General features: G+C 62.6%; 101 protein-coding genes, 2 pseudogenes and 1 riboswitch (2 of these 104 cut by a window edge). Of the genes and pseudogenes, 55 read left to right on the top strand and 48 right to left on the bottom strand.

Features of this window, described 5'->3' with window-relative positions; all coding sequences use genetic code 11:
- A protein-coding gene (locus tag ACP3TE_RS08265; protein ID WP_332488700.1) for an MFS transporter crosses the window boundary here: on the top strand, nt 1-619 show its 3' portion. Its footprint begins 683 nt before the window's first position; only the last 619 of its 1,302 coding nucleotides appear in the window; its start codon lies off the left edge, out of view; its stop codon occupies nt 617-619.
- Between the two features lie 92 nt (nt 620-711).
- On the opposite strand, the gene ACP3TE_RS08260 is transcribed toward ACP3TE_RS08265, so the two are convergent.
- Together ACP3TE_RS08260 and ACP3TE_RS08255 are read right to left on the bottom strand one after the other, a co-directional pair.
- A complete protein-coding gene (locus tag ACP3TE_RS08260; protein ID WP_105656428.1) occupies nt 712-1,149 on the bottom strand; it encodes a DUF6069 family protein in 438 nt (145 codons plus the stop codon).
- Nucleotides 1,150-1,247: 98 nt separating this feature from the next.
- Nucleotides 1,248-1,658 carry a DUF6069 family protein gene (locus ACP3TE_RS08255; RefSeq protein WP_426735992.1) on the bottom strand — a complete coding sequence of 137 codons (411 nt, stop codon included), beginning with the start codon at nt 1,656-1,658 and terminating at the stop codon, nt 1,248-1,250.
- 786 nt (nt 1,659-2,444) lie between these two features.
- Between ACP3TE_RS08255 and ACP3TE_RS08250 the strand changes: the two genes are divergently transcribed.
- Nucleotides 2,445-2,690: a hypothetical protein gene (locus ACP3TE_RS08250; protein WP_105656430.1), complete on the top strand. Its 246-nt coding sequence runs from the start codon at nt 2,445-2,447 to the stop codon at nt 2,688-2,690.
- 79 nt (nt 2,691-2,769) lie between these two features.
- Complete coding sequence (locus tag ACP3TE_RS08245; protein ID WP_332727602.1) at nt 2,770-3,240, top strand: hypothetical protein; 471 nt, start codon at nt 2,770-2,772, stop codon at nt 3,238-3,240.
- Between the two features lie 169 nt (nt 3,241-3,409).
- Here ACP3TE_RS08245 and ACP3TE_RS08240 read toward each other — a convergent pair whose 3' ends face one another.
- Entirely contained in the window at nt 3,410-3,736 is a 327-nt protein-coding gene (locus tag ACP3TE_RS08240) for a DUF202 domain-containing protein (protein WP_105656432.1), read from the bottom strand.
- Complete coding sequence (locus tag ACP3TE_RS08235) at nt 3,736-4,119, bottom strand: YidH family protein (RefSeq protein WP_426735990.1); 384 nt, start codon at nt 4,117-4,119, stop codon at nt 3,736-3,738. The genes ACP3TE_RS08240 and ACP3TE_RS08235 overlap by 1 nt, the downstream gene beginning before the upstream one ends.
- Before the next feature lie 149 nt (nt 4,120-4,268).
- Here ACP3TE_RS08235 and ACP3TE_RS08230 point away from each other — a divergent pair, with 149 nt between their 5' ends.
- Nucleotides 4,269-5,315: an MBL fold metallo-hydrolase gene (locus ACP3TE_RS08230; protein ID WP_426735988.1), complete on the top strand. Its 1,047-nt coding sequence runs from the start codon at nt 4,269-4,271 to the stop codon at nt 5,313-5,315.
- Complete coding sequence (locus ACP3TE_RS08225; RefSeq protein WP_105662301.1) at nt 5,312-6,661, top strand: MFS transporter; 1,350 nt, start codon at nt 5,312-5,314, stop codon at nt 6,659-6,661. Before ACP3TE_RS08230 ends, ACP3TE_RS08225 begins: the two co-directional genes overlap by 4 nt.
- 45 nt (nt 6,662-6,706) lie before the next feature.
- Here ACP3TE_RS08225 and ACP3TE_RS08220 read toward each other — a convergent pair whose 3' ends face one another.
- Entirely contained in the window at nt 6,707-7,624 is a 918-nt protein-coding gene (locus ACP3TE_RS08220) for a LysR substrate-binding domain-containing protein (RefSeq protein WP_105656436.1), read from the bottom strand.
- Nucleotides 7,625-7,742: 118 nt separating this feature from the next.
- Here ACP3TE_RS08220 and ACP3TE_RS08215 point away from each other — a divergent pair.
- Both ACP3TE_RS08215 and ACP3TE_RS08210 read left to right on the top strand, forming a co-directional pair.
- Nucleotides 7,743-8,015, top strand: a pseudogene (locus ACP3TE_RS08215) (MBL fold metallo-hydrolase); the annotation flags it as partial.
- Between the two features lie 99 nt (nt 8,016-8,114).
- Nucleotides 8,115-8,810, top strand: coding sequence for an MBL fold metallo-hydrolase (locus ACP3TE_RS08210; protein ID WP_426736267.1), 696 nt, complete (start codon nt 8,115-8,117; stop codon nt 8,808-8,810).
- A 117-nt stretch (nt 8,811-8,927) separates the two neighbouring features.
- Here ACP3TE_RS08210 and ACP3TE_RS08205 read toward each other — a convergent pair whose 3' ends face one another.
- Nucleotides 8,928-10,157 (bottom strand): acyl-CoA dehydrogenase family protein, encoded by a 1,230-nt coding sequence (locus ACP3TE_RS08205; RefSeq protein ID WP_426735986.1) that lies wholly within the window; start codon nt 10,155-10,157, stop codon nt 8,928-8,930.
- A 28-nt stretch (nt 10,158-10,185) separates the two neighbouring features.
- A complete protein-coding gene (locus tag ACP3TE_RS08200) occupies nt 10,186-11,412 on the bottom strand; it encodes an acyl-CoA dehydrogenase family protein (RefSeq protein WP_332498984.1) in 1,227 nt (408 codons plus the stop codon).
- 50 nt (nt 11,413-11,462) lie between these two features.
- A riboswitch (SAM riboswitch) is annotated at nt 11,463-11,553 on the bottom strand.
- 274 nt (nt 11,554-11,827) lie between these two features.
- Between ACP3TE_RS08200 and ACP3TE_RS08195 the strand changes: the two genes are divergently transcribed.
- Entirely contained in the window at nt 11,828-12,202 is a 375-nt protein-coding gene (locus ACP3TE_RS08195) for a hypothetical protein (RefSeq protein ID WP_402471731.1), read from the top strand.
- A 75-nt stretch (nt 12,203-12,277) separates the two neighbouring features.
- Here ACP3TE_RS08195 and ACP3TE_RS08190 read toward each other — a convergent pair whose 3' ends face one another.
- The 3 genes from ACP3TE_RS08190 to ACP3TE_RS08180 all read right to left on the bottom strand — a co-directional run bounded on the left by ACP3TE_RS08190 (nt 12,278) and on the right by ACP3TE_RS08180 (nt 16,558).
- Nucleotides 12,278-13,639: a GntP family permease gene (locus ACP3TE_RS08190; protein ID WP_400341720.1), complete on the bottom strand. Its 1,362-nt coding sequence runs from the start codon at nt 13,637-13,639 to the stop codon at nt 12,278-12,280.
- A gap of 291 nt (nt 13,640-13,930) precedes the next feature.
- A complete protein-coding gene (locus ACP3TE_RS08185; RefSeq protein WP_426735983.1) occupies nt 13,931-14,992 on the bottom strand; it encodes a CdaR family transcriptional regulator in 1,062 nt (353 codons plus the stop codon).
- Nucleotides 14,993-15,049: 57 nt separating this feature from the next.
- Entirely contained in the window at nt 15,050-16,558 is a 1,509-nt protein-coding gene (locus ACP3TE_RS08180) for an aldehyde dehydrogenase family protein (protein WP_426735981.1), read from the bottom strand.
- Nucleotides 16,559-16,758: 200 nt separating this feature from the next.
- On the opposite strand from ACP3TE_RS08180, the gene ACP3TE_RS08175 reads away from it, so the two are divergent.
- From ACP3TE_RS08175 to ACP3TE_RS08145, 7 genes and pseudogenes are all read left to right on the top strand, one after another.
- Nucleotides 16,759-17,763: an ABC transporter substrate-binding protein gene (locus tag ACP3TE_RS08175; RefSeq protein ID WP_332595029.1), complete on the top strand. Its 1,005-nt coding sequence runs from the start codon at nt 16,759-16,761 to the stop codon at nt 17,761-17,763.
- Nucleotides 17,764-17,853: 90 nt separating this feature from the next.
- Nucleotides 17,854-18,630: an ABC transporter permease gene (locus ACP3TE_RS08170; RefSeq protein WP_332486489.1), complete on the top strand. Its 777-nt coding sequence runs from the start codon at nt 17,854-17,856 to the stop codon at nt 18,628-18,630.
- The gene (locus ACP3TE_RS08165; protein ID WP_105656450.1) at nt 18,623-19,456 is read left to right on the top strand and encodes an ABC transporter permease; all 834 of its coding nucleotides are present in this window, start codon (nt 18,623-18,625) and stop codon (nt 19,454-19,456) included. Before ACP3TE_RS08170 ends, ACP3TE_RS08165 begins: the two co-directional genes overlap by 8 nt.
- 46 nt (nt 19,457-19,502) lie before the next feature.
- Complete coding sequence (locus ACP3TE_RS08160; RefSeq protein ID WP_332486486.1) at nt 19,503-20,309, top strand: ABC transporter ATP-binding protein; 807 nt, start codon at nt 19,503-19,505, stop codon at nt 20,307-20,309.
- Nucleotides 20,310-20,314: 5 nt separating this feature from the next.
- Nucleotides 20,315-21,423: pseudogene (locus ACP3TE_RS08155) on the top strand (zinc-binding dehydrogenase).
- A gap of 43 nt (nt 21,424-21,466) precedes the next feature.
- Nucleotides 21,467-22,456, top strand: coding sequence for an ABC transporter substrate-binding protein (locus ACP3TE_RS08150; RefSeq protein WP_426735980.1), 990 nt, complete (start codon nt 21,467-21,469; stop codon nt 22,454-22,456).
- 119 nt (nt 22,457-22,575) lie between these two features.
- Nucleotides 22,576-22,725 carry a hypothetical protein gene (locus ACP3TE_RS08145; RefSeq protein WP_426735978.1) on the top strand — a complete coding sequence of 50 codons (150 nt, stop codon included), beginning with the start codon at nt 22,576-22,578 and terminating at the stop codon, nt 22,723-22,725.
- 83 nt (nt 22,726-22,808) lie between these two features.
- Here ACP3TE_RS08145 and ACP3TE_RS08140 read toward each other — a convergent pair whose 3' ends face one another.
- Nucleotides 22,809-23,897 carry an alcohol dehydrogenase catalytic domain-containing protein gene (locus tag ACP3TE_RS08140; RefSeq protein ID WP_105656455.1) on the bottom strand — a complete coding sequence of 363 codons (1,089 nt, stop codon included), beginning with the start codon at nt 23,895-23,897 and terminating at the stop codon, nt 22,809-22,811.
- A 108-nt stretch (nt 23,898-24,005) separates the two neighbouring features.
- Here ACP3TE_RS08140 and ACP3TE_RS08135 point away from each other — a divergent pair, with 108 nt between their 5' ends.
- Entirely contained in the window at nt 24,006-25,088 is a 1,083-nt protein-coding gene (locus ACP3TE_RS08135) for a zinc-binding dehydrogenase (RefSeq protein ID WP_105662291.1), read from the top strand.
- A gap of 79 nt (nt 25,089-25,167) precedes the next feature.
- Here ACP3TE_RS08135 and ACP3TE_RS08130 read toward each other — a convergent pair whose 3' ends face one another.
- Nucleotides 25,168-25,713, bottom strand: coding sequence for a hypothetical protein (locus ACP3TE_RS08130; RefSeq protein WP_105656457.1), 546 nt, complete (start codon nt 25,711-25,713; stop codon nt 25,168-25,170).
- Between the two features lie 213 nt (nt 25,714-25,926).
- Here ACP3TE_RS08130 and ACP3TE_RS08125 point away from each other — a divergent pair, with 213 nt between their 5' ends.
- Nucleotides 25,927-26,313 carry a nuclear transport factor 2 family protein gene (locus tag ACP3TE_RS08125; protein WP_105656458.1) on the top strand — a complete coding sequence of 129 codons (387 nt, stop codon included), beginning with the start codon at nt 25,927-25,929 and terminating at the stop codon, nt 26,311-26,313.
- Nucleotides 26,314-26,399: 86 nt separating this feature from the next.
- On the opposite strand, the gene ACP3TE_RS08120 is transcribed toward ACP3TE_RS08125, so the two are convergent.
- The 3 genes from ACP3TE_RS08120 to ACP3TE_RS08110 are packed head-to-tail and all read right to left on the bottom strand — an operon-like array spanning nt 26,400 to nt 30,484.
- The gene (locus tag ACP3TE_RS08120) at nt 26,400-27,545 is read right to left on the bottom strand and encodes a flavin reductase (RefSeq protein WP_426735976.1); all 1,146 of its coding nucleotides are present in this window, start codon (nt 27,543-27,545) and stop codon (nt 26,400-26,402) included.
- Entirely contained in the window at nt 27,542-28,972 is a 1,431-nt protein-coding gene (locus tag ACP3TE_RS08115) for an MmgE/PrpD family protein (RefSeq protein ID WP_133833895.1), read from the bottom strand. The genes ACP3TE_RS08120 and ACP3TE_RS08115 overlap by 4 nt, the downstream gene beginning before the upstream one ends.
- A 15-nt stretch (nt 28,973-28,987) precedes the next feature.
- Nucleotides 28,988-30,484 carry a 4-hydroxyphenylacetate 3-hydroxylase family protein gene (locus ACP3TE_RS08110; RefSeq protein WP_133833894.1) on the bottom strand — a complete coding sequence of 499 codons (1,497 nt, stop codon included), beginning with the start codon at nt 30,482-30,484 and terminating at the stop codon, nt 28,988-28,990.
- Between the two features lie 247 nt (nt 30,485-30,731).
- Between ACP3TE_RS08110 and ACP3TE_RS08105 the strand changes: the two genes are divergently transcribed.
- Together ACP3TE_RS08105 and ACP3TE_RS08100 are read left to right on the top strand one after the other, a co-directional pair.
- Complete coding sequence (locus tag ACP3TE_RS08105; RefSeq protein WP_286134662.1) at nt 30,732-32,102, top strand: MFS transporter; 1,371 nt, start codon at nt 30,732-30,734, stop codon at nt 32,100-32,102.
- Nucleotides 32,103-32,270: 168 nt separating this feature from the next.
- On the top strand, nt 32,271-33,599 hold the full coding sequence (locus ACP3TE_RS08100; RefSeq protein ID WP_133833893.1) for an LLM class flavin-dependent oxidoreductase: 1,329 nt from the start codon (nt 32,271-32,273) through the stop codon (nt 33,597-33,599).
- 3 nt (nt 33,600-33,602) lie between these two features.
- Here ACP3TE_RS08100 and ACP3TE_RS08095 read toward each other — a convergent pair whose 3' ends face one another.
- Nucleotides 33,603-34,541, bottom strand: a complete 939-nt coding sequence (locus ACP3TE_RS08095) for a LysR substrate-binding domain-containing protein (protein ID WP_166650760.1) — start codon at nt 34,539-34,541, stop codon at nt 33,603-33,605.
- A gap of 99 nt (nt 34,542-34,640) precedes the next feature.
- On the opposite strand from ACP3TE_RS08095, the gene ACP3TE_RS08090 reads away from it, so the two are divergent.
- Both ACP3TE_RS08090 and ACP3TE_RS08085 read left to right on the top strand, forming a co-directional pair.
- Entirely contained in the window at nt 34,641-36,200 is a 1,560-nt protein-coding gene (locus ACP3TE_RS08090; RefSeq protein WP_426735972.1) for an FAD-binding oxidoreductase, read from the top strand.
- 290 nt (nt 36,201-36,490) lie between these two features.
- The gene (locus ACP3TE_RS08085; protein ID WP_426735970.1) at nt 36,491-36,754 is read left to right on the top strand and encodes a hypothetical protein; all 264 of its coding nucleotides are present in this window, start codon (nt 36,491-36,493) and stop codon (nt 36,752-36,754) included.
- A 52-nt stretch (nt 36,755-36,806) separates the two neighbouring features.
- On the opposite strand, the gene ACP3TE_RS08080 is transcribed toward ACP3TE_RS08085, so the two are convergent.
- Complete coding sequence (locus ACP3TE_RS08080) at nt 36,807-37,082, bottom strand: SDR family oxidoreductase (protein WP_426735969.1); 276 nt, start codon at nt 37,080-37,082, stop codon at nt 36,807-36,809.
- 280 nt (nt 37,083-37,362) lie between these two features.
- Nucleotides 37,363-38,073: a GntR family transcriptional regulator gene (locus tag ACP3TE_RS08075; RefSeq protein WP_166650759.1), complete on the bottom strand. Its 711-nt coding sequence runs from the start codon at nt 38,071-38,073 to the stop codon at nt 37,363-37,365.
- 136 nt (nt 38,074-38,209) lie between these two features.
- On the opposite strand from ACP3TE_RS08075, the gene ACP3TE_RS08070 reads away from it, so the two are divergent.
- From ACP3TE_RS08070 to ACP3TE_RS08045, 6 genes are all read left to right on the top strand, one after another.
- Nucleotides 38,210-40,192, top strand: a complete 1,983-nt coding sequence (locus ACP3TE_RS08070; protein ID WP_426735967.1) for a flavin-containing monooxygenase — start codon at nt 38,210-38,212, stop codon at nt 40,190-40,192.
- A gap of 2 nt (nt 40,193-40,194) precedes the next feature.
- Nucleotides 40,195-41,565 carry a carboxylesterase family protein gene (locus tag ACP3TE_RS08065; RefSeq protein ID WP_426735966.1) on the top strand — a complete coding sequence of 457 codons (1,371 nt, stop codon included), beginning with the start codon at nt 40,195-40,197 and terminating at the stop codon, nt 41,563-41,565.
- Between the two features lie 147 nt (nt 41,566-41,712).
- Nucleotides 41,713-42,597 carry a VOC family protein gene (locus tag ACP3TE_RS08060; RefSeq protein ID WP_426735965.1) on the top strand — a complete coding sequence of 295 codons (885 nt, stop codon included), beginning with the start codon at nt 41,713-41,715 and terminating at the stop codon, nt 42,595-42,597.
- 20 nt (nt 42,598-42,617) lie between these two features.
- Nucleotides 42,618-43,508, top strand: a complete 891-nt coding sequence (locus ACP3TE_RS08055) for a fumarylacetoacetate hydrolase family protein (protein WP_426735963.1) — start codon at nt 42,618-42,620, stop codon at nt 43,506-43,508.
- 50 nt (nt 43,509-43,558) lie between these two features.
- Complete coding sequence (locus ACP3TE_RS08050; protein ID WP_133833887.1) at nt 43,559-45,187, top strand: FAD-dependent monooxygenase; 1,629 nt, start codon at nt 43,559-43,561, stop codon at nt 45,185-45,187.
- The gene (locus tag ACP3TE_RS08045) at nt 45,180-45,851 is read left to right on the top strand and encodes a GntR family transcriptional regulator (RefSeq protein WP_105662279.1); all 672 of its coding nucleotides are present in this window, start codon (nt 45,180-45,182) and stop codon (nt 45,849-45,851) included. The genes ACP3TE_RS08050 and ACP3TE_RS08045 overlap by 8 nt, the downstream gene beginning before the upstream one ends.
- A gap of 3 nt (nt 45,852-45,854) precedes the next feature.
- Here the strand turns inward: ACP3TE_RS08045 and ACP3TE_RS08040 are convergent, their stop codons facing one another.
- The gene (locus ACP3TE_RS08040) at nt 45,855-47,018 is read right to left on the bottom strand and encodes a glycerate kinase (protein WP_400341741.1); all 1,164 of its coding nucleotides are present in this window, start codon (nt 47,016-47,018) and stop codon (nt 45,855-45,857) included.
- 258 nt (nt 47,019-47,276) lie between these two features.
- The gene (locus ACP3TE_RS08035) at nt 47,277-47,714 is read right to left on the bottom strand and encodes a MarR family winged helix-turn-helix transcriptional regulator (protein ID WP_105656474.1); all 438 of its coding nucleotides are present in this window, start codon (nt 47,712-47,714) and stop codon (nt 47,277-47,279) included.
- A 67-nt stretch (nt 47,715-47,781) separates the two neighbouring features.
- Here ACP3TE_RS08035 and ACP3TE_RS08030 point away from each other — a divergent pair, with 67 nt between their 5' ends.
- The 4 genes from ACP3TE_RS08030 to ACP3TE_RS08015 all read left to right on the top strand — a co-directional run bounded on the left by ACP3TE_RS08030 (nt 47,782) and on the right by ACP3TE_RS08015 (nt 53,812).
- Nucleotides 47,782-49,200: an MFS transporter gene (locus tag ACP3TE_RS08030; RefSeq protein ID WP_426735959.1), complete on the top strand. Its 1,419-nt coding sequence runs from the start codon at nt 47,782-47,784 to the stop codon at nt 49,198-49,200.
- A 1,235-nt stretch (nt 49,201-50,435) separates the two neighbouring features.
- The gene (locus tag ACP3TE_RS08025) at nt 50,436-50,852 is read left to right on the top strand and encodes a hypothetical protein (RefSeq protein WP_426735958.1); all 417 of its coding nucleotides are present in this window, start codon (nt 50,436-50,438) and stop codon (nt 50,850-50,852) included.
- Between the two features lie 234 nt (nt 50,853-51,086).
- Entirely contained in the window at nt 51,087-51,545 is a 459-nt protein-coding gene (locus ACP3TE_RS08020) for a hypothetical protein (protein ID WP_133833883.1), read from the top strand.
- Between the two features lie 776 nt (nt 51,546-52,321).
- Nucleotides 52,322-53,812, top strand: coding sequence for a SulP family inorganic anion transporter (locus ACP3TE_RS08015; protein WP_426735956.1), 1,491 nt, complete (start codon nt 52,322-52,324; stop codon nt 53,810-53,812).
- Nucleotides 53,813-53,822: 10 nt separating this feature from the next.
- Here the strand turns inward: ACP3TE_RS08015 and ACP3TE_RS08010 are convergent, their stop codons facing one another.
- The gene (locus ACP3TE_RS08010) at nt 53,823-54,770 is read right to left on the bottom strand and encodes a GGDEF domain-containing protein (RefSeq protein ID WP_166650757.1); all 948 of its coding nucleotides are present in this window, start codon (nt 54,768-54,770) and stop codon (nt 53,823-53,825) included.
- A 224-nt stretch (nt 54,771-54,994) separates the two neighbouring features.
- Here ACP3TE_RS08010 and ACP3TE_RS08005 point away from each other — a divergent pair, with 224 nt between their 5' ends.
- Nucleotides 54,995-55,690, top strand: coding sequence for an EAL domain-containing protein (locus ACP3TE_RS08005; RefSeq protein WP_402741424.1), 696 nt, complete (start codon nt 54,995-54,997; stop codon nt 55,688-55,690).
- On the opposite strand, the gene ACP3TE_RS08000 is transcribed toward ACP3TE_RS08005, so the two are convergent.
- The 3 genes from ACP3TE_RS08000 to ACP3TE_RS07990 all read right to left on the bottom strand — a co-directional run bounded on the left by ACP3TE_RS08000 (nt 55,652) and on the right by ACP3TE_RS07990 (nt 59,124).
- The gene (locus tag ACP3TE_RS08000; RefSeq protein ID WP_286134077.1) at nt 55,652-55,873 is read right to left on the bottom strand and encodes a hypothetical protein; all 222 of its coding nucleotides are present in this window, start codon (nt 55,871-55,873) and stop codon (nt 55,652-55,654) included. The genes ACP3TE_RS08005 and ACP3TE_RS08000 overlap by 39 nt on opposite strands.
- Complete coding sequence (locus tag ACP3TE_RS07995; RefSeq protein WP_286134078.1) at nt 55,870-57,309, bottom strand: glycosyltransferase family 2 protein; 1,440 nt, start codon at nt 57,307-57,309, stop codon at nt 55,870-55,872. Before ACP3TE_RS07995 ends, ACP3TE_RS08000 begins: the two co-directional genes overlap by 4 nt.
- Before the next feature lie 201 nt (nt 57,310-57,510).
- Nucleotides 57,511-59,124: an AMP-binding protein gene (locus tag ACP3TE_RS07990; protein ID WP_426735953.1), complete on the bottom strand. Its 1,614-nt coding sequence runs from the start codon at nt 59,122-59,124 to the stop codon at nt 57,511-57,513.
- A 369-nt stretch (nt 59,125-59,493) separates the two neighbouring features.
- On the opposite strand from ACP3TE_RS07990, the gene ACP3TE_RS07985 reads away from it, so the two are divergent.
- The 5 genes from ACP3TE_RS07985 (at nt 59,494) to ACP3TE_RS07965 (ending at nt 63,118) form a co-directional block, all read left to right on the top strand.
- Nucleotides 59,494-60,405, top strand: a complete 912-nt coding sequence (locus tag ACP3TE_RS07985) for a LysR substrate-binding domain-containing protein (RefSeq protein WP_105662373.1) — start codon at nt 59,494-59,496, stop codon at nt 60,403-60,405.
- Nucleotides 60,386-61,507, top strand: a complete 1,122-nt coding sequence (locus tag ACP3TE_RS07980) for an enolase C-terminal domain-like protein (protein ID WP_332594566.1) — start codon at nt 60,386-60,388, stop codon at nt 61,505-61,507. The genes ACP3TE_RS07985 and ACP3TE_RS07980 overlap by 20 nt, the downstream gene beginning before the upstream one ends.
- 11 nt (nt 61,508-61,518) lie before the next feature.
- Nucleotides 61,519-61,797, top strand: coding sequence for a muconolactone Delta-isomerase (catC, locus tag ACP3TE_RS07975; RefSeq protein ID WP_105656482.1), 279 nt, complete (start codon nt 61,519-61,521; stop codon nt 61,795-61,797).
- Between the two features lie 193 nt (nt 61,798-61,990).
- Nucleotides 61,991-62,848: a catechol 1,2-dioxygenase gene (catA, locus tag ACP3TE_RS07970; RefSeq protein WP_105656483.1), complete on the top strand. Its 858-nt coding sequence runs from the start codon at nt 61,991-61,993 to the stop codon at nt 62,846-62,848.
- Nucleotides 62,849-62,965: 117 nt separating this feature from the next.
- Nucleotides 62,966-63,118 carry a hypothetical protein gene (locus tag ACP3TE_RS07965; RefSeq protein ID WP_332486434.1) on the top strand — a complete coding sequence of 51 codons (153 nt, stop codon included), beginning with the start codon at nt 62,966-62,968 and terminating at the stop codon, nt 63,116-63,118.
- A gap of 153 nt (nt 63,119-63,271) precedes the next feature.
- On the opposite strand, the gene ACP3TE_RS07960 is transcribed toward ACP3TE_RS07965, so the two are convergent.
- Complete coding sequence (locus ACP3TE_RS07960) at nt 63,272-63,613, bottom strand: DUF1801 domain-containing protein (protein ID WP_286134659.1); 342 nt, start codon at nt 63,611-63,613, stop codon at nt 63,272-63,274.
- 253 nt (nt 63,614-63,866) lie between these two features.
- Here ACP3TE_RS07960 and ACP3TE_RS07955 point away from each other — a divergent pair, with 253 nt between their 5' ends.
- Complete coding sequence (locus ACP3TE_RS07955) at nt 63,867-64,367, top strand: hypothetical protein (protein WP_105656484.1); 501 nt, start codon at nt 63,867-63,869, stop codon at nt 64,365-64,367.
- Nucleotides 64,368-64,511: 144 nt separating this feature from the next.
- Nucleotides 64,512-66,071: an HNH endonuclease signature motif containing protein gene (locus ACP3TE_RS07950; protein ID WP_133833879.1), complete on the top strand. Its 1,560-nt coding sequence runs from the start codon at nt 64,512-64,514 to the stop codon at nt 66,069-66,071.
- A gap of 258 nt (nt 66,072-66,329) precedes the next feature.
- Here the strand turns inward: ACP3TE_RS07950 and ACP3TE_RS07945 are convergent, their stop codons facing one another.
- The 6 genes from ACP3TE_RS07945 to benA form a co-directional block, all read right to left on the bottom strand.
- Entirely contained in the window at nt 66,330-69,014 is a 2,685-nt protein-coding gene (locus ACP3TE_RS07945) for a LuxR C-terminal-related transcriptional regulator (RefSeq protein ID WP_426736213.1), read from the bottom strand.
- Between the two features lie 48 nt (nt 69,015-69,062).
- The gene (locus ACP3TE_RS07940; RefSeq protein ID WP_402741420.1) at nt 69,063-70,397 is read right to left on the bottom strand and encodes an MFS transporter; all 1,335 of its coding nucleotides are present in this window, start codon (nt 70,395-70,397) and stop codon (nt 69,063-69,065) included.
- Nucleotides 70,398-70,575: 178 nt separating this feature from the next.
- Entirely contained in the window at nt 70,576-71,382 is an 807-nt protein-coding gene (locus tag ACP3TE_RS07935; protein WP_286134080.1) for a 1,6-dihydroxycyclohexa-2,4-diene-1-carboxylate dehydrogenase, read from the bottom strand.
- Nucleotides 71,379-72,914, bottom strand: coding sequence for a benzoate 1,2-dioxygenase electron transfer component BenC (benC, locus tag ACP3TE_RS07930; protein ID WP_105662267.1), 1,536 nt, complete (start codon nt 72,912-72,914; stop codon nt 71,379-71,381). Before benC ends, ACP3TE_RS07935 begins: the two co-directional genes overlap by 4 nt.
- A 78-nt stretch (nt 72,915-72,992) precedes the next feature.
- The gene (gene benB, locus ACP3TE_RS07925) at nt 72,993-73,523 is read right to left on the bottom strand and encodes a benzoate 1,2-dioxygenase small subunit (RefSeq protein WP_105656489.1); all 531 of its coding nucleotides are present in this window, start codon (nt 73,521-73,523) and stop codon (nt 72,993-72,995) included.
- 19 nt (nt 73,524-73,542) lie between these two features.
- Nucleotides 73,543-74,901, bottom strand: coding sequence for a benzoate 1,2-dioxygenase large subunit (gene benA / locus ACP3TE_RS07920; RefSeq protein WP_426735947.1), 1,359 nt, complete (start codon nt 74,899-74,901; stop codon nt 73,543-73,545).
- 237 nt (nt 74,902-75,138) lie between these two features.
- Here benA and ACP3TE_RS07915 point away from each other — a divergent pair, with 237 nt between their 5' ends.
- Together ACP3TE_RS07915 and ACP3TE_RS07910 are read left to right on the top strand one after the other, a co-directional pair.
- Nucleotides 75,139-76,557, top strand: a complete 1,419-nt coding sequence (locus ACP3TE_RS07915) for an MFS transporter (protein WP_105656491.1) — start codon at nt 75,139-75,141, stop codon at nt 76,555-76,557.
- Complete coding sequence (locus tag ACP3TE_RS07910) at nt 76,526-76,951, top strand: DUF1801 domain-containing protein (protein ID WP_105656492.1); 426 nt, start codon at nt 76,526-76,528, stop codon at nt 76,949-76,951. The genes ACP3TE_RS07915 and ACP3TE_RS07910 overlap by 32 nt, the downstream gene beginning before the upstream one ends.
- Nucleotides 76,952-76,975: 24 nt before the next feature.
- On the opposite strand, the gene ACP3TE_RS07905 is transcribed toward ACP3TE_RS07910, so the two are convergent.
- Together ACP3TE_RS07905 and ACP3TE_RS07900 are read right to left on the bottom strand one after the other, a co-directional pair.
- A complete protein-coding gene (locus ACP3TE_RS07905; RefSeq protein ID WP_105656493.1) occupies nt 76,976-77,389 on the bottom strand; it encodes a hypothetical protein in 414 nt (137 codons plus the stop codon).
- Between the two features lie 112 nt (nt 77,390-77,501).
- The gene (locus ACP3TE_RS07900; protein ID WP_105656494.1) at nt 77,502-78,611 is read right to left on the bottom strand and encodes a hypothetical protein; all 1,110 of its coding nucleotides are present in this window, start codon (nt 78,609-78,611) and stop codon (nt 77,502-77,504) included.
- A 402-nt stretch (nt 78,612-79,013) separates the two neighbouring features.
- On the opposite strand from ACP3TE_RS07900, the gene ACP3TE_RS07895 reads away from it, so the two are divergent.
- The 4 genes from ACP3TE_RS07895 to ACP3TE_RS07880 all read left to right on the top strand — a co-directional run bounded on the left by ACP3TE_RS07895 (nt 79,014) and on the right by ACP3TE_RS07880 (nt 83,367).
- Nucleotides 79,014-79,790 (top strand): electron transfer flavoprotein subunit beta/FixA family protein, encoded by a 777-nt coding sequence (locus ACP3TE_RS07895; protein ID WP_105656495.1) that lies wholly within the window; start codon nt 79,014-79,016, stop codon nt 79,788-79,790.
- A gap of 14 nt (nt 79,791-79,804) precedes the next feature.
- A complete protein-coding gene (locus ACP3TE_RS07890) occupies nt 79,805-80,785 on the top strand; it encodes an electron transfer flavoprotein subunit alpha/FixB family protein (RefSeq protein WP_105656496.1) in 981 nt (326 codons plus the stop codon).
- 5 nt (nt 80,786-80,790) lie between these two features.
- Nucleotides 80,791-82,608 (top strand): cytochrome b/b6 domain-containing protein, encoded by a 1,818-nt coding sequence (locus ACP3TE_RS07885; RefSeq protein WP_105656497.1) that lies wholly within the window; start codon nt 80,791-80,793, stop codon nt 82,606-82,608.
- 102 nt (nt 82,609-82,710) lie between these two features.
- The gene (locus ACP3TE_RS07880; RefSeq protein ID WP_105656498.1) at nt 82,711-83,367 is read left to right on the top strand and encodes a class I SAM-dependent methyltransferase; all 657 of its coding nucleotides are present in this window, start codon (nt 82,711-82,713) and stop codon (nt 83,365-83,367) included.
- Between the two features lie 65 nt (nt 83,368-83,432).
- Here ACP3TE_RS07880 and ACP3TE_RS07875 read toward each other — a convergent pair whose 3' ends face one another.
- From ACP3TE_RS07875 to ACP3TE_RS07855, 5 genes are read right to left on the bottom strand one after another with little or no spacing between them, the layout of a single operon-like run.
- On the bottom strand, nt 83,433-84,917 hold the full coding sequence (locus ACP3TE_RS07875) for a rhamnulokinase (RefSeq protein WP_426735942.1): 1,485 nt from the start codon (nt 84,915-84,917) through the stop codon (nt 83,433-83,435).
- Entirely contained in the window at nt 84,914-86,965 is a 2,052-nt protein-coding gene (locus tag ACP3TE_RS07870) for a bifunctional aldolase/short-chain dehydrogenase (RefSeq protein ID WP_426736211.1), read from the bottom strand. Before ACP3TE_RS07870 ends, ACP3TE_RS07875 begins: the two co-directional genes overlap by 4 nt.
- Before the next feature lie 47 nt (nt 86,966-87,012).
- Nucleotides 87,013-88,320: an MFS transporter gene (locus tag ACP3TE_RS07865; protein WP_426735940.1), complete on the bottom strand. Its 1,308-nt coding sequence runs from the start codon at nt 88,318-88,320 to the stop codon at nt 87,013-87,015.
- A 2-nt stretch (nt 88,321-88,322) separates the two neighbouring features.
- Entirely contained in the window at nt 88,323-89,495 is a 1,173-nt protein-coding gene (gene rhaI, locus ACP3TE_RS07860; RefSeq protein WP_105656500.1) for an L-rhamnose isomerase, read from the bottom strand.
- Nucleotides 89,496-89,528: 33 nt separating this feature from the next.
- A complete protein-coding gene (locus ACP3TE_RS07855) occupies nt 89,529-89,876 on the bottom strand; it encodes an L-rhamnose mutarotase (RefSeq protein WP_105656501.1) in 348 nt (115 codons plus the stop codon).
- Nucleotides 89,877-90,128: 252 nt separating this feature from the next.
- Here ACP3TE_RS07855 and ACP3TE_RS07850 point away from each other — a divergent pair, with 252 nt between their 5' ends.
- Both ACP3TE_RS07850 and ACP3TE_RS07845 read left to right on the top strand, forming a co-directional pair.
- Nucleotides 90,129-91,151, top strand: a complete 1,023-nt coding sequence (locus tag ACP3TE_RS07850) for a LacI family DNA-binding transcriptional regulator (protein WP_208294242.1) — start codon at nt 90,129-90,131, stop codon at nt 91,149-91,151.
- Between the two features lie 98 nt (nt 91,152-91,249).
- The gene (locus tag ACP3TE_RS07845; protein ID WP_166650735.1) at nt 91,250-91,402 is read left to right on the top strand and encodes a hypothetical protein; all 153 of its coding nucleotides are present in this window, start codon (nt 91,250-91,252) and stop codon (nt 91,400-91,402) included.
- 99 nt (nt 91,403-91,501) lie between these two features.
- Here the strand turns inward: ACP3TE_RS07845 and ACP3TE_RS07840 are convergent, their stop codons facing one another.
- Nucleotides 91,502-93,286, bottom strand: a complete 1,785-nt coding sequence (locus ACP3TE_RS07840) for a plasmid pRiA4b ORF-3 family protein (RefSeq protein ID WP_426735937.1) — start codon at nt 93,284-93,286, stop codon at nt 91,502-91,504.
- Nucleotides 93,287-93,499: 213 nt separating this feature from the next.
- On the opposite strand from ACP3TE_RS07840, the gene ACP3TE_RS07835 reads away from it, so the two are divergent.
- Both ACP3TE_RS07835 and ACP3TE_RS07830 read left to right on the top strand, forming a co-directional pair.
- Complete coding sequence (locus tag ACP3TE_RS07835; RefSeq protein ID WP_105656504.1) at nt 93,500-94,198, top strand: maleylpyruvate isomerase family mycothiol-dependent enzyme; 699 nt, start codon at nt 93,500-93,502, stop codon at nt 94,196-94,198.
- Between the two features lie 93 nt (nt 94,199-94,291).
- The gene (locus ACP3TE_RS07830; protein ID WP_133833868.1) at nt 94,292-95,347 is read left to right on the top strand and encodes a CobW family GTP-binding protein; all 1,056 of its coding nucleotides are present in this window, start codon (nt 94,292-94,294) and stop codon (nt 95,345-95,347) included.
- A gap of 459 nt (nt 95,348-95,806) precedes the next feature.
- On the opposite strand, the gene ACP3TE_RS07825 is transcribed toward ACP3TE_RS07830, so the two are convergent.
- From ACP3TE_RS07825 to ACP3TE_RS07810, 4 genes are all read right to left on the bottom strand, one after another.
- The gene (locus ACP3TE_RS07825; RefSeq protein WP_105656506.1) at nt 95,807-96,643 is read right to left on the bottom strand and encodes a bifunctional allantoicase/(S)-ureidoglycine aminohydrolase; all 837 of its coding nucleotides are present in this window, start codon (nt 96,641-96,643) and stop codon (nt 95,807-95,809) included.
- A 10-nt stretch (nt 96,644-96,653) separates the two neighbouring features.
- Nucleotides 96,654-97,907, bottom strand: coding sequence for a DUF6986 family protein (locus tag ACP3TE_RS07820; protein ID WP_105656507.1), 1,254 nt, complete (start codon nt 97,905-97,907; stop codon nt 96,654-96,656).
- On the bottom strand, nt 97,904-99,535 hold the full coding sequence (gene aceB / locus ACP3TE_RS07815) for a malate synthase A (protein WP_332486402.1): 1,632 nt from the start codon (nt 99,533-99,535) through the stop codon (nt 97,904-97,906). Before aceB ends, ACP3TE_RS07820 begins: the two co-directional genes overlap by 4 nt.
- A 79-nt stretch (nt 99,536-99,614) precedes the next feature.
- A complete protein-coding gene (locus ACP3TE_RS07810) occupies nt 99,615-101,000 on the bottom strand; it encodes an NAD-dependent malic enzyme (protein WP_426735933.1) in 1,386 nt (461 codons plus the stop codon).
- Between the two features lie 216 nt (nt 101,001-101,216).
- Here ACP3TE_RS07810 and ACP3TE_RS07805 point away from each other — a divergent pair, with 216 nt between their 5' ends.
- Nucleotides 101,217-101,990, top strand: a complete 774-nt coding sequence (locus ACP3TE_RS07805; protein ID WP_105656510.1) for an IclR family transcriptional regulator — start codon at nt 101,217-101,219, stop codon at nt 101,988-101,990.
- Nucleotides 101,991-102,117: 127 nt separating this feature from the next.
- Here ACP3TE_RS07805 and ACP3TE_RS07800 read toward each other — a convergent pair whose 3' ends face one another.
- Nucleotides 102,118-103,971, bottom strand: coding sequence for an ABC transporter ATP-binding protein (locus tag ACP3TE_RS07800; protein WP_105656511.1), 1,854 nt, complete (start codon nt 103,969-103,971; stop codon nt 102,118-102,120).
- Between the two features lie 444 nt (nt 103,972-104,415).
- On the opposite strand from ACP3TE_RS07800, the gene ACP3TE_RS07795 reads away from it, so the two are divergent.
- Nucleotides 104,416-105,933 (top strand): cation:dicarboxylate symporter family transporter, encoded by a 1,518-nt coding sequence (locus ACP3TE_RS07795; protein ID WP_105656512.1) that lies wholly within the window; start codon nt 104,416-104,418, stop codon nt 105,931-105,933.
- A gap of 136 nt (nt 105,934-106,069) precedes the next feature.
- On the opposite strand, the gene ACP3TE_RS07790 is transcribed toward ACP3TE_RS07795, so the two are convergent.
- On the bottom strand, nt 106,070-106,840 hold the full coding sequence (locus tag ACP3TE_RS07790) for an SDR family NAD(P)-dependent oxidoreductase (protein WP_353615983.1): 771 nt from the start codon (nt 106,838-106,840) through the stop codon (nt 106,070-106,072).
- An 89-nt stretch (nt 106,841-106,929) separates the two neighbouring features.
- Between ACP3TE_RS07790 and ACP3TE_RS07785 the strand changes: the two genes are divergently transcribed.
- Nucleotides 106,930-107,517 (top strand): TetR family transcriptional regulator, encoded by a 588-nt coding sequence (locus ACP3TE_RS07785; protein WP_105656514.1) that lies wholly within the window; start codon nt 106,930-106,932, stop codon nt 107,515-107,517.
- Nucleotides 107,518-107,530: 13 nt separating this feature from the next.
- Here the strand turns inward: ACP3TE_RS07785 and ACP3TE_RS07780 are convergent, their stop codons facing one another.
- Complete coding sequence (locus tag ACP3TE_RS07780; protein WP_181148784.1) at nt 107,531-108,127, bottom strand: TetR family transcriptional regulator; 597 nt, start codon at nt 108,125-108,127, stop codon at nt 107,531-107,533.
- Between the two features lie 193 nt (nt 108,128-108,320).
- Between ACP3TE_RS07780 and ACP3TE_RS07775 the strand changes: the two genes are divergently transcribed.
- The 3 genes from ACP3TE_RS07775 to ACP3TE_RS07765 all read left to right on the top strand — a co-directional run bounded on the left by ACP3TE_RS07775 (nt 108,321) and on the right by ACP3TE_RS07765 (nt 111,780).
- Nucleotides 108,321-109,349, top strand: coding sequence for an aldo/keto reductase (locus ACP3TE_RS07775; protein WP_105656516.1), 1,029 nt, complete (start codon nt 108,321-108,323; stop codon nt 109,347-109,349).
- Between the two features lie 75 nt (nt 109,350-109,424).
- Nucleotides 109,425-110,219, top strand: a complete 795-nt coding sequence (locus ACP3TE_RS07770; protein ID WP_426735929.1) for a carbon-nitrogen hydrolase family protein — start codon at nt 109,425-109,427, stop codon at nt 110,217-110,219.
- Between the two features lie 532 nt (nt 110,220-110,751).
- A complete protein-coding gene (locus ACP3TE_RS07765) occupies nt 110,752-111,780 on the top strand; it encodes a Gfo/Idh/MocA family protein (protein ID WP_426735927.1) in 1,029 nt (342 codons plus the stop codon).
- Between the two features lie 33 nt (nt 111,781-111,813).
- Here the strand turns inward: ACP3TE_RS07765 and galE are convergent, their stop codons facing one another.
- The gene (gene galE, locus ACP3TE_RS07760) at nt 111,814-112,776 is read right to left on the bottom strand and encodes a UDP-glucose 4-epimerase GalE (RefSeq protein ID WP_105656519.1); all 963 of its coding nucleotides are present in this window, start codon (nt 112,774-112,776) and stop codon (nt 111,814-111,816) included.
- On the bottom strand, nt 112,773-113,957 hold the 3' portion of the coding sequence (gene galK, locus ACP3TE_RS07755) for a galactokinase (RefSeq protein ID WP_426735925.1). Its footprint extends 12 nt past the window's final position; the window shows 1,185 of its 1,197 coding nt (coding positions 13-1,197); its start codon lies off the right edge, out of view; its stop codon occupies nt 112,773-112,775. The genes galE and galK overlap by 4 nt, the downstream gene beginning before the upstream one ends.

The following is a 113,957-nucleotide window of genomic DNA, read 5'->3' as shown; positions in this document are numbered from 1 at the left end:
GGCCCTGTTCGCGGCCTCACGCTACCCGGCATTCTGGGTCTTGGCGATGACCTTCTGGATCTGCGGATGGTCTACCAACGGACTGGTGCAGACGCACTTCATCCCTGCGGCGCACGACCATGGCATGCCGGCAACGACCGCTTCCGGGTTGCTGGCGCTGGTTGGCATTTTCGATATCCTCGGCACGGTGTTCTCCGGGTGGCTGACCGACCGTGTACGCCCGTGGTTGCTGCTTGCGGTGTACTACGCGTTGCGCGGACTGTCCCTGATGTTCCTGCACTCGCTGATGGGTCCAACCGTCGAGCCGCTGATGTGGATCTTCATTGTCTTCTACGGTTTGGACTGGGTGGCCACCGTGCCTCCTACCGTGGTGCTCTGCCGCCAGTACTTCGGTCCGGTTAGAGCCACCGTGGTCTTCGGCTGGGTCTTCGCCTTCCACATGATCGGCGCCGGCGCCGGCTCGCTGACCGCAGGGCTGTCGCGGGAAACCACCGGCAGCTACCTGGCCGCGTGGATTACCGCTGCGGTGCTGTGCCTTGTGGCAGCCGTCAGCCTGCTGTTCTTGCCGCGCATGCGCAAAGCCTACGAGCATCCTCAGCTCGAGAAAGTTGGGGTGTAGCCCGAATCAGCACCAGCAGCTCTCACGGCTTAACGGAAAACCTCGCAGAACAGATCATTGCTGATCGCTCTGCGAGGTTTTGCTTTTCGTGCTTAGACGAGCGCTACGTCCTTGGAAGGAACGTGGAGCTCCTTGTTGCCGTAGTGCACCGAGAAGAACCAGCCGATACCGGTCACGATATGGATCAGGGACAGGCCCACAGCGGTAGCGGCATCTGCTGCGTTCATGATCGGGAAAACGATCGAGACTACCGCGATGAGCAAGCCAGCCCACTGCGCGATCTTGCAAATGCCCTTGTTTGCCCGTCCGATCAGGAAGACCACCAGGCCGAAGAACAGAATCGGGATCAACGTGAACTGCAACAGGTGGTCAAAGGCGACAACATCAGTTGAATTAGGACCAATCCGGCGGGATGCCCCAGCGGCGCCAGACAGGAAGAAAATGATGACATTCAGGTAGCTGGTACCCAGCGCACCGATAATCACCTGAATGAAATTGAATGGGCTATTGGGTTGTCCCTGAGACGTCATGGCACTCCTAGAATTGTTGATAGTTCACAACTATTCTATTCCCGAGTGCCTGTGCCACGGCTCTCAGGAGCCCGTGAGAACCGCGACACTTAGCAGGGCTATAGGTTTTCCAGGGCCGCGATCTCGTTGAACTTCCTATTCGAGTAGTTCACCGCGATATACCAAGACGCTGCAACAACCAGGTGCATAATCGCCAGGGTCAGCGCGGTCCCCCAGTCCTCGGCGAAGAACCACTGCACCACCGCTGAGGTCAAGACGGCGGCAACGCCGACCCACTGGGCGATGCGGCAGAAGCCCGGCTTGGCCCGGCCGATCAAGAAGGTCAGGAAGCCGAGAATGAGAATGGGCAGGGCAGTGAATCGCACGATGTGGATGAAATCCAGGTTCCGGAATAAGCCGCCGGAGTACTCCATGGATGCGCCGATAACCCTGGCAACAAAATAGGCCAAGGCGCTAAGCCCCATGGCTCCGAAAGCCGCAATAACCACCTGGGCGAAATTGAACGGCATCTTGAATCTAGCGTCAGCCTGCATCGCGAATCATCCCCTTTTACAGCGAATTCGAGCTGGACCGGTATTTTCACTGTACGCGCATTCCCGCCCGTTGGACCCCGAACTCCGGAACATTCAAGATCGGGCCCCGCATTAGCCGATGGCGGTTTCCGCTGGCCTCCCGCGCCATGGCCCGGACCGCGACAGGGTGACGCCCCTCGGCAACACAAGCCGTTGCAGCCGCGGGCACCCTTCGTCGCTTCACTTGGCCATTTTCCGGTCCACAACCGGGAAACCGGAGTAGACTGGAATTGGATCTAACTTCCGTAGAAATGCCGTCATCGGAAGCACTTCCTACCGGCGTAGAGCTTTTGTGCCCTCCTCATTGCCGAGGACGGCGTTCAGATTAACGCAGCAGTGTTGAACCGGGATCTTTATCGAGGCGGCTCGAATTAACTGCCCGCTTCCTTGCGTTTCTCCCATTTGCCCGATAAGGGTTGCCCGCCAGGAACGAATCACAGTTTTGCTCCAGCAGCCCACAGACCGGTTCGGTCCGCTAGTGGCGAATCATGCAACCAGCACAGCCGGACAATACCTTTGAAGCCGACAGTGCAAAACGGCAGTACGCGCACAACTGCCGCGGTCCCCGCGATGCCCAACTCAAGAAATGGTACGGCGTTTCCCGTGGAACCGGCCTTGAACTGCAGCACCGAGGGCAGAGCACGGCAATAAAAACGACTATGCAGCAACGGAGGGAATGTCATGGACAAGCCGAACAGCTGTCCGAGGTGCTACAGAAATACCTTGGTTGAAACAGAAACCCGTCGATTCGTCGATGATCAAAACCAGCTCAAGAGATGGGACAACGAAGGCGGCCACGAAGCTGGCCAGCGCCAGGACATGCTGGTAACGATGCGTGAAGTGCTCTGGACCTGCACCTCATGCGGATGGCGCAAGGTTGCCTACAGTTCGCAAGAACCACTACAGGGACCAGAGCGCCGCGTGGACATCTTGCCGGCTACGGGCCAAGCAACCCTACGGCAAGCCTAGCTGAGCTGGCGCCAGGCGCTGCTGCCCACGGCAGAGCACCCTGGTCGCCGGCATGGAACGGACATGGAAAGGAAAAGCCATGATGGACTTCTCCCGCACTCTTGGCAAGAAGCACCAGCCGCTGAAGATAGGCCCGGTGCTCATGAACTCTCTGCCGGGAACTTTGCTCAGCGACAAGGCGCCCGGCGCGTACCGGGTTGCCGCCGTTTTCAACCGCCAGCCCGCAGCCGAGGAAACAGAGTTCTTGACCAGCGATTTCATGCGCGGCCAACTCGATGCCGCCGGCTACCCTGATGCCGTTCTGAGCGCAGCTAACCGAAGATTGGAAATTTCCAACACCTCCCTGGAACAACTGCGTGACGGATTGGCAGCATTAATTGCCCGGGAGCTGGCTCTCGCCGGAAAGAAGTTCGAGGCTGATAGGGACGAAAGAAATTCCCAGTTCCACAAGGATATCGATGCGGAGTCACAGCGTTATGCAGCGGTGCAAAAGCTCGCGGAATCGGTAGCATTCAGCTCCGCGGAGATTCTCGAGCTCCATGGGCCCTGACCCTTCGGTAAATCCGGGTCCCAGCACCGGTACAGCTAGAGCGCCTGGACTGGCTGCACCGGCCCGGGCATTCGCAATAGGGCCGGAACAGCACTCGCGCCGCGCCTGCAACTCCTCTGGCCGCTACTGCCGCAGCCTCGATAAACCTGCGCCTGGCGAGCACCCGGAACTAGGCGCCGAGCACAAGGATGATCGCGCAAGCGCCTAGAGCCAACAGCACCGCTGTTGTCAGCAGCACGGCGAGAACATCCGCGCTGACGCGTTCAGCCTTCACGCCTTGCGCCATTTTCCGGTACCGGGCACGCTGCGAGAGCAGAATCCCGAATGCCATCGAGGAAGATATCGCAATCAGCAGGATCACGGCCAGGCCATAGTGCGGAAGCCAGCGCAGGAAGACCGCGGAAACCACGAGAAATGAAACCATTGTCCGGTTCCACGCGAAGACGGTGCGCTCTGGCTGCAACCCCGGGTCGCTGATCTCGATGGGCTCTTTCATCACGAGCTGAGGGACCAGAAAATCATGGCGATCGCTGCCAGTGAGGCCACCACGGCACCGAATGCCAGCAGCGGGACAATGGCGGGAATCGGCAACGGCCTGCCGGTGCGCATGCTGCGTTCCACGCGGACCCAGCGCACGGCTGCACCGGCGGCAATCAGGATGCCGACGCCGATCACCAGCACCGCCAGCCAGGTGCGAACTGGCGACGGGAAGGCCTCTGCGGCGAAGGCCTCCAGCGCTGTGCCGCCCGCGAGGAAGGCTAGCGAAGTTCGAATCCAGGCCAAGAAGGTGCGCTCGTTGGCCAGCGTGAAGCGCGGGTCAGGCTCACTGCCCCGTGGCAATATCCAGCGTGAAAGCCGGCTGCGATTTTGCTCGGACATGACCCTCCTTGGTTTGCGTCGATGCTATGAGCATACCCAACCCATTATCGGCTAAACCTATTTAGTTGGTTGATAAAAACAGTTTTACGAATGTGATCCAGCGCATAAGAATTGAATGCAGTACCTGAACGAACGAAAGGGCGCATTCCATGGCCTCCACCAATCTCAATCCCCGCGTCGTTACGCTGGGCACCGCCGGCGGACCACGCTGGTGGACCGGCGAGAACGCCGGCAAGCGCGCGGGAATTTCCACCGCCGTAGTCGTAGGCGAAAGCGTCTACCTGGTGGATGCCGGAACCGGCGTGGGCAACCAGCTGATGAAGGCCGGGTCCACCCCTGCGAACCTTCGCGGCATCTTCCTCACGCACTTGCACTCCGATCACACCATCGACCTGGCTTCGCTGGCCATCTTCGGAATGTTCACCCTGCCGGCCGGCAAGGCTCCGATTTCCATCATCGGCCCCGGCGACCGCGGCGCCCTGCCACCTGCCTCCCCGCGCGCAGTGACCGCCCCGCAGCCGGTCTTCGCGCAGAATCCGACCCCGGGCACTGCCTCGATGTTCGAGCATCTGATGCAGGCCTACGCCACGGACCTGAATGACCGCGTGATCGACGCCCTGCGCCCCTCCCCGCTGGACCACTTCATCGCCTCGGACATCGAGATTCCGGTGGACACCGGGTACCACCCCAACGAGAACCCGACGCCGAAGGGCTTCGCGCCGTTCGAGATCTACCAAGACGAGCTGGTCACGGTGACCGCAACCCTGGTCAAGCACCCGCCGATCGCCCCGGCCTTCGCCTTCCGCTTCGACACTTCCGAAGGTTCGGTGACCATTTCCGGAGACACCGCGCCCTGCCAGAACCTGGTGGCCCTGGCGAAGGATACCGACCTGCTGCTTCATGAGGCCATCGATTTCGACTGGGTGCAACGCGCCTACGGTTCGGTTGGCACCTTGGAAGCCCAGGCTTCGATGGACCACCACCGCGCCTCGCACACCTCGCCGGAGCAGGCGATCGAGATCGCGCACCAGGCCGGGGCGCGCAGCCTGGCCCTGCACCATCTGGTCCCCGGAACTACGCCTTTGCAGGTCTGGGAAGCCCACGCCGCGAAATTCTCCGGCAACTACCTAGTGCCCAACGATCTGGACACGATATCCTTTTCCCGCGTCAACAGTGAAATGGCGGCAGTACGATGAGCAGCACCCTGAATAATGGCAACGGCGTGGAGGCACAGGCGTTGGTTCCCTCGCTGAAATCCCCGCAGATGCGCCGGATCCTGGCTTCCAGCTTCATCGGCAGCGCAATCGAATTCTACGATTTCATCCTCTACGCCACGGCGGCCTCGCTGGTCTTCAACAAGGTCTTCTTCGTGGGCCTGACCCCGGGTGTAGCCATCTTCGCTTCCTTTGCCACCTTGGCCGTGGGCTATCTGGCCCGCCCGCTGGGCGGCATCGTGTTCGGCCACTTCGGCGACAAGATCGGCCGCAAGGGCGTGCTGATCACCTCGATGGCGATGATGGGCGGTGCCTCGACACTGATCGGACTGCTTCCTCCCACCGCGCAGATCGGCATGCTGGCCCCGATCGCGCTGATCATCTTGCGCATCGTCCAGGGCCTGGCCGTGGGCGGCGAATGGGGTGGGGCCATGCTGATGGCGCTGGAGCACGCGCCGAAGGAGCGCCGCGGCTTCGCGGCGAGCTTCGCGAACATGGGCGGCCCGGCCGGCGCCGTGATGGCCACGTTGGCAGTCTCGGCCGTCTCGCTCATGCCCAATGAGCAGTTCCTGGCCTGGGGCTGGCGCATTCCGTTCCTGATCAGCATCGCGCTGGTGGGCATCGGGCTGGTCATCCGGCTGAAGGTCACCGAGTCCCCGCTGTTCCTGGCGCTGGAAAACAAGGCAGAAGAGCGCAAGACCCCCTTCATGGAGGTCATCACCAAGTACCCGAAGTCCGTCATCCGCGGAACCCTGGTGGGCATGAGCTCCTACACGGTGCAGGGCCTGATGACCGTCTGGGCTATCTCCTACGTGGTCGAGGAAGTCGGCATGGACCGCACCGCGGTGCTGAACATCAAGGCCATCGGCGCCGCATTGACCGTGGTGGGAATCTGGGTTTCATCGCGCTATTCAGACAAGCTGGGCCGCCGCCCGGTCATGATGGTCGGCATCCTCGCCGGCGCCGTGGCCGCCTTGCCGATCATGTGGATGCTGGAACTGGGCCAGCTGTGGCTGTTCGCCATTGCGCTGTTCGTGGCCAACGGCATCATCCAGGCCTTCATCTTCGGTCCGTTCGGCGCGTTCACCGCGGAGCTGTTCCCAACCCGCATCCGCTACACCGGCGCTTCGCTGGTCTACCAGCTCTCCTCCACCGTGGGCGCGGGTTTCACCCCGATGATCGTTGCAGGCCTGGTGCTGCTGGGCGGCGGATCGCTGTGGATCGCCGGAGCCGTTTGGGCCGCCGCATTCATCGTCGCCGCCCTGGCCATGCGCGGCATCAAGGAAGGCCGCGACGCCGACCTCGAGGCCGAGGAAATGAGCCACTAGCCTCCCGACTGGCGAAAGCGCGGGGCCGGTTGGAACCTACGGGTTCTAACCGGCCTTGCGCTCTTTCTCGGCTCCGGCTTCCTCGCAGAAATCCAAGAACGCGCGCAGCCGCAAGCTAGGGCGGTCCGAAGCGGTGTAGGCCACGCAGATATCGCTCACGCCAACCTCGCCCTCGATCTCCAATACCGACAGCGGCAAGCCGTCGTAGCTCAGGTTGACCGGCGGGCGCTGCACCAGAACGGTATAGCCCAAACCCCGAGCCACCATCCCGCGCACCGCCTCGAAGCTCTGCGAACTCCACCGCACCTTGGGGTCCAAGCCCGACATGCGAAGATTCACCAGCTGGTTATCGCGCACCGTGGGGATGTCCAGGGAGACGAAGTCGTCGTCGGCCAGTTCGCTCAAGGCGACGGAGGTGCGATCGGCCAGCCGGTGATTGCCTCCCACCAGCACATAGGGCCGGCCCGACATCACCGTACGCGAAGAGACCTGCGGCAGCAGGTGGCGGGTATGGGTGAGCACCGCATCCAGGTGGCCCTTGAGCATGCGCTCCTGCAGGTCGGCCCCGTCCCCCTCCACGAGGGTGACCTGCAAGTCCGGGTGCACATTGGTGAAGCGTTCGCAGATCACCGGGATCCAGAAAGCGGCCAGCGAGGAATAGCAGCCGATCACCAAAGGGCCGGAGAGCTTGGTCTGGCGTTCGACAATCTGGTCCTGCACTTCTTCGGCATGGCGCACCAGGGCCCGCGAGTCCAGCAGGAAGTCGGTGCCGACAGCCGTGAGCACCACGCCGCGGGCACGTCTGCGCACCAGCAGCTGCGAGCCGACGGCGCGTTCCAGCTCGTCCATGGACTGGGACATGGCTGCCTGGGAAATATGGCACTGCTTCGCTGCGGCGGAGATGGAGCCGAGTTCAGCGACGGCGACGAAGTACTGCAGCTGGCGCAGGGTGTAGTTGATCACCCGCCCAGTCTAGCCAGCGGGCAGCGGACCGCTGCCAACTAGAAAATGTTATGAGGCGAATAATCTATTATTCCTTGACTACTTCATTGCCTCCGCGGATGATGGCATCAGCTTGCCGATGAAACAACCCGTCCACAGGAGACAGATGAAGCCAGTGATGAAGACCGGAATGCATGCAGTGGCGCTTGGAACTGCTGGCGGCCCGCTATTGAGGCCGGATCCAGGAACCGGTCACCGTCGCGGAATTTCTACCGCGATCGTTGTGGACGGCCACGCTTACTTGGTGGATTGCGGCCATGGCGTCGGTTTGGGCCTGGCTGAGATCGGGATTCACCCCACTGCCCTGCGCGGAATTTTCATTACCCATCAGCATTCAGACCACGTCATTGACCTGAATTCTGTCATGGTCCTGGGCGGCCTTGGGTTCCGCGGCACCGATGGTCGGCAGGTTCCTGTTTTCGGACCGGGTGATCGAGGAGTGCTGCCCTCGATGCAGACAGCGGCCGAAGAGCCGGAAGCCATATTTCCGCAGTCGCCCACACCCGGGACCAACGCCATGGTCAACTTGCTACTGCGCGCCCATGCTACAGATCTCAACGATCGCCGACGGGATTCGGCGGCACCTGATATTTCGGATATTTTCCATGGCGTAGATATCGAGATTCCCGCCGGCACAGGCTTCCACCCCAACCACAACAACCATCCGGACATGGAGCCTTTTGAAATATACGCTGATCGGCATGTAAAAATTAGCGCTATCCTGGTCCAGCACCAACCTATCGCTCCGGCATTCGCATTCCGCCTTGATTCGAGATATGGATCGGTCGTGGTTTCCGGCGATACAGCGCCAAGCGCAAATCTTGCGCGCCTGTCCCAAGGCTGCGACTTGCTGTTCCATGAAGCTATTGATCTGGAGGCCATCGCTCGTAGCTACCCGCATGCTTCATCCTCCGAACTGGAAGCGAGCATGGGACATCATCGGCGCGCGCACACCACCGCAGAAGACGCAGGTCGAATCGCCCAGCGGGCTGGAGCACGGAACTTGGCGCTGCATCATTTGGTTCCCGCTGGATCTGGAATGGAAGTTTGGCAGCGGGCTTCGAAACAGTTCTCTGGCGGCCTCTTCGTGCCCCGCGACTTGGATATCTTCCATATCGCAAGTGGCACGGTTACCCAGGTGCGCTAGGGCCAAGGCCGGCAGCTATCCGTCAGGCGACTGGAACGATGGTCGATCGATTGCCCCGGGACTACGACCACGGGCCCAGCATCGGCAAAGAATGCTGGACCCGCAAAATCAAGGAATCTACTTTGATGCACCAATCGCCCACACGCGCGGAAGCTCGGTGCCATTGACCGCCAGGTCGCCAATCAACCTCGCCTTGAACACCCAGGGGTTGTGGTTGCCGGCGGTACGGGCATTGCGCCAGTGCCGGTCCAGGTTCTTGGTAACGCTCGTGGCGCTGGCGGCCAGCGCATCGAAAGCGTGGGTGATTGCGTTGAGGACCAATGGCGTGAGCACCACCTGCGCCTGGGCGCTGGCCAGCTCTGCCGCATCGTTGGCTGCTTCGTCCTCTTCCCCGGTCACCTCGCCGGTGTGCAGCGCCTGCGCAGTTTCATAGGCTCCCTGCAATGCCGTCGACACTCGTTCCACCGTTGCCGCGGCAGCGAAGGCCGCCGCGGAGACCTCGCCGATCACCTGCAGCAGCTGCGGGTCTTCGGCCGCCACATTGGCCGCGGCATGGCTGAAGGTCCGCTTGCGCGCCTTCAGCTCGGCGGCGAAGTCGCGCTCGGCTGCTTTGGCGGAGCCGGCCAGGACAGCGAGCAGCACCTGCTGGTAGAAAGCTGTCTGGTACTTGAAACGCGTATCGAAGTCGATGAGGTCTTCTTCGGCGACAATCGCGTCGGTGAAGGTGGAGGTGCCGGTGCCCGTGGTGCGCTGGCCGAAGCCATCCCAGTCATCGGCCAGCTCGACGCCGCGCTGGTGGCGGTTGACTGCGGCGATCACGCGCTTTCCGGTGTCGGTGCGCTCTGCGTAGGTATCGAGCCAGTCGGCGAAGATCGAGCCGGTGGAGTAGTACTTGGTGCCGTTGAGCTTGAATCTTCCCTCGCCGTCCGGGGTGACCTTGGTGATCACGTCCCCGACCTTGACGGTGCCGACCTCGGTCCAGGAGTTGCCCACCAGTTCTCCCGCCACGAAGCGGGCCAGCCACTTGTCGCGCCCCGGACCGGGGGCCGCAACCAGACGGTCCTCGACGAAGGCGAAGTGCGCGCGCAGCGCTTGGGCAATATTGGAATCCGCCGCCGCGAGATCCACGAAGAGCTCGAAGAGTTCGGGCAGCGTAGCACCGGCACCCCCGTGCGATTCCGGGACCCGAACCGCGCCAAAGCCGGCAGCGGCCAGGTCCGCGACCTGCTGGAAGGGCAATTCGCCGGTGCGGTCGCGTTCAGCTGCACCCTGCGCAATGCGCGCGAAGAGCGGTGCGAAGCGGTTTTTGAGGCCTGCGAGTCGATTGCCAGTTGCAAGTACAGTCATCGTTCAGTCCAATCCGGGAGAAGTTTTCTTAGGTGTACAGCGAGAGCGGCTGGGACTCTCCGCGCAGGAAGTAGGCGCCGACCTCGATCTTCTTGTAGTCCACTGGGTCGTGCAGCGAATGGGTGCGCACATTGCGCCAGTACAGGTCCAGACCCACCGAGTTCGCAGTCGAAGATGAACCGGTCACCTCGAAGATCCGGTTCGCCACATCCACTCCCACCTCAGTGGAGACCACCTTGGCTTCAGCAATTTCCACGGCCAACGCCGCTCGTTCGGGCTGGGTGACTTCCCCGGCCTTCGAGAGCAGGGCATCGAATTTCCGGCCCAGCTTCTCGGTCAGCGCCGCCACTGCTGCAGTGCGGGCTTTGAGCTCTCCGACGGTGCGCTGGAAGATCGGGTCCTGCGAGTAGGTCTCTGCCTGCGAGAACAGCCAGGCGTTCTTGCGGCCCAGCAAGATCTGCTTGCCGCGCTCCAGTGCTCCCTGGGCGATGCCCAGGTAGAAGTTGGCGAAGGCCAACTGGATACCGGGGGTAAGCAGGGTGGAGACCGGTTCATCGGTGACGAATCCCAGCAAGTCCCCTGCTTCGAGCCGCACGTTGTGGAACTTCAAGGAATTCGACGCGCTCAGCCGCTGTCCCAGGTAGTCCCAGTCGTCAACGATTTCCAAGCCATCGATATCGCGTGGCAGAACCAACGCGAGAATCTGCCCGTCGTATTCTCCGCCCTGGACCAGCGCGTTGATGACGATGACCTCGCCAACACCGGAACCCGTGGAGAATCGCTTGGCTCCATTCAGTCGGTAGCCGTCCCCTTCGGCGCTCAGCGTCAAATCCGGATCAACTGGATTCACCGAATCGCCCCAGAGCCAGCCACCTTCCACGGTGCGCTGCCACCATGCCCCTTGCGCTTCTGCTGGGGCGTAGAACGCAATGCCGGACTGGTTGATGTAGTGGTAAGCCAGCAACTGCGAGATGGAGCCATCAGCTGCGGCCAGTATGCGGACCGCTTCGAAAGCCGCTTCCCAATGGGCTCCGGCTCCGCCGAATTCTGCAGGCACCAAGAGATTGAGCAACCCGGCTTCGCGCAGCAGCTGCACTTCGGCGAAAGGCTGGGCGTTCTTTCGGTCGCGTTCGAGCGCGTCAGCCGCCAGCTTGTCAGCTACTTGCTGGGCGACGTCGCGCCAATGAGCCAGTTCAGCTTCATCAGCAGTGCCGGTGTAGGGCACGCGCGGCAATTGGGTATCCAGTACAGTCATCTTCGTTCTCCTCTTGGGCTATGGATTCCGAAGGATGCAGAAAATCTGCGGATCCATCGAACCTGGCGTTAGCACTACCTGCGGAGTGCAGGCTTGCTGCGGCGTCTCGGAGCCAGGCCTCTCAGCCGCTCTGGATGGGTTGTGCTCCGAGTCAAGCATTACTGGCAGGTCCTCGGGAAGGGCGCTGTCATGCGGAGGAACAGCAGGACAAAATACGTCATCTTCGCGCCTTCGCCCTGCCGGAAAACGGGCGGATAAGACGTCATATGACCTTCGCATGACGCAATTGGCATGCTGGAACTGGATTTCAAAGGCGTTCCCCTAGGCATCGATTGGGAACACAGCGTGGATCAGGGCACTTCCATGCGACCGCATTGAATGGCCATTCAAGATCAATCGGCAGAAGAGGCGGCAAGTGGATCCAGCAGGCGTGATTGCCTTCATGTTCGGGTTGCTGAGCATAACGCTGGTCGCAGCGTTCCTCGCCCCGATGGCACGGGACCGGAAGCTCGCTCGCAATGCGGCGATCGGCATCAAGACGCGCCACACCTTGGCCAGCGATGGGGCCTGGCTCGCCGGGCATCAGCAGGCTGCGCCCCTGCTTGCCGCGGCTTCCTGGGCCGGTTGGGCGGCATTGGCCAGCGCAGCAGTTCTCTGCCTGCTGGGCCAATTCGGTTTCGCCTTCGCCGCGACCGGAGCCGGCTACCTGGCCGCCATCGCGTTGCTGGTGATCTCGACTGCCACAGCGAATAAGGCCGCGCGGAGCTTCCCGGCGGCAGGCCTGGGCTAATCCAGCACTGCTTAAAGCAACGGATCGCGCCATCTGCCGATGGCGCGATCCGTTGCTTTCTTGGAAGGCGTGCTGCTAAAGCAGTACGGCTCCCAGGACCAGTACAGTCAGGAAACCCGCGGTGCCCTGGATGGCGGTAGCCACGCTCAGGGTCTTGTAGGCGGTGATCACCGGAATGCGGCTGAGCTGCGAGACGACCCAGAAGTAGGAGTCGTTGGCGTGCGAGACAACCATCGCACCGGCGCCTACTGCCAATACGGATAGCACCATGCCCAGCTCCGAACCCAAGCCCAGGGAGCCGAGCATCGGAGCGACCAGCGCGGAAGTGGTCACCATTGAGACGGTGGACGAGCCCTGGGCGGACTTCAATGCAGCGGCGATCAGGAATGGCACAGCCAGGCCCAAGCCCAGTCCGCTGAGTGAATCCGAAAGAATCGTGGTCAGATCCGACGCGGCCAGGACCGCGCCGAAGCCGGCGCCGGCACCGGTGATCAGCAAGATCGGAGCAGCGGTGCGTACAGCTTCGTTCATCTGCTCATTGAAGACCGCCAGCTTGCTGCCACCGCTCAAAAGAAAAGTCGATGAGATCAAGCCGAAGATCAGCGCAATAACTGGCGTCCCCAGGAAGGAAAGGATTTCCAGGGCAGCGCCTTCGCCAATCGGGTGCGAGGGCAGCTTCGCAATGGATGCGGCACAGATCAGCACCAGCGGAACCAGGATCGGCATGAAGGCTAGCGCCGGGCTGGGCAATTTTCCGAAGCTTGCACGCAGCTGCTCATAGTCGAGTTCGGAGATGTCATTGTGGTCGTCGCTTGGCAACGGGGTCCATTGGGACTTGTTGAAGCGGCTGGCGTAGGCCAAGCCGGCAAGTGCCGAGATGGCCGCAACGGGCAATCCGACTGCGATGATCAAGCCCAGGTTATCGGCAATGCCGATGCTTTCGGCTGCGGCCAGCGGGCCCGGAGTTGGAGGCACCATGGTGTGGGTCGCGTACAGGCCGGTCATCAGGGCGATGGAAGTTGCCAGCCCGGAGACCCCGGTACGCAGGGTGATGGCTTTGCGCAGCGAGTTGAGCACCACGTATCCCGAGTCGCAGAAGACCGGAATGGAAACGATGTAGCCGATAATCGATAGCGTCAGGTTGGGGAACCGGGTACCCAGGACCTTGATCAGCGCATCTGCCATGGAGATCGCGGCGCCGGATTTCTCCAGGATGACACCGATCATCGTTCCGAACAGGATCACCAGTCCGATATTTCCCATGGTGCTGCCAAAGGCCGTGGTGACCGTCGAAGCCACGTCGGCCAGCGGAATCCGGTAGGCGAAGGCCGCCAGGATAGCTGCGCCAACGAGGGCGAGGAATGGGCTGATCTTCAAGCGTGCTGTGACCATCACGATGGCCACAACAAGGATCAGCAGAACAAGCAGTTCGTACACGGCGGGTTGGCTCCTTTGCCAATATCGGTAGTTCAATGCGCCCAGCCCGCAATGGCTCAACGGGTGGACCAGCCCTATCGGCAAAGCTGCTCAAGGCTTTGCCCGTTGGGCTAGATGCCACCGTGCCACCCCGGTTTCGGGCGCAAAGATCGATCATCCTGCCAATACTAGGAAAAGTGACCCCGAATACCTATGGGCACACGACCACATTTGCCTGGGTTCGAAAGAGCCAATGTGTGCAAACACCCCACCCTTCCCAGCCCCGGCGCCAGCTCCCCTAGTTTCCAGGGCCTAGAAAACATGCAGCTGGCCCAAGGCCACTCTCGCGTAGATGGCATGCTGGAGTTTCAGGGATTCGCTGGACCGCCGAATATCGACGCCGCTGACCTGGCTTATCCGTTCAAGTCTTTGCACCAAGGTATTGCGGTGAATATGCAGATCCGTGGCCGCTTGGCTCATCGAAGCAGCTGTCGCAACGACCAGCAGGGTTCTGGCTTGTTCCTCATTGAGCTGCATCGCTGGGGCAGCTGCATGTTCCAGGCTGCGGGCTGGGGTGCGGGCGATAGCCACAGCAATTTCCCGGCTCCACATGCGGCGCCGCGCGTGGGAAGGCACGAGTGCCGGATAGCCCAACAATACGCGCAGCACTTCGGTTTCGGCCATGAGATCCTCGGCCTTTTCGACAGGCGCGGAGACCAGGAAACGTTCCTGGTCCATGCGCTCGGGAGCGAAAGCTGTCTCGCTGGCAGCGCAAAGCCTCCAGTACGCGCCGGAAAGGCTAATCCATGACGTGCGGTGATGATCCTTCGCCGGCTCTTCGAGCGACGGATCCCCCACGCTTCGGGGCAGCCAAGCTTCAATGCATTTCGGCCCGCGCAAACCATGCGCTGCGAGCGAGCGGTCGATCACTTCAGGCGCAACGCGACCGGCGATCAACGCAGAAATAATGTCGCGGGCTTCGGTCTCGCGCCGCGCGCTGCGAGAGTGCTCGCGTTCCTGGGCAAAGAGCAATTGAACGGTCAGTGCAATCAGGCCGGCCAGCGGTTCCACCTCGTGGGGAGCTCCGGTCACGCCCACAACGCCGCAGAGCTGGTCGTTCAGCACCAGCGGCACATTGACCCCGGGCTGGGTTCCGGCCGAGCCGTCGGCCTGGCTGACACGGATGATGTTGTTGCGGCGGATCGCCTCTGCGCTGCCGTCGTGGTGGGTACCGATACGCGCAGCATCCGTAGAAGCAATGATGACTCCGTGAGCATTCATGATGTTCACATTGCGGTTGATGGTCGGCGCAATCGTGTCGACGACTTTCTGCGCCAACGCGCTAGCCAGCCGGGGTTGCTCCTTTTCGCTCATGAGCTCATCCTATCGGCCCGGGACTGCGCAAAGCAGTCCCGGAATAGAACATTGCCGCTAGCCGAGCTTGACGGTGACCGACTTCAGCGAGGTGTAGGCCTCGATGCCTTCACGGCCATTTTCGGCGCCCCACCCCGACTGCTTGAATCCGCCGAACGGCATGTTCGCATCCATGCCGGCACCGGTATTCACCCTGACGTTGCCGGCCTGGATTTTCTTGGCGAAGGTCAACGCGCGGGAAATGTCCTGGGTGAAGATCACCGAATTGAGACCGTAGTCGGTGTCGTTGGCCCGGCGCAGCACCTCGGCCAGCGAATCCTCGTCGCCGAAGGTGCTCACCGAGAGCACCGGCCCGAAGATCTCATCCTTGGCGATGGACATGTCCGGACTGACATTTTTCAGCACGGTGGGCTGCACGAAGAATCCTTCTTCGCCTTCGGCCAAGCCACCGGCAACGAGTTCCGCGCCATCAGCGATGCCCGCCTCGATGTACCCCAGCACGCGCTCGCGCTGCACCTGGGAGATCAGCGGGCCCAGCTGGGTTCCTTCTGCCAGGCCAGCGCCCAGCTTGAGGTTCTTCGCGAATCCGGCGATGTCTTCGATGACCTGGTCTGCGATGTCTTCGTGGACATACAGTCGCGACCCTGCCGCGCAGACCTGGCCGGAGTTGCCGAAGATGCTCATGGCGGCGGCCGGAATGGCCTTGTCCAGATCCGCGTCGGGATAGATCACCACCGGGGATTTGCCGCCCAGCTCAAGGCTCAGCCGCTTGAGATTGACCGCTGCCGACGCCAGCAGCTTCTTGCCTACCGCGGTGGATCCGGTGAAGGAGAGCTTGTCGACATCCGGATGGTCGGCGAGCGCTTGGCCGGCCACCGGCCCCAAGCCCTGGACCACGTTCAGCACACCGGCCGGGATGCCTGCTTCAAGCGCAATCTGCGCCATGCGCACGGCGGTCAGCGGGGTCAGCTCCGCGGGCTTGAGCACGACGGTGCAGCCGGACGCCAGCGCCGGAGCCACCTTGGACAGCGCAATGGTGAAGGGGACATTCCATGGCACGATCAGTGCGGCCACACCCAAGGCTTGGCGCTGGGTATAGGCGTGCCAGGTTCCTGGCAGGGAAATATCGCGGGTTTCGCCGTTGAGCTTGGTGGCCCAGCCGGCGAAGTAGCGCAAGGTCTCGATGCCCGCGGGCAGCTCGCCAAAGCGGGCGATGTTGAAGGGCTTCCCGCAGTTCAGGGACTCCAGGGTAGCCAATTCATCGAGGTTCGCTTCCAATGCGTCAGCGAAGCGGTGCAGCGCCCGCTGGCGTGCTGCCGGGGTCATTTCTGCCCAGGGCCCGGACTCGAACGCTGCACGGGCGGCAGCTACTGCGCGGTCGATGTCCGCTGCGGTGGCAGCCGTCGTCTCGGTCAGCAGCTGGCCAGTGGAGGGATCGGTTACCGGCAGCTTTTCCCCCGAGCCAGCGACCTCCTGGCCATTGATCACCAGCGGAAGGGGCGTGGCCGCCAAAGCGGCGCGAAGCTGCTGAGCCAGCGGAACGGCGGAAAGATCTGTTGCTGTCATGGAATGTATCTCCTGGTCTGCCCGGCGCGCTTCGTCGTTGGCATCATTTTGAATGTGAGTCTTGCCACACAATCATACTAAAGATATATTGTGATTCAAGGAATACATTTTGATGCTCAATGTACTTCTTCTTCCGGGAGCCGACCCCGGTCGACAACTCGCAGCCTTCGCCTAGGCACCAAGCTTTCAAGGAGATCCCCATGGTCACGAAACGACGTTTTGCACGGAAGGCCTTCTCCGGCCTCGCAGTCTCTGCCCTCGCAATCGGCACCCTGGCCGCGTGCGGATCCAGCGAGGAGGCCAGCGCCGACGGCCCGGTGAAGCTGCGCGTCGCCATTGCTCCGATCCAGTTCGAAACCGCACGCATCGCTGAAGAGAAGGGCTACTTCGAGGACCAGGGCCTGGACGTTGAATTGGTCAATGGCGCCGACCCCGCCGCGCTGCTGGCCCAGGTGGTCTCCGGTGACGTGAACGTTGCCATCGGCTCGTGGATCAACGTTGCCACCTCCTTCTCCCAAGGTGTTCCGATCCAGGTCATTGGCGGCAACGGCATGGTTGATCCGGAGGCCGACAACTCCGGCGTCATGGTGGCCAAGGATTCCGGGGTCAAGGAACTGGCAGACCTGAAGGGCAAGACCATTGGCGTAGTTGGCGTGAAGTCCGGTGGCGACATCCCCGTGCTCCAGGCATTGGAAGCGGCCGGCGTGAAGGAAAAGGAAGTCACGGAAGTTGCTGTTCCCTACGCGGGCATGGAAGCGGCCCTGGAACAAGGCACCGTGGATGCAGTAGTGCCTGCCGACTCCTTCTACCACCAGATGTCGGAGAAGGGCTACCAGACCATCTCCAACCCGGTACAGGAATTCCAGTCCAGCATGCCGGTAACCGTTTGGACCGTGCAGAAGCAGTGGCTGGAGCAGAATGGCGAGACCGCCAAGAAGTTCGACGCAGCTATGCAGGATGCCGTGAAGTTCTACTCGGACCCGGCCAATCTGGAGGAAGTCCGCAAGGTCCACGCCGAAGCCAACCAGATCGATGTAGCCGATGCGCCCAAGACCTTCGTCCCGGCGGACGTCACCTTCAACGTGGCTGAAGCCCAATCCGGCATCGATGCCATGGTCCACTTCGGCCTGGTCGAGAACAAGGTCATCGTCGAAGATGTGCTCTGGGACGAAGCCCCTACCCGGGCTTCGGCAGACGCCAAGTAGCCCACGTCCGCTTCGCCCAACCGGTGGCGCCATCCCCTGCGCTGGCGCCACCAGCACCCCTAGCTTGCAACTGCTTACTCAAGGATTCCCATGAAAGAGTCAACGATTTCACCGGGTCTGCTCTGGACCCTGCGCATCGTGGCCATCGCCGCCCTGCTGGGCATCTGGCAACTGGTGATCGCCTCAGGAACCATGCCCTCCATGCTCCCCGGCGTGGAAAAGATCTTCTCTGCCATCGCCGAAGCCCTGGGCCAAGCGGCCTTCTGGGGCGGGCTAGGCAAGACCCTGCTCGCAGCCCTCACCGGCTGGCTCATTGCTTCGGTCGTGGGTGTCGTCCTGGGCCTGGTCATTGGATCAGTTCGCTTCCTCGACAACTCCACCTCGATTCTGATCGATTTCGGCCGTTCGTTCCCGGTACTGGCCCTGATGCCGGTAGTGATCATGCTGCTCGGCTCGAACACCATGATGGAAATCGTCGTCGTCGCGCTGTCCTGCCTGTGGCCAGTGCTGATCCAGACCATCTACGGTGCACGCCGCCAGGAAGCCGCGGTTGCCGACACCGTCGCCGTCTTCCGCATCCCGCCGATGCTGCGCTTCACCAAGGTCCTGCTGCCCTCTGCCCTGCCGCTGATCGCGACCGGTGTGCGCATTTCCTCGGCCATCGCCATCCTGGTGGCGGTGGGCGTTGAAGTGATCTCCCAGGCGCCAGGCATTGGACGCCAGATCACGCTGATGCAGCAGGCGCAGCGTTGGGATCTGGCCTTCGCCTACCTGTTCTTCGCCGGCCTGACCGGATGGGCCATCGCCCTGCTCTTGCAACAGGCCGAAAACCGTTTGCTGAAGTGGAAGAGGCAGAACGATGACTAACGCAACTTTGAACGCCCCCGCAGTGCCATCACGCGCTTCGAAAGCCAAGGCTCCGAGTTCCTCGGCGGCCGCCGGACGCAAGATACTGGTTTCTTCATGGCTCATCGTTGCCGTGGTTGCGGCTTGGTGGTTCGGCTCGGCAAACTCCACGAACTTCTTCATCCCCTCGCTGGAGTCCATCCTCGAAGCCTTGGTCCGCGATCTGGGCAACGGCGTGATTATTTCCGGCGCCTGGTACTCGCTGTCCAACCTCTTTGTCGGCTTGGCCTTGGCTGCCTTTTTCGGCATCTGCGGCGGACTGCTGCTGGGCGAAGTCCCGTTGCTGCTGAAGATCGTTGACCCGATCATCCACTTCTTCCGCGCTGTCCCTCAGGCAGCACTGGTTCCGATGATCATCGGCGTCTTCGGCATGGGGCAGGGCCCGAAGATGGGCACCATCGCCTTCGCCTGCATGTGGCCGATCCTGCTGAACACCATCGACGGCATCCTGGGCATCGAGCCAACGGTGCGCAAGTTCTCCAAGGTCTACCGCATCCCGCGCGGCCTGCACTTCCGCCGCGTGATCCTGCCCGGTGCCACCCCGCAGATCGTGGCCGGCATCCGCGTCGCATTGCCGATCGGCATCACCGTGATGGTGGTTTCGGAAATGTTCGCCTCCATTGAAGGCCTGGGCTTCTACATCCTGAATTCCTCGGCCACCTTCAAGGTTCCGGAGACATGGGCCGGCGCACTGCTGGTCGGTGTCATCGGCTACATCATCTCGATCCTCTTCGTGCTCGTGGAAAAACGGATCCTGCGCTGGTACCACGCCTCCGGCGCCCAGTAGCCTCCGTTTCCGTCCGACCTTCCATCTTCTGACCAAGGAGAATCCCATGACCACCCAAGCACCCGTTGAAACGACCATGGAAACCAAACCATTGCTCATGAAGGTTCGCGGCATGTCCATGAGCTATGGCGCCGGCCCGGCCGAAAACAAGATCCTGGAGAATTTGGATCTGGACGTGGAGTATGGCCAGTTCATCTCGATAGTCGGCCCTTCGGGCGTCGGCAAGACCACCTTGCTGCGATGCCTTTCCGGCTTGCTGAAGCCAAAAGCCGGAACCATCGAGGTTTCCGGCACGAAGATCAACGGCCCGCACCCCGATCTCGCCGTGGTCTTCCAGGACTACTCGCGTTCGCTGATGCCGTGGATGACCACCCGCGAAAACGTGGCCTTCCCGCTGCAGGGCAAGGGCATCGGCAAGGCCGAGCGCAACAAGCTGGCCGATGAGCATCTGGCTGCCGTGGGCCTTGAAGGCCAAGGCGGCAAGTTCCCCTGGGAAATGTCAGGAGGCATGCAGCAGCGCGTGGCCATTGCCCGCGCCTTGGCCTACAACGCGAAGGTGCTGCTCATGGATGAGCCCTTCGCCTCGGTTGATGCGCAGACCCGCTTCGACCTCGAAGACCTCGTGCTGGACTTGCAGCACAAGCTGGGTGTGACGATCCTGCTAGTCACCCACGACATCGACGAGGCGCTGTACCTGGCCGACAAGGTGGTCGTGATCGCGGAGAAGCCGGCCACCGTAGTCGACGAGATCGTCACCGGTTTCGGCGAGACCCGCGACCAGCTGGCCACCAAGGCTGACCCGCGCTTCACCGAGGCCCGTGCACGGATCCTCGTGCGCCTGCGCAAGGACTGATCCCCATGGCACTCAGCGCACGGGCAGCACTGGCAAGGCACGGCGATGGCAGCTTCAGCATTGAGGACATCCACGTTGATGCTCCGCTGGGCGCGGAATTGCTGATCGAAGTCAAAGCAGTTGGACTGTGCCAGTCCGATGCCCACCTGGCGGGCATGGATCTGGGCCTTCCTGCCCCGCTGCTGCTGGGCCATGAAGTTGCCGGGGTGGTGCTCAGCACCGGCAACCAAGCCTGCGGTTTCACTGCGGGAGACCACGTGCTGGCCAGCTTGATCCAATACTGCGCGCAGTGCGCCCTGTGCCTTTCGGGCCAGGAATACCGTTGCGCCAACCGCCCCAGCACGCTGCGCACGGCCGGCCAAGCACCGCGCGCCAGCTGCAAGGATCAGCCGGTGATGCAGATGTTCGGCACCGGCGGATTTTCCCAGTACACCTTGGTGCATGCCAACCAGGCAGTAAGGATTCCCGAGGAGTTGCCCTTCGCCCAAGCCGCGGTGATGGCCTGCTCCACGCTGACCGGTGCCGGGGCAGTGTTCAACTCCGCCCAGGTGGCCCAGGGGCAATCCGTCGCAGTCATTGGCGCTGGAGGCATCGGGTTGAACGCGATCAATGCCGCCCAGATCGCCGGCGCTTCGAAGATCATCGCAGTGGATCTGAGCGATGAGAAGCTGGAACTGGCCCGCGAATTCGGGGCAACGCACACGATCAATGGCGGCAGTGGAGACGCTGTCGCCAAGGTCCAGGAAATCACCGGCGGGGGGTGGATCATTCCTTCGAGATGATCGGCCTGCAGGCCACCAGCTTGCAGGCGGTGCGCATGACCCGTGTAGGCGGGGATGCCTATCTGGTCGGGTTGCATAAGCCCGGCGCGCAACTGCCGCTGGATGCCATGTCCGACATCATTGGGCCGCAGCGCAGCCTGCACGGGATCTATATGGGCTCTTCCAGCCCGCAACGTGATGTCCCCAAATACACCGAGCACTATCTTGCCGGGCGCCTCAAGCTCGACGCGCTCGTTGCCCGGGAACTTCATATCTCGCAGATCAACGAGGGCTTCGCAGCGATGAAGGCCGGGCAGGGCGTTGCCCGTTCGGTCATCACAGATTTCAGCTGATTGCCTGCCACTTCATATCCCCTTCAAGCACGACGAGGCCATCTTGAGAACTCCATCTTCCGCGCGCCGGGCCCTGCCCCTGTCCGCGGTCCTGCTCGTTTCCACCATGGCCTTGGCCTCTTGCGGCAACGCTGGGCAAGGCGCCGAAACACCGGGCGGCTTGATCCCGCTGAAGGTCTCGGTGGCCGGCATCCAGTTCGAGCCGGCTTACCTCGCCGAATCCCAAGGCTTCTTCGAAGACCATGGCTTGGAGGTTGAAATCATCAATGGCGCAGACCCCGCCGCCCAGATTGCTTCTGCTATCTCCGGCGAGGTGGACATCGCCACCGGTTCCTGGGTCAACGTCGCCACCTCCGTGTCAAAGGGCCTGCCGATCGAAGCGCTGGCTTCGAATGGCGTGGTCGACCCGAACGTCGATAACTCCGGAGTGCTCGTCGCCAAGGACTCTGGGATTGCGAGGCTTGCCGATCTCAAGGGCAAGACCATCGGTGTCATCGGCGTGAAGACCGGCAGCGATCTGCCGGTCTTCCAAGCCCTGGAAGACGCAGGGGTGGGCGCCGAGGAGTTCAGCGAAGTGGGCATGCCCTACGCCGGGATGCAGGCCGCGGTGGAGACCGGGACCGTTGACGCGGTCGTCCCCAGCGACGTCTTCTACCACCAGATGGTTGCGGCCGGCTTCCCCTCCTTGGGCAACCCGGTCCGCGAGTACCAGGGGAATCAGCCGGGCACTTTGTGGCTAAGCACTTCCCAGTGGGCCGGTGCGAATCCAGATACTGCCAAGGCCTTCGTATCGGCCATGAAAGAGGCAGTGGAGTTCTACTCCGATGCAGCAAACCTCGAGGAAGTGCAGAAGATACACGCCGAGGTCAACCAGATTCCGGTGGAAAAAGCTCCAACGCGGTTCGCCTTGGCAGGCACCGCGTTCGATGCAGAGGCTTTCCAGTCAGGCCTGGATGCAATGGCACGCTTCGAGCTCATTGACAAGCCCGTAACAGTGGATGAAGTGCTCTGGGAGCACGCGTCTCGCAAATAACCAGCACCGGCAAATCCTTGGACAGGGACTGGCGCGATGCTAGGCTCACGGGAGCACGTTCTGCCCACGGAAGGTTCACCATGAGTTCGGCAATCAGTTACCTCACCGGAGGATTTCTGGTGTCTCTGCTTGTCACCCTGAACATGACCTGGAACCAGCACCTGCCCGGCATCACCGGGTCCGTGGCGGTTGCGCTCAGCTTCATCGGGTTGCTGGGCTGCATCTTGTACGCCACGCGCATACAGCGCCGCGCGCAGACCGGAGAGTAGCAGCACCCCCCAGAACATGAAACAAGGCCAGCAGATCAGTGAACTGCTGGCCTTGCTTCGTTCAGCGACCGGCGTCGATAAATCTAGAAGGTAATCACGCTTCGGGCCACCGCACCGCCACGCAGCTGCTCGTATCCCTTGTCGATTTCATCCAAGCTGATATGCGCTGACACCAGTTCGTCGAGCTTGAAACGGCCCTGCAGATACAACTCGGCGTACATGGGGATATCCACCTGGATATTGCTCGACCCCATGGCCACGCCACGGATGCCCTTCTGGCGTCCCATCAGGTCTCCAAATGGGGTGATGCTGATCTGCGCGCCGGGCTTGTGAACGCCAATCAGGTACGCGGTGCCGCCAATTTCCAGCATGGCCACCGCCTGCTCGCTGGTGGCTTGCAGGCCGATGACCTCGAAGGCATGCGTCACTCCCCCGCCAGCAATCCGCTTGACGGTTTCCACCGCATCGCCCTCCCCGCCGTTGATGACGTCGGTGGCACCGAAGACCTTGGCCAGCTCCAGCTTGGCCGGCTGCAGGTCGATAGCGATGATGCGGGTCGCGCCAGCCAGTTTCGCGCCCTGGATGACGTTCAGCCCGACACCACCGGCGCCGATCACGGCAACGGTATCGCCTGGACGGATGCGCGCGGTATTAATAGCCGCGCCAGCACCCGTGACCACTCCACAGCCAAGCAGCGCCGCGCGGTCGAACGGGATAGCGTCCGGAACCCTTACGACGGTGTTCTCATGCACCAGCACCTGTTCCGCGAAGCCGCCAACACCGATGAACTGGGTGAGCCGCTGCCCACCCAGGGACAATCGCGGATTCTGCTGCGCGGTGCGGTCGGTGTGCGAGGGCACGCGGCACTGGTAGGGTTTGCCGGTGCGGCATCCCTTGCAGACCCCGCAGCTGTGCACTGGAGAAGTCACCACGCGGTCCCCCACCGAGAGCGAGGTGACGGCCGAACCGACGCCCACGACCAGACCCGAGACTTCGTGGCCGAGCACCGCTGGCATGGGGAAGCCGATGTCCGACGTCGCCACGTGCAAATCCGAGTGGCACAGGCCGCTGGCCTTCACGTCAATGAGGACTTCATGGGCTTCAGGGTTGTCAATGCTGATGTCCAGGACATCAAAAGAGCCGGCAACTTCAGAAACGACTGCTGCTTTCATGCTTCCTCCAGAAAATAGTCGCGCAAAGGGGGTGACGCAGAACACTAATGAAAATATACTATTAGAAATAATGCATTTTTAGAATAAGAATCTAACGAAGGATCTGCAATGCGCGCAGCGGTCATCAACTCCATCGGCGAAGGTTTCAGCATCGAGGAACTCGAAGTCGACGAGCCGCGGGGGCAAGAAGTTCTGGTGAAGGTCGAAGCCGCAGGCCTGTGCCACTCGGACCACATAGTTGCCACCGTAGACCGCGGGCGCCCCTTGCCGATGGTGGTCGGCCACGAAATGGCTGGCACCGTCGTCGCGCTAGGCCCCGAAGCCACCGACTTCGAAGTGGGAGACCATGTCATCGCCACGGAAATCAGCTTCTGCGGGAGCTGCGAAGAATGCGTCAACGGAGCGACATACCGCTGCTTGAATCCCCAGCATGCGCTGCGCGGACCGGATACCCCGGCACGCTTGACGCGCAACGGCGAGCGCGTAGAAGGCTTCGGCGTGGCCGGTTTCGCCGAGTACACGGTCCTGCACCAGAACAAGCTGGTCAGGGTGCCCAAGGAAATCCCATTCGCGCAGGCTGCTGTGCTTGGCTGCGCGACAGCCACCGGCGTGGGCGCGGTGCTCAACGCCGCCAAGGTTTCCCCCGGGGAAACCGTCGCGGTCATCGGCTTGGGCGGCATCGGCCTGAATGTCATCCAGGGAGCCAAGCTGGCCGGCGCCAAGACCATCATCGGCATTGACCTGCAGCCAGAGAAGCTGGAGCTGGCCAAGAAATTCGGAGCCACCCATGTCATCAACGGCGGCACCGAAGACGTGGTCAGCGCCATCCGCGCCATCACCGGCCGCGGAGTCCACCATTCCTTCGAAGCCATCGGCATTGCCCCCACGCAGCGCCAGGCCCTGGAAGTCGCCAAAACCGGCGGACACGTGTATTTCATCGGCATTCCCCAGGGCAAGCCGCTGGAAATGAATATCATGCTGGACCTGCTGATCCCGCAGCGCAATCTCCACGGCATCTACATGGGCTCCTCCACGGTCCGCAATGACATTCCCTACTACGCCGAGCTCTATCTGCAGGGCCGGTTGAATCTCGATGACCTGGTGGCGCAGGAGATCCAGCTCGACGAGATCAACGAAGCCTATGCAAAGCAGGAAACCGGGTCCATCGCCCGCAGCGTGATCCGCTTCTGATCCGCATGAGCAACAAGCTGCAGGCCGCGAACCAGTTTCCTGGTTCGCGGCCTGCAGCCCAGCTAGTGGCGGCCAGCCTCTATTTGCCTTCCTTGGCGGCCCGCTCCTTCTCGATGGCTTGGACCTGGGCAACCATGTCCGGAGCAAAGGCATAGAGCTTGCCCTCTGACTGATGGACCCAGAAGCGCCCGCACAGATCAGTCGTCTCGCTTTGGCCATCGGCTGGCCACCAGTCGGCATCCAAGGTGCGGGTAGCTGAGATCTCGTCAGGCTCGAGGTTCTTGGTGCGCGGGTCAGAAGCGTAGGCCTTGGCCAGTTCTGCTTCGGTCGGATTCCCAACGGTTTCCAGAGCCTTGCACTGTTCGCTGTCCAGCTTGCCGTCGTAGTTCAGCATGAAGATGCGTTCAGCGCCGGTATTGCGCTGGACCAGCTGAACGTCGGTGCCGCCGGACGGAACCCAGTCGGGCAGCACACCATCGGCCACGGCCTTCTCTGAAGTTTTGGCAGTTCGAGTGGTGGATTCATCGTACTTGTCGACGAAGAGATCAGAACCGCTGCAGCCGGTGAGCAGGAGAGCGAAGGGAAGGGCGAGCGCGCCAGTGGCGAGGTACTTTTTCTTGAGCATGATTCCATCGTAGAAATTTCCGCGGCCCGGGGAATCAGCGATGCGAGGTAACTATCCCGTGCCCGGCTCATACCCTCGGCTGATAGTTTCCACTTCTGGGATCAACCCTGAAACTCCATCTCACCCAGTAAAAGCACTCGCTAATATCCGCACATCGCCACTGCTTATTGGTAGATTGCCTACGAACCAAACGCTACTTAGGAGCCATCACCGTTGACGACTATTGACCCTGCGGCACTTGAATCGGAACTGCGCATCGCAGAAGAACGGCGCCTTTCGGCCATGCTCGCCCGTGACCTCGAAACCTTGGGGAACCTGCTTGAGCCGGATTTGCAGTACACCCACTCCACCGGTCGTGTCGATGACCGCGACTCATTGCTGGAACTGCTCGGTTCCGGGGCCGTCGAATATTTGGCGCTCAGCCACGACTTCGAGTCCGTTACCCAGGAGGGCAACGTGGTGGTCGTCGAAGGCAGCATGAAAATGCATCTGATTTCCGGAGGCGTCGAAAAGCATCTGGCAACTGCCAACCGCACGGTGTGGGCCAAGACCGGCGGCCAGTGGAAGCTGCGCCTCTTTGTCGGGGCCACAGCGCAATAGGCCCGCACTTCGACGCTTTAAAAGCCACGGCGGCAGGCTGGATCTTCCAACCTGCCGCCTTTCCACAGTGGCTATCGCCTCAACGCCTAGACCTGGCCGCCATGGCGGGCCACTGCTTCACGAGCCAGCGCCTTGCCGAACTCGGTGTGCGCGGCAAGCGCTGCCTGGGCCGCTGGCGCGTCACCGGCAGCCAGCGCTTCGGTCAATTCTGCAACGTGGCGGTGGTCCAGCTGGCGCGACCACTGCTCTGCGGTCAGCGCTTGGCGCCAGACGGTGCCAATTCCCAAACGGCGGAAGGAATCCACCAGCTGGCTGGAGCCGGCAACGCCAACCAGAGCATCGTGGTAGGCGACATTCAGGGCCAAGAACTCTTCCAGGTCGGATTCCGAAGTCTCACGCAGGTCAGCCAGCTTCGCGGTGATCTCGCGCAGGCTGGAAATGGTCTCTTCGGAAATCTTGCCCAGGTGCGAGGCGATCACCCCGGACTCGATGGTGGCGCGCGAGTCGTAGGCCGAATCGGTCAATTCTGCGGTAATCGGCTTTGGCTGGTATTTTCCGCTTTCGGTGCGGAAGACCAGGTGCTCGCTTTCCAGCTTCACCAGCGCGTTGGCTACATGATCAGCGTCGGCCCGGGAAGCCGCGGCGATGGCATCCACGTCGAGGTCTTCGCCCAGTGGACTGGTGCGCAGCAGCACCCAGGTGCGGGTGGCCTGGTAGGCACCCAACTCCTTGGTCGGCTCCAGGCGGCCCATGGTTCCGCGGTAGTAGGCCAGCGGTTCGCGGTCATGGGCTTCAGCGTGGCTGACCAGTCCCAGGAAAACGGTGTGGGTACCGCCGGTCGGGGTTTCGGCCACATGGCATACGATCGTGGCCAATGCGCCGTCAATCAGCGGGATGCCCTCCGCGGAGAGGGTATGCGGCACGGTAGCGAACTTGTCCTCGCCCTTGCGGCCGAAGTGGAAGGCCAGCGCGCCCTGGTCCTCGGCCAGGATGTTGATGCCGAAGACGCCTGCTTCAACTACCCGGTCATGGGTGGAGCTGGAGCGGTTCAGGCAAGCGAGCATCATTGGCGGTTCCATCGACAGGGAGGACACTGCCGAAGCGGTGGTGCCGTAGAGCTGGCCGTCCACGGCCGTGGTGATCACCGTGACACCGGAGGCGAAGTGGCCTACGACGTTGCGGAAGGTGTTCATGTCTACTGGGGTGACCGATTCAAAGTTGGTGATGCTCATGGGAGTTGCTCCTGGTAATTCGGGGTGAAGTTTCTAGCGGGGTCCAGCGCCGCCATCAGATCAGTCAGATCCGGTGCGCTGGCGAGGTGTTCGAGCTGGTGCTGCAACGCGTCCTTGCGTGCTGCCAGTTCTGGATGCGAGAACTCGAGATTCTTCGAGAACTTCGCAACTACCTGGTCATGCTCCAGGGGTGTGCGCAAGATGTTTCCGTCCGGGTGCTCCACGCGCACGTGGCGCACCTCGCCGCTGCGCAGCCGTGCAGTGATCTCCGCCGTCAGCCGCTGGCTGTTAGGCAGGGTGCCGGCTAGCTCGATGCGCCCGAGCATCTGCGCCAGCTCCGGGTCCGCCAGCGCGCTGGCGGTCAGGTGCTCGGGGCGAACCGTTCCGCGGATCAAGGCGATCGCCGCGGTGGCGTGCACCGAGAACAGGGCTGCCACGGTGCGGGTGTCCCCCGCCTCGAAGCGCGCCCCGACGAATCCGTTCAGGGTCCGCTCGCTCAGGTGGACGGTGAGGCATACGATGTCCTTGTAGCCCACCGTGCCGTCGGCCACCAGTTCCGCGCAGGCCTGCAGCGAAGGCTGCGCGGCCCGGCAACTGGCAAAGGGCTTGATCGTGCAGTCCCCATGGAAGCTCACGCCAAGATCCGCCACCGCCAGTTCCGGCTGCGCGTCGATGCCGAACAGCTGGAAGTAGCCGTGCTTGCCGGTCAGCGGATCATCCGCCGCCTTCATGCCGGCTTTGGCCAGCTGCGCGGCGGAAATTCCGGAGCGGGCTGCGAAGGCCATGGGCAGCTTGAAGCCGTTGGCCCCATCGAAGATCGCCGCCACATTGCCCGAAGCCTGGTTGACCGCAATGCCGATGGCATGGCGTGCCTGCGCCTTGTCCAGGCCCAGCATCCGGCTGGCGATTCCAGCGGCGGCCAGGGCATTCAAGGTGCCGGTATTATCCTGCCCCGAGTACACGTCGAAGCCGCCGGCGATGGCCAGGCGGGCTGCCAGGTCATCGCCCAGCGCCAGCGCGGCCAGTGCTTCTTCTCCGGTGGCGCCGGTGGCTTCGGCCAGGGCCAGCACGACGGCCACGGTGGTTCCGGAGATGTGGGCGGCGACCTGCTTGCCGGCCGGGCCTTCGGCTTCCACCGGCTCGAAGTCGAAGGAGCGGATCAGGGCCGCGTTGACGAAGGCCGCGGAGGTGGCCGGAAGCTTGATTCCGGTACCCAGCACGGTTGCTTCATCGCCGTGGCCCCAGGCCTGCGCCGCTTCGATGAGTCCGGCAATGTCGTCGGCGCGGTGCCCTGCCAGCCCAACGCCCACCGAATCCAGCAGGCGCTGGTTCACGCGCTGGATCGTGGCCGTCGGCAGCTGGCCGTACTGGGTTTCCAGCAGGTGCTCGAGCAGCGCGTCGAGCACATCGGGCGTCGGGTTAGCCATGATTTTCCTGCTTCCCTAGGCGCGCGTTGCCGCGGCGTCCAGGTCCAGTGCGGCCTGCTCGGCGATCACCGGGCTGATGCCCACCTCGGCGAACATCGCCTCGAAGGCACCGGTCTCGCCCTTCATCTGTGCCTTGCGGTGATCCAGCCCGCGGGCACGGCTGACCGACCCCAGGTAGAAGCGCTCGTACAGTTCGATGCGGCTGCCCAGGGCGGATCCGGCGAAGTCCCAAGCGGTGCGGAAGATCTTGGCGCGTTCCTCCGGCGCGATGCCGTTGGCTCCCGGCAGGTACTTCTTGAGCAGTGGGCCCAGGCGCGGGTCCTCGAAGGAGGCCGCGGTCGGGGTGGCCAGCAGGTTGTGGCTGCCCATGGACTTGATGATGTCGTTCACGCGGGCCATCCAGATGGGCATCATGGTGCGCAGCGCGGAGATGTCGTCGTGGCAGAAGAACGCCCCGCCGCCCCATTCGGACGCGTTGACCTCGGCCGAGTGGATCACGGCGCGGGCGATGCGCAGGTAGGAATAGATCTCGCCGAGCATCGATGCGGTGTCCGGCTTGTTGTCGGTGGCGGTGACCTTGGCCATCTGCACGCACAGGTCGTAGGCGAACTCCAGCTTCACCGAGGCGCGGATGGCGGTCTGCTGCTGGGTGTTGCCGGTGGCGGTGCCGGCGTTCAGGGAATTGTAGACATCGAGCTGGCCGTCGATGAACACGCGATCCCAAGGGACCAGCACGTCGTCGAAGATGATGACCGCATCCTGCTCGTCGAAGCGCGAGGAGAACGGCTTGTCCACTACCGGCTGGTCCACGCCGTAGTGGTCGCGGCAGACCGAGACCACGCCGCTGGTGGCGACCGGGATCGCGAAGGACAGCGCGTATTCCTCGTAGCCCTTCTGGATGGGCACCGCCGGGTAGACATAGAGCTCGTCGGCGATCGGGCCCAGGGTGGCGAGCATCTTCGCGCCGCGCACGATCAGGCCTTCAGCGGTGCGGTCCACCACGCGCAGGGTCAGCTCTTCATTGATGCCCTGCAGTTCGCCGACCGACTTGTCGATGGCCGCGTGCACGATGGTGTGGGTCAGCGCCAGGTCGTTTTCCTGCACATGGCGCCAGTAGTTCTCCAGGCGCTCGTAGTAGACCGGGTCGCCGGATTTGGCGAAGATGTCCGGGCGCGAGGCGTGGCCGGCGAGCACCACGTTGACGTAGTCGGGGGTGCGTCCGAGCATGCCATTGGAGTAGCGGGCCAGGCGGTCGAACGCGCGGTGGCGGCGGGCGATGTCTTCTGCGTTCTTGGGACGCAGCAGGGAGACGTTGTGCTGTTCGCCGGTCTGTTCGTCGTTCATCAGGCAGTCATCGGCGTACTTGTGCTGGTAGTCGAAGTAGGCGGCCATGCCGTTGATCGAGCCGGCAAATGCCGGGTGCTCGGTGACGTCAATGCGCTGATCGCCCAGCCAGACCTCGCGGGAATCCTTGAGCCCTGCCAGGTACTGCTCTCCAGTGCGTGCACTCATCTTCGCTGCTCCTTATCGGGCGTCCCGCTGAGCGGGTTCAAAAATATATTCTGTGCATCAGTTTATATAACTTATGTGACCCAGATCAAGCTCTGAGTCGAAGAATTTTTTCAAACCCGCAGGATCACGCGGTTTTCAAGGGCTGAAGAAAATATTATCTGTCTTAAAATGCGTAAAAAGTGGACAAGGTTAGTGAAATGGGCCACTATGGCTTAAGTCACATCAGCGATCAGGAAGGGTTCTCGTCGTGTCCGACTCGCAACAGAACCAGCCAGTGCCGGCAATGGAGCCAAGCGACTCCCTCAACACCAAGGATTTGCGCCGCATTCTCGGATCCAGCTTCTTGGGCAGCGTCATCGAGTACTACGACTTCATCTTGTACGCCACTGCGGCGTCGCTGATTTTCGACAAGGTCTTCTTCGGCAACCTGAGCCCGGGCTTGGCACTCTTCGCCTCCTTCGGCACCTTGGCCGTCGGGTACATTGCCCGCCCGCTGGGCGGCATCGTCTTCGGCCACTTCGGCGACCGCCTTGGCCGCAAGAAGATGCTGGTGCTTTCCATGATGATGATGGGCGTAGCCACCGTTGCCATTGGCCTATTGCCGACTACCGCAACCATTGGCGCAGCTGCCCCGGTCATCCTGGTCTTGCTCCGCGTGGTCCAGGGAGTCGCAGTTGGCGGCGAATGGGGCGGCGCCACCCTGATGGCCTTGGAACATGCACCCGCTTCCAAGCGCGGTTTCGCAGCTTCCTTCGCTAACGCCGGCGCACCGGCCGGTGGCTTGCTGGCCACCTTCCTGGTTTCCTTCATCTCCTTCTCCACCGGTGATGCGTTCCTGGAATGGGGCTGGCGCATTCCGTTCATCTTCTCGGCAGTCCTGATCATCATCGGCATGGTGATCCGCCTGAAGGTCGCAGAAACTCCGGTCTTCCAGGAGCTGGATGCCAAGGCCGCCGAGCGCAAGCAGGAGCGCAAGACTCCTATCTCGCTGGTGCTGAAGAACCATTCGCGCACCGTCATCATCACCCTGATCGCTTCCCTTGGCTTCTACACCTGCCAGGGCGTGCTGACTTCGTGGGGCGTTTCCGAAGCCGCGGCCCAGGGCGTGGACCGCTCCTTTGTGCTGAACACCAAGGGCTACGCGGCCATGGTCACCATCGTGGTCTGCCTGCTGGCCGCCAAGCTCTCGGACAAGTACGGCCGGAAGATGATCCTGACCATCGGCGGCACCGCCGGCATCCTCTGGGCCTTCCCGGCAGTCTTCCTGATGAGCAACGGCACCGGCTGGGGCTTCGCAGTTGCAGTCATCGTCGGCAACGGCGTCATCCAGGGCATCCTGGCCGGACCGATCGGCGCCTACATCTCCGAGCTGTTCCCAGCTGATGTCCGCTACACCGGCGCCTCGCTGGCCTACCAGGGCTCCTCGACCCTTGGGGCCGGCTTCACCCCGATGATCTGCACCGCGCTGGCCGTCAGCTTCGGCATCACCGCCGTAGGCATCTTCTGGGTGGCAATCCTGATCGTCGGACTGGTCGCCATCCGCATCAGCCCGGAAGGCGCCGCCCTGCCTCCCAAGGCAGCCGCGTCAGCGCCGTCCAACGCAAAGCTGAACGCCTGAACCCCGGCACCGGTCCGCGTATCAGTTGATACGCGGACCAGCTTTTAACACCAAACATCAATTTTTCTGAACGCTATGGCGCAAAAGTTCTCCATTTACGACTTTAGAGACTCTTGAAACCATGGACTCAGTGCTTCCCGTCACATCCGCAGGAAAGGATGAGTTTCAATGACTCCCAAGAACCCCCAGCACATGGTGCTCACGACCTTCATGCTCCCCGCTGGCTACCACAAGGACTCGTGGCGCATGGACGGCTCGCGCTCCGAGGAGCTGGCCAACCTGGAATTCGTCTACGACCTGACCAAGATTGCTGAAGACGCCAAGCTGGACGCCATCTTCTTCGGCGACATCGTCCATGCCAACACCGTAATGCGCGGCGATATCAAGATGAACGGCTTCTACGAGCCGATCTCGGTACTTTCCGCACTGGCAGCACGCACCAAGAACATTGGCCTGATCGGAACCGTTTCCACTTCCTTCTCGGAGCCATACAACCTGGCCCGCCAGATGGCCGGACTGGACCACATGTCAGGTGGCCGCGCCGGGTGGAACATCGTGACCAGCTCCGATGGTTTCCAGAACTTCGGCATGGACTGCGCGCCGGATCCAGCCACCCGCTACCGCCGCGCCACCGAGTTCGTCGAGGTAGCCAACCAGTTGTGGGATTCGTGGGAAGACGACGCCGTCACCAACGACAAGGAATCGGCATGGTACGTGGACACCGACAAGATCCACCCGATCAACCATGAGGGCGAATTCTTCAAGGTGCAGGGCCCGATCAACATGCCGCGCAGCCCGCAAGGCCGCCCGGTGCTGGTGCAGGCCGGCTCCTCGGGACCAGGCATGGAACTGGGCTCCTCGGTGGCCGATGGCATCTACACCGCGCAGCCGCTGAAGGAACCATCGGTGGAGTTTTACGCCAAGTTCAAGGCGATGGCGGCTGCCAAGGGCCGCAACCCCAACGACATCAAGATCATCCCGGGCATCCTGCCGATCCTCGGCGACACCCAGGCCGAAGCAGATGAGCTGGCCGAGGAACTGGCCAACCACATCCACCTGGAAAACGGCCGCGTGCAGGTGGGTGCCGATCTGAAGATGGATCTGTCCTCGCTGGACTTCAACGAGAAGATTCCCGCCGAGTGGTTCTCCGATGACCCGGCCCTGGGTTCGCGCTACCAGATCTACCGCCGCAAGTCGGTGGACCAGGGCATGACCCTGCGCGAGCTGATCGTTGACCTGGCCCGCTCCACCGGACACCAGTGGATGGCCGGCACCGCCTCGGCAGTGGCAGACCGCATGATCGACTGGTTCGATTCCAAGGCCTGCGACGGCTTCAACCTGAACGCCCCGTTCAACCCAGGCGGCTTCAAGCTCATCTGCGACAAGCTGATCCCTGAATTGCAGAATCGTGGCTACTTCCGCACCGAATACGAGGGCACCACCCTGCGGGATAACTTCGGATTGTCCTACCCGTCCTCGATCCGCACGCGCGTCTAGCCGCTAGCTGCGCCGGCCCGCATTCTCGAAGAGTTCCGCGGCGACTTCCACCCAGGCTTGGGCACGGGAGTTCAGCCGCGAACTGCGGGGCCAAGCCACCGAAACCGGAACCACGGCGATATTTTCGTCATCGAGTTTCAGCGGCTTGAGCACCACGTTCAGCTCTTCATAGGGTGCTTCCAGGGCCGGCTGCTGGAACAGCACAGCCACCCCGCGGCCGGTACTGACCAGCGAGCGCACGGTCGCATAGGAACGCGAGCGGTGCCGGATCATCGGTTCCAGCCCGCTGCCCTGGTACAGGCCGAGGATGCGCTGGGTGATCGGCTCGGATTCGAAGAGGACCAACGGCTCGTTCGCGATTTCACGCAATGACACCGACGGGCTGGCGGCCAGCGGATGCCCGGAAGGCAGCAGTATCTGGGCCTCGGCCATCGCCACGGTGGCCGAACGCAAGGCTGGTGAGATCTCCGATCCGTAGAGGAAGGCGACATCGATGGAACCATCGAGCAGCGCATGCTGCATTTCCTGGTGGAACCCCTCCAGGAAATCGACCTCCACCTTCGGGCATTGCTGGGCAAAGGCACTGAGCATGGGCGGAATGATGATCGGGCCCAGGGGCATGAAGCAGCCAACGGTTAACGGGCCGGCAAGCTCTTCGCGAGTTCCCTGGCCCATGGTTTCCAGATCATGGGCCCGCTCCAGCAGTTCCCGGGCCTGGAGCAGCACGGTCTTGCCGGTCGCGGTCAACGTCAGCCCCTTGGCCCGGCGCTTGATCGCCAGCTCGGCACCGACGATGCGTTCGAGTTCCGCGATGGACATGGAAATTGCCGAAGGCGCCAGATGCAGCCGGCGGGCAGCTTCGGCCATGGTTCCAGCCTCGGCCGCGACAACGAAGTGCCAAAGCTGGCGCAAGGTCAGTTGCGGGTGGGACACAAGATTCATGTCATCAAGCATATTGATGACGGCACGAAACAAAGCAAGTTTTTTAGATTAAGACAGTGGGGCCGCGGCGTTCGCCGATGGCCAGTGGAAGGGTGAATCATGGATCGTCGTGAAGAATTTCTTGAGGCAGCCAAGGAAATCGTTGGCGCAGAAAACGTTGTTCCCTTGGGAGATTCCGAGGGCTACTTGGATCCCTACCCGCTGAACCCGGGCCGTACCCCTTGGCCCGGCATCCGCCCGGCCAGCACCGAGGAAGTGCAGGCCATCGTCAAGCTGGCCACCGAGCACGAGGTACCGTTGTGGACCTTCTCCTGCGGCAAGAACCTGGGCTATGGCGGCCCCGAACCACGCGATACCGGGATGGTGGCGCTGGATTTGAGCCGCATGAACCGCATCATCGCGGTCGATGAACGGCTGTGCTACGCCGTGGTGGAGCCCGGCGTCACCTTCTTCGATCTCTTCGAATACATCAAGGAACGCGGCCTGAAGGTCTGGATGTCGGTTCCGGCCTTGGGCTGGGGCTCGGTCATGGGCAATATGCTCGACCGCGGCTACGGCATGACCCCGCTGGGCGACCACGTGAAGTCCTTGTGCGGCATGGAAGTGGTCATGCCCGACGGCGATCTGGTCCGCACCGGCATGGGCGCGATGGACGGCACCGAGCTGGGCCCGATCTTCCAGGGCGGCTTCGGCCCGACCTTGGACGGACTGTTCACCCAGTCCAACTACGGCGTGGTTACCCAGGTCGGACTGTGGCTGATGCCGGCGCCGCACACCTACGTCAATGGCGATATTTTCGTCGACGACGAGGCGCACCTGCCGCAACTGATCGACATCCTCACCACCTTGCGCCGCGAGGAAATCATCCAGAACAATGCCCTATGCGGCAATGTGGTGCGCGCGGCAACCATGCGCGGATCGCGCGCCGACTTCTGGGATGGCGAAGGTTCCATTCCCGACTGGCGCCTGGAAGAAATGCGCCAGGAATTCGGCATTGGCCAGTGGAACTGCAAGTTCGCCTTCTACGGCGACCGCGAACTGTGCGAACGCCGCCTGCAAATCGTCAAGGACAGGATCAGCGTGATCCCCGGTGCCCGCGTTGACGCCCGGTTCTACTCGGGAGAAGAAGGCTTGGCCTTGCAGCATGAGGACATCGCCGCCCAGGACCGCACCCAGATGGCCGGCGTCCCGACCTTGAAGCCGCTGTCCACCGTGGGCTGGGCCGCTGAAAACGGCGGACACATCGACGCGGCGCCGATCATCCCGGCCCGCGGCGAACTCGTGGCCGAGTTCTACCAGGAAGCCAAGAAGCTCTACGCGAAGCACGGCTTCGACCTGTACATCGGGTACCACCTGTACCCCCGGCATATGGTTCACGTGACCATGATCTTCTTCGAGCGCGGCAACCAGGAGATGCTCGCCCGTGCGCGCGCCCTGTACTCCGAGCTGCTCGATGCGGCCCGCGCCCGCGGCTACGCACCGTACCGCAGCCACGTGGACTACATGGACCGCATTGCCGACGGCTTCGACTTCAACGACAACGCAGCACGCCGCCTGCAGGAGAAGATCAAGGATGCACTGGATCCGGCGGGGATCCTGGCCCCTGGCAAACAGGGCGTCTGGCCTGCGCGCTTCCGCGATCAGCGCTCCAGCGTCTAGCCCCAAGCCCGCGCCTTGAGCCACGCATGATCCCCTCACCGCAATAGGCAGTGGGGGGATTTTCATATGGCTCTTCCCCGGAATTAGCGTCGACAGAGAATTGGGCATACGCCCCCCGCCAGCTCGGAAGATGCTAGGAAAGTACAGCACACTCCATTTTTACATGCGTTGATTTAATGAACCATTGATATAAAGTGGAGAAGATCGGGCACAACGCGCAATCGTGATCACACTGGTATTGAGCATATGCAAACCGACGAATCCCGAATGAGCGCCAGAGGAGCAGTTAAGTGAAAGACTTCTTCCAGTCCCTGTCCAAGCGTGCATTTGCGATCCTCATCGCTATCGTGGTTCTGATTCTGATCGCAGTGCCAACAGCTCTGATGTCGGGACTTCTGAGCAGTATCTTTGATTCACCGGCAGAAGGCATCCGAGTATTTTTCATCATGGTCGGCGCTGGCGCAGTTCTCCTTGTATGCGAGCTATTCGTCGAAGAAGCACGCGAACGCCGCCAACTGAAAAAGCGGGCTCTGGCATCGGGCAAAAAGAAATAATCTCCTGCTGGCACTAGTTTCGTTCCCGCCACCATCCGGACCCACGCCACTGCTAGAGACCGCGCGCAAAACCACCGTCAACGCGAACGTTCTGTCCGGTCATGTAGCTTGACTCGTCGCTGGCCAAGAAGCGCACGGCCTTGGCAATCTCGGTGGTGCTGGCAGCACGGCGCAAGGGAATCTTCTGGACCCATGTTTCAGGAACCGTGCTCGGGCCCTCCTTGGTGAAGCCGGGAAGCACGTTATTCATGCGTATGCCCTCGGGCCCGTATTCATCGGTGTACACCGGCGAGGGCCAGGCACTCCAGGCTATTAATTCCTTGCGCAATCAGTTCCTTGAACGAATGCATTCACGCTACTGAACTCCCATTCGGGCTTCTTAAGCTGGGTCGCTGCGAAAAGCGGCGACCCAGCTCTTGCCTTGATAGCGCCGCAAAACAGGCTTGCCGGCCATCCGCGTTGCCCAAACACTGCCGGGATAGAGGCCGGATGCGTGCAGCATCATGATGGAAACTGCGCTTGCGCCGGCTCCGGAACCAGTCGGGGATGTTCCCGCTGCAGCAATCCGGGTCAGGGCCTGGGCGTGGGAATGCCCACGAAGGTTCTGGCTACTTGAGCAGCTTCACGTGCGGCAAGCAGGCTAGCCCGACCTCGCCACCGTTTTTCACCGCACTGAGCGTGGTTTCGTAGTGCGCACGCAATAGCTGGCCAGCCAGTTCCGCATTGCGGTCCAGGGCGGCGTTGAGGATATCGCGATGCTCCTTGTCCAGGTCCCGCTTGGCGTCACGGGTGGCCGGTCCGGCCCAGCGTCCATAGAGCTGGATCAGGTCAGACAAGGTTCGAGTCACCTCGGTCAGCAACGGAACACCACAGGCCTCAACGAGCTTGTCATGGAAGTTCTGATGCGCGTGATTCCATGCCGGGGTGTGGTTATCCGGGTCTTCGTCCGAACGGCGCGGCGTGCGCTCCAGGGTGTGGTGCGCTGCCATCAGCTCGCTCTCCCACTCCAATGGCGCACGTTCGAAGCCCAGCGAAATTGCCAGCTGCTCGTTGACGCAGCGCATTTCCACGATGTCACTCAAGTCGGCCAACGACAGTTCCGGGACAAAGAAGCCCTTGTTGGGTCGAAGGGTGACGAGCTTGTCCCCCACCAGCCGGGTCAACGCTTCGCGAATGACCGTACTCGAGGTTTCGTAATGCTCAGAAAGATGCGTGAGCTGCAGCCGGGCGCCTGGTTCCCAGCGCCCATCCAGGATATCGGTGCGCAGGGTGTCGCGGATGTGCTTTGACATCGTTTCTGAATCGGTGCGTTTCGCCATGACACAAATCATACCAAAGTCGGCGAAGAATACATTTTTAGTTGACTTATGCATAACCAAGAGGTGACACTGGTTACATCACGCGCCTGCCAGACCCTGTCGCGCACGGCCCGAAAAGACTTGCTAGGAGTAACCAATGAGCGAATCACTGATCGAGACCGCCGCCACCAAACAGGTAGATGACCTGTACTGGCGTGCAAACTACTCGGCTATCACCGAAAGCGACGAGCAGCTGCGCAAGATCGTTGCAAGCACCGACCTGCCGCCACTGATGGTGGCCCTGGCCGCGGCAACCGGCGATTACTCGATCCTTCGTGATGAGCTGCGTCCACCGCAGCCGCCGGTTGACACCGTGGGCCAGCCGCACGGTGGCATGGACGCCGCAGCTCAGGAAGCGGCCCGCGAATTGGCCTTCCAAGCACTGCGCCGGATCCGCGATGAAAAAATCACCTCGGTGGAGACCCTGGACGACGAGCAGGCCACCACGATCCTGGACTGGATCACCAACCAGGCCACCACCGATTATCACCAGATGCTCAAGCACGACATGGCATTGGTTCCCGAAGTGAGCGGCGCACCGGCCTTCACCAAGGAACAGGTTGCTCCCACCCGCGACTTCACCGTGGCAGTCATCGGCTCGGGCGTGGCCGGCATGGCCGCCGCTTACCGGCTGAAGCAGGCCGGCCTGGACTACACCGTCTTCGAGAAGGGCCACGAAGTCGGCGGTACCTGGTGGAAGAACACCTACCCGGGCGTGCGCCTCGATACCCCCAACTACGCCTATTCATTTTCCTTCGCGCAGCGCGATGACTGGCCCCAGCAGTTCTCCGAAGGCCCCGAGATCCACAAATACACCCGCGACGTCGCGGAACGCGGCGGCATCACGCAGAACATCCAGATGGGCACCGAGGTGCTTTCGGCTACCTGGGATGAAGAAGACGGACGCTGGGTGCTGTCCATGATCGTGGACGGCGGCGAAGTCCAGGAACGCCGCTTCAATGCCGTCCTGACCGCCGTCGGCCAGCTGGACCGCCCGAAGTTCCCCGATACCCCGGGCCACGACACGTTCGCCGGCGTCCACGTGCATTCGGCCGAATGGAAGCCGGGCATCGATTTGAAGGGCAAGAAGGTTGCCGTCATCGGCACCGGCGCCAGCGCCTACCAGATCGTCCCAGCCATCGTGGATGAGGTCGAAGAGCTCAAGATCTTCCAGCGCTCCTCCCCTTGGATGCTGCCTACCCCGTTCTACTACGAGGACATGCCCGAATCGGTGACCTGGCTGGTCGAGCACCTGCCGCAGTACGGCCAGTGGCTGCGCTTCTGGCAGCACTGGCTGGGCGTCGAGGGCCGCCAGCACACCACCGCCGCGGATCCTAACTGGACCAAGGACGGTTCAGTGTCCGCGGTCAACGAGCGCGTGCGCCAACAGCTGACCGAGATGCTCAAGGAGCAGTACGCCGATCGCCCGGACCTGCTGGCCAAGGTCACCCCGGACTACATCGTGGGCGGCAAGCGCATGCTGCGCGATAACGGCGTGTGGGCCAAGAGCCTGAAGAAGCCGCAGACCACCCTGGTCACCTCGGGCATGAGCGAAATGACCGAGGACGGGATCATCGATGGCGACGGCACCCTGCACGAGCTGGACGTCATCATCTACGCCACCGGCTTCCAGGCTTCCGAATTCCTCGAGCCGCTGCGCATCACCGGCCGCGAGGGCAAGGACATCCACGAATACTGGGGCGGCAACGCCACCGCCTACGCCGGGGCCACCGTGCCGGGCTTCCCGAACCTGTTCATCGTTTCCGGACCGAATACCGGGCATGTGGTCAACGGCTCGCTGTTCTCGATGATCGAGTACGGCCTGACCTACATCCTGGATGCACTGAACATCGTGCTCGACAAGGAGATCAAGGCACTGGACCTGAAGCAGGAGGTGCTCGACGCGTTCGTGGCGGATCTCGATGCCGCCAACGCGCAGAAGGCCTGGGGCCACCCCGAGGTGCACACCTGGTACAAGAACAAGTTCGGCCGCGTCTCGCAGATCTGGCCTTACCCGATCGTCGAGTACTGGAACATCACCCGCGCGGTCGACCGGTCGCAGTACACGGAAATCCGCTAGGCATGGGGGTTTACAGCTACGCGCAGCGCAGCGCCGGGCGCTTCGGCAAGCTCAGTGAAGCCACCGGACTCACCACAGCGCAGCCGGCAATTTTCCCGCAGGCCCCAGGTTCCCTGGATTGGTTGCTAGGTCCTGCACTGCAGGAACTGCCCCAGTCCGAGGATGCTTTCCAGGTTGCAGTCTTTGCTCCGCAGGATGCCAAGGACCTTCCGGTGATGGTTTTCCTTCCCGGCGGCGGCTTCGTTTCCGGCGCCGGCACCGTGCGCTGGTACGACGCGCAGGACTTTGCGGAGAAGCAGAACTGCGTGGTGGCCGTGGTCAACTACCGCATCGGATTGCTGGCCCACAATCAGCAGGTGGGCGGCGGGAATACGCCGCCCGAAGAACTGCTCTTGGCCCTCGCATGGGTACAGCGCAATATTGCTGAACTCGGTGGCAACCCGCAGGAAGTCACCCTGGCAGGCCAGTCCGCAGGTGCCTTCTGGGCCTTCGCATTGGCCCAGCTTGAGGCAGCCCGTGGACTGTTCGACAGGCTCTACGTTGGTTCGCTGTCCTTCCAGCCTCCGATGGGTGAAACCCAGGCGCAGGAACGCAATGCGGTGATGGCCCAAGCGCTTAATGGCACCGCCTTGGCCGAGGCCAGCTCCGAGCAGCTCTTGGCTGCCGGCACAGCACTGGCCCAGGCTTGGGCCGGGCGCGGCTTGGGCCTCTACCCGAGTGCCGATGAGTCCGTTCCGGCGGATCTTTTTGATACCGCGCGGGCAGTCGAACGCCTGCATGTGAAGCAGCTATTGCTGTCCTACACCGCCGATGAGGCAAGTGCCTTCATTGGCATGGCCCCCGAGCAGGCATTCACCCTCGATAGTGTGCGCGGGTTTATTGCAGGGAACTTCAATGAACCGCAAGAAGTCTTCGACGCACTGATTGCCGCAGAACCGCAAGCAACGGCCAAGTCACTCATGGTCAGGACGATGAGCCTGCACCAGATTCAACTCTATGCCGTGGAATTGGCCGACGCGGCAGCCGCTGCCGGCATCCAGGTTCAGCTCCTGGGCTTCGAGGTTCGCTCCCCGTTGCCTCACGCTGGTTCGTCCCACTGCTTAGAGCTGCCGTTCCTCTTTGGCAACCGCGAGCACTGGCAGGATGCCCCGATGCTCGATGGCGTGGCCGATGAGCTCTTCGAGCAAACGGCGAAGGTTCTGGGTGATGCCCTAGGGTCATTTATCCGTCTGGGAATCGCGGCTACCAGCGATAATAACGCTCTTCCTACGCACCAGACGGGTGCTCAATCACTGACAGCACTGGGGGAGACAGGCCTGATCAAGCGCGAAATTCAGCGTCAGTTCAGCACCAGGCGACCGGTTTTGTCCTAGTCTTTGCGCGCCTGTTCTTGCGGACCAGCAGGTCGGCTCGCGCAGGCGCGCGAGTCTTTTTCCGAAAGCACTAGACAATCTAACTTAATGCAAATAATCTAATTATCTAGGTCGCAATATTTTTATCGGCTACAGAAGGGATCCACCATGGCTTGGGGATTAATCAGGGAAATGGGCCACGTGTCCATCCAGACCAATGACATCGAAGGATCCATCTTCGACGCCACGCAGCTGCTCGGCCTGCGCGTCACCGAACGCACCGGCAACGAGGCCTACCTCGCAGCGAACTCAGTGCACCACGAGCTGACCTACGTCGAGTCCGAAGTCAACGGCATCCACTCCCTGGGCCTGATCGCGCAGAACGGCGACGCGCTGCGCGAGATCCGCAAGCGCGTAGCCAACGAGAACTTCAGAATCGTCTCCGAAACCCCGGTCTCCGCCGGCGTGCAGGACGGCTTCTCGTTCATCGGCCCCGAAGGCTGGATCTTCGAGGTCTACACCGGCATGCAGCACAACGACCGCGGCCTGCTTTCCTTCGGCCCGGACCGCTACGGCCACATCAACTTCCACCCGCGCGACGTGCGCGGCATGATGGAATTTTTGCGCCGGATCTTCGACTTCCGCCTCTCGGATGTCATCGGGGATGACTTCGCCTACTTCATGCGCTGCAACCCGGATCACCACGGCATCGCGCTGATCAAGGGCCAGGGCACCTTCCACCACCACGCCTGGCAGGCCCAGTCGATCGGCGACCTCGCCAAGCTGGGCGACCGCCTGGGCGCGGCCGGCCGCGAACTGATCTGGGGCCCGGTCCGCCACGGCGCCGGCCACAACATCGCCGCCTACTACGTGGAAACCTCCGGCGCGGTCGTGGAGCTCTACACCGATTTGGAGCAGATTTACGACGATGAGCGCGATCCCATTATCTGGGGCGAAGACGAGAACTGGTGGAACATGTGGTCCAACCGCCGCACCGAGGACTTCCGCACCTTCGGCATTCCCACTGTCACCGAACTGAAAACCTTCATCTAGAACACCCGAAAGGCACCACCATGCAGTACGTATCCTTCAAGGCAGCTGACGGCACCGAAACCTGGGGCGTGTCCATCGACGGCACCGTCTACGATCTGGGCCCCACCGGCAAGAACCTGGCCGCCAATACCCGCGACGCGATCGAAAAGGGCATCTTCGGCACCCAGCTGGACCTGTCCGGCGCGCCAACCATTGCCGAGGCCGAGATCGACTTCCTGCCCTCGGTGACCAACCCGGGCAAGATCATCTGCATCGGCGTGAACTACCTGGCCCACCAGGAAGAGTCGGGCAAGACCGGGCAGACCGCACCGACCGTCTTCACCCGCTTCGCCGACTCGCAGATGGGCCACCTGGCCCCTGCGGTCAAGCCGACTTCCACCACCAAGTTCGACTACGAGGGCGAAATGGCCCTGGTCATCTCCAAGGAAGCCTTCCACGTGGAGAAGGAAGACGCCTGGGACCACATCGCCGGCTACGCCTGCTACAACGACTTCTCGGTGCGCGACTGGCAGAAGGCCGCCAGCCAGTGGATCCCGGGCAAGAACTTCCCGGGCACCGGCAGCTTCGGACCGTACCTGGTTCCCGCAGCCGATCTGGGCGACATCACCACCGCTGTACTGGAAACCCGCGTAAACGGCGAAGTGCGCCAGAACGCCCCGGTATCCAACCTGGTCTTCGACATCCCGACCCTGATCAACTACGTCACCGGCTTCACCCAGCTGAACCCGGGCGACGTGATCGTCACCGGCACCCCGGGCGGAGTGGGCCTGTTCTACGGTCCAGAGGGCCTGATCAACCACGGCGACGTCGTCGAGGTCGAGATCACCGGCCTGGGCATCCTGCGCAACACCGTGGCCGACGAGGCTACGCTGCTGGCTGGCGCACAGGCCACCGCCGGCGCCACCGCCTGACGCGCAGCCGCGCACTGTTAATACACGAAGCACAAAGGAAGTAGCGGGCAGTGGCACAGTCTCATGAAATCGACGTCCTGGTCATCGGCTCGGGTCCCACCGGCCTGACCGCCGCCAACCTGCTGGCAGATACCGGCCTGCAGGTTGCATTGATCGAAAAGAACCCGGGCAGTGGCGATGAGCCACGTGCCATCAGCGCCACCGATGAAACCCTGCGCGTCATGGCGCACCTGGGAATCATGGATGAGCTGGGACCGCAGATGCTCATGGACACCGGTGCCCGCTACTTCGGCCTGGGCGGCAAGGTCATTGCCGACGTTCGCCCCGGCAAACCCCGCCTAGGTCAGCCCGGCAAGAGCCAGTTCGACCAGCCAATCATGGAAGGCCTGCTCTACGAGGCCGCCACACTGCGCCAGAACCTGGGCCTGCACTACGCCACCGCGGCCACCAGGATCGAACAGCATGCCGACCACGTGATCGTGCACGCCACCCGCACCGGCGAAGCCACCACCGGATTCAACGGCTCCAAGGCAGCAGACACCGGGCAGAACCCCTACGCAGTAGCAGAAGGCGAAGAAACCGCCCTCGAGTTCAAAGCCAAATGGGTACTTGCCTGCGACGGCGGTCGCTCCTTCACCCGACGCGAACTGGGCATCGGCCTGCAGGGTTCCACCCAAACCGAACGCTGGATCGTGGTGGATCTGCTGGATGTGCCGGGCAACCCCGAACCTTTCGCGTCCTTCCACTGCAACGGGCAGCGCCCGGCCGTAGTGGTCCCCGGGGTCGGTGGCCGCCGCCGCTATGAATTCATGCTCTTCGATCACGAAGATGGCGACGCGATGATCACCCCCGAATCCATCACCGCCCTGGTCGCACCATTCCAGGACACCAACGTGGTCTCCGTACGCCGCGCCGCGGTCTACACCGCACACCAGCGCATCGCCGACACCTACCGCAAGGGACGCATCCTGTTGGCCGGCGACGCCGCGCACCTGATGCCGCCCTTCGCAGGGCAGGGGCTGAACGCCGGCATCCGCGACGCCGTGGGTGCTGCTTGGCGCCTGGCCGCGGTCATCAAGGGTGAAGCAAGCGAAGTGCTCATCGATGACTACGAAACCGAGCGTCGCCCGCATGCCGAGGAAATGGTCAAGCTTTCCAAGCGCATCGGCTGGGTAGTGATGAACACCAACCCCGTGATCACCCGCGTGCGCGATGCCGTGGTCACCAGCACCCGCATCATCCCACCGCTGAACCGCTGGCTAACCGGCATGCGCTTCCTCAAGCAGCCTCACTACACCACCGGCACCGTCGCCGCACCGGTTTCCGGGGTTCCGCACCTGGCCCAGAACTTTGCCGGTCGCATGCTTCCGCAGCCAAACCTTGAGGTCAATGGCGCCACTGTGATGCTCGACGAGCTGCTGTCGGCCGGCTGGAACACCATTGAGGTGGCTGCCGGATCCCAGCTGGTCTTCACCAATCAGGACGGCGATAGCGTGAGGGCCAAGGACATCAACCGGGTCTTCGATACCGCCACCGGTACCGTACTGCTGGTGCGTCCAGACTACTATGTAGCAGGCATTGCACCAGCACGCGAGGTCGACCAACTTCTGGAAGCGCTCAGCGCCAAGGCCACCGTGCTGCGCACCTTCGGTGCCGCCAAACAAGGAACTCGTGGCTAGGCCAGCAGAAGCTGCCCTGTCCGGCATCCGCGAAGCCATCCTTGATGGCGCGTGGATGCCCGGCGAGCGCCTTGCTCCCCCGCATCTGGCCCAGCGTTTTTCCACCAGCACCACCGTTATCCGCGAATCCCTCACCCGGCTTTCCGGTGAGGGTTTGGTGGCGGCGATCCCCAACCGCGGATTTTTCGTACCGGAGCTGAACCTGCAGCAGTTGCAGGATCAGACTGAGCTGCGCTGTGTCACCGAGGAATTGGCGGTCAATCTGGCCATCACCCGCGGGGATCTGGAGTGGGAGTCCGCGCTGATTGCCACGCATTACAGGCTGTCCAAGGCACCGCGCCGGCAACAAGATAACCCGGAGCAGTTCACCCCTGAATGGGGTAAGGCGCACCGCGATTTCCATCAGCTGCTGCTGGCTCCATGCGCCTGCCCGCCGATCCTTGAGCTGTCGGCCAACCTGGCCAATTCCACCTTGCTCTACCGGCGTTGGGCGGCCGCTTCGCAGGGTGCCACGCACCGAAATGTTGAGGCCGAGCATGAGGCCATGCTGCAGGCGGCACTTGATCGGGATGCACCTGCCTTGGCTGCGCGCTTGCGAACCCACTATGAGGCTTCGGCCAAGATTATTCTGGATGCCGGCCTGCTCAAGCTGGATATTTTCTAGCGCCTAGCGCAGGAAGGTTCGGGCCACGCTGAAAGCTGTGCGCTCGGCTAGCTCCATGGTGTCTGCTGAAAGTTCTGCCAGCGTGGCCGGACCTGGCGCAATCGAGTACGCGGCCAGGATTCCCGAGGCCTCCAGCTGCTCATCGGACAGCTGCACCGAACCGGCCACCACGATCACCTCGGCCTGTTCACCGGCAGCCTGCAACACCCCGGAAACTACCTTGCCGTCCAAGGATTGCGCATCCAGCCGGCCTTCACCGGTGATCACCAGGTCAGCGTCGGCCAGAATTTCATGGGCACCAAGTACCTTGGCCACCAAATCCCAGCCCGGCACCAGCTCCACCTCGAAGTAGGACCCTAGGCTCACCGCAATCCCGCCGGCAGCCCCCATGCCCGGCTGCTCACGCAGTGCCCGGCCGGTATTGGCTTCCAAAACATCGGCCAGTTGCGCCAACCCCTTATCCAGAATCTGGACATCATTTTCACTGGCGCCCTTTTGCGGACCGAAGATCGCAGCCGCACCCTTGGCGCCCAGTAGCGGGTTGGTGACATCGCAGGCGATTTGCCAGTTAACCTGCCCGGCCCGGGCATCCAGCTGCGAAACGTCGATCCGCGACAGCTGGTTCAGTGCCCCGCCCCCTGCGGGAAGCTGCTCCCCGTTGGCGTCCAAGAATTTTGCGCCCAGTGCGCTGAGCAAACCCGTTCCGCCATCGGTGGTTGCTGAACCGCCTAGGCACAGGATGATCCGGGCGACCCCTAGGTCCAGCGCGTGAGATACCAGTGTGCCCAACCCATAGGTAGTGGCATCCAGTGGTTGCCGTGGCACGTCGCTCACCTGCGGCAACCCGGCTGCTTCGGCCGCTTCCACCACCGCGATTTTCCCGTCGGCCGAAAGCCCCAGCCGGGAGGTGACCGGGCGCCCCAAGGCGTCGGTGGTCTCCAGTGCGATCGCCTCGGTCCCCCAGGTGTCGATCAACGCTTCAAGGGTTCCCTCGCCGCCGTCGGCGAAGGGCACCGCGGTAATCTCGACCGCCCGCGACCGGCTAGCCGCACCCTTGCTGAAGCCTCGTGCCAAGGCCGCGGCTACCCCGCTGGCGCGGGCACTTCCCTTGAAGGAGTCGGGCACAATGGCCACCTTGCAGGGCATCGAATGCTGGGTTGAAGTCATACCCATCAGCCTAGGCACTCTTGAGACCTGCACCTATGGTCTTTTGACTGTAGTTCGAGCGAAGTTCGGGGCCTGCTTATGTGCATTTGTCTGGCTCGCAGATGCTTTTCAAGTGCATCGCTAATAGCTAGCTCTGCCAAAGGAATGGCACAGAAAGCGGCATTAGAGTTTAAAACACCTCTTGAAGGTGCGAGTGATGATCGTAAGGATTCCCGTCGGATATTGCCCGGCGGGAATCTTTCTTAACCAAGTTCGTGATTAGTCCCGCTGGGAGTCGCGGTACTCCTCGATGGAAGCGTTGAAGCGCTGCAGGTAGCCGGCGAACTGCTCAACATCCTCAGCCTCCCACTCATTCAGGATTCGATCCAGGGCATGGAGGGTTACTTCGCGGGCATGCTCCAGCTTCGCCAACCCCAGGTCGGTCAGCGTGATCTTACGCGCAATATGGCCATCGGGATCTGCGATGCGTTCTAGGTAGCCATCGTCGATTCCATGGGTTACCTGGCGTTGCAGGGTGGAGTTGTCCAGCCTCAGCCCGTGGCTTAGTTCCGCGATACTCAGCGGACCCTGGGCCTGAATGCGACTCATCAGCAGGTACACGCTGCGATCGACACCACCGAACTGGCGCTGCTGCGCGATGGTGTAGCGGCTGAGCATGAGCTGCTCGTATTCGATCTGTTCCAGATGGCGCTTCATTCCGAACTTCTCCAATGTGTAAAATACATATAGTATGTAGCTTACACATTTATCCCGGAAGGCTCTTGTGCCCAACCCCACCCCCACCGGACATCCGAAATCCGGACTCGCCGTCGGCATCCTCGCCACGGCAGGCATCGCCTCATCGCTCACCCAGACGATGGTTGCCCCACTGATCCCCCAGCTGCCTGGAATCTTCAGCACCTCACCGGATAACACCGCATGGATCATCACCGCGACCCTGCTGGCAGCTGCCGTAGTGATGCCGATTTCCGGTCGTCTCGGTGATATGTTCGGCAAACGCCGAATGATCCTGATCCTGGCCATCCCGCTGATCCTCGGTGGAATCATCTGTGCCCTGGCACCAAATGTCACCGTCATGATCATCGGCCGGGCCTTGCAAGGCTTTGGTTCAGGCATGATCCCTCTGGGTATCGCAATGTTGCGCGACCTCGTGGATAAGGCGCATCTGCCGGCAGCCATCGCCACGGTTTCCGCCACCCTTGGTGTGGGCGGTGCGATCGGCCTGCCGCTCTCCGCAGCGCTGATCGAGTTCTCTTCCTGGCGCGTGCTGTTCTTCTTCGGTTCGGCGATTACCGTTGTGGTGACCGCACTGATCTTGAAGTTCATTCCGGCAATTCCAACCATCGGCGCGAAAACCCGCTTCGATTGGCTTGGTGCCATCGGCCTGGCCATCGGCTTGATCGCCCTGATGCTCGGCGTTTCCAAGGGCTCCACCTGGGGCTGGGCTTCCCCGCTGGTACTGAGCCTGCTGATCGGCGCGGTCATCGTCTTCCTGCTGTGGGGAGTATGGGAACTACGCACCAGTGCACCGCTGGTGGACCTGCGCACCGCCGCAATACCCCGGGTGCTGTTGACCAATATCGCCTCGATCTTCGTGGGCTTCGGCATGTATTCCAGCTCGCTGGTGATGCCGCAGATCCTGCAGATGCCTACCGAGGCAGGCTACGGACTGGGGCAGGGCGTACTGGCCGCCGGCCTCTGGATGGCTCCAGCCGGCCTGATGATGCTCTTCCTCTCCCCTGTGGGCGGTCGACTGACCAGCGCCAAGGGCCCAAAGTTCACCCTGGTGCTGGGTATTTTCATCATGTCCGCTGGCTACGCGGTGGGCCAGATTGGCATGGGCAGCCTCTGGGGCCTGCTGATCACCAGCCTGGTCATCAACTCTGGCGTGGCCCTGGCCTACGGCGCAATGCCAGCCATCATCATGGGCGCAGTGCCACGCAGCGAAACCGGTGCCGCCAACGGCTTCAACACCCTGATGCGTTCGCTGGGTACCACCTCGGGTGCGGCAGTGATTGGCCTGGTTTTGGCCCAGATGACCACCGACTTCCACGGCACGGTGCTGCCCTCCGAAGCCGGGTTCCACATGACCCTGTGGCTCGGTGCGGGAATCTCCTTGCTGGCGGGGTTGATCGCCCTGTGCATCCCGGCACTGGCCAAGCCCGCCCCGGAGAAGATCTAGTTCACCTCCAGGGATCCATGGCCTACGCGCAGTGCATGCTTACCGCATCCACAGAATGCCAACCTAGAGTATTAAGTACCTCATGAAGGTGCGAGTGATGACGTAGAAACTGGCACTGTCGGTCTTGCGACAGTGCCAGTTTCTGTATCCAAAACCTTTTTGCTCGTGTCCAGCAGTCCGCCGGCCCTGCGGCCAGCCCTCATGGAGTTGAAGCAATTCCCCAAACCTGCAGTTGGCGCTCAGCGCCGGCATAGCTTTGCACCCTACAGTGGTAAATACCTCATGAAGGTGCGAGTGATGATCGAGTAACCCCGGCAAAGCAATTCGCCGGGGTTACGATTTTAACCGGCCGGCGGATAGTCGGGTAGTTGGGTGCCCACTTTAAGTGAGTTGCCCTACAGAGCTACTCGCCCTTTATTGAACAGATTGGATCAACGACCCGCCCTCTGGCCTCAATAGCGCCTTGCCCTTGTTCCACCTCGGATGCACTACTTACCATGACGATACCCCACGTTCGGCAAACACTTGTTCCGGTCGATCGCAGCTCGCTCACCTGCAACTTTTGGCTCCGCTCACACACGCTTTCATGGATGGACATATCGAAAAGGGTATACATTTTGGCATTGAAAGTCGTTCGTGAATCTAACCCCGATTCGCCCCCCGGGGCTATCATGTCCTGAATTTCTCAATACTTTTATCCGCGGTCCTCGGCAACAGCCTGGTCCGTCCACAAGTCTTACGATCTAGGTGCCATCTGCGACCTGATTTAGTGACCCCGATGTGAATCGGTCGGCTGAGGGGCTAAGTCGAGCCTGTCCTATATGCATTAACGTCGGGCTTAAAAACATCCGGAGTGACTGAATTGTGACTATTAATTTCGCTTGACTCCTAAATCGCAGCTCCGGCTGACGGTTATGGGCTCCTTGTAAGCAGAACCTTATGTCTAACCATCGAGAAATACGAAGGCGCGGCCCAAGATCTCGTAACCAACGGCATCGACCGTGCGAAGGAGAATTTGGGCATCATGATTACGGCATGGAAGGAGAGCTGCGATCAGGGCTACCAGGGGTATCAGAATGGCCAAAGTTCCTAATAACCGCACCCCGCGGCCGTGGAACCTAAATTCCATGTGCGGACTTGGACCAATGGTAGATTCTCGAAAATCGGTTACACTACTATCGATAATAAAAACGTCCCATTCATATCTAAATGTTTAATATTCGACTTAGGCCATAATGATGAAATTTTCCTTTGTCGCATTACCCCTTGCATTGTCTTTGGTGACTGTATCGCCGGGGACGGCGCAAGCTGTTGAAACTCCGGTTGGCGAAACCTACACGTTGCAGCAGTCCTCGGAATACGCCCTTTCAACGAAAGATTTTTTCTCCGAAAAGACCTCTGCAGAATCCAACTACATTGAAGCGGCATCACCTGCCGAAGCAGTAGCCAAAATGAACATGATGGATGAACTGCGTCAAGCGGGATTCAACGTGGGGACCATGGCAAAGGTTAACTATGGGCCTTGCAAGATCGTGGCCGAAGGTTTTCACACCAGAAAATCCGGGAAGTACGAGACGGGTGGCTTCAAATCCACTACCTATTGCACCAAGAAAGTCACTGCGATCCACCATTCTTCCCCCGGCACGTTTTAAGCGGCTTGCGTGGTGGGTCAAGGGAGGTCGCGCGATTGGCCAGCCAGCCCAAAAGATAAAAGCTGGTAAACATAATGGCACCTACTACCCGACTGTCTTCCAGCAGACAAATCACGCGCTGACATGTAAATCTGCAAAAACGACCACTTGGTCAGGTCGCACCCTCGGAACAATTGTCTACAATGGCAAGACTTACTATGCTGATGCTTATGCTCCTGTGCAGAAGGGGGTTCGATGCCGCCTCTAAGCAATATCCTGACAAAAATCAAGAATCGTCTTAGATCGAAATATTCAGAGGAACTGATGGTTTTCGTTGTCTACGGTAAACAACCCAGCCCGTTTCCAGATCTAGAACACATAGAGCCAATAATTGCGATCGTGGCCAGTGAGCGTGAATGCTATGAGATTCAGGAAAAGTACCCAGAAACTCAAGTCAGCTGGGAAGCTCGGAAGGTCCAGAATACTGAAGGCATGGAACTGACAGGGGGCGGCATTCTGTATCTCACGCATACTACTTTATTGCCGTACGACGAGGATGGCGATGGGAATCCAATCTTCGGAATCATGGAGTCCCCACAGCCTACAGGCCTATATTGCAGTCGGGACACCGCTGAGCAAGAAGCACCGGGTCAATATCTGCACAGAGTCAGCCTCGGTGAAATAAACCTTCGCGGTGTCGGCGAGCTTTTGTGATAAGCATCCAGTTCCTTACAGTTCCTTACGCCAGTATGTGAAGTTGCCAAACGTGAAAAGGGGGCAAACCAGGCGTGGCTTCTCAGCGTGATGATGGCCGCACCAAAGGAGACAGGTTGACCCGTATGCAACCGGCTGTCAGACCAGCAGACGAGCCATCGAGCCTACAATTCAATATTGTGATTCAGACACTGCATTTGGTCTCCGGTCATGTGGCATGCCGATGGAGGCCATACGATCTGGTTCAGCAGTTAAATAAGTCGGCTGTGCCTACCGTGCGCTTCAATTTCTCCGACTCAGACCCACAGCAGGGTTGTGACGGCAGTTTTGATATTCACCCCTCACCGGCACCAAAGTAACGATTCGCAGGACCGCGCAGCACTGATGAAATCCGTGCGAACAAAGTACCGACCTTCCTCCATGTGGATTCGAGCATGCACCGCTCGTCACCACGAAACTTCGACAGCGGAATGGAAATCTCGTCGATAGGAACATTCAGTAGTCGTAACCACAACCCACCGTGGATTGATTGGCTCCGCAGCGTAATTTGGCAGGAAACGGTGCTTTCTCAGTAAAGACCTCGTGGAGAGTACCAGGCCTGGGCTCTGACTGTTGAGCAATCTGTTCATTCTCCCAACCGGCGAGCGCGTACCTCCCGAATGACGGTCAGCGCCTGCGTCCGATCTGCAGCCCTGAGCCCAATCGGGCATAGGTGCGATAACGTAGACGGGTTCCCAATTTCCCTTCCCTGGGACATCTGACGAAACGGAGCCCCGGTGAGTACCGCGACCGCTGAACTGACGCCCCTGCAACGACAGTCGGTGCTACGCACCCTGAAGTCCCCGCGATTGCTCAAGACAGAGCTGCTCGCCGGCCTGGTAGTCTCCCTGGCACTGATCCCCGAGGTCATCGCCTTCACCGTGATCGCCGGAGTCGACCCGCGCGTGGGCATCTTCGCGTCCTTCACGATGTCGGTGGTCATCGCGATCACTGGCGGGCGCCCGGCGATGATTTCGGCAGCTGCCGGCGCGGTGGCTCTGGTGGTCGCCCCGCTGGTTCGTACCCACGGGGTGGAATACCTCTTCGCCACGGTGGTCCTGGCCGGCATCATCCAGGTATCGCTGGCGCTGCTGGGCGTGGCCAAGCTGCTGCGCTTCATCCCGCGCCAGGTGATGATCGGCTTCGTCAACGGCCTGGCCATCTCGATTTTCTGGGCGCAGATGCCCGAGCTGCGCAATGTCCCGTGGATGGTCTACCCGCTGGTGATCCTGGGCGTGGCCATCGTCTGCTTCTTCCCGAAGATCACCAAGGCGGTTCCGGCTCCGCTGATCGCCATCGTGGTGCTCACCGCGATCACCATCTTTGCCAAGGTCGCCGTTCCGACCGTGGGCGACAAGGGCGAACTGCCTGATTCTCTGCCGATCTTCCACCTGCCCGGGGTGCCGCTGGACATGGAGACCCTGCAGATCATCGCGCCCTACGCGATCGCGGTGGCCTTCGTGGGGCTGCTCGAATCGCTGCTGACCGCCAAGCTGGTCGATGACATCACCGACACCCCGTCGAGCAAGACCCGCGAGTCCTGGGCACAGGGCACCGCGAATATCGTCACCGGCTTCTTCGGCGGCATCTGCGGCTGCGCGATGATCGGCCAGACCATGGTGGGCGTGAAGGTCTCCGGCGGGCGCACCCGCATCTCCACCGCCTTCGCCGGCATCTTCATGCTGCTGCTGGCGGTGCTGCTCGGCGACATTGTCGCGCAGATTCCGATGGCGGCCCTGGTGGCGGTGATGATCGTGGTTTCGGCGACCACCTTCGACTGGCACTCCATCCGACCGAGCACGCTGAAGATGATGCCCAAGAGCGAAACCTTCGTCATGGCCATCACCGTGGCGCTCACCGTGATCACCAGCAACCTGGCCATCGGCGTGGGGGCGGGCATCCTCTCGGCGATGGTGCTTTTCGCCAATCGCGTGGCGCATATGGTCACCGTGGATCGCAGCGCAACCCCGGATGCCGCCGTGTACAAGGTCAACGGCGAACTGTTCTTCGCCTCCTCGAACGACCTGTACACCCAGTTCGACTACGCGCAGGACCCCGAGAAGGTCATCATCGACATGTCCGATTCGCACCTGTGGGACGCCTCGACCATCGCCGCCCTGGATTCGATCCGCACCAAGTACCAGAACTACGGGAAAACCGTGGAAATCCGCGGCCTGAACGAGGCCAGCCAGACGATGCAGGACCGCCTGGGCGGGAAGCTGAACTAGGGCACGGAGCTCAGCTTCCCTCCGCGCTCTTTCCGCGTTCGGCCGTCCGCAGGCGCTTGGAGGAGTACATGTCCCGGTCGGCACGGAGAATCATCGTGCTCAAGTTGTCATCCGTGCGGGCTTCTGCCGTTCCGAAGCTCCACGCCAGCGGCGATGTAAGCTCGATGCGCTCCATCAGCACCTGAGCCTGGCCACGGGTCGTATTAGGGAAAACCAGCACGAATTCATCGCCGCCCAAGCGGCTGACCAGGTCCCCGGCCCGCGTGGCACTGCGCAGATGCCGCACCAGTTGCTTCAAGGCAAGATCCCCGGCTTCGTGGCCGCCTTGGTCGTTGATCTCCTTGAATCCGTCCAGGTCCAGCAGCGCCACAGCCAGGGGCCTGCGGTATTTCCGGGAGGAGAGCAAGGCGGCATCGCCGCGCACGGCCAGCCCGACGCGGTTCAAGGCCCCGGTCAATGCGTCGATCTGGGTTTGCTGGCGGAACCGGCGCTTGACGTAGAGGCCGACGAACATCCCGGCGACGGTGAAGAAGACCAAGCTCAGCACGTTCAACAGCCCGCTTTGGTGCTCGGTGCCCACAGCAGGGCCGAAGAACACCGAGTAGGGAATCGTGAAAGCCATGATCGGGTAGATGGTCCACCGGGTGACGGCCGGGGGAAAGAGCCACGACATGTACAGTGCGATGAGCGGAAATTCCTGGAGCCTGAAGACGATCTGCTCATGGTTGAGCGAAAAACCCACGAAGACCACGAAGGCCGACAGTTCGGCCAGGGCCCCGAGATAGGCGATCCACAACGGAAAACGATCCAGCATCCACCACACGGCGATCACCAGCCCCAGCGCCCCGGCAACCCTGGCTACCGCCAGCTTCTGGAAGAGCGGAGAGCTGAAATCATTGCCCAGGTTGACCACATAGAAAAGCAGCAGGAAAACTGCCACCATCCCTGTGACAGCCACTTCCAATCGCTTGATGCGGCGGAGCCTGGCTGGCAGGAACCGGCTCCACCAAATTCCGTCGTCGTTTGACCGCCGATCCATTGTCCTCGGCATGCCATCACCCGCTTTCTCTTTAATTCATCTTAACCGCGTGATCCCGGCCAGTGGCGCGGTAAGATCTCATTCGTAGCAACAGCCTAATCAGCAATCAAGTTGCCAGCCCATACCGCCAGGTTAGGTAGTCCATGAAGTTCGTATTCCAGCCATTGATCAACCTGCGTTCCACAACGCTGCTGGGTTTCGAGGCACTGGCGCGCTTCAGCGACGGGCGCAGCCCTGACGAGCATTTCTCCGCGGCCCGGACCGAAGGCAACCTGGTAGAACTTGAGCTTCGCGCTCTGGAGCGCATTGTCGAATCCAGCCAAGGCCTGCCCGACGGGCTGCTGCTCACCATGAATGCTTCGGGTCCAGCGATCAGGGCGTTCGCGCACTCAGAGCCGGCACTCGATCCCCGGCTGCTCTGGGGCCTGGAACTGCACGAGCAGTCCGCGCCGGAAGTTTGCGATGCCGCCCGCATCCATGCAGATGAGCTCGGCTGCCTGCTGCTGGTTGACGATGCCGGCATCGGCTATGCAACGCGGGGGCGCATCCTCCGGCTGAAGCCGCACATTGTGAAGCTGGACCGTTCGCTTTTCATCCGCTACCTGGCATCGACGCAGGCTCGCGAACACGTTGGCATCCTGCTGGCCGCTGCCCGCGAGATCGGTGCCAGAACTCTGGTCGAGGGGATCGAAACCGGTGAACATCTGGATCTGGCCCGGAAGCTGGACTTCGACTATGCGCAGGGCTTCTATTTCAGCCCGGGCATAGAGCTTGCGGGGTTGCCAGCTGCGATGCATGAGCTACACGGACGCCTCGGGATCGATATTCCGGGTTTCTGAGCGCCGTTCCCGTCCCCGCGAGCTGCGGATCCGGATCACCGGCAGCAGCTTGGCCAGTCCCAGGACCAGATAGAGCACGGTGTTGATCGCGACGAACGAAGCGAGCACCGCGAACCAATCACTGAGCAGAACGCTCTCGGGAAGAATGATTCCATGTGGAATCTGGACGAGGTGATTCATCATGAGGTGCTTTCCTTACGTGCGGCGCCCGCGTGGTCGACGTGCTTCCAATCCGCGCTCCGGGCAAACGCGATATCCCCTACGCCCTTGAGGAACGCAAGGTCCAGGAAGGCGTCATAGACCAATTCCGGAATCACCAGCGCGGCGATAATCCTGGCTTTCCAGCCGCCGTGCCAGACCGTGACCACGCGCTCGACAGCGAAGAGCGCTCCAAGCAGCATCCAGAAGGGGAACCACACCCAGTTGTCCATGGAGACCAGCATGATGATCATCAGCGCGAAATAGCTGAACAGCGCGATCACGCCGTAGCCGATGCCGATCTGCTGGGCCCAGTACCGCGTGGTCTGCGGGGTGACTCCGTACGCGCCCAGGTTCTCCAAGGCGCCGCGCTGCCAGCGCAGCCGCTGCGCCCACAGCATCTTCCAGTTGGGCATCAGCTCGGTGACCACCGTGCAGTCCTGCGGCGATGTGGTCAGCGCGCCGAGGGTTTTCAGCGCGATGGTCAGTTCGTTGTCTTCGGTCAGAGCCTCCGTGTCGTAGACCTCGCCGCAGGTGCCCGGCAGCATGCTCCCGCGTGCCGCAGCCACTTCGCGCAGGGCCGTCGCGCGGAATACCGAGGCCGTTCCGGTCAGCACGAAGACCCGGCCGTCGCGACGGCCGATTTCGCGTTGGTAGCGGGTGTACTCATTGCGCTGGAACTGGCCGATCAGCCCATGGCCCTCTTCTCCGTGGAACAGCCCGCCCACGGACATCAGCGCGCGGTCCCAGGTGAAGCGGTCCCGGGCGGTTGCCAGGAAGTCCGCGCCGATCTGGCTGTCGGCATCCATCACCATGACGCAGTCGTTATCGCCCATCCCGGGCAGGATGGAGTGCAGCGCCTGGTTCAGCGCGCCGCCCTTCTTGTGCTTGTTCTCCACCGATTCGAACACCTCGACCCCGTGCTCGCGGGCAACTTGCACGGTCCGGTCGGTGCAGTTGTCGGCAACCACGATGATGCTCGAGGGGGCAAAGCTCTGCTCCTCCAGTGCTTTCAGGGTGTACGGCAGGGAGGCTTCTTCATTGTGCGCCGGGATCAGCACGGTCACGGTCACCGGCCCGGCGTAGATGCCCCGCGTCCGGGCCATCACCGCTTTGGGCGCCAGCGGCCGGCTCGATTTCTGGATCGGCGTCCGGCGATAGCGCCAGGTGACAAAGCGTTCGCCCAGGACCACCAGCAGCACCAGGAAGACTGCTGCGGCGACGGCGAAAGCGAGGATGGACAGATCCGGCAGCTCGGTGCTGTAGAAAGTAGTCCAGAGTTTTCCGATATGGACCTCGATCGGGTTCCACATCAGCGCAGGCTTCCCGCTCATGCTCAACGCCCAGGCCAAGAGCGAGGCCGCGAGAACGACGATCAAAATGACAGCGATGCCCACTAAGCGGCTGAAATGTTTCTGCAAGTACGCGCCCCATTCACGTTCGGATTCCTTGGCAACCCCTGGCCTGGACCTGATCTGGATCAGCGAATCATGCCGGGCTTGCCCAAGGCAAGCTACTTGGAAAACTAGCAGTCGGAAAAATCATCGACGCAGTATTTATGTCCAAGGTCACCTCCACCCAAAGCAACGCTGTGCCTTGCGCCCCTGCCTGGTGGCATTTGGCTACAGTTCGAGCACTTTCGCCGCATCCTCGCGCAGCTGGTTCTTGCGGATCTTCCCGGTGACGGTGGTCGGGAAATCCTGCAGGATCTGCACGTAGGCGGGGATCTTGTAATGCGCCAGATGCCCGGTGCAGTATTCGCCGATGGCCGCGACGTCCAGGGGTTCGCGGCCGTCCCTCATGCGGATGCAGGCGCAGATCGCCTCGCCGTACTTCTCATCGGGCACCCCGATCACCTGCACGTCCTCGATATCCGGATGCTTGTAGAGGAATTCCTCGATTTCCGCCGGGTAGATGTTCTCCCCGCCGCGGATCACCATGTCCTTGATGCGGCCCACGATGGTGCAGTACCCGTCCTCGCGCATCACCGCCAAGTCGCCGGTGTGCATCCAACCCTCGTCGTCGATGGCCGCCCGGGTCTTGTCTTCGTCGTTCCAGTAGCCGAGCATCACCGAGTAGCCGCGGGTGCAGTATTCGCCGGTTTCCCCGCGCTGCAGGGTTTCGCCGCTCACCGGGTCCACCACCTTGATTTCCACATGCGGGTGCACCCGGCCGATGGTGGAGGTGCGGCGCTCGATATCGTCGTCGCTGCGGGTCTGGCAGGAGACCGGCGAGGTCTCGGTCATGCCGTAGGCAATGGACACCCCGTCCATGCCCATCTCGTCGATGCAGCGGCGCATCACCTCGACCGGGCAGATGGATCCGGCCATGATGCCGGTGCGCAGCGACGAGAGGTCGAAGTCCTTGAAATTGGGCAGGTTCTGCATGGCGATGAACATCGTGGGCACCCCGTACAGGCCCGTGCACTTCTCCTCCGCCACTACCCGCAGCGTGGTTTCGGCATCGAAGCCCGGGGCCGGGATGACGATGGTCGCGCCCCGGGAGGTGCAGCCCAGGTTGCCCATCACCATGCCGAAGCAGTGGTAGAACGGCACCGGGATGCACAGCCGGTCGTGCTCGTCCAGGTCGATCATGCCGGTGACCTGGTAGCCGTTATTCAGGATGTTGCGGTGGCTGAGCACCGCGCCCTTGGGGTAGCCGGTGGTGCCCGAGGTGTACTGGATGTTGATCGGGTCCCCGGGCTTGGTGGCCGCCAGATGCCCGGCCAGCTCCTCGTCGCTGACCTGCTCGCCCTCGGCCAGCAATTGCGCGAAGTCCCCGGTGTCCACGTAGACCACGCGTTCGAGGCTCGGGGTGTCGGCACGGGTCGCCTCCACCATCGAACGGTAGTTGCTGGTCTTGAATTCGGAGACCGCCAGCAGCAGGCGCACCCCGGAGTGGTTGGCCGCGTAGGCGTATTCGTGGGTGCGGTAGGCAGGATTGACGTTGACCAGGATGACGCCGATCTTCGCGGTGGCGTATTGCGCGAATACCCATTCCGCGCAGTTAGGCGCCCAGATGCCCACCCGGTCTCCCGCCTCCAGGCCGGCGGCCAGCAGGCCCTTGGCCAGGGCGTTGATCTGCGCATCCAGCTCGCTCCAGCTCCAACGCCGCCCGGTGGCCGATTCCACCAGGGCTTCTGCCGGGCCAAAGCGGGCTGCAGTGCGCTCGAAGTTCGCGCCGATGGTCTCTTCGATCAGCTGCGGTTCACTCTCGCCCTGGGCATAGGCCTTCATCTGTGTACCCCTTCATGGATCACGTCGTCGGTATCTGCGTGGGCGCAAAAGATGTGCCCAGCGTCACATTCACACCCTAACCGCGACCTCCCCTGCTGCCAAGCGCCAGGACGGGACCGCCCCCTGCAGCGGCAGCAGAAGGAGCGAAGCTGGTTGCCAATTGGCGACATGGGACCCGTGGCGATTCAGCGCTTCCCGACATGATTCCGGTCCGGGAATCAACCGCCAAATACAACGCGACCCAGCCATTCATACTTGTAGACTCTCAATCGACCCAGAATAAGTATTTCACCCTCTTGGATCGCCGCGTTAGAGTTGCCAGCAAGCGTCTTCTGCGCATTCGACGCGCGGTCCGACGATCGGAGCACCATGGACACGAGACTACTTCGCTACTTTGTCGCCGTCGCCGAAGAACGCCATTTCGGCCGCGCAGCGGCGCGCCTGCATATCGCGCAGCCCCCGCTCTCCCAGCAGATCAAGCAGCTCGAAGAGACCCTGGATACCCAGCTGCTGATCCGCACCACGCGCAAGGTGGAACTGACCAACGCCGGCGAGCTGCTGCTGCGCCGCGGACGCATCCTGCTCGCAGAGCTCGACCAGCTCTCCCGCGATGTGCGCACCGTGGGCCAAGGCGCGCTGGGCGTGCTGCGACTGGGTTCCACCGGCAGCGCCACCTCGCGCATCATGCCCAAGCTCATCGAAGCCAGCTCCCAGCAGATGCCGGGCCTGCAGCTGAATGTGCAGGGCGAAATGCTCACCCCGCAGATGGTCGAGGGACTGGTCGAGGGACGCCTGGACCTGGCTATCCTGCGCCCGCCGGTGCGCGGCACCGAGGTGGACTACATGCTGCTGGACCGCGACCACCTGGCCGTGGCGCTGCCGCTGGGCCACCCGCTCGCCGCCCACGATGAGCTGGACCTGGAACAGCTGGCTGGCGAGAAGTTCATCTGCTACCCGCCATCCTCCGCGGTGAACAACATCATCATGGACTCCTGCCGCCGCGTGGGCTTCGCCCCGCAGATCGCGCAGGTGGCCAGCGAAACTTCCACCCTGCTCACCTTCGTCGCCGCGGGCCTGGGCATCGGGTTGCTGCCCACCACGCACTACCTGCCGCACAGCACCCGGATCACCTTCCGGCCGCTGCGCAACGCACCGGCCGTCGACCTGGCGATCGCCTGGAAGGCCGGCAACGAGTCTGCGCTGGTGCGCAACTTCCTGGAACTTTGCACATTGCTCAACCCCCTAGAAAGGCTGGACCCCGATGCGAATCCAGCGGATTGAAACAATCCCCTACGCCATCCCCTACAACCACCCGCTGCGCTTTGCCAGCGGCGAGGTGCACACCGCCGAGCACGTGCTCATCCGCGTGCACACCGACGAAGGCGTGATCGGCACCGCCGACGCCCCGCCGCGCCCGTACACCTACGGCGAGACGCAGAAGTCCATCGTCGCGATCGTGCAGGATGTCTTCGCCCCGCAGCTGATCGGCCTGGAGATCATGGACCGCGCCAAGATCCGCCAGGTGCTGGATAGGACCATCCACAACCAGGTGGCCAAGGGCGCGATCGACATCGCCGTCTGGGACGCCATCGGCCAGGCGCTGGGCACGCCGGTGCACAAGCTGCTCGGCGGCTTCACCGACTCGATGCGCGTGAGCCACATGCTCGGCTTCAAGCCCGCCCAGGAGCTGCTCGACGAGGCCCTGCGCTTCGGCGAGCAGTACGGCATCACCACCTTCAAGCTCAAGGTCGGCCGCCGCCCGCTCGCCCTGGACATCGAGGCCTGCCGCGTGCTGCGCGAAGGGCTGGGCGAGGACGTGGAGCTCTACCTGGACGCCAACCGCGGCTGGAGCGCGAACGAGTCCATGGAGGTGCTGCGCCAGACCGAGGGCCTGGGTCTGACCATGCTCGAAGAGCCGTGCGATGCCAAGGAAGCGATGAGCCGACGCCGCCTGGTCGAACGCTCCCCGATCCCGATCGTCGCCGACGAGTCCGCGCCCACCGCGGGCGATGCCTCGCGCGAGCTGCTCTCCGGCGGCGCGAACGCGATCTGCATCAAGACCGCCCGCTCGGGCTTCACCGAAGCCACCGAAATCCTGGGCCTGTGCACCGGGCTGGGCGTGGATGTCACCATGGGCAACCAGATCGACACCCAGGTCGGTTCGCTGGCCACGGTGACCTTCGGCGCGGCCTTCGAAGCCACCAGCCGCCGCGCCGGCGAATTGTCCAATTTCCTGGACATGGCCGATGACCTGCTCGCCGAGCCGCTGCAGATCGTCAACGGCCGCATTCCGGTACGCACCGTGCCCGGCGTGGGCGCCGCCATCGACGAATCCAAGCTGGCGCGCTACCGCCAGGACCACGTGCTTTCCACCTCGAACTAAAGGAGATCCCCATGTTGTTCCTCGCCCGTATGGACGTTGTTTTCCCGGACCACCTGACCAATGAGCAAGTCGCTGACTTCCAGGCCCGGGAAAAGGAGTACTCCGCAAGCCTGCAGCGCAGCGGCAAGATGCAGGGCATCTGGCGCGTGGTCGGCGAGTACGCGAACCACTCGCTGTACAACGTCGAATCCAACGACGAACTGCACGAAATCCTCAGCGGCTTCCCGATGTACCCGTACATGAAGATCAAGGTCACCGCGCTGGCCAAGCATCCGAATTCGCTGGCCTAGGACTTTTCCGGACCGGCGGATTCCCTCCGTGTCCCAGCCCACAAGCATTGATATTCAAAACGTTCCAATGGCCGACAAATGAGTATTTCACTTGGCATAGACGCTGCACTACATTGAATATCAATCACCCGGGATGATGGGGGTCACAGTATGGATCCGCATCCGCCACACCACATAATTTAGGGGAGTCACCATGACCACTGAAACTCCAGCAGACGCAACTGCAGCCAAGTCCGGCAACGCCGCCACCGACAGCTTCCGCAACTCCGGCAAGCTCGGCAGCATCGCGACCTCCACCGAGCGCGTGAACATGCTTGCTTCCAAGCTCGTCAAGGCCGCCAACGACATCATCCTCGAAGAGCGCGTGAGCTACGACGAGTTCAATGCCCTGAAGGCATGGTTGATCAAGGTTGGCGACGACGGCGAATGGCCATTGTTCCTGGACGTGTGGCTGGAGCACTCGGTGGAAGAGGTCGCCACCGACCACCGCGAAGGCAACAAGGGCTCGATCGAAGGCCCTTACTACGTGCCCGAAGCGCCTTCGCAGAACACCCCTGCCACCATCTCGATGCGCGAGGACGAGAAGGGCACCAACCTGCTCTTCCAGGGCCAGGTCCGCTCCACCGACGGCTCGGCGCTGAAGAACGCCAAGATCGAGCTGTGGCACGCAGACGAAGAGGGCTTCTACTCGCAGTTCGCCCCTGGCATCCCCGAGTGGAACCTGCGCGGCACCTTCATTGCTGACGAGGAAGGCAACTTCCAGATCAACACCATGCAGCCAGCCCCGTACCAGATCCCGACCGACGGCGCCTGCGGCCAGCTGATCGCCGCCGCCGGCTGGCACGCGTGGCGCCCAGCGCACCTGCACCTGAAGGTCTCCGCCGAGGGCCACGAGTTGCTCACCGCCCAGCTGTACTTCCCGGGCGATGCGCACAACGACGACGACATCGCCACCGCGGTGAAGCCGGAACTGATGCTCGACGTGCACCCAGCAGCATCGGGCAACGGCAAGCAGGTCACCTACGACTTCGTGCTCGACCCTGTGAAGTAAGCCCCAGCGCGCCTCAACACGGCGGGGGTCCCGGCAGCATTGGCCGGACCCCCGCCGTTGCCGTACCCGGAACCTCGACGAACGGGCGAACACCCGCCAATCCAATGGGAGCGCAGCATGAATGCTTCAACACTGAACGATCCAGCCGGGAAGTTCCAACCCCAATCCATCGCGCACCGAGCTGCCGATGCCAGCGAACCCCAGAACCACTGGGCCTGGACCGGATGGATGCCAGAAGAGGAGCACGGCACCTCGATGCTTGCCGCCTAGGCTTTTGCCCTCAGTACTACCGACGCGAAGCGGAAGGTCCCGACAGCAATGACGCTGCCGGGACCTTCGGCGCACTTGAGGACGGACTCCAGGCAATGCGGCTGCCTGCAGCGGGCGCACTGTTCATCTTGCGGCCAGCTAGCTTGCTCGGGATCAGCCCGCGGCCTTCTTCACCAGGTCCCGGATCCTGTCTTCCGTTGCAGAATCCAGCGAGGTGATAGTCCATGCAACTGGATGCATGTGGGAGCCTTCCTCGTAGGCAGGATTCACGACTTCTCCAAAACCGAAAGCTACGAAGTCCTTGTCAGGCTTGATGTAGCAGACGTCTTTGCCATCCCGGACGTAGAACGGAAGTCCCCAGCGGACGATCGGCTCCAGCGATGGTGCGCTCTGCATGATTATGGCGTGAAGCCGTTCGGCAATCTCGCGATAGGGTGCTGGAGCTGTGCTGAGCTTGGCCAGAACTGCGGCGTCGCCTTTTTTGGTGAAGATCATCCCTAGTCTCCTTCTAACGGTTGGCGCCTCATTGCGGCGCTGGGTGGTATCGCTCGCGCGATCGCTTTGGGCTCCCGATCGGCACATAATGCACCTTACCGACTAAGGGCATCTGATTCACGGATTCTTGCACTGGAATACAGGCAGCTGGCCTCAGGACAGCTTGATCGTGCAAGGAAGTAGCATGGACGCCCAACTCATACGCGTATTGGTTATCCCACCGAGTTGACTAGTGCACTGTTAGGCTACTGACATGCGTAAACTTCTAGCCATCTCCGGGTTCGCCATGATCGTGGCTTACGCGGCTTACGGCTCACTGCTCATGAACAATTGGGCCGTGACCGCAGCAAGTGGACTCTCCCTCGATGAAACCATTTCCGAGATGGCCTCAATGGACCAGAATTACGACTCGCTTGGAGGGTGGGTCTTCGCAGCCACTGGAACCGCCCTCGCCATTTCTTGGCTCGTTCCGGTAGTTTCCGCCGGACGCAAGCTGCCCGCCTGGGCGGCTATCGGAGCTTGGAGCCTGATCATTGCCTTAGGCGCACCGGCTTATTTCTTCGCTTCCTTCGCCAATATGAACTCGGTGGGCGACACCTTTGCCGATTGGAACGCCGATGCCGCCGCGGATCTAGCCGCACCCCTGTACATGGCCAGCGTCCTCGCCTTTGCCATACTCGCAGCCATGGCAGCCTTTGGCATCCGAACTGCCTTCACCCGCCCGCCGCGCCCCCTGCATCCAACTAGCAACTAGCACGGCACCCATTACTGCCTTCCCTGATCTAGCGATTTTCGCGCCGGAATCACGCTTAATCGCATTCGTATAAACTTTCTAGAACTTATCCACAATTGGTTTCGAACCAGAAGATACTGTCGATAATCTGCGCGAACGTTAACTATGACTATTCCCGCATATCTAGACGATCACGACGATGAACATCGCCTTCCACTGCGCCCGCCGGGCACCCGCATGGAGTCGCACAGAGCGTCAGCGCTCGACGCCCATCGCGAGCACCAGTTGTTCTTCGGACCCATCAAGCAGGTTGCCGACGAACTATTCAATGCGGGCCCCGTGGATGGGCCCGGAGACGCATTGGAACGCCTGAAGAAACTCCAACGCCTGATGAGCAGCGCTGAAGCCGCTATCTGCGTTTTACTGGCAGACGGAGTCGAGCAGGTCAGCGCGTCCTTCAATGACCTGATTGCCACCGAGCATGCCCACACCCCAGACGAGGAAGCCGAAGCCAGCAAGAGTGCCGAATACTATGGCATAGACCGTGGCAGCGAGCAGGTCATCAACTCCAATTTCGTAGCTGAGTCAGCTGTCGCATTGCGCGAATCCGTCCGTAAAGCCAGCAAGCGGATGTTCCATGCCAAGGGCTTGCGCCACGCCTGCAAAGCCACCCTTGCCGCGCTCGCTGCAGGTGAGATTACCGTTAAGGCCGCCCACGACATCGTCAAATACTCGCAAGACCTTTCCCCGGAGCAGGTCGGCCGCATGGAGGAAAATTTGCTGCCTCTGGCAAGAACAGCCTGCGACGAGACCGTCTACCAGCGGGCCCGTCGCTTTCACGACCGGATGAATCCCAATTCGGCAGAGAACCGGCAGAAGAACGCATTCGCAGCCCGTAATCTCAAGGTGTGGAATGAGGAGAATGGCATGGCTACCTTGCAGCTGCATCACCGCGCTGATGTCATCCATTCGATTCGCAACTCGATAAAGCAGGCAGCCGCCCAGATCACTGATTCCAAGGATCTGCGCACGCAAACGCAGGTTGAAGCCGATGTGCTTGCGGACGTGTATCTGCATGGCTGGCCCGGAATGGAAGGCATGCCGCTGAAGCCACGGGTTGCCATCACGATCCCAGCCATTGAAATGCTCGCGAATCCCGCTCGCGCCCTCGCTGATTTGGAAGGTTACGGGCCGATCCCAATCGGCGTAGCGTTGGAAATCGCCGCGGATGCTCCGTCGTTCCAGCGCGTTCTGACCGACCCGTGGACGGGAGCCGCAATTGATGTGGAGCCCAAGAAATATCGGCCTTCCCAGGGGTTGCGCGATTTGCTGCGTTACCGCGACCAGCATTGCGGTTTCCCTGGTTGCCGCCGCCTGCCCGATCGTTCGGAAATTGATCACATCGAAGCGTATGGACAGGGCGGCCACACTACCCGGCAGAACACTCATCTCTTGTGCAAGCAGCATCAGATGTACAAGCACGCGCTTGGCTGGAAGGTCTTCGCTTGCCCGGATGGCTCCAAGACGTGGGTATCTCCGCACGGGCTGCGGTCAATCACGGTTCCCGAGAGCGTGGACAACGTGGAGAAATTTGATCATGTCAACGATCGTTGTCCTCAACGTCCCCAGGAGGCTGCGGCCTGCGAGGTGCAATTGACCCCCGAAGTGCGGCGAGTACTGGGGCTCGGCCAAGATGAGGGCCTGCCCGGAACCGAAACCAGCTAGAGCCAGTACCTGATTTGGATTTCGAGCGATAAATTTTTTCAGTCACTAGCACCACCACACCACCCATACTTCGCAGGAGCAACGGCTTTGAGTCTGGTTGCAATGCTGGACGCGGCCTGAATCAAGAATCCCGGCCGCGTTCGATTCAAGCGATTCGTGCTGAATGAAAAAAATCTACAGTCACAGCGCGTAGGTCAACTCGAACTCCGCATGGTTCTGCTGCCCTCGGGAATGAAAATTTTTTTCAGTCGGAAGGCACTATCCTTCAAGGTCGAAACGCGCCAGCGCAGCAAGCTCAGTACGGTTTGAGACCGCCAGCTTCGTGTAGATCTTGGTCAGGTGGTATTGCACTGTCTTGGTTCCTATATACAGCTCTTCAGCGACACGTCGATTGCTTGCACCTTCGCAAACCAGCTTGGCCACGGCTTGTTCCTGCGCCGTCAGCGTCGACCAGTCAGCACTCTCCCTGCGCAGCATCCCGGTTCCGCTTGCCTGGAGCTCACGAGTGCAGCGGTCGATGTACACGGATGCATCGAAGTGCGTGAAAATCGCCAGCGCGCGGGTCAACGGCGCAACGCATTCGGCTCGCTTGCCGGCTCGGCGCAGGCATTGCCCGTAGTAGAAATCAATTTTTGCCCGGTGGTAGACCGACCCGATGCCTTCCAAACGGCGGATGGCATCTTCAAAGGCCAAACGGGCTGCGTCGATATCACCGCGGGCTGCCAGCAAGGTGCCTTGCACGCTCAGGAATCGAGCGGCTCCGCTCTGGTGGCCTGAAGCGAGAGCACTCTCCAGCAACGGCTGTACGAATTTTTCTGCTTCATCCAGGCGTTCGCAACGGATTAGCGCCATGGCGTATGTATCCTGCCAGGTCCAGAAACCTGCTTGGTCGATGCCCTGCGTACGGTCCAGCCGAAGCAATGGTTCCAGCGCCCGCACAACCTCTTCATGGTTTGCCTGCGCCCGGGCAATCTCGGCCCGCGCCATCCGGTAAGGCATCTCCATAATGGCATAGCTGCCGGTGCGTGCCCACGACTTGCGTAGGTGCAGATCCGCCTGCTCCCAATTGCCGCGCAATGCGTGAATCTGCACCGCGGTCAGCTGGATCAGCGGACGCAGGATCTGGATTTCAGAACGCTCCTGCAGGAACTGCGCGGATCGAACCGTCTCCAGCGCTTGGTCCCAGTCGCCCATGAGGAATTCAGCGCGCGCCGACCAGGCTTTGGCCCACAGCGAGATGCGCAGGGAACCATCGCTGAAGTCCGTGGAGCTGGCTGCGGAGAGCTCGTGCCGGGCCAGCTCCACGCGATCGGTCGCGAGGTAGACCCAGCCCAGTGACATTTCCGCGCGCTGGCGCTGTGCTCCCGCCGGAAGGGTGGCCAGCAGGTCCATCAAGACCTGTTCCCCCTCATCAGCCCGGCCCATCATTGCCAGGCCGAGCCCTTGGATGGCTGCGTTCTCAATGGCCAGCGGGCTGCCCACCTGGGCAAGGCGCAGCGATTGCTCAGCCCAGTCAATGATCTTCTGCCCCTTCAAACGGCACAGCGAGTCGAGGACTTGGCGTTGGGCGATCGCGGCCATCACATCGTTGTCCTGATGCTGGACCGCGTTCTGCCAGGCACTGGACAGCCAGCGCTGCGCGGTGTTGGCGCGGCCTTGCAGGATCGAGATGTATCCGGAAAGCACGTCCCGTTCCGGACTGCTTTCCAAGCTCGAAAGCTGATGCGCGAAGGTTTGCGCCCGCGGCAGCTCGCCGGCGGCGACAATCGCATCCACTGCGTTGAGCAGCAGGGAGTCGCGGCGCATCGGTTCCGGGGACAAGTGCATGGCCCTGAAGTACGCGGTAGCGGCCGAAGACCACTCGCCCCGCTTGCCTTGGGACCGCGCGTAGTCTTGCAGTTCCATCGACAAGCGGCCATCGGGCAGGATGCTCGCATCGGCCCGATGGCCCAGCTTGGCCCCCTGGTCCTCGACGATGTCCGCGGCGCAAGCATGCAACCGGATGCGGGTGCTCAGCGGGATCTGATGGTAGACAGCCATTTGGGTCAATGCGTTCTCGAACCCGAGCCGCACCTTCCCGCTATGGCCGTGGGTTTGCGCCAGCGAGGAGTCGAGAATCTGCTGGATCGGCAGCAGCGGATCATCCTCGCCCACCAGCTTGGCGATATTGTCGATCCGGGCCTGCGCGCCGAGCACCGCAGCCGCTTCCAGCAGCGCCCGCGCCCGCGGTTCCAACCCCTCCAATAGCTCGATGACGTGCAACGACAGGGCGTGAGGGGCAGGCGGCCAGCGGTCGAACTGCTCCCAGCTGTGCTCCGGATTCTCCTGGGCCAGCTCGATGACCACCTGCAGGTTGCCCTCGGTGTAGTCCACCAGCTGCTCGACGGCCATGGGCGGCAGGTCGATCCCCGTCCTGGCGTAGATAATCTCGCGCGCATGCGTTGGATCGGGCACTTGAAGCTGCAGGATCTTCAATTGGCTGTCGGCCAGGAATTCCCGGGTTTCCGGTGAAAGCCTGGCCAGGTTCTGGTCGCGCATCACCAGCACGATGAGTACCGGTTCATTGCGCAAGCGGCGCCAGGCGTAGTGCAGCGCCTGGAAGCTCAGGTCATCGACCCATTGCGCATTTTCCAGCACCAGCACACGGGGTTGCGGCGCCTCCCTGCGCAGGTATTCCAGCAAGGCCTCGCCCAGCGCCCCGGCCGAGCCTGCGTGGCTGCGTTGCAGCAACGGGCCCAAGGCGGCTCCGGGCTGCGCGGTTTCCCAGCGCGAAGCGGTCACCAGCTGCACCGATTGGCTGGCCAACCGGGTTAGCAGCGCCTTGATGATCGTGCTCTTGCCGCTGCCGCGCGGACCCTTCAGCACGGCCAGGGTACTGCCAGTTTGCTGGACTTCGCGGGAAAGGCCGATGAGCGCATCCTGGCCCTGCTGGGCACTGAGCATGGCGTTCACCAGCCTTCCTGCGTCGCCGCGTTGCGTTTCGATGTGCTGCTACTTCCCTGCTCCCGCGGCAGCCAGCTCTTCTTGCGCGCTGCGCTGCGCGTCCGAACGGGTCATCGGGACGCAGGTGGTGACCAGCGTTCCAACGATAGCAACTGCGGCGAAGACATAGAATGCGGTTCCCGGGGAAACTCCCGCCGAAAGCAGCAGTCCGCCCAGCAGCGGGCCGAAGATCCCGCCCAGCCTGCCGAATCCGGCGCACCAGGCCACCCCGGCCCCGCGGGCGGCACTGTGGTAGTAGTTCGACACAAATCCGTAGATCAGCACCTGCGTGCCGATGGTTCCCACACCTGCCACTGCCACCAGGGACAGCAGCAAGCCCAGCGGGAGCTTGAGGGTCAGCAGCACCATTGCCAGCGCGGCCAGGAAGAAGGTCAGCGCCACGACCTGCTTGGGGCCGACCCGGTCGGCGGCCACCGAAGCCAGCAGCCCGCCGAAGACCGCGGCGAGGTTCAGCACCAGCAAGAAGAGCAGCGAATGGGACTTGCCGTAGCCTGCCTGCTGCATGATTTCCGGCATCCAGGTGTTCAGCCCATAGGTCAGCAGCAGTCCGGCGAAGCTCATCATGCCCAGCAGTGCGGTAGGCAGCGCGTAGCGCCTGGTGGCCAGCGCGGCGAAGCCCACACGTTCGGCCTTCAGCTGCCCGGCATCGGCGTCGCTGGGAAGTTCCAGCAGCATTCCGGTGCGCGCAGCCACCTCGCGGGCTTCAGCCACGCGGCCGCGGGAGAGCAGCCACTGCGGGGATTCGGGCAGCTTGAACCAGGCCATCGGCAGCAGGAACAGCAGCGGCAGCGCGCCGATGAGGAACAGCCCGCGCCAGCCGATCACGTCGCTGAGCACCATGGCCAGCAGCGAGGCGAGCACGCCTCCGGCCGGCACGCCCGAGTAGACGATCGCGTTGTAGTAGTTGCGGCGGTTCTTCGGGGCGAACTCGGCCACCACCGCGCCAGCGGTGGCCACGATCGCACCCACGCCCATGCCGGTGAGGAAGCGCAGGATGCCGAACCACAGGGTGTCGGGGGCCAGCGCGGTCAGGCCCATGCCGACGGAGAACCAGATGATGCCGGTGATCATCGCCTTGCGCCGGCCGATGTAGTCGCCGATCGCGCCGGTGGACAGCGCACCGACCATCACGCCGAGCAGCGCGTAGCTGCCCAGCAATCCGGCGGCGGCTTCATCGAGCTGGCCGAGCTGGCTGGGGTCCGCCAGCAGTGTGGAGACGATGGTTCCGAAAACCACCAGGTCGTAGCCGTCGAAGATCAGGGCGATGGCGGCGATCACCACCACCCAGCGCACGGCGCCATTGGCGGCAGTGCTGGATGTCATTGGGCTGGTATTCACGTGTTTTTCCGTTCGTTTGCGGTGACCGGGGAACCTCGTTGTTCCCCGGAAAATACGTGCCCGGCGCTGGAAGCACGGCCGGGATGGTGCTGGATGGAACAAACGGCCCGTGATCACGAGCCGTTTGTTCCATGGTGGTGCGTTTGTGGTGCCGGGACTGCCGCTAGCCGAGGTCTCCTCCGGCCACCGCGAGGGTGGAACCGGTGATGTAGGAGGCCTCATCCGAGGCCAGGAACACGATGGGCGCCGACTGCTCGTCCAAGGTGCCGTAGCGCTTGAGCAAGGTGGAGTCCACGGTCTGGTCCACGATGGCCTGGTACCAGGCCTTTTCCTGCTCGCCGGTGGGCGCCGGCCCGCGCTTGACTACCCGCTCAGGGGCTTCGGTGCCGCCAGGCGCGGTGGCGACCACGCGGATGCCCAACTCGGCGCCCTCCATGGCCAGCGCCGAGGTGATGGCCTTGACCCCGCCCTTGGCCGCCGCGTACGGGACGCGGTTCATGCCGCGGGTGGCGACCGAGGAGACGTTCACGATGGTTCCGGATCGGGCCTGGACCATTTCCTCGAAGACCGCACGGCACATCCACAAGGTCGGGAACAGCGATCGCCGGATTTCCTTTTCGATCTCCTCGGGCGCGTAGTGCTCGTAGGGCTTGGCCCAAATGGTTCCGCCCACGTTGTTGACCAGCACATCGATGCGTCCGAACTGGTCCTTCGCGGCGGTGACCGCAGCCAGCGCGCCCTCGTAGGTTTCCAGGTCGGCGGTCACGCTCAACGCGGTGGCGCCGTCGGCGCGCAGAGCCCCGGCCACCTCGTGGATCAGCGCCGCGCGGTCCACGAGCACCATTTCCCCGCCCTCGGCGGCGATGCGCCGGGCCACGGACCAGCCGATGCCCTGGGCGGCGCCGGTGACCATGACGACCTTGCCGGCAAAGCGGCCCGGATGGAAGGACTCGGGCAGCCCGGCGCTCACTGGGCCGCTGCCTTGGAAGCGGCGGCCATGGTGGCCTTGGCGTGCTGGTTGTGCGCGGTGATCGCCGCGCGGGCAGCGGCGATGTCCTGCTTTTCGAAAGCGGCGACAATGCCCAGGTGGTCGGCGTCGACGGCCCCGTCGATCCAGTGCTCCTGGCGCAGCACGGCGGCCATCAGCGCAGGCACGTCCAGGCGGCGGTAGGCCTGCAGCAGGTGCTCGTTGCCCACGGCCTTGAACAGGAATTCGTGGAAGGCGTCATTGGTGACGGTGAATTCCTCGGCGTTGATGAACTTCTCGCCATCCAGGGTCTTGCCGGCCAGTTCGGCCAGGACCTTGAATTCGCCCAGCTGGCCCTCGGCCAGCTTGCCCATGGTCAGCTCGACGACGGCCAGTTCCAAGGCCATGCGCGCATCGAACTGGGCCTCGAAGCTGGCGTGCTCCTCGCCGATTTCGTAGCCCTGGTCGGCGGCGGCTTGCGCGGCGGGCGCCTCGGCAGCCGGGGCGGCAGGCTCGGCGTCCGGAACGACGGCCAGCGCGAACTTCTCGTAGTAGAAATTCTGCGGCTTGAGGCCTTCGGCTTCCAGGTGGCGGCGCACGCCCTCCACCATCGGAGGCGGGCCGCAAAGGTAGATATCCACGTCGCCCTCGGCCAGGTGCTGCGGCTCGAAGTGGTTGGTGACGTAGCCCTTCTTCTGTGAAGCGCTGTCAGGGTCACCCACCACGGTGTCGAAGCTGAAGCCCGCGATGCGCTGGGTGTAGTCCTGCAGCACATCGAGTTCGACCAGGTCGATGTCGGTGTTCACGCCGTAGATCAGGTGCACCGGGTGCGGGTTGTCCATGCCGGCCAGCTTCTCCAGGATGGCCAGCAGCGGGGCCAGGCCGGTGCCGCCGGCGAGCAGCAGCGATTGGCGCTTGGGTTCGCGCAGGAAGAAGCTGCCCATCGGGCCGGTGAAGGTGATGCGGTCGCCCACCTGCGCGGTATCGCGCATGTAGGTGGACATCAGACCGCCATCGGTGATGCGGATCAGGAAGGAGACGATGTCCACTTCCGGGCCCGAGCTGAAGGAGTAGGAACGGGTCTGCCCGCCGGAGCCGGGCACCTCGATGTTCACGTACTGGCCGGGCAGGAAGGAGAGGTCTTCGCGCTTGTCCACCTCGAGGCTGAAGGCGTAGGTGGTTTCGGAGATGCGGCGGATCTCGCTCAGCGTGGATTCGAAGGAGGCGGCCGAGGTCTTGGCGACATCCGAGGTGGTCGGGATCTGCAGCACGAGGTCGGATTCGGGGACCATCTGGCAGGGCAGGCAGTATCCGGCCTCTGCCTCGTCGTCGGTCAAGGCTTCTTCGATGTAGTCGCCGCCGTCGTACTTGCCCGACTCGCAGAAGGCCTTGCAGGTGCCGCAGGCGCCGTCGCGGCAGTCCAGCGGGATGTTGATGCGGGCTTTGTAGGAGGCATCGGCGACGGTTTCGTTCGCGCCGACCTTGATGAAGCGGGTGATTCCGTCTTCAAAGGCGAGGGCTACCTGGTGGGACATGGCATGCTCATTTCACAGGATTCGGGGATGGGCGATTCGGCGGGGCCTGCACTGGCCCCGCCGCCCAATGGGTGTCGCTTAGATGTGGTAGATGTCCACGACGTGGTGGATGTAGTCGTTCTTCAGGACGACCTTCTTCGCGGTGATCACCGGCGCAGTGCCGGAGTAGTCGATCGTGTAGAACGAGGTGCCGAAGTAGGTGTCCACGTTCTGGTAGCGGTAGTACAGGGTGAACCAGTTGAAGCGGATGTCCACCTTGTCGCCGTCCACTGCAACGATCTCCACGTTGGTGATGTTGTGCCCGGTGCGCGGCTCGGGCAGCGAGGTGGCCGAGGAGCGGTCGGTCTTGATGCGGAAGACGCGGTCTTCCAGGCCGCCGCGGTTAGCGTAGTAGATCAGCGAGATCTCGCGCTGCGGGTCTTCGGTCAGCTGCTCGTCATCGGCCCAGGCCGGCATCCAGAAGGTGGCTTCCGGGTGGTAGCAGTCCAGCCAGCGGTCGAAGTCCCGGTCATCGAGGAAGCGGGCTTCCTGGTAGAGGAACTGCGCGATATCCGCGGTGGTGACTGCGCCGTTGGAAGTCGGCGCCTCGGTCAGTGCGATGGTGCTCATCTGTCTTGTCCCTTCGGCCTTAGTTCTGTGCTTCGCGTTCGTTATCCACGGCTTGGCGCATGGTCTGCAGCCAGTAGCCGTGCTGGATCGGGTACAAGCCCTCGTCCTCGGTGCGCGCTCCGGAGGAGATGGGCTTCAGGCCCACCTTGTCCGCGTTCTCATCCGGGCCGGTGATCTGGTGGGCCTGGCCGCGCGAGAGGTCATTCCACTGCGCCGAGGTGGCCAGGTAGGTCTTCTGGCAGGAGCGGAATTCTTCCAGGTCATCCGGGGTGGCCATGCCCGAGGCGTTGAAGAAGTCCTCGTACTGGCGGATGCGGGCCGCGCGCGCGGTGTCCGATTCGCCCACCGGGGCGAAGCAGTAGATGGTCACCTCGGTCTTGTCCACGGAGATCGGCCGGAAGACGCGGATCTGCGAGCCGAACTGGTCCATCAGGTACACGTTCGGGTACAGGCACAGGTTGCGCGAAATGCCGATCATCCAGTCGGCCTTGGCTTCGCCGAACTTGGTGACCAGCTCGTCGCGCTTCTCGGCCAGCGGGCGGTTGGCCGGGTCCAGCCATTCGGTCCACAGCAGCAGGTGGCCGTGCTCGAAGGAGTAGTAGCCGCCCTTCTGCTTGTCCCAGCCGCCGGCGTCCATGGTCTTGGTGTCGTTGGAGGATTCGCCGTTGGCGCGGCGGGCCTGGGTGGCGGCGTAGTTCCAGTGGGTGGCCGAGACGTGGTAGCCGTCGGCGCCGTTCTCCGCCTGCAGCTTCCAGTTGCCGTCATAGGTGTAGGTCGAGGCGCCGCGCAGCACTTCCAGGCCTTCTTCGGACTGGTCAACCATCATGTCGATGATCTTCGTGGCCTCGCCCAGGTGCTCTTCCAGCGGCAGGACATCGGCGTTCAGCGAGCCGAAGAGGAAACCGCGGTAGTTCTCGAAACGGGCAACCTTGGTCAAATCGTGGGAGCCGTCCTTGTTGAACTGCTCCGGGTAGCCAGCTCCCCGCGAATCCTTGACCTTGAGCAGCTTGCCGGAGTTGTTGAAGGTCCAGCCATGGAACGGGCAGGTGAAGGTGGTGCGGTTATCGGTCTTGCGCCGGCAGAGCATGGCTCCGCGGTGGCTGCAGGCGTTGATCAGCGCATTGAGTTCGCCCTGCTTGTTGCGCGAGATGATGATGGGCTGGCGGCCGATGTTGGTGGTGTAGTAGTCGCCGATGTTCGGGATCTGGGACTCGTGGGCCAGGTACACCCAGTTGCCTTCCCAGATGTGCTTCATTTCCATCTCGAAAATCTCTTCGTCGGTGAAGATATTTCGGTTGGCGCGGAACTCTCCGGTTTCCGGGCTGTCAACCAGCGCGTTATCCAGCAGGCTGGATACCTCGTTCAGGGTCTCGGTCATGGCGTGGTGTGCTCCGTCCATTCAATGCTCGTTTAAAGGGGAAACCGCTGCAGCCGGTTTGCATGGATTCAACCTTGGCAGAAAGTGCGGGCGGTCACACTAGGGTTATGCCTAGGCTTGGGCTAGGCATCTGACTACTATGTTTTCGATCGTCTGAATTCACACCTGTTGCCTATCAATGCATCGGCGTATTCTTTTGCTACGACCACCAGCCACTTTTTCGAAGCAGGCTTGCCCATGCGCGATGAAGGACCCCCTGATCTCCCGCCGGCCCACGGCCAGAACCCCGAAGTTCCGCCGCAGGGCCAGCGCTCTTTCATGCACATCCTGGTCAACACCGCCGTCGCGAACCTCACCACCAGCTACCTGTGGTTCGCGCTGACCTTCTGGGTGTACCTGGAGACCGAGAACGTCATGGCCACCGGCATCATCGGCGGCGCATTCATGCTGCTGATCTCCGTGTTCTCCATGGTTTTCGGGACGATCGTGGACAACCACCGCAAGAAATCGGTCTTCGTCTTCTCCGCGATGATCACCGCTGTGGCCTTTTCCCTGGCTGGGCTGATCTACCTCTGGCTGCCCACGAAGGACATCCTGGATATCGGAGGATGGCAGTTCTGGATCTTCTGCCTGGTCATCCTGTTCGGCGCGATCGTGGAGCAGATGCGAGGCATCGCGCTGTCCACGACGGTCACCTTGCTGATCCCGGTCGAGCGCCATGCCAACGCCAACGGACTGGTAGGCACGGTGCAGGGCATCGCCTTCATCATCACCAGCGTGTTCTCCGGGCTGTCCATCGGGCTGCTGGGGATGGGATGGACGCTGGCCATTGCCATCGTGATGGTCGTGGTCACGATGCTGCACCTTTTGGGCATCTCCATCCCGGAGGAGGAACCGGAAAAGGAGGAAGGGCGGACCAAGACCAGCGACCTGCGCCTGGGCTTCACTACAGTGATGGCCATCCCTGGCCTATTCGCGCTGATCATCTTCTCGATGTTCAACAACTTCATCGGCGGCACCTACATGGCGCTGATGGATCCCTACGGGCTGACCATCATGCCGGTCGAAGCCTGGGGCATCACCTTCGGGCTGGCATCCACCGGCTTCATCATCGGCGGCTTGGCCATCGCCAAGTTCGGCCTGGGGGCCAACCCGATCCGCACCATGCTCCTGCTGGTTGCCGTCATGGGATTCCTCGGCGCGATCTTCACCATCCGCGAATGGACGTGGCTCTATGTGCTGGGCATCTGGCTCTACATGATGCTGATCCCGGCGGTGGAAGCCTCGGAGCAAACGGTGATCCAGAAGGTGGTCACCTTCCGCCGCCAGGGCCGGGTGTTCGGCTTCGCCCAGATGATGGAAGCCGCCGCGGCGCCGATTACCGCTTTCCTGATCGCGCCGATAGCCCAGTACCTGGTCATCCCCTTCATGCGCTCGCCAGCGGGCGACGACCGATTCGGCTGGCTGGTGGGGCAAGGCCAGGCGCGCGGCATCGCCTTGATATTCCTGGCCGGCGGGCTGATCATGATTGTGGTGGCGCTGCTGGCCATGGGCACCAGCCAGTACCGCAAGCTGTCGACAATTTTCCAGGCCGAATCACCTGGAGCACCCGAGGAGGCATCACTTGCCAACAAGTCAGAAGACCCTTCCAACTGAGGCCAGCGTGGAGGAATTCATTGAGGCGGCAACCCCGGCCAAGCGCCGGGTTGACGGCCACGAACTGGACCGCATCTTCCGCGAAGCCACCGGCGAGCAGCCGGTGATGTGGGGACCGAGCATGGTGGGCTACGGAAGCTACACCTACATCTCCCCTGCCAATGCGCGCACCACGGGCATCTGGCCCAAGACCGGTTTCTCGCCGCGCAAGGCCCAGCTCTCGCTCTACGGGCTGAAGGACCTTCCCGAGGGCGCCCAGCTCTTGCCGCAGCTGGGCAAATACACCGAGGGAGCCGGTTGCGTGTACGTGAAAAAGCTGGAGGACATCGACCTGGAGGTGCTGCGGAAACTGATCTCCATCGCTGCCTCGCGGCAGGACGACCAGGCTCGATAGCCTCCAGGGGCTTCGCTCCGCCGCCTAGTTCGCCACGGCGGCCAGCCGGGCCTTCCTGAAACCCCTGAAAATTGCCCGCCCGCCTGCAACTGCACCCAGCACAATTGCCACCGCACCCGAGAATAGCGAGACGGCCATGGGAAGCTGCGGGCTGGCGGAATCCGGGAAAGCGTCAAAGAGCAGTAGCGTCCAGAAAAGGCCGGGAATCACCCCGGCGGCCAGGGCGCTGAAGCTGAACACCAGAGCGTGCAGCCAGCGCTCGGTTGCGCTTCCCAGCCATGCCATCACGCCGGCAACTGCCAGCCATGGAAGCAGCGGGAACGCCAAGGGCACCCACAGGTCGGGTTCGGACCACCATGGGGCATCCGCGATCAGCGGATCCACGATCAGCAGCAGCACCGCGAAGAGGATCCCGCTGGCTGCAGGCAGCCAGCTCATTGGCCGATTATTTTTCTTGCCCATTAGCGATTGCCTGCTTGCTACTAGCGAATATCTTCCTAGGTTGGATGATACCCGCAGACTGGTGCCGCTGCGGGTATCATCCCCTGCCTTATTCGGCTTCTTCGAAGAAGGCCTCGACCTCTGAGATGCCGGCGGAGATGACCGGAACCAGGCGCTCGTCGATGCTGTAGTGCTCGCCGTCCTTGGAAATCAGACCGTAGCCGACCAAGGAATCCATGGCGATGCGGGCTTCTGGAAGCACGGCATCGTAGATCTTCGGACCGCAGTTGCGGCGCAGGCCCTCCAAGTCCCCTTCGCGGCCGGTGGATGCGGTGACCAGCAGGTTACGCAGCACCAGGTAATGGGCTTCATCCCGCAAGGTGACATCGAAGGTCGGGTTCAGGTGCGCCTGGACGCAGCCGACAGCCATCTCGAAGAGCAGCTGCGCGCTGCCCGCTTCCTCGCCGGCAACCAGCAATTCGTAGGCGTCCGGATCCGTGCGCAACACCGATCCTTCCGACTCCACGACGGACATCCGGCCGGCGCTCCAGATGTAGTTGAAGGCTAGTGGCGCCGGGCCTTCCGGGTCGAAGGTTTCGGCATCCAGGCCAACGGCAGTCAATACCTTGGCGCGCGGCGCTTCGGCTGCTGCACTGAAGTCCTCCATGTCCACGCCTTCGGCCACCGCCTGGGCATAGGCCTTGACCTGGCTGAACAACCTGGTTTCGCGCAGCAATCCGCATAGCTCCGCGTCGCCCTCGGCAAAACCATTGAGCGTATCTTCCAGCATCTCGCGCAGGGCTTCGAGGTTCTCCGCAGGGCCCTGCCAGAGCATGCGCTGCTCGATGAAGCTGAAGTATTCCAGCCATGTGGTGAAGATCGGCTCCGGAGCCAAGGATTCCGGCAGGTTGCCCAGGTGCTCGGCCAGAGTCTCACCGAAGACATCGATGTCCAGGTCGAACAGGTTCGAGCTGCGGGCGTTCTCGGCGTACTGGCCGGCGATCTGCCCGATGACGTCCAGCTGCATGCCCGCTGCCTGCGCCGCCTGTTCAGGCGAAAAGGCAGGAACCTGCTGCGCTACCCAAGTTGTGTAGTCCTGGCGAAGCGCATTGATCTGCTGTTCAGCCTGGATCAGGAACACGCTGCGACCGCGCGCTGCCGCCTTGGCAGGATTTCCTGCGCCCGAGTTCTTCTTGCCTTGACGCTTTTTGCTGGCCATGAGCCGTCCTTTGGTTCCGAAATTGGTCTCTGGTTAAAGCCTACGGTGCCCGCCCGAAGCCGGGCGAATAGCGCGATGCGGCTCACCTGCGTGGAAGCATGCCCGGATGACCCCGCCGGACCGTGGACCTTTGGTGTTCAAGGTGCTCACTTGCTGTTTTCTTGTCCACTTTCATTGACCAATGGCGCTGAATCCGACAAGATGAACAGCAAAGACAGACGTAGCCTGCGACACAATGCTTTCAGCTCTGCAGAAAATCTGCGCCGTGGCCTATTAATGAACTTGGATTTCCTAGTAGTTTCGGCGGGGGCCGCTTCAGTGGTCCGCGAAGCCCCGGATCATTGGTGATTTCCGGCCATCGGCTGTCCTGGCAGATGCTACTGCGATAAGAGGGAGAAAATAATGAAGATCGCGGTTTTGATCAAAGAAGTCCCAGATACCGGAGAGGACCGCCTGCTGGATCTGGAGACCGGCCTGGCCGACCGTGCCGCTTCAGAAGTGGTGCTCGATGAAATCGGCGAGCGGACCCTGGAAGTTGCGCTGAAGCATGCTGATGCGAACCCTGGAACTGAAATCACCGTGCTGACCATGGGCCCGGATTCAGCTCAGGCCACCCTGCGCAAGGGTTTGGCCATGGGTGCTGCCAGCGCCGTGCATATCAGCGACGAGGAGCTTCTCGGCGCCGATCTGGTCCTCACCGCGCAGGTCCTGGCGGCGGCTTTGCGCCGAGGCAGCTACGATCTGGTCCTCACCGGCAACATGTCCACCGACGGCTCCGCGGGCATGCTCCCGGTCATGCTGGCCGAGCTGCTTGATCTTCCGGCGGCGACCTCGTTGTCCTCGGTAGAAATTGCCGACGGCGCGATCAGCGGATTGCGCGAGCTGGATGGCGCTGCCGCCCAGATCAGCGCTCCATTGCCAGCGGTCGCTTCGATCACCGAGGCATTGCCAGATGCCCGCTTCCCGAATTTCAAGGGCATCATGGCCGCGAAGAAGAAACCGGTCGAGTCCCTGTCCCTGGCCGATTTGGGCGTCGAGTCCCTGCCTGCGGATACTGCGCGTTCCATCATGGTTTCGGTGGCCCAGCGCCCGCCCCGCACCGCCGGAACTGTCATTGCCGATGACGGCGATGCCGGTAACGCAGTGGCCGAATTCCTCGTCAAGAACAACCTGGTGTGAGCGGAAAGAAAACCATGACTTCCTTTGCTTCTGATTCAATTCTTGTTTTCCTCGAGACCACGGCCACTGGAACGCTGGCCAAGAACCACGCGGAACTGCTCGGCGCCGCCTCTGCCGTGGGCACCCCGGTAGCGCTTCTCGCCGCTCCGGCCGGATCCCTTGATTCACTGGCGGCGCAAGCCAGCGAGTCTGGCGCCGCGCAGGTACTCACCGCCGCCGTCGATTCTCCGGTGCTGACCGCGCCGATGGCTGACGCGCTGCAGCAGGCCTTCGGGCAAATCCAGCCACAAGCCGTGCTGCTGGGGCATACCCTGGCTTCGCGCGAAGTGGCCGCACGCTTCGCGGTGCGCCACCGCTTGGCGCTGAGCGTCGATGCGCTCGGTGTTTCGCGTGATGACCAGGGAATCATCGCAGCCCACTCGATCTACGGCGGCGCGTATTCGACCCACAGCGCCCCGACCTTCGGCGCGCCGGTGATCACCGTGCGCGTGGGCAGCATCGAAGAGCGTGCCCAGGCCCAACCGGCGAGCGCGATCCCGCTGGAGGTAGCCGCCAGCGCCAAGCCGGAGGTCGAGGTCAAGGAACTGAGAACGGCCGAAACGGCATCCACCCGTCCCGAGCTGCGTTCCGCGGCACGCGTGGTCTCCGGTGGCCGCGGGTTGGGCAGCGCGGAGCAGTTCGACCTGGTGCACCAGCTGGCCGATGCCTTGGGCGCTGCCGTGGGCGCGTCGCGTGCGGCGGTGGATGCCGGATACGTCGAGCATGCCGCCCAGGTGGGCCAGACCGGCGTGGCAGTTTCTCCCCAGCTGTACGTGGCACTGGGCATTTCCGGAGCCATCCAGCACAAGGCGGGCATGCAGACCGCCAAGACCATCATCGCCATCAACAAGGATGCCGATGCGCCGATCTTCGAGATCGCCGACTTCGGCGTGGTGGGGGATGTCTTCAAGGTCGTGCCCCAGCTGATTTCCGCCTTGGAAGCACGCAAGGCCTGATCGCCATGAACGCACCAAACCAATCCATCCGCCAGGGGCTGCCGCGCGTGGCAGGCGGCGATCCCTGGCCGCCAGCCGAGCTGTTCGCTCCCGCTGCAGGCGCCGCGGTCCCGGCAGGGCCTAGCGCGGTCGAGGATGCTGCAGAACCAGTTCTCGACCAGCCCGTTGGCCCGTCGGTGCCTGCGGAACCAACGCCTGGCCAAGCATCTGCTAGTTCCGGAGCCAGCGCACCGGCCGCGGAACCTGTTGCAGATCAGGGCGCGGTTGCCGGGCTTCTTCGCCAGGGCCTGCCACGGGTTGCCGGCGGCGGGCCGTGGCCGCCTGCGGGAACGCCGGTCGCCGCGAACGCTCCAGCCGCATCGCAGAACGCTTCCGCTGCACCAGCACCCGAGCCGGTTGCCGAGCTAGTTGGCGAACCGGTTGCCGAACCGGTAGCTGAATCAGCGCCGGCGGCCCCCGAACCAGTTGCCACCGCGGGTACCGCCCCGGCCACAGCGGTTTCCAGTGCCGGGGCACCAGCAGTTCGCCGTGGCCTGCCGCGCACCGCCGGTGCAGAACCGTGGCCGCCAAGTTCATTCGTGGCAGCTCCCGTTGTTGCCGCAGCTCCAGCGGCTCCAGCGCCTGCGCTCCCGCCGGCACCGGTTGCGGAAGCTGCCCAGGCCCAGGCCGCACCGGCCACCCCGCCGAGGGCAGAGCCAGCACCCGCAGATCCGGTGGCCCAGGCATCCGGCGCCGCGCTGGCCTCGGAGCCTGCGGCCGCCGAGGCGCAGGCTGCTCCTGCCCGTACCCGCATGGGTGCGCAGGAACCTGCCGCGCCAGCAGCCGCGGCAAGTAACGCGCCGGCCGCCGGGCGCGCGACCAAGCCGGCACCCCAGGCAGCGGCAAAGAGCAAGAAAGAAGCGGCCAAGCATGGCCCGCTGACGACCAAGCAGTGGGTGCTGGCTGGAATCCTTGGCGCATTCTGCGCCTTGGGCATCGCCACCGCCGTGGTGCTCGTTGCCCGCGGCATTGCCGGCATCGATGCCGTGGAGTCATTCATGGAACGCTACCCGGGTGAGTACCACCTGCCGGACTCGGCACCTCTCGGGTTCCCTGGCTGGCTGGCATGGAACCACTTCTTCAACTTCTTCCTGATGGTCCTGATCATCCGTTCTGGCATGCTGGTCAGGCACCAGAAGAAGCCGCCTGCCTATTGGTCCTCGAAGCGCAGCCCGAAGGTGAGCATCAACCTCTGGCTGCATCAGGGTCTAGACCTGCTGTGGATCATCAATGGCCTGGTGTTCCTCGTGCTGCTGTTCGCCACAGGCCACTGGATGCGCATCGTCCCGACGTCGTGGGAGGTCTTCCCCAACGCGATTTCGGCGGCCTTGCAGTACCTGACGCTGGATTGGCCCACCGAAAACGGCTGGGTGAACTACAACTCGCTGCAGCAGCTGGCCTACTTCACCACCGTATTCATCGCGGCCCCGGTCGCGGCGATCACCGGCTTCCGGCTCAGCGCCTTCTGGCCGAAGAACATGCCAGCATTGACCGCGAAGTACCCGATCGAGGTTGCCCGCGCGCTGCACTTCCCAACCATGCTGTACTTCGCTGTGTTCATCCTCGTGCACGTGATCCTGGTGTTCTCCACCGGGGCGCTGCGCAACCTGAACCACATGTACGCGGCCCAGGGTTCCACGGATCCAGCCGCGTACGCGGATAACTGGACCGGACTGCTCTTCTTCGCGCTCTCGCTGCTCGTAATCGCCGGCGCCTGGCTGGCCTGCCGGCCAATGATCCTCGCATCCATTGCCCGGCTCTTCGGCAAGGTCAGTGCAAGGTAGGAGCAGCGATTCTTGCCTCTGGCGCAAAACTGATCGCGCATGGGGTCGATCGTCAGTAGGGTCGATAACAACGGCCTTACTGACGAATGGGGAACAACGAAAATGAGCCACCACCACGAACACCACACCAAAGAACATGATGATGTCGCCTTCTGGGAGAACCACTACGGCCAGTCCGAGCGGGTCTGGTCAGGCAAGGTCAACCAGGTCATCGAGAACCTTGTCGCCCCGCTGGCCCCCGGCACGTCGCTGGATATCGGCTGCGGGGAGGGAGGCGATGCGCTGTGGCTGGCCACCCATGGCTGGAAGGCTACCGGGGTCGACATCTCGCCCACCGCGGTGAAGCGCGCGCAGGAAGAAGCGGCCAAGCACGGTCTGGACGCGGGGCAGACCCGCTTCATCGCCTCGGATCTGGCTGCGTGGAATACCGGGGAAACCTTCGACCTGGTGACCTTGAGCTTCTTCCAGGCACCCTTTGAATTCCCTCGCGCCAGCTTCCTGCGCAAGGCAGCGACCCTGGTCGCACCCGGCGGCCACCTGCTGGCCCTGTCCCATGCATCGATGCCGTCCTTCGCCAGCAAGCCCGATCACCAGATGCCCGTGTTCCCCAGCCCCGAAGAGGAACTGGAAGCTTTGGCTCTGGATCCGGCGCAGTGGGAGGTGCTGTGCGCCGAGGTCCGCGAACGCACCATCATCGGTCCCGATGGCAATCCGGCGACCCTGGAGGATGCCGTGGTATTCGTGCAGCGCAAGGTGTAAAAAGTTCGACCCTCCAGCCCCATCGGGCTGGAGGGTCAACGACGGCCTAGATATCCCACACGGATCTAGGCCAGCTTCAGGGCCTGCGACGGGGCGTAGGCGCCTAGCGGCACCGAGTCGCGCACCACGTCGCGCAGGTTCAATGCATCACCGCCCGCAGGCATAGCCGCTTGCAACTGCACGAGCACGTTGCCCAGGGCGGTGCATTCCACGGGTCCGGAAATGACCGGCACGCGCGCATGGTCTGCAGTGCGCTGGCACAGCAGCTGGCCTTGCGAGCCGCCTCCGACAATATGGATGTTCTCCAGCTCGAATCCACCCAACCGCGCGGCTTCTGCAGCTTGGCGGGCGAAACTCTGAGCCAGCGACTCGACGACCACCCTGATCACTTCGGCAGGTGAGCACGGGCGCTGCCCGCCGGCGGCTTCCACCGCATCGCAGATGCGCTGGGCCATCTGGCCAGGAGCCAGGAACCGCTCGCTTTGAGGATCGATCAGCACCTGCGGAACAGGCAATTCCGCGGCCTCGGCAAGGAGCTGCTCCAAGCTGGTTTCTTCCCTTCCGGCGGCTTCCGCGTCGTCGTTCCATTGGCGGATCGACTCGCTGAGCAGAAAGGTTCCGGCGACGTTCTTCAGGAACCGGACACTGGAATCCAGCCCCAGCTCGTTGGTGAATCCCGCTTGATGCGCTTGCTCGGTGAGTACCGGGCGGTCCAGCTCCACACCAACCAATCCCCACGTTCCGCAAGAGATATAGGCGGATTGCCCGCTGGAGAGCGGGGTCGCGACCACTGCGCTGGCCGTGTCATGGGAAGCGACCGCCACTACCTGGACTTCGTGGCTGGCTCCGAATTCCGCAGCCAGCTCGGGCAGCAGTGCGCCCACCGGCTGGCCAGGGTGCACTAGCTGCGCGAGCTTTCCCGAAAGCCCCAGTTCAGCAACCAGATCCTCGTCCCATGTACCGGTGCTGTGGTTCAGCAACCCGGTAGTGGAAGCGTTCGTCCACTCGCTGCGCCGCTGCCCTGTGAGCATCCAGTTGAAATAGTCGGGAACCAGCAGCAGCGCCTCGGCGTTCGCCAACCGGTTTTCCAACTTCTCGGCTTGCAACTGGTACACGGTGTTGAACGGAAGGAATTGCAGCCCATTGCGTGCAAACAACTCGCGCCGGCTGAATTTCTGTTCCAGCGCAGCAACCGCGCGCTCATTGCGCGGATCCCGGTAATGCCGCACTTCTCCCAGGCGCTTGCCGTCCTTGAGCAACGCATAGTCCACCGCCCAGGAGTCCACCCCGATGCTGGCGATATCCCCGCGCTGCGCGAAAGCCAGCGAGAGGCCGTGGCGAATTTGCGCCCAGAGCTCATCGATATCCCAGGCCAGCGCTTCTTGCCGCGCCCCTGGTTCCAGGCTCGACAGCGGAACCGGTCCGTTGGCGAAACGGTGGACGGCAGTGAGCTGGAGCTTCCCGTCCACCATCTGGCCGATCATGACACGTCCGCTGGTGGCGCCGAGGTCGATAGCTGCGACCGGCGCGCTCTCTGCTTGCTTGCTCATCGCAGGAAGGCTGCCGCCACTCCGGAATCCACCGGAATGTGCAATCCGGTGGTCCGGGTCAGTTCCGGCCCGGTCAGCACGAACACGGCATCGGCAATGTTCTCCGGGATGACCTCGCGCTTCAGGATCGTGCGGTTTGCGTAGAACTGCCCCAGATCCTCCTCTGCCACGCCATAGGTCGCCGCACGCTGGGCACCCCAGCCGGAGGCGAAGATCCCGGAGCCGCGCACTACGCCATCGGGGTTGATGCCGTTCACGCGCACGCCATGCTCGCCCAATTCTACGGCCAGCAAGCGCACCTGATGCGCCTGGTCGGCCTTCGTGGCCGAGTAGGCAATATTGTTCGGACCTGCGAAGACCGAGTTCTTGGAGGAAATGTAGATGATATCGCCGCCGAGCTTCTGCTCGATCAGCACCTTGGCCGCGGCCTTGGAAACCAGGAACGATCCCTTGGCCATCACATCATGCTGCAGGTCCCAGTCGGCCTCGGTGGTTTCCAGCAAGGGCTTTGAAAGCGAGAGGCCCGCGTTGTTCACCACCAGGTCCAATCCGCCAAATGCCAGCACCGCCTCATCGATGGCACGTTGCACGGCGTGCGCATCGGCCACGTTGGCGGCGACGCCAACGGCCACATCTGCTGTACCCAGCTCCGCCGCGGCGGCCTGCGCCTTGTCCAGGTCCAGGTCTGCGATGACCACGCAGGCTCCCTCGGCTGCCAGCCGCTGCGCCACGGCCTTGCCGATGCCCGACGCGGCACCGGTGACCAGGGCGATGCGCCCGGCATGGGATTTGGGCTTGGGCATGCGCTGCAGCTTGGCTTCCTCCAGCGCCCAGTATTCAATGCGGAACTTCTCGGCATCGGAAATCGGCGTATAGCTGGAGACCGCTTCGGCGCCGCGCATGACGTTGATGGCATTGAGGTAGAACTCGCCAGCGACCCGTGCGGTCTGCTTATTCGCCCCATAGGAGAACATGCCGACGCCCGGGACCAGCACGATCAGCGGGTCGGCCCCGCGCATCGCCGGAGAGTCCAGGTCCTTGTGGGCCTCGTAGTAGGCCTGGTAGTCAGCACGGTACTGCGCATGCAGTTCTTCCAGGCGAGCGATCTGCTCCGATACGCCTGCGGGAGCGGGAAGATCCAGCACCATCGGCTTGATCTTGGTGCGCAGGAAGTGGTCCGGGCAGCTGGTGCCCAGGGCCGCCAGCTGCGCCAGCTTCTGGCGCGAGAGGAAATCCAGGACTCGCTGGTCATCGCTGAAGTGCCCCACCATGGGCTTGTCGGTGCTGGCCAGGCCGCGGATGCTCGGGGCCAATGCGGCGGCGCGGGTCCGGCGCTCCTCCTCGTCCAGCGGCTCGAATCCGGGAACCACAGGACCGAAGGGCTCCGGTGCGCCGTGCTCGTCAAGGTAGGCAGCGGCGGTGTCGATGATCCACAGCGAGTTGGACTCGGATTCCTGGGAGGTATCTCCCCAGGCGGTGATGCCATGGCCGCCGAGGATGCAGCCCACGGCTTGCGGATTGGCGTCCTTGATCGCGGCAATATCCAGTCCCAGCTGGAATCCGGGGCGGCGCCAGTCAACCCAAGCCACCTTGTCGCCGAAGATCCTTGCGGTCAGCTCCCGGCCGTCCTTGGCAGTGGCAATGGCAATGCCGGAGTCCGGGTGCAAGTGGTCGACGTGGTTTGCGTTGACCAGCCCATGCATTGCGGTATCAATGGATGGCGCGGCGCCTCCCTTGCCGTGCAGGCAGTAATCGAAGGCCGCGACCATCTCGTCTTCGCGCTCCACGCCCGGGTAGGCGTCCACCAGCGAGCGCATGCGGTCCAGGCGCAGGGTCGACAGCCCCTTTTCGGTCAACGTGCCGAGGTCCCCGCCCGATCCCTTGACCCAGAGCAGCTCAATTTGCTCACCGGTGACCGGGTCTTTCGCGGTGCCCTTGGCCGAGGTGTTTCCACCGGCGTAGTTGGTGTTCTTCTTGTCTGCACCCAACCGGTTGGATCGTTGAATCAGTTCCTGTGCGGTGGTGCGTGTCGCGATGGTGTTGCTCATGGTGTTCTTGTCTTCCGACTCGTTAATGTGCATGGGGGCAGTGGTTCTCAGGCGTCGACTTTGGTGGCCCTGGTTTCATATCCATAGCGCTCCAGTTCGATCTCTTCCAGCGACTTGCCTCGCGTTTCCGGCGCCCAAATGGTGCCGATCAGCAACGCGACGACCAGCAGGCCGATGATCAGGAGGCCAAGCTTTTCCAAGCCCAGGTTGGTGAGCAGTACCGGGAACACCAACGAGAGCAGGCCGACAAGCACCCGGGCAAGCATGAACAGCACGCCCTGTGCACTGGCGCGGTAGCGCGTGGCGAAGAGCTCCGCGGTCCATAGCCCGTAGAAAGCCTGCGCGCCGATACCCGCCGAGATGCCCCAGGCCACTGCGTAGAACAGCAGGGAGAAGGCACCTGGAGGAGCGAAGATCAGCACGGTCCAGGCCGCAACACCCAGCAGGGCGCCACCGAAGTAGAGCCAACGCCGCGAGACCTGGTCTCCGTATTTCATGAATCCGAAATAGGTTGCGGCGGCGGTCAGCACCCAGACCAGCACCTGGAGCAGGTTCTGCTGGGTAGCGGATTCAACGCCAGCGGCAGCATAGACGCGAGGCTGGAAAATGCCAGCCTGCCCTGCCACGGTATTCCATAGCCCATAGACGCCGAGCAGGAAGAAGAGCGCGCTCCAGTTGCGGCGGTCGGCCAGCAGCCCGCGCATGCCGGAGAAGAACGAGGCTTTCACGCCAGCAGCCGTTTCCGCGGCACGTTGCTCCTTCCACCTCCTGGACTCGGGCAATCCGCGGCGGACCCACCAAGTGACAGCGGCGATCAGGAAAAGATGGAAGAAGATTGCCCGGGAGCCGTTCACGCCCCAAGGCTCAACCAGGATCGCCAGCGCGAAACCGATGGCTGGGCCAATCGACCACGCCAGCTGAGCGGTGCCCACGTGCGTAGCACGCGATTCCTGCGGAGCCTCCTCGGCAATGTAGGTCCAGGAGGCTGGAACGCCTGCGCCCACGGCAATGCCCATGAGGACCACGCCGATGATCAGCAGGCTCGTACCGGAGGAGAAGGTGATCATCAGGGCGCCGACCATGAACACGATCAGGTCGTAGGTATAGATGAACTTGCGGCCCAGACGGTCGCAGAGCGGTCCGCCGATCAGTGCACCCAGGGCCGCGCCGAACGCGTTGGCCGACACGGCAGCGATGACACCGACCAGCGCGTCGTCGAATCCGAACGCGCCCTGCCACAGGCTGAGGCTGGTGGCCAGCGCAATGATGGCTCCGGCTTCTATGTAATTGCTCATGGCTACGGCAATGGTGGCTTTCCACCCGGAGATGCCGCGCTTCTTTGCTGCGGTGTTCATGATCAGGCTCCCCATCCTGCTTGCACGCCACCAGCGCGCGATGCTTCGATTCGGCTCTGGTAATCGGAGGTGCGGAAGGCCTGCATCGGATCGGCTGGCAGGCCGCGCGTTGCGCGCCATGCTTCCAGGTCGGCCCGCACGTCGGTGTAGAAGGCATCCATGAAGATCTCGTTGGCGGCCAGGACATCACCGGAAATCTGTGCTTCAGTCAGCGCTACGCGGTCGATCAGCAACGCCCGGGCCGTCATTTCCTGCACGTTCTGGACGCTTCTGATCTGGCCCAGGATCTTGTTCTCCACGTTGTGGCACTGATCGAGCATGAAGGCCACAGGCGTGTCCTGGTCCAGTCCGCCACCGCGGATCACCTCGGCCATGATGCGGAACAGCTGATACGGGTCTGCCGAGCCAACGATCAAGTCGTCATCCGCGTAGAAGCGGGAATTGAAGTCGAAGGATCCGAGCTTGCCAAGCCGCAGCAGCTGCATCACGATGAACTCGATATTGGTGCCTGGCGCATGGTGCCCGGTGTCCAGGCAAACCATGGCCCGATCCCCCAAGGCCGCAACCTGGGCATAGGACGTTCCCCAGTCGGGCACGTCGGTGTGGTAGAAGGACGGTTCGAAGAACTTGTACTCCAGCACCAGGCGCTGGTCTCCGGAAAGCCGCGCATATATTTCGGCCAGCGAATCGCCTAGCCGGTCCTGGCGCCCGCGCATATCCGCTTGGCCTGGATAGTTCGAGCCCTCTGCCAGCCAGATTTTCAGGTCCTGGCTTCCGGTGGCATCCATTACGTCGATGCATTCGAGGTGGTGGTCGATTGCCTTGCGGCGGATCTTCGGATCCTCATGGGTCAAGGCGCCGAACTTGTAATCGTCATCCTGGAAGGTATTCGAATTGATGGTTCCGAGGCTGACGCCCAGGCCTTCTGCATGCTCGCGCAGCACGGTGAAGTCCTCGACCTTGTCCCACGGAATGTGCAGGGCCACCGAGGGAGCCAGTCCGGTCAATCGGTTGACTTCAGCCGCATCGGCGATTTTTTCGAAGGGATCGCGCGGGGTCCCGGGGGTCGAATAGACCTTGAAGCGGGTGCCCGAATTTCCATAGGCCCAGGAAGGGACTTCGATGGCAAGGCGGTCAAGGATTTGCAGGTGCTCAGGGCTCAGCTTCGAGCTCATGGAACTCTCCATTTCTAGTAATTCTGCGGGCTACTACTGCTGGGATGCGGCAAGTGCGGCCAGCTGGTTTTCGAGATTGAAGACCTCGCGCAGACGCGGCGCTTGCTGATCTGGCCGGCCGCCCAGGCTGAGGAAGAATCGGCTCATTTCCGCTTCCCACGCTGCGGTGCGCGGGTCGGAGTCCAAGGCGGCCTGGGCAGCGCTGTCGTCATCGGTTTCGTAATAGCCGATCAGCAACCCGTCCTCGCGCAGAAAGAGTGAGTAGTTGCGACGCCCGGCTTCTTCGATGGCTTGGAGCATCTGCGGCCACACTTCCCGGTGGCGCGACACATACTCGTCGATCAGGTCGGGATTGACCTGCAATTGAAAGCAAACTCGCATCGTACTACTCTTCCGGAGCGCTGGAACTGGGTGGGCAAAACTGTGCGATCCGATTCGCTTTGCACAAAAATGAATCGTTTCAATCGCTTCGAAATTCGAGTGTAGAGCAGGTCACACTTGAATTGCAAGCGGTCGGTCGATCGAATGCCGCATTCTTTTGAATCCTTTCAAAAAGCTGTTGGGATTCCAGTTCCCATCCGTGCGCCAGTTATACTCGCAGAAGAACAACTCACCGAAGAACAGGAAAGCTCTGTGGCCGTCAGCGTCAAGGAAGTTGCCGCCGAGGCGGGCGTTTCTGTAGGCACCGTCTCCAACGTGCTCAACCGGCCCCAGGTTGTTTCCGAACACACCGTTTCCAAGGTCACCGCAGCCATCGAGAAGCTCGGCTTTGTCCGCAACGATGCGGCCAGGCAACTGCGTGCCGGCCGCAGCCGGAGCTTCGGGCTCGTCGTCCTCGATGCACGCAACCCGTTCTTCATGGACGTCACCCAGGGCGCCCAGCATCGTGCCTTGGACAACGGCTACACCGTGCTGATGGGAGCCAGCGACAATTCCCTGAGCACCGAACAGCAACTGCTGGATCTCTTCGAAGAGCAACGCGTCGCCGGAGTACTCATCTCCCCCTTGCACAGCGACTTGAGCCGGCTCTGGCGGATCCGCGAAGCGGGCACGCCAGTGGTGCTGGTGGACCGCGGAAGTGGCGACCGCAGCTTTTCATCGGTCTCCGTGGACGATGTGGAAGGCGGAAGAATTGCCGTACGGCACCTGCTGGACATTGGCAGAAAGCGGATCACCTTCGTCGGCGGACCGCAGAGCATCGAACAGGTCCAGCACCGATTAACGGGAGCCCAATCGGTATTGGCCCAAGCCCCGGATGCCGTGCTGGAGCACATGCCTACCAAGAACCTGACTGTGCTGGAAGGACGGGCAGCCGGAGAGCGTATTCTTGCCATGGATCCTGCACAGCGCCCCGACGGGATCTTTGCGGCCAACGACCTGCTCGCGTTGGGCATACTGCAGGCCCTGGTGATGTCCGGCGAACTCAGTGTTCCCGAGGATATTGCTCTGGTGGGATACGACAATATCGACTTCGCCGAGTCGGCCGTCATCCCGATTACCACCGTGCGCCAGCCAGCAGAAGAAATCGGGCGAACCGCTGTCGACGTCTTGCTGCGCGAAGCAGAAGCGGGCGATCAAGCGGTCCGCGAGCAATTCGTTTTCACTCCCAAGCTCGTTATCCGTGCATCGACTGTGGCCCCGAGCCAAGCGCGCTGACGTTTACCTTAGGGGTTCCTGAAAAGCGGGTTCTGCAGCTTCTGATGCCCAGCGGTTCTTGCTAGGTTGGCATTCCAAGCAACGAGAGGGATGGATTTATGAGCGAGAACAACCCTGAAGCCCGACTGCACAAGGCAGAGGCCGAAGAGCCCGATACCATTTCCGACCCTGCTTTGAATGATGAAGTTGGCCAGGACTGGACCGATGAAGGCGGAGCGACGCCGCATGGAGCCGCGCTAGACGACGACTAGGCCAGAGGGCCAACCAGCCGAAAACCAAAAATGCCCGTGGGTTGCCAAGTTTGAAAGTTTGGCAACCCACGGGCATTTTCACTGGCTTGAATCAGCCGCCTAGAACTCGAACTCCAGGTGGGCATTGACTTCGTCCTTGTTGAAATACGCCGGATCGATCTCGTATTCCTCTTCGTAACCGAAGTTCGAAAGCCAGTCTTGCACTTCCTCGTACTCCGGGTCCGTCGGATCATCGAGAATATCCAGCTTGGCTTCCCAGCCACCGATCCCGCCGCTGTCCTCCATCGGAGCCATGCGCCGGCCGCCGGTGCATCGCGGCAGCTGGCCGCCATCGGCATCCAGGATCTTCTCGACGTCGATGCGCACTTCCCAGTTGTCCCCGAAGTCGTACAGGTAATCCAGGCGGTCTTTTTCCTTCTGCAGCAACGAGGAAACCAGGGTTTCCGCTTCGTTCTTCTGGTAGTCCATGTCGTCAATCTCTGGACCATATGAAGTGCCGCCGAAGCCACCCTCGTAGAAGCTGTGCAGGTGCCCGTCGTACCAGTCGAAGCTCGCTTGGATGATGTCGTGCAGGTCGCCAAGGTTCAGGTCCATGGGCACCAGCACGCGACGCCAGATCGGCGGCTTGGCGTCCTTGAGGGTCAGCTTCAGCTGCAGCACCTTGCCGGTATACGGTGTTTCGCGCTTCAGGCGTTTCGGCTCGTCATCGTCCGGCCCGAACATCGCGTCGAGATCAGTGTCGTCGAATTCATCCTCATCGAGCAGGTCCTGTTCAACGTCGGTAATCGCCAGGCGGACGATAGTGGGCACCGAGTACGCTTCGCCATCTTCGATAAGGCCAAGTACGCGCAGTTCATGCATGCGCACATGCGCGGTTTCCCATACCTTTGGCGACCATTGATCATCTCGCGGGTCAGCCACGCGATGCGGGTTGCCTTCGATCCCCTCGACGATCCAGAACGCTGCCAGCCCCCAGGCTTCAAGGCTGGCGTCATCGCCGCCTTCCGGCTTTTCCAGCAACGAGTCCAGGCAGGCCTGGATGAAGTAGAAGTTCGGCTCGAAGGAGTCGGCGTCTTCATGCTGCATGATGTCTTCGTACGTCACGCCGCGCTCCGGCTTGCCCTGTTCGGGCAGCTTGATGGCGCTGACCGATTCCAGTGCCGAGAGCACGACCGCAACCATCAGGCCCCTGCGCGATTCGTGGACTTCCGGAGGCAGCTGGTCGGCGAGCGCTATTGCGGCCGTTTCCAAGAATTCAGACGCCGGCAAGCTGGCCCACAGATTCTTGCCCTCGGTGAGGGTCCAAGCCAAGAAGGCACGGCCCAGCTTGCTGATCCGCATGGCGGCGATTTCAGCCAGGGCCGCTTGAGAGGCCTCGTCAGATGCCATGATCTCGTCAATTTCATCGTTTTCATCGATGCCGTCATCACCGGCGAATGGATCCTGGGCTTCCAGCGACTTCCGGAACCACTCCAGGCTTTCGGCCTCGCGCTCCCACAGACCGGCATCGCGCAAGAACTCGACGTAATCCGCCCAGGCCATATAGATCATGGTTCCCAGCCCATTATCGGCGGCATCGGGATTCTCGGCCTCTTCGAATTCAATCATCGAGCTGAGCACTGCCAGCAGTTTGGGCGGATCAAAATCGGTAACCTTGTCCAGGTCGACGACTTCGGCGTAGATGCCCAGGGTTTCGCGCACTGCGGCAAGGACCATCAGGGCCAGTTCTGGGTCATCGCGGTTCTCGGAGAACCAGCGTACGAACTGCGGCGTGAGCGCGTCCAGGCCGCGCCCCACCTTCACCCGGTCCAGGGAGACGACGCCCTCTTGCAGGCGTGCCGGATGCCCCTGCTTGGGCTTCTGCTTCTTCTTTTTCTTCGCCATCGGACTGCTTTCCTGGTCGTTTGCTTCTCCCCCTAGGCTACGTGGCTGCTGGTTCCTGAAGAAGCATGCCTGGCACGTGTTCTGCTGGACAGCTTCCTGCCGTCGCAGCCAGGCACCGCCAGGGCCCGCACGGCGCGGATATGAATCGAGTCGCTTTCGATATCTATGGCGTAACCCGTACTGCTGGAGCGCCCGCGTTGGTAGGGTGACTTCATGATCAATACTGCTCGTTTGCACTCGGACCTGTCACGACTCAACCGCGAAACCGCGATGATGTCGGCCACGATCGAAACCCTGTCCACCGAAGAAATGGCCGCCGCCTCGCTGTGCGAAGGCTGGAGCCGGGCGCAGGTCATTGCGCACTTGGCCTCCAACGGCCGGAGCCTGGTCAAGCTCATCGACTGGGCCACCAGCGGAGAACCGCAGGAGCTCTACGCCTCGCGCGAGGCCCGCGACGCGGAGATCGACGAGCTGGCGGCCCTGCCGCGCGAGGAACTGGTCAAGAAGTTCCAGGACGCCGCCGCATACTTCGCCGAGCAGTGCGAACGGCTCAGCGGCGAACTGGCCGTGGAAGAGGTGGACCTTCACGGCAAGATCATTCCGGCGACCTCCATCGTGGCCCTGCGCATCTCAGAGGTGGTCATCCACCACCATGATCTGGATACCGCGTGGACCATCGAGGAAGCCGATCCGGATTCCCAGGAGAACGCCGTCGAGGCCGCCGTGCGGACTATGCGCGTGAAGAACGCTCCGGGCATGACGCTGGTGACCGAAGAGGGCGACGAATGGGTCATCGGCGATGGCGCGCTGAAGGTGCGCTCGGACCGCGAAGGCTTGATCGAATGGCTGGCCCGCGGCCAGGCCCGGCATATCGAGGCCGATGGCCCGATTCCGGTTTTGCCTTCCTGGTAACCATCTTCTGGCAGGCGTGTCAGCACGCGGCAACGGTTGGCCCTGCAAGGAGAATGGATTCGGCCCGCTTGTCGAAGTGAAAAGGAGCCGGCATTGATCCCTGTCATCGTGCTCACCGGATATCTGGGTGCAGGCAAGACCAGCCTGCTCAACCGCTTGCTGACCCGCCCGGGTACCCGCGTCGGGGTCATCATCAACGACATCGGCAAGGTCAACGTGGATACCGGGCTGATCACCGGCCAGATCGATGCGGCCGAATCCATTGCCGGCGGCTGCGTTTGCTGCCTGTCCGATAGCAGCGGCCTGGACGAGCTGCTGGAGAAGCTGGGCCAGCCGAAGCTGCGCCTGGATGCCATCATCGTGGAGGCCAGCGGCGCGGCCGACCCGCTGAACGTGGATCGGCTGCTGCGTTTCGGCAAGGCCCACGGGGTACGCTTCGGCGGCATCATCGACGTGATCGACGCGGTGGAGCATGAGCACACCGTGGATACCGCGGCGATGGCCCCGGCCCGCTTCAGCGCCACCAGCATGGCGGTGGTCAACAAGCTGGACCGCATTGCCCCGGAACACCGCGACGCGGTCCTGGCCAGGATCAGCGGACGGATCCGCGAAATCAACCCGCACGTTGCCATCATCCCGGCGTCGCACGCCGCCATAGACCCCGAGCTGGTCTTCGACATCGCCCTGAACGAAGACCCGATCGACGAGTTGCCGTTGGCGGCTGCCTCCCGCCCGCACCACGACCACGAGCATGCTTCGCACGCCAACGCGGTGACGGTGCGCTGCCCCGAGGCCGCGGATCCGGGTGCCATCTTGGACCTGCTGGAGCACCCGCCTGCTGCGGCCTACCGGCTCAAGGGGCATGTGAAGCTGCGCACCGATCGCGGCGCGCAGCGCTTCCTGGTCAACATGGTCGGGCGGCAGATCCATTTCGCGAAAGCAGCGGCCCACAGCGATCCGGCCAATGACGCGCTGGTCGCCGTGGGAATGAACTTGGACGAGGAAGCGGTTGGCGCGGCATTAGCGGCCGCCTTGGAACCAGCACGACTTGATCCTTCGCCGGGAAATCTCACCCGTTTGGAACGGCGGTTGATTTTGAGCAGCGATGCAGCAGATGCTCCGGCCAAGGTTGACGCTGAAGAGTTCTAGCTGCTGCGGCACTGATGCCTGCGAGTTGGCAACGAGGGCATCCGCTGCCCCGTCTCGACCTGCAACATCGAGCCGCGTTCGCATCCAGTTCGCGCCCGGTGCATAGGGGCACGTCCCAAACAGGCCAAGCCTTCGGAAATAACTCAAGTGCTGCCCGCGACTCCAGTGATGAGTCCCAATTCCAACCCGTCCAACGTTGGACGATTCCGTGCTCCCCGCGATTGCCGGGATGACGCCCGGTATTGCCGATGGTTTCGATGAGCGGTTCCAAGTGATCCTTGGATCTTCACGAAACAGCCCCGGGTCGCCAAAACCGAAGGCCGCATCCCGCGCGACCCTGCCGTCAGCCCACCATGTCCGAGCAAAAGAAACATCACTGGAACATGAAATGGACACGGTGCGCCGATGGCCGGCGGGTCAGCGCGGGGTGCGGCCCCGGCAGTCTCTGGAAATGAACGCTTACAACGCGATCTGGCGGTTCTGGTCCTTGTAGAGCAGGTACCGGAAGTTCTCCGGGCCGCCGGCGTAGCAAGCCTGCGGGCAGAAGGCGCGCAGTGACATGTAGTCCCCGGCTTCGACCTCGACCCAGTCGCCATTCATCCGGTACACGCCCTTGCCTTCAAGCACGTACAGGCCATGCTCCATGACGTGGGTTTCGGCGAACGGGATGGATGCGCCCGGTTCGAAGGTCACGATATTCACGCCGAAGTCGAAGGCCACGTCGTTGGGATCGAGCATGCGGGTGGTGCGCCACTTGCCATCGGTGCCCGGCATCGGGCCAGGTTCGATGTCGCGCTCATTGCCCACCACGGGAGCCGGTGCGGCGACGCCTTCAAGCACTTCGTAGCGCTTGCGCAGCCAGTGGAAGCTGGTGGTCTCGGTGCCGTCATTGCGGGCGGACCACGTAGCGCCGGCTGGCAGGTAGGCGAAGCCGCCGTCCACCAGCACATGTTCGGTGCCCTCGATGAGAAGGGTCAGCTGCCCGGTGAGCACGAAGATGAATCCCTGCACCTGGGCCTGCGGCTCCGGCTTGGTGGCGCCGCCGCCCGGGGCAACTTCCACGATGGCTTGGGAGAAGGTGGTGGCCCCGCCGGCGACCGGGCGGTTGAGCACCCAGGCACGGGTGTTGGTCCACTCGGGGAAGACGCTGGTGACGATGTCGCGCAGCACGCCCTTGGGGATCACGGTATAGGCCTCGGTGACGATGGCCCGGTCGGTGAGCAGATCGCTCTGCGGCGGGTGGCCGCCGAAGTCCGAGTAGTACGACGAGGAGTTCTGGATGGCTGGAACAGTCATGGTGTTGTCCTTAGGCGTGGGAGCGGTTCAAGGCGATCGCCTCGAGTTCGGGCAGGGTGATCTGGGCTAGTTCGGTGACCTCGTCGGCGCTGACCGCACCGCAGGCCACCCCGCGGTGGATGTAGCGGGCCAGGGCCCGTGCGGTGGCCGGCTCGTCCATGATGGCCGAGTTGATCTGGTGGACGTAGTTGCGCAACCGGGTTCCGGCTGCCTGCAGGCCTTCGCGGAAGAAGGCGAAGGTGGCCAGGTAGCGGGTGACCAGCTGATTCTCGTGCATGTCCCAGCCCTGGTAGATGCCGCGGGACAGGTGGCGGGAGACCAGGCGGGCGTGCAGTTCCCAGGCGGCCGCAATGTTCTCCGGGTCGCCGGCCGGGATGATGTTGGTGGAGCCGTCGGACAGTTCCACCCCGGTGCCGGCTACGGCCACCTGCATGACGTCCTTGGCGAAGTCCGCTACCGGGTGCTCCATGGACTGGTATCCGGCGGCCACGCCCAGCGACGCGGAGTAGTCGTAGGTTCCGTAGTGCAGCGAGGATACCCGGCCCTTGCCCGAGGCGATCAGCTGGGCCACCGGATGGGTTCCGTTGGCGGCCAGGATGACCTGCGGGGTTTCCACCTGCACTTCGAAGCGGATGCGTCCGGCTTCCAGCCCGTGGGCTTCTTCCAGCTTCTCGGCCAGGTAGACCATGGACTCGACCTGGGCCACGGTGGTCACCTTGGGCAGGGTCAGGCGCAGGCCCTCGGGCAGCGGACCGTTGGCCAGAAGCCGGGTGATGAACAGGTCCAGGGTGCGGATCCCGCGGGCCCGGGTGGGTGCTTCGAAGCATTTGAAGCGGATGCCGATGCAGGCCGGGGCTTTGCCGGCGGCCACCGCGGCGGATACCGAGTCGGCCGCGGCAAGCACTGCGGCGTCCTCCTCGGCATCCGTGCGGTTGCCGTAGCCGTCCTCGAAATCGAGGCGCAGATCTTCGATGGGTTCGCTTGCCAGCTTCGCGCCAACCAGTTCCGCCAAGCGCTCTGGTTCGGCCAGCTTGAGCTTGGCCGCCAAGGCGGATAGGCCAATCAGTCCTCCGGCAGTGGCTACTGCGTTGTGGCCCCAACGTTCTGGGAGGTCCACGGTGTACTTGTCCCCGGGGACGTACACGGTATGGATCGGCTGGCGGGCTCCGGTATCCCCCGGGTAGGAGGTTTCCAGCAGCCGGTCGGTGGCGGCCAGCTTTGCTTCTACGCTGGCAAGCGTGGACTCATCGAAGGTGTTGCTCATGGCTTGGTCACGTATTCCTTTTCCAAGAGTTCGTAGGCTGGGGTGGTGAGGAAGTCCGCGAAATCCTCGTCCTTGCCGCTGGTCAGTTTCGCGATCAGTTCCGCTGCCGGCTGGTAGTAGGCGTTGAAGTGCTCTTCATTGTCGACCTCCGCGCGCAGGCGTTCAACCTCTTCGGCGAGAATGCCAGCAACCAGTTCGGCGGTGATGGTGTTGCCGGTGTCGGCGGCGACCACCTGGTTGCGGATCTGCTGCCAGATCTGCGAGCGCGAGATCTCCGCGGTGGCGGCGTCTTCCATCAGGTTGTGGATGGCGACCGCGCCGTTGCCCGAGAGCCACACGGCCACGTAGTTCACGGCCACGTAGAGGTTGGCGCGCACGCCGGCCTCGGTGACATCGCCAGGAGCGCTGGCCACGTCCAGCAGCTGGGCCGCGGTGACCTCGACCTCCGGGCGCTGGCGGTCGATCTGGTTCGGCTTCTCGCCGAGCTTCGCGTCGAAAATCTCCTTGCACAGCTCAACCAGGTCAGGGTGGGCGACCCAGGAGCCGTCGAATCCGTCGTTGGCCTCACGGGACTTGTCCTCGCGGACCTTGTCGAAGGCGGCGGCGGTAACTTCTGGTTCGCGGCGGTTCGGGATGAACGCCGCCATGCCGCCCATGGCGAAAGCCCCGCGCTTGTGGCAGGTCTTGACCAGCAGCTCGGTGTAGGCGCGCATCATCGGCGCGGTCATCGACACGGCCGAGCGGTCGGGCATGATGAACGCTTCGCCGGCTTCGCGGAAGGTCTTGATGATGGAGAACAGGTAGTCCCAGCGGCCCGCGTTCAGGCCAGAGGCGTGCTCGCGCAGCTCGTAGAGGAATTCCTCCATCTGGAAGGCGGCCGGGATGGTCTCGATGAGCATGGTGGCGCGCACGGTTCCGTGGGCGATGCCCAGCTCGGCCTGGGCGAAGGTGAAGACCTCGTTCCACAGGCGCGATTCCAGGTAGTGCTCCATCTTCGGCAGGTAGTAGAACGGGCCCTGTCCCGATTCGGCGAGCACCTTGGCATTGTGGAAGAAGTGCAGGCCGAAGTCGACCAGTGCACCGACCGCCGGATTGCCGTCGATGAGCACATTGTTCTCCGGCAGGTGCCAGCCGCGGGGGCGGACCACCACGACCGCGCGCGGGGCGTCGGTGCGCAGTGCGTAGGACTTGCCGGTTTTCGCATCGGTGAAGGCCAAGGTGCCCCGGGCGGCGGCCGAGAGATTGGAGATCGCATCGATGACATTGAACCAGCTCGGAGTGGAAGCATCTTCCAGGTCGGCCAGCCAGACCTTGGCGCCGGAGTTCAGCGCGTTGATGGCCATCTTGGCCGGGGAGGCCGGGCCGGTGATCTCCACGCGGCGGTCGCGCAGCGCCTCTGGGGCTTCGGCGACCTTCCAGTCGCCAGTGCGCACGGATTCGGTCTGCGGATCGAAGTCGATGGACTTGGCATCGGAGAACTGCTGGCGGCGCACGCCGCGTGCGGCCAGCAGCTGATCGCGGGTGCCAGCGAACTTCTGGTGCAGCTTCTCGATGAAGGCCAGCGCTTCGCCCGAGAGGATCTGCTGGGCATCGGCGACGTCGGGGATGCTGGTGATTTCAATACTCATGGGTTGTTCCTTAACTTCTTGTGCTCTGTTCCAATGAAGGGTGCGTTGACATGCACCCTAAGGTCTTGCTGCGCAGCGCCTACTTGGCGGCGGCTGCGTCCTGCACTGCCATGGCCACATCGGAGGCGACCTGTGGGTCGAATACCGACGGGATGATGAATCCGGGGTTCAGCTCTGATTCGCTGACCCGCGCGGCAATGGCGTCCGCGGCGGCCAGGAGCATGGCGTCGGTGATCTCGGTGACGCCTGCATCCAGCAGCCCGCGGAAGAAACCTGGGAATGCCAGGACGTTGTTGATCTGGTTGGGGAAGTCGCTGCGCCCGGTGGCGACCACCGCCGCGTGGCGACCGGCCAGTTCCGGGTCCACCTCGGGATCCGGGTTGGCCATGGCGAAGACGATGGCGCGCTCGTTCATGGCGGCGATATCGGCTTCGTCCAGCACGTTCGGGGCCGAGACGCCGATGAAGACGTCCGCGCCGGCGATGGCTTCCTTCAGGGTGCCGGTGAAGTTCTGCGGATTGGTGTTTTCCGCCAGCCAGGTGCGGTGCGCATCGGCGTAGGCTTCGTTGCGGGTGATCGCGCCATTGCGTCCGCAGGCGATGATGTTCTGCGCGCCGCGGGCCATGAGCAGCTGGATGATCGCGTTGCCGGCCGCGCCGACCCCGGAGACCACGATGCGCAGGTCCTCGATCTTCTTGTCCACGACCTTCACCGCGTTGAGCAGCGCGGCCAGGGTGACAATTGCGGTGCCGTGCTGGTCGTCGTGGAAGACCGGGATGTCCAGTTCTTCGCGCAGCCGGGCCTCGATTTCGAAGCAGCGCGGGGCGGCGATGTCTTCGAGGTTCACCCCGCCGTAGACCGGTGCCAGCGCCTTGACGATCATGATGATCTCCTCGGTGTCCTGGGTGTCCAGGCAGACCGGCCAGGCATCGACATCGGCGAACTGCTTGAACAGCGCCGCCTTGCCTTCCATGACCGGCAGGGCTGCGGCCGGGCCGATATTGCCCAGCCCCAGCACGGCCGAGCCGTCGGTGACCACGGCGATGGTGTTGCGCTTGACCGTCAGGTTGCGCGCATCGGCAGGGTTCTCGGCGATGGCCATGCAGACGCGGGCGACACCCGGGGTGTAGGCGCGGGAGAGGTCATCGCGGTTGCGCAGGGCGACCTTGGGGGTCACCGAGAGCTTGCCGCCAAGGTGCATCAGGAAGGTGCGGTCCGAGACGTTGCGCACGCTTACGCCATCGAGGTTATCCAGCGCCGCGCGCACGGTCTCGCCGTGGGCCACGTCGGTGGTGTTGCAGGAAACGTCCACCACCATGTGGGTGTGGTTGGACTCGGTGACAGCCAGGGCGGTGATGTGCGCGCCGGCCGAACCGACCGCGCCGGCCAGCTCGCTGGTAGCGGTAATCGACGCAGGTGTCTGGACGCGAAGCGTGAGTGAATATCCCGGGCTTGGTGCTGCCATCTGATCCTCCTGTAAAAGTTTCCGTATAGTGGATACTATTATCCTCAAAATGAAAATGCAAGAGTGTTTTGTGGCGCCCGGCACGATTTTTTGCCGAGTTAATATCGGATCGTGGAAGAAAAGCCTGATTCTGCGCTATTCTTGGGACTAGGATTTCGCATCGTAGAAGTAATGCGTAGCCCTCTTCCGAAACCAGTGCCTTTATTAGGAGCAAAGATGACGCAGACTTCCAGCAAGTCCACCACCGGCGGCGTCCAGTCCGTCGAACGTGCTTTCGAGCTCCTGGAAGTCATCGCCCGTGCCGGCGGAGAAGCCGCGCTCAGCGAGCTTGCCGCCGATACTCCCCTGCCATTGCCGACCATCCACCGCCTGCTGCGCACCCTGGTCGGAGTGGGCTACGTGCGCCAGCTGCCCAACCGCCGCTATTCACTGGGCCCGCGGCTGATCCGGCTGGGCGAGGTAGCCAACCGCCAGCTGGGCGCCTTGGCCTCCCCTGCGCTGAAGGATCTGGTCGCGAAGCTGGGCGAATCGGCGAATATCGCGGTGCTCGACGGAGACATGGTCACCTACATCGCCCAGGTGCAGTCAGCCCACTCGATGCGCATGATCACCGAAGTCGGACGCCGCGCCATGCTGCACAATTCCGGGGTCGGCAAGGCCGTGCTCTCGGTGCTGGATGACGAGCGCGTGCAGCGTTTGGTCTCGCAGGCGGGCATGCCCCCGAAGACCGCGAACACCATCACCACCCTGGGCAAGCTGTTCACCGATGTCGAGGCCACCCGCGAACGCGGCTACGCCATCGACGAGGAAGAGCAGGAACTAGGGGTTCGCTGCATCGCCGTGCCAGTACCGGGCGCGCCAACGCCGATGGCCATCTCGGTTTCCGGGCCGGTGACCCGCGTTGACGAGGCCTTCATCGACAGCGCGGTGCCGGTATTGCAGGAGGCGGCCCGCGAGCTGGGACGCCAGCTGGTGGCCGCGGCGGACTAGCCGCGCTTGGCGATTCCGGCACGCAAGCAAAGATGCCCGCCTGGGCAGTCGATGGCATCGACCGCCCAGGCGGGCATCTCAGTTCGCGCTGGTGCCGGAACACCTATGGAGCCGGCGAACAGGCGTGCTACTGCGCGAACTGGGTTTCGTGCAGCTCGCTATAGCGTCCGCCAAAGGCCAGCAGCTCGCTGTGGGTTCCGCGCTCGACGATGCGCCCGCCCTCCACGACCAGGATCTGGTCCGCCGAGCGGATGGTCGACAGGCGGTGGGCAATGATCAGCGCCGTGCGGTCTGCCAGCGCCTCGCCCAGCGCCGCCTGCACCGCCGCTTCATTCGACGAGTCCAGGGCCGCCGTCGCCTCATCCAGGATGACTACCTGGGGTGCTGCCAGCAGCAGACGGGCAATGGTCATGCGCTGGCGTTCGCCACCGGAAAGCCGGTAGCCCCGCTCGCCCACCACGGTATCCAGGCCATCGGGCAAGGAAGCGATCACCGGCTTCAGCCGGGCACGCTCCAGCGCCTCCCAGATCTGCTCTTCGGTCGCTTCGGGCCGGGCCAGCGTCAGGTTGGAGCGGATGCTCTCGTGGAAGAGGTGCCCGTCCTGGGTCACCATGGACACCGTCGAACGCAGCGAATCGAGCTCAAGCTGGCGGATATCCTCGCCGGCCAGTTCAACACTGCCCGAATCCACGTCGTACAGGCGCGCCAGCAGCGAGGCGATGGTGGACTTGCCCGCACCCGAGGAGCCGACCAGCGCGTAGGTTTGGCCCGCGGGGATCTCGAAGTCGATATCGTGCAGGACCTCTTCGCCGCCGCGGGTGTCCAGGATGGCGACTTCTTCCAGCGAAGCCAGCGAGACCTTGTCGGCGCTCGGGTAGGAGAAGCTCACGTGGTTGAATCTCACCGGCACCGCCCCGGCCTCGAGGCGGCGGGCGTTCGGGGCATCGGCAATCAGCGGCTCCAAGTCCAGCACCTCGAAGACCCGGTCGAAGCTGACCAGCGCGCTGGTGATTTCCACGCGCGCGTTGGCCAGTGCGGTCAGCGGCGTGTAGAGGCGGGTGAGCAGCATGCCCAGGACCACCACGTCGCCGGCGGCCAGATCGCCACGTACCGCGTACATGCCGCCCAGACCGTAGACCAGGGCGAGTGCCAGGGCCGCAACCAGGGTCAGTGCGGCGACGAAGTAGAACTGGCGCATGGCCATCTTGACGCCGATATCCCGCACCTTGCCGGCACGCAGCGCGAACTGCTCGGACTCGTCCTTGGGACGGCCGAAAAGCTTGATCAAGGTGGCGCCGGGGGCGGAGAAGCGCTCGGTCATCTGGTTGCCCATGGTCGCGTTCAGGTCCGCGGATTCACGGCGCAGCAGGGCCACGGACCTGCCGAAATGGCGGGCGGGCAAGAGGAAAATCGGCAGCAGCACCAGAGCGATCAGCGTGACCTGCCACGAGGTGGTGAACATGACCGCAGCGGTGAGCACCAGCGCCACGGTATTGGAGACCAGCCCGGAAAGGGTTCCGGCGAAGGCGGATTGCGCGCCGATGACATCGTTGTTCAAGCGGCTGACCAGCGCACCGGTCCTGGTGCGCGAGAAGAATGCCACCGGCATCTTCTGCACATGGTCGAAGACTGCGGTGCGCAGGTCATAGATGATGCCCTCGCCCAAGCGCGAGGAGAACCAGCGGACCACTACGGACACCACCGCATCCAGGATCGCGATCCCCGCCATGACCAGAGCCAAGTTGATGATCGTCCGCACCCCGGATTGCGCGACGACTTCGTCGACCACCCGTCCAGCGAGCACCGGGGTGATCACGGCCAGGACTGCGGCGAAGATGGAGAAGACGACGAAGACCAGCAGCCGGGACTTGTAGCTGGCTGCGAACTTCAGCACTCGCTTAGGCGTGGTTGGAGCGTAGGCCTTGCCCTTGTCTCCTGACAGCTTCCATAGCGAATGCCAGGCGGCGCTTTCCATGCTCATAAGTGAGTGCTCTCAATCCTGCTGGAAGTAATCGGTGGGTTCCACCTTTGTCCATGATCCCAGTAAGCCATCCGCGACTTCCAGGTAGGGTCAGCTTACGGCGGCCAGCCCGGGCGACACAGCCCGATTGCCCGACGCGCAATAACCGGGATCCCTGCATCAAGAACAGCGGTACCCCCGGGTTCATTCCTCGCCGGCCCCGCGCGGCACAGCACGAGCCCCCGATGGCGCGTGACACGCCCAACGCTGCCGCCATCGGCACAGCGGTACTCGGAGCCAGATAAATGCCTATCAAACACGGATTAATTCCATAATCCAGAAGGAATCCATTCCGCATAACGAAATTATCTTTTTTCATTGCGGAATATTGTGACGTGCCTTACAGTTGACACCATCCAAGCCACGGGCACATACCTCGGAGCGAGTCCATCCTCAGGAGCAGCCATGAAAATCAAATCCGCAGACGACTTCCGGGTCGCTGAGCCAACCCCCAAGAAACCTTTCTACACTTCCCTGTTCTTCCAGCTTGGCGTCGCAATCGTCGCCGGCGTCTTGATCGGCCACTTCCTGCCGAAGGTCGGATCCGAGTTGCGCCCGCTGGGCGACGGATTCATCATGCTGATCAAGATGATCATCGCCCCGCTGATCTTCCTGGTGATTGTCACCGGCATTGCGGCGGTGGGCGATGTCAAGGCAGTGGGACGCGTTGGCGTCAAGGCATTGGTCTACTTCACCTGCGCCACACTCTTCGCCCTGGTCTTCGGCCTGATCATTGCCAACCTCTTCCAGCCAGGCGCCGGGTTGAACATCGACCCGTCATCCCTCGACGCCGGGGCCATCGAAGAGAAATCCGGAGAGGCCAAGGGGGCCGCCGACTTCATCCTGGGAATCATCCCGGTCAGCGTCATCGGCGCCTTCGCGGATAATAACTTGCTGCAGGTGTTGTTCTTCTCGGTCTTCTTCGGCGCAGCCATCGTGGTGGTCGGCCAGGAACGCTGCGCACCACTGCTCGCGGTGTTCGAGAACGTCCTGGAGCTGATCTTCAAGGTCATGAGCTGGGTCATGCGGGTCGCACCCCTGGGTGCCTTCGGCGCCATGGGCTTCATCATCGGCCAATACGGCATCGAGACACTGGGCACCTATGCGAAATTAATTCTCGCCTGCTACGCCGCGGCCCTGCTGTTCATCGGCATCCTCTTCCTGATCGCCTGGGGATTTGCCCGGGTTCCGCTGTGGCAATTCATCAAGTACACCCGCGAGGAATTCCTGCTGGCCCTGGGCACCGCATCAACCGAGTCGGTGATGCCTCGCATCATGACCAAGCTGACCAACGCCGGATGCTCCCGCGCCACCACCGGCTTGGTGGTCCCGACCGGATATTCCTTCAACCTCGACGGTGCGGCCATCTACTTGTCCATCTCGCTGCTGTTCCTGGCCCAGGCGTTCGGCCACAATCTCAGCTTTGGCCAGCAGCTTGCCGCCCTGGGCATCCTGCTGCTGACTTCCAAGGGCATGGCCGGCGTCCCTGGATCCTCGTTCTTGGCCCTATCGGCGACGGCAGCCGCCCTGGGCATCTTCCCGGTGGCCGGCGTGGCCCTGTTGCTGGGCGCGGACCGCATCATGGATTCGATGCGCGTTGCCGTGAACCTGCTGGGCAACTGCGTGGCCACCTTCGTGGTCGCCAAATGGGAAGGGCAGTTCGACCGCGAGGCAATGAAGCGCGCCTTCGCCGGGGAAATCACCAATGAGGACTCGGCCCGCATGCTCGGACGCGATGAGGAATGGGAAGCCATGGAGGCCGAACGCGTAGCCAACGGCGGCCAGCCTTCACCGAAGTTCGGCGGTGGCCCCACCCCGGAGGCCCTGCTCAAGTTCGATATGAGCCCGGCAACCGAAGCCGAAGCAGCTGCGGCCACGCAAAAAAGCTACCCCGATGAGGAACGCGCAGAAGCGCGCAGCTGAGTCAGGCGGTTGCCGCACGGAAAACTGCGGGGACCTTGAGAGCTAATCGGCCGGGGTGCACTGGAGCTTTCCAGTGCACCCCGGCCGATGGCCGTTCCACCTGCTGGCAGGGAAACTCGTCTCCAGGCAGGCCTTGCTAGATGGCGCTCCAGCCGGTATCTGAAGCCAGGACCACGCCGTTGATGTTGGTGCTGTCCTCGCTGAGCAGGAAGGTGATCGAGGCGGCGAGCTGACTTGCGGTAGCCATGCCCGGAATGATGCCCATCAGCGGAGGGATTACCTGCTGGGCAAATTCGGAGGCCATTGGAGCCTCGATATTGGTCTGCACCGCACCCGGAGCCACTGCGTTGAAACGCAGCCCCTTCTTGCCGTACATGACAGCCGAGTTCTTGGTCATGCCGATGACCGCGTGCTTCGAGGCCGTGTATGCGACGCCGGCGGCCGAGCCGCGCAGGCCAGCTTCCGAAGCCACATTGACCACGTTGCCCTGGCCGGCCTCGAGCATCAGCGGGACCACCGAACGGGTCAGCTTCAGAACGGAATTGACGTTCACATTCATGACCCGTTCCCAGGTCGAGTCCTCGATCTCGTGGATCGGCTCGAACTTGTCCATAATGCCGGCGACGTTGGCCAGCGCATCGATCCGCCCCTCGCCAGCTGCCACTACCTGGTCCACTACCGCTTGGTCGGTGATGTCGCCGGCCACAACGGCAACGTCCAGATCCGGGTTCTCGGCAACAAGCTCATCGAGCCGTTCGCGGCTGATGTCCGCGGCGATCACCTTGCCGCCTTCCTTGGCCACGCGCAGCGCGGTGGCCTTGCCGATGCCCGAACCGGCGCCAGTGACCACCACTGTCTTGCCGGCAAAACGTTCTGCGGTGACCTTTTCCTGCCATGCGTTTTCCATGCCCATAACCGTTCCTTCTGGTTGCCGATGAATTGGTAGTTTCATGTTATGACACACTGTGTCTTAACTCAATGGGCCATAATTGGGATATGCCTGACACCCGAGATTCCGTTGCCACGCACCTGCCTGGGCGCCCGCAGTCCATTGATCCCGACTCCGTGGCCCGCACCGCCCTGGCGCTCTTCGCCAAGCATGGCTATGGCGAAGTCTCGATGGCGCAAATTGCCGAAGAAGCGGGAATCGGACGCAAGAGCCTCTACCGCTATTTCGCTTCCAAGGCGGATTTGGTGTGGGGCGGCCTGCTGGAAGCTTCGGCCATTTCGGACGGCGCCTTCGCCTCGGCGAAGCAGGAGGGCCACGACCTGGTGGGTGCCATGCACGCTGCTGCGGTGGCAGCTTTCGATTCGCTGCCGGATCCGGAGGTCACGCGAGGACGCCTGAGGCTTATCGCTGACCAGCCCGAGCTCCTGGCCCAGGCCTCGATGCGGATGGGCAAGGACAACGAGCGGGTGCTGCGGCATTTCTCGGAAGGCGGGGTCAGCGCGCAGACGGCGCCCTATCTGGCGCTGGCCTTCGGCACGGTGACTTTTGCAGCATGGATCAGCTGGGCGCAATCTGCTGACCCCAGCCCGGAACCGTACTTGGCCGAGGCGATCAAGGTGCTTCGCTTGCCGTAGCCTGTAGCGGTTGCTAGCGCTTCTCCGCCCAGTTGTCATCGATCATGGCCGCGAAGTCGAAGGCTTCATCGAGGATCTCGCGAAGTGTACTGCCCGCCGTCCCAACCCAACGGGTCAGTGCATGGTCGTAAAGGGCCAGACCCAGCAACGCGGCGGTTTCAGCCAGCCGCTGGTTCGCGCAGAACGGCGACAGCGCCTGGGCCAGCGCTACCTGCTGCTCTCGCCGGGATTCCTGCCAGCTGGCCCGGAGCGCAGGGGTGCTCCTGACCAGCTCAATGCGGCCCTGCATCGCCACCGGATCCTGCTCAGCGAATACTACTGCCGATTCAAAGCTGCGGCGCAAAAGCTCCAACAAGCTCTCGCCCGGATGCGAAGACATGGAGCTGGCCATGTCGGAGAAGTGCGCGGTCATGGAACGCAACGCAGTAACTACCGCGTCCTCTTTTGACGAGAAGTACCGGAAGAACGTGGCACGGGATATTCCGATTGCCTGGGCTGCCTGCTGGGCGGTGACGTTCTCCATGCCGCGTTCGGCGAACACGGCATAAACCTGTTCCGCCAACTCGACTTTCATCTTTTCGCGCACTCGATCGCGAACCACGCTTCCCATGGCAAGAATTTTACTCTGAGATTCAAGGGCAGAAGTGAGACACAGTCTCTTTATGCTGGTCATTGCCACTTTAGCTACGGTGTGTCGTTTCGGCCGCAGTTCACGGAACTCAATAAATCACGGAACATGATGACCGCTGAATCCTGCTTCGCTAGGCTCAAGAAGAGAGAAACTGACTACTCGAAGGACCACCATGGCACAGCAGATCGCAAACAGCATCGACCTCGGCCAGGGGTTGGAAGCCACCTCGCAGGGTTTTGGTTGCATGTCCCTGAGCGGGCCCTACGGATCGGCCGACGATGCCGAATCCCTGCGCACCTTGAACCATGTTCTTGATCGCGGCGTCACGTTCCTGGATACCGCCAACATCTACGGCGAAGGGCACAACGAAACCCTGCTCTCGCAGGTGCTCAAAACCCGTCGCGGCGAAGTCACCCTGGCAACCAAGGCGGGCATCGTGCGTCCGAAGAATCCGGGAGACCCACGCGCTAATGGCGACCCGGACTTCATCAAGAAATGCATGGATGCGAGCCTGCAGCGGCTGGGCGTAGACCACGTTGACCTGTACTACTACCACCGGGTGGATTCCCGGGTGCCAATCGAGGAGACTGTCGGAGCCTACAAGGAGCTAGTCGAAGCAGGGAAGGCCCGGCACATCGGCTTGTCCGAAGTGACTTCCGAGGAGCTGCGCCGAGCCCACAAGGTGCATCCAATTTCCGCGATCCAGATGGAGTACTCGATTTTCAGCCGGGACATCGAAAGATGGCTCTTGCCAGCCGCCAGTGAACTCGGCGTGGGCCTGGTGACCTACGCGTCGCTGGGTCGCGGGTACTTCACCGGAGAAGTTGATTCCCTGCAGCAGCTTGAAGCCAACGACATCCGCCATAACTTCCCGCGCTTCGAAGCGGCCCGCATGCAGCACAACCATCCATTGCGGCAAGTCATCGCGGAGGTGGCCCAGCGCGAAGGTGTTTCAACCGCCCAGGTGTCACTGGCGTGGGTTTATGAAAAAGCACGCGCATTCAATGTGGCCGTCTCCCCGATTCCGGGGACCCGCTTCAGCGCGCACTTCGAGGATAATCTGGGGGCGCTGGATGTCCGCTTATCCCTGGAATCAATGTCGCAGCTGGATGCCTTGGCTGCCCAGGTGGACGGTGAGCGCCAAAAGGACGTGATGTCGGTGTCCAAGGGCCGTGAAGAGGTGCAGATGGCCCGGATGTAGCTTCGCTGATCGCTACTGCGTAGAGTCGTGAAGGTAGCGCATAGCCAGCAGCTGGCAGCAGGAAAGGACTATCCCATGAGAATCGCTTTGGCGCAGGTTCTGAGCACCGCTGATCCGCAGCGCAATCTGGTAACAGTGCGCGATCATGCGCGCCGGGCAAAGGAAGCAGGCGCCTCGCTGGTGGTCTTCCCCGAGGCCATGCAGGTTTCCTTCGGCCACGATCTCGCCAAGTACGCGCAACCCCTGGATGGGCCCTGGGCTACACTGATCCGCCAGCAGGCGCGGGATATAGGCATCACCATTGCCGTGGGCATGTTCACCCCCGGTGAAGGCGGCCGGGTACGCAACACCTTGCTGGTCGCCGGTGAAGGCGTAGTTACCCACTATGACAAGATCCACCTCTACGATGCCTTCGGCTATGCCGAGTCGGATTCGGTGACGCCCGGAACTTCTCCGGTGCAGTTCGAGCATGAGGGAACGACGATCGGTTTGGCCACCTGCTACGACTTGCGGTTCCCGCGCTTGTTCACCCGCCATGCGAAGGCTGGTGCAGCGGTCAATATCGTCAGCGCTTCGTGGGGCCAGGGCGAGGGCAAGGCCGAGCAGTGGACCACCCTTGCGCAGGCCCGCGCCTTGGACGCGACGACGTTCGTGGTGGCAGTGGACCAGGCTGATCCTGAAAGCATTGGACGCAAGATCACCGGTACCGCGCCTTTGGGCGTCGGGCATTCGGTGGTGGTTGATCCGCTAGGACGCATTATTGCCCGGGCCGGTGCAGAACCCGAGCTGCTGGTAGTCGATCTGGATCTCAGTCAGGTCCAGGCCGCTCGCAAGCAGCTACCGGTGCTGGCCAACGCGGTCGACCTGTAGCCAGGCGGTTGGCTCAGCAATTGAGGCTTACCAGCCAGCCCATCGCTGGCGCCGGCGGCGAGGATGGGATCCCGGATATTACTGCGCGCTTCCAGCAGGACCCTTGAGGGGATGTGCTCGCCCAATCCGAGTTTCCGCCCGTGCGCTTTTCGATGCCATGGCCCACCGCTAAGTGCGAGAAGCCCGCGAGGCTACCGCCCGCCCGCTGCGCGATAGCAGGGATATTCCGCTGGATCTAGTCGCGAATTCAGCGAAAGCGCGGCAGAAGCGTAGCGGTGTTGCGGTCGCCAGATGAATGGCCAGCACTACTGGCAGCTCGCCTGCCGGCATGCTAGCCGTGGCCCGGACGCTGCCTTGGCGGTGACGAGGATGCACACTGATCCTCCAATGATGCTTTGGGTTCACGAACCGCCATCCCCAAGATGCTTCTGATCGGTGAATAGTCGTTGGAATATGGCTCTTCCCCCGCCTTGCGCCTTCCACTAGTCTGATTAGGATCCACCATGATTTTTTCCTGCCATCGGAGCCTTCAGTGCCACTAGCCTTACCCGAATCCACGCTGCCCCATCCCTCCTCGGCTCCTGCGCTGAATTGGGGCATCCTCGGGCCGGGGTGGATCGCCTCGCAGTTTGCCGCATCGCTGAACGACTTGACCGCCAGCCGGCTCGCAGCAGTCGGCTCGCGCACCTTGGCCCGCTCCGAGCAGTTCGCACGCACCTACGGAGACGCCGGAACCCGGGCCTTCGGCTCCTATGCCGAGGTGCTCGGGGACCCTGGGGTGGACGTCGTCTACATCGCCGTCCCGCACAGCGGCCACGCAGAACTTGCGCTCGAGGCGATCGCCGCGGGCAAGCATGTCCTGGTGGAGAAGCCAATGAGCCTGGACGCCGGGCAAACTTCCCGGATCATCGAGGCGGCCAAGGCTGCCGGAGTTTTCGCCATGGAAGCCATGTGGTCACGATTCCTGCCCATCGGCAATGTGGTTTCACAGGTCGTCAAGTCCGGAATCCTGGGGCAGATCATCACCGTTCAGGCTGATTTCGGCGCCAAGTTCGAGGTCGACTACGACTCGCGCATCTACGACCCGGCGCTCGGCGGCGGGGCCCTGCTGGATGTCGGCGTCTACCCTATTGCCTTCAGCGCCATGGTCTCCCCTGCCAAGCAGCTCCTGCACGCTTCGGGACGCACGGCCAAGACCGGGGTTGACGCTACCTTCACCGCGGTACTCTCCAATGAAGACGGTTCCACGGCAACGGTCTTCAGCAGCATCGAAACCGATTCGCCGCAGGGCGCATGGATTGCCGGCACGCAGGGCACCTTGGAACTCCAGCGCCCGATTTGCTGCGGTTCCGGGCTGGTGCTGCGCAGTGCCGACGGCAAGATCGCCGACAGCCGCGAGTTCACGGAAACCTCGCCTACTGCCGGTTTGGGCTGGGAAGCGGCCCACGTGGCCCAGTGCATTGCCCTGGGCCTGGCCGAATCCCCGGTCATGCCGCTGGCTGAATCGCTGGCGATTGCGCAGACCATGGATCAGATCGCGGCCACGCTGCGCACCAGCTAGTTTCCCAGGCCGCTGCGCTTCAGCTTGGCGCAATCAGCCGCGCTGGGCCGAAGCCTTCCAGGCGCTGTGGACCATCTGCTGCAGGCTATGGCGCATCTGCCAATCAAGGTCGCGGGCGGCCAGCTTCCCGTCGGCGACAATGCGCGCCGGGTCGCCCGGGCGGCGCGCTTCTTCCACCGCGGTGAAACCGATGCCGGTGGCCTTCGCTACCGCATCCATGATCTGGCGCACCGAGACGCCATCGCCGGAGCCCAAATTGTAGACCGGCTCCAATACCTCGCCGGCTTCCAGTTTCCTGGCCGCCTCCACGTGCGCCAGCGCCAGGTCGGCGACGTGCACGTAGTCGCGCACGCAGGTGCCGTCCTCGGTGTCGTAGTCGGTGCCGAAGATCTTCGGCGTCTTTCCGGCATTCAGCGCCTGGAAGACCAGCGGGAACAGGTTGTGCGGGCTGGCATCGTAGAGTTCTTCGCTGCCCGAGCCGACCACGTTGAAGTAGCGCAGCGAGGTGTGCTTCAGCCCGGTAGCCACCGCCTGGTCGCGGATCAGCCATTCCCCCACGAGCTTGCTCTGTCCGTACGGGGATTCGGGGAAGGTGCCGGTGGATTCGGTCACCACATCTTCGTCCGGGGTGCCGTAGACGGCTGCCGAGGAGGAGAAGACCATGTTGTGCACGCGGGAGGACGCCATGGCTTCGAGCAGGTGCGCGGTGCCGGTGACATTCTGCTCGAAGGCCAGCAGCGGGTGCTTCACCGATTCGCCGGCATACTTGTAGCCGGCCAAGTGGATGACCCCGGTGACCTCGTGGCGCTTCATGATTTCCACGAGCTTTTCGGTCTGCAGGATGTTCAGCTGGTAGAACGGCACCTGTTCGGGAACGAAGCCGTGCACCCCGCTGGACATCGAGTCCACGACGACCGGCTCAAGGCCTGCCGCGGACAGCGAACGCACCACGTGGGATCCGATATATCCGGCTCCGCCGGTCACTAGCCAACTCATGCCCGGCCTGCTCCTTCGTCTGCAATTACGGTGAAAATGGCCGGCTCGACATAGCCGGCCTGGTCAAAGGCTTCGCGGACGGCCTGGCTGACCGGTTCGATCTGCTCGCGCTTGACCAAGGCAATGGCGCTGCCGCCAAAACCGCCACCGGTCATCCGGGCTCCGATCGCCCCGGCCGCCATGGCCGCTTCCACGGCGGCGTCCAGTTCCTCGCTGGAAATCTCGTAGTCGTCGCGCATGGATTCGTGCGACTGGCAAAGCAGCTTGCCCACCGCGGGCAGGTCGCCTTCGCGCAGCGCGCGGACAGTATCCAGGACACGGCGGTTCTCGGTCACGATGTGCTTGGCGTGGCGCTTGGCTACCGGGTCCCCAATGGCCTCCAGCTCTTCGATGCTGTGCACCTCGCGCAGCGATGCTACCTCCAGCACCGCGGCGGCCTGCTCGCAGCTGGTGCGACGGGCGGCGTAGCCGCCATCCACGTGCGAATGCTCTACGCGGGTGTCCATGACCAGGACCACCGCGTCATGCTGCGCCAGCGGCAGCGGCACGGATTGGGATTCCATGGATCGGCAATCCAGGAACAGCGCATGCTGGGCATGGGACATCAGCGAGGCGCTCTGGTCCATGATCCCGGTCGGAGCACCCACGAATTCGTTCTCGGCACGCTGGGTCAGCTGGGCCATCTGCACCTTGGACAGGCCCAGGCCGTAGAGATCGTCCAGCGCCACGATGGTCGCCACTTCCAGGGCATGCGAAGAGGACAAGCCCGAGCCCACCGGGACATCGGAGTCCACCATCAGCTCCAGCCCGCCAATGTGCACGCCATCGAGCTGGCTCAGCGCCCACAGCACGGCGGCCGGGTAGGCGGCCCAGCCGGGCACCGCGCGGGGCACCAGCTCATCGAGGGTAATGGAGGTGACCGGCGGTTCGTCGCCCGCCCCGTAGGTGGAGGCGAAATCCAGCACCTGGCTGCCCGGCTCCAGCTGCGACTTGCGGCGCACGGCCACCAGCGCGTTCTTGTCGATGGCGAAGGGCAGCACATAGCCCATGTTGTAGTCGGTGTGCTCGCCGATCAGGTTCACCCGTCCCGGGGCCCGCCAGATGCCTTCCGGGTGGTGGCCGTAGGCCTTGGTGAACTTCTCGCGCAGGGCGTTGACGCGCACCGCGGTTTCCTTCGTTCC

Origin of the sequence: Glutamicibacter sp. 2E12, from assembly GCF_050030965.1 — a bacterium.
Classification (GTDB): domain Bacteria; phylum Actinomycetota; class Actinomycetes; order Actinomycetales; family Micrococcaceae; genus Glutamicibacter.
This window is presented reverse-complemented; position numbering and strand designations above follow the sequence as displayed.

Coding starts and splice junctions, on each gene's coding strand:
- ACP3TE_RS08260 (WP_105656428.1), bottom strand. CDS start 1,149: ATGACGTCTCAGGGACAACCCAATAGCCCATTCAATTTCATTCAGGTG.
- ACP3TE_RS08255 (WP_426735992.1), bottom strand. CDS start 1,658: ATGCCGTTCAATTTCGCCCAGGTGGTTATTGCGGCTTTCGGAGCCATG.
- ACP3TE_RS08245 (WP_332727602.1), top strand. CDS start 2,770: ATGATGGACTTCTCCCGCACTCTTGGCAAGAAGCACCAGCCGCTGAAG.
- ACP3TE_RS08240 (WP_105656432.1), bottom strand. CDS start 3,736: ATGAAAGAGCCCATCGAGATCAGCGACCCGGGGTTGCAGCCAGAGCGC.
- ACP3TE_RS08235 (WP_426735990.1), bottom strand. CDS start 4,119: ATGTCCGAGCAAAATCGCAGCCGGCTTTCACGCTGGATATTGCCACGG.
- ACP3TE_RS08230 (WP_426735988.1), top strand. CDS start 4,269: ATGGCCTCCACCAATCTCAATCCCCGCGTCGTTACGCTGGGCACCGCC.
- ACP3TE_RS08225 (WP_105662301.1), top strand. CDS start 5,312: ATGAGCAGCACCCTGAATAATGGCAACGGCGTGGAGGCACAGGCGTTG.
- ACP3TE_RS08210 (WP_426736267.1), top strand. CDS start 8,115: ATGCAGACAGCGGCCGAAGAGCCGGAAGCCATATTTCCGCAGTCGCCC.
- ACP3TE_RS08205 (WP_426735986.1), bottom strand. CDS start 10,157: ATGACTGTACTTGCAACTGGCAATCGACTCGCAGGCCTCAAAAACCGC.
- ACP3TE_RS08200 (WP_332498984.1), bottom strand. CDS start 11,412: ATGACTGTACTGGATACCCAATTGCCGCGCGTGCCCTACACCGGCACT.
- ACP3TE_RS08185 (WP_426735983.1), bottom strand. CDS start 14,992: ATGAGCGAAAAGGAGCAACCCCGGCTGGCTAGCGCGTTGGCGCAGAAA.
- ACP3TE_RS08180 (WP_426735981.1), bottom strand. CDS start 16,558: ATGACAGCAACAGATCTTTCCGCCGTTCCGCTGGCTCAGCAGCTTCGC.
- ACP3TE_RS08175 (WP_332595029.1), top strand. CDS start 16,759: ATGGTCACGAAACGACGTTTTGCACGGAAGGCCTTCTCCGGCCTCGCA.
- ACP3TE_RS08170 (WP_332486489.1), top strand. CDS start 17,854: ATGAAAGAGTCAACGATTTCACCGGGTCTGCTCTGGACCCTGCGCATC.
- ACP3TE_RS08165 (WP_105656450.1), top strand. CDS start 18,623: ATGACTAACGCAACTTTGAACGCCCCCGCAGTGCCATCACGCGCTTCG.
- ACP3TE_RS08160 (WP_332486486.1), top strand. CDS start 19,503: ATGACCACCCAAGCACCCGTTGAAACGACCATGGAAACCAAACCATTG.
- ACP3TE_RS08140 (WP_105656455.1), bottom strand. CDS start 23,897: ATGAAAGCAGCAGTCGTTTCTGAAGTTGCCGGCTCTTTTGATGTCCTG.
- ACP3TE_RS08135 (WP_105662291.1), top strand. CDS start 24,006: ATGCGCGCAGCGGTCATCAACTCCATCGGCGAAGGTTTCAGCATCGAG.
- ACP3TE_RS08130 (WP_105656457.1), bottom strand. CDS start 25,713: ATGCTCAAGAAAAAGTACCTCGCCACTGGCGCGCTCGCCCTTCCCTTC.
- ACP3TE_RS08120 (WP_426735976.1), bottom strand. CDS start 27,545: ATGAGCATCACCAACTTTGAATCGGTCACCCCAGTAGACATGAACACC.
- ACP3TE_RS08115 (WP_133833895.1), bottom strand. CDS start 28,972: ATGGCTAACCCGACGCCCGATGTGCTCGACGCGCTGCTCGAGCACCTG.
- ACP3TE_RS08110 (WP_133833894.1), bottom strand. CDS start 30,484: ATGAGTGCACGCACTGGAGAGCAGTACCTGGCAGGGCTCAAGGATTCC.
- ACP3TE_RS08100 (WP_133833893.1), top strand. CDS start 32,271: ATGACTCCCAAGAACCCCCAGCACATGGTGCTCACGACCTTCATGCTC.
- ACP3TE_RS08095 (WP_166650760.1), bottom strand. CDS start 34,541: ATGAATCTTGTGTCCCACCCGCAACTGACCTTGCGCCAGCTTTGGCAC.
- ACP3TE_RS08090 (WP_426735972.1), top strand. CDS start 34,641: ATGGATCGTCGTGAAGAATTTCTTGAGGCAGCCAAGGAAATCGTTGGC.
- ACP3TE_RS08075 (WP_166650759.1), bottom strand. CDS start 38,073: ATGGCGAAACGCACCGATTCAGAAACGATGTCAAAGCACATCCGCGAC.
- ACP3TE_RS08070 (WP_426735967.1), top strand. CDS start 38,210: ATGAGCGAATCACTGATCGAGACCGCCGCCACCAAACAGGTAGATGAC.
- ACP3TE_RS08065 (WP_426735966.1), top strand. CDS start 40,195: ATGGGGGTTTACAGCTACGCGCAGCGCAGCGCCGGGCGCTTCGGCAAG.
- ACP3TE_RS08060 (WP_426735965.1), top strand. CDS start 41,713: ATGGCTTGGGGATTAATCAGGGAAATGGGCCACGTGTCCATCCAGACC.
- ACP3TE_RS08055 (WP_426735963.1), top strand. CDS start 42,618: ATGCAGTACGTATCCTTCAAGGCAGCTGACGGCACCGAAACCTGGGGC.
- ACP3TE_RS08040 (WP_400341741.1), bottom strand. CDS start 47,018: ATGACTTCAACCCAGCATTCGATGCCCTGCAAGGTGGCCATTGTGCCC.
- ACP3TE_RS08035 (WP_105656474.1), bottom strand. CDS start 47,714: ATGAAGCGCCATCTGGAACAGATCGAATACGAGCAGCTCATGCTCAGC.
- ACP3TE_RS08025 (WP_426735958.1), top strand. CDS start 50,436: ATGATGAAATTTTCCTTTGTCGCATTACCCCTTGCATTGTCTTTGGTG.
- ACP3TE_RS08020 (WP_133833883.1), top strand. CDS start 51,087: ATGCCGCCTCTAAGCAATATCCTGACAAAAATCAAGAATCGTCTTAGA.
- ACP3TE_RS08005 (WP_402741424.1), top strand. CDS start 54,995: ATGAAGTTCGTATTCCAGCCATTGATCAACCTGCGTTCCACAACGCTG.
- ACP3TE_RS08000 (WP_286134077.1), bottom strand. CDS start 55,873: ATGATGAATCACCTCGTCCAGATTCCACATGGAATCATTCTTCCCGAG.
- ACP3TE_RS07990 (WP_426735953.1), bottom strand. CDS start 59,124: ATGAAGGCCTATGCCCAGGGCGAGAGTGAACCGCAGCTGATCGAAGAG.
- ACP3TE_RS07985 (WP_105662373.1), top strand. CDS start 59,494: ATGGACACGAGACTACTTCGCTACTTTGTCGCCGTCGCCGAAGAACGC.
- ACP3TE_RS07980 (WP_332594566.1), top strand. CDS start 60,386: ATGCGAATCCAGCGGATTGAAACAATCCCCTACGCCATCCCCTACAAC.
- catC (WP_105656482.1), top strand. CDS start 61,519: ATGTTGTTCCTCGCCCGTATGGACGTTGTTTTCCCGGACCACCTGACC.
- catA (WP_105656483.1), top strand. CDS start 61,991: ATGACCACTGAAACTCCAGCAGACGCAACTGCAGCCAAGTCCGGCAAC.
- ACP3TE_RS07965 (WP_332486434.1), top strand. CDS start 62,966: ATGAATGCTTCAACACTGAACGATCCAGCCGGGAAGTTCCAACCCCAA.
- ACP3TE_RS07960 (WP_286134659.1), bottom strand. CDS start 63,613: ATGATCTTCACCAAAAAAGGCGACGCCGCAGTTCTGGCCAAGCTCAGC.
- ACP3TE_RS07955 (WP_105656484.1), top strand. CDS start 63,867: ATGCGTAAACTTCTAGCCATCTCCGGGTTCGCCATGATCGTGGCTTAC.
- ACP3TE_RS07950 (WP_133833879.1), top strand. CDS start 64,512: ATGACTATTCCCGCATATCTAGACGATCACGACGATGAACATCGCCTT.
- ACP3TE_RS07945 (WP_426736213.1), bottom strand. CDS start 69,014: ATGCTCAGTGCCCAGCAGGGCCAGGATGCGCTCATCGGCCTTTCCCGC.
- ACP3TE_RS07940 (WP_402741420.1), bottom strand. CDS start 70,397: ATGACATCCAGCACTGCCGCCAATGGCGCCGTGCGCTGGGTGGTGGTG.
- benC (WP_105662267.1), bottom strand. CDS start 72,914: ATGTCCCACCAGGTAGCCCTCGCCTTTGAAGACGGAATCACCCGCTTC.
- benB (WP_105656489.1), bottom strand. CDS start 73,523: ATGAGCACCATCGCACTGACCGAGGCGCCGACTTCCAACGGCGCAGTC.
- benA (WP_426735947.1), bottom strand. CDS start 74,901: ATGACCGAGACCCTGAACGAGGTATCCAGCCTGCTGGATAACGCGCTG.
- ACP3TE_RS07915 (WP_105656491.1), top strand. CDS start 75,139: ATGCGCGATGAAGGACCCCCTGATCTCCCGCCGGCCCACGGCCAGAAC.
- ACP3TE_RS07905 (WP_105656493.1), bottom strand. CDS start 77,389: ATGAGCTGGCTGCCTGCAGCCAGCGGGATCCTCTTCGCGGTGCTGCTG.
- ACP3TE_RS07900 (WP_105656494.1), bottom strand. CDS start 78,611: ATGGCCAGCAAAAAGCGTCAAGGCAAGAAGAACTCGGGCGCAGGAAAT.
- ACP3TE_RS07895 (WP_105656495.1), top strand. CDS start 79,014: ATGAAGATCGCGGTTTTGATCAAAGAAGTCCCAGATACCGGAGAGGAC.
- ACP3TE_RS07890 (WP_105656496.1), top strand. CDS start 79,805: ATGACTTCCTTTGCTTCTGATTCAATTCTTGTTTTCCTCGAGACCACG.
- ACP3TE_RS07885 (WP_105656497.1), top strand. CDS start 80,791: ATGAACGCACCAAACCAATCCATCCGCCAGGGGCTGCCGCGCGTGGCA.
- ACP3TE_RS07880 (WP_105656498.1), top strand. CDS start 82,711: ATGAGCCACCACCACGAACACCACACCAAAGAACATGATGATGTCGCC.
- ACP3TE_RS07875 (WP_426735942.1), bottom strand. CDS start 84,917: ATGAGCAAGCAAGCAGAGAGCGCGCCGGTCGCAGCTATCGACCTCGGC.
- ACP3TE_RS07870 (WP_426736211.1), bottom strand. CDS start 86,965: ATGAGCAACACCATCGCGACACGCACCACCGCACAGGAACTGATTCAA.
- ACP3TE_RS07865 (WP_426735940.1), bottom strand. CDS start 88,320: ATGAACACCGCAGCAAAGAAGCGCGGCATCTCCGGGTGGAAAGCCACC.
- rhaI (WP_105656500.1), bottom strand. CDS start 89,495: ATGAGCTCGAAGCTGAGCCCTGAGCACCTGCAAATCCTTGACCGCCTT.
- ACP3TE_RS07855 (WP_105656501.1), bottom strand. CDS start 89,876: ATGCGAGTTTGCTTTCAATTGCAGGTCAATCCCGACCTGATCGACGAG.
- ACP3TE_RS07845 (WP_166650735.1), top strand. CDS start 91,250: ATGAGCGAGAACAACCCTGAAGCCCGACTGCACAAGGCAGAGGCCGAA.
- ACP3TE_RS07840 (WP_426735937.1), bottom strand. CDS start 93,286: ATGGCGAAGAAAAAGAAGAAGCAGAAGCCCAAGCAGGGGCATCCGGCA.
- ACP3TE_RS07835 (WP_105656504.1), top strand. CDS start 93,500: ATGATCAATACTGCTCGTTTGCACTCGGACCTGTCACGACTCAACCGC.
- ACP3TE_RS07825 (WP_105656506.1), bottom strand. CDS start 96,643: ATGACTGTTCCAGCCATCCAGAACTCCTCGTCGTACTACTCGGACTTC.
- ACP3TE_RS07820 (WP_105656507.1), bottom strand. CDS start 97,907: ATGAGCAACACCTTCGATGAGTCCACGCTTGCCAGCGTAGAAGCAAAG.
- aceB (WP_332486402.1), bottom strand. CDS start 99,535: ATGAGTATTGAAATCACCAGCATCCCCGACGTCGCCGATGCCCAGCAG.
- ACP3TE_RS07810 (WP_426735933.1), bottom strand. CDS start 101,000: ATGGCAGCACCAAGCCCGGGATATTCACTCACGCTTCGCGTCCAGACA.
- ACP3TE_RS07805 (WP_105656510.1), top strand. CDS start 101,217: ATGACGCAGACTTCCAGCAAGTCCACCACCGGCGGCGTCCAGTCCGTC.
- ACP3TE_RS07800 (WP_105656511.1), bottom strand. CDS start 103,971: ATGAGCATGGAAAGCGCCGCCTGGCATTCGCTATGGAAGCTGTCAGGA.
- ACP3TE_RS07795 (WP_105656512.1), top strand. CDS start 104,416: ATGAAAATCAAATCCGCAGACGACTTCCGGGTCGCTGAGCCAACCCCC.
- ACP3TE_RS07790 (WP_353615983.1), bottom strand. CDS start 106,840: ATGGAAAACGCATGGCAGGAAAAGGTCACCGCAGAACGTTTTGCCGGC.
- ACP3TE_RS07785 (WP_105656514.1), top strand. CDS start 106,930: ATGCCTGACACCCGAGATTCCGTTGCCACGCACCTGCCTGGGCGCCCG.
- ACP3TE_RS07780 (WP_181148784.1), bottom strand. CDS start 108,127: ATGGGAAGCGTGGTTCGCGATCGAGTGCGCGAAAAGATGAAAGTCGAG.
- ACP3TE_RS07775 (WP_105656516.1), top strand. CDS start 108,321: ATGGCACAGCAGATCGCAAACAGCATCGACCTCGGCCAGGGGTTGGAA.
- ACP3TE_RS07770 (WP_426735929.1), top strand. CDS start 109,425: ATGAGAATCGCTTTGGCGCAGGTTCTGAGCACCGCTGATCCGCAGCGC.
- galE (WP_105656519.1), bottom strand. CDS start 112,776: ATGAGTTGGCTAGTGACCGGCGGAGCCGGATATATCGGATCCCACGTG.